At 62.6% G+C, this 85250-nt stretch carries 76 protein-coding genes and 2 pseudogenes (1 of these 78 cut by a window edge); 36 read left to right on the forward strand and 42 right to left on the reverse strand.

The annotated features are described in order from the left end of the window. The 7 genes from ptsG to ACZ9H4_RS28605 form a co-directional block, all read right to left on the reverse strand. On the reverse strand, positions 1–1573 hold the 5' portion of the coding sequence (ptsG, locus tag ACZ9H4_RS28575) for a PTS glucose transporter subunit IIBC (protein ID WP_408146060.1). 257 nt of this gene lie to the left of the window's left edge; 1573 of the gene's 1830 nt are visible here — the first part of the coding sequence; its start codon is at positions 1571–1573; its stop codon lies off the left edge, out of view. Positions 1574–1595: 22 nt separating this feature from the next. Then, positions 1596–4154 (reverse strand): phosphoenolpyruvate--protein phosphotransferase, encoded by a 2559-nt coding sequence (gene ptsP, locus ACZ9H4_RS28580; RefSeq protein ID WP_408146061.1) that lies wholly within the window; start codon positions 4152–4154, stop codon positions 1596–1598. 91 nt (positions 4155–4245) lie between these two features. Continuing rightward, positions 4246–4992, reverse strand: a complete 747-nt coding sequence (locus ACZ9H4_RS28585) for a phosphoketolase family protein (protein WP_408146063.1) — start codon at positions 4990–4992, stop codon at positions 4246–4248. A 427-nt stretch (positions 4993–5419) separates the two neighbouring features. Further along, entirely contained in the window at positions 5420–5872 is a 453-nt protein-coding gene (locus ACZ9H4_RS28590; protein WP_408146065.1) for a DUF190 domain-containing protein, read from the reverse strand. Between the two features lie 3 nt (positions 5873–5875). Then, positions 5876–6025 carry a hypothetical protein gene (locus ACZ9H4_RS28595; protein WP_408146067.1) on the reverse strand — a complete coding sequence of 50 codons (150 nt, stop codon included), beginning with the start codon at positions 6023–6025 and terminating at the stop codon, positions 5876–5878. Beyond that, entirely contained in the window at positions 6025–6354 is a 330-nt protein-coding gene (locus ACZ9H4_RS28600) for a DUF190 domain-containing protein (RefSeq protein ID WP_408146068.1), read from the reverse strand. Before ACZ9H4_RS28600 ends, ACZ9H4_RS28595 begins: the two co-directional genes overlap by 1 nt. A 78-nt stretch (positions 6355–6432) precedes the next feature. After that, positions 6433–7365, reverse strand: a complete 933-nt coding sequence (locus tag ACZ9H4_RS28605) for a hypothetical protein (RefSeq protein ID WP_408146070.1) — start codon at positions 7363–7365, stop codon at positions 6433–6435. A 221-nt stretch (positions 7366–7586) separates the two neighbouring features. Here ACZ9H4_RS28605 and ACZ9H4_RS28610 point away from each other — a divergent pair, with 221 nt between their 5' ends. Then, positions 7587–7844 (forward strand): DUF4148 domain-containing protein, encoded by a 258-nt coding sequence (locus ACZ9H4_RS28610; protein ID WP_408146072.1) that lies wholly within the window; start codon positions 7587–7589, stop codon positions 7842–7844. Positions 7845–7913: 69 nt separating this feature from the next. Here ACZ9H4_RS28610 and ACZ9H4_RS28615 read toward each other — a convergent pair whose 3' ends face one another. The 8 genes from ACZ9H4_RS28615 to ACZ9H4_RS28650 form a co-directional block, all read right to left on the reverse strand. Beyond that, positions 7914–8696 (reverse strand): cyclase family protein, encoded by a 783-nt coding sequence (locus ACZ9H4_RS28615; RefSeq protein WP_408146074.1) that lies wholly within the window; start codon positions 8694–8696, stop codon positions 7914–7916. A 181-nt stretch (positions 8697–8877) separates the two neighbouring features. Then, entirely contained in the window at positions 8878–10383 is a 1506-nt protein-coding gene (locus ACZ9H4_RS28620; RefSeq protein WP_408146076.1) for an indolepyruvate oxidoreductase subunit beta family protein, read from the reverse strand. 17 nt (positions 10384–10400) lie between these two features. After that, positions 10401–12584 carry a thiamine pyrophosphate-dependent enzyme gene (locus tag ACZ9H4_RS28625; RefSeq protein ID WP_408146078.1) on the reverse strand — a complete coding sequence of 728 codons (2184 nt, stop codon included), beginning with the start codon at positions 12582–12584 and terminating at the stop codon, positions 10401–10403. 24 nt (positions 12585–12608) lie between these two features. Then, positions 12609–14012 carry an amino acid permease gene (locus ACZ9H4_RS28630; protein ID WP_408146080.1) on the reverse strand — a complete coding sequence of 468 codons (1404 nt, stop codon included), beginning with the start codon at positions 14010–14012 and terminating at the stop codon, positions 12609–12611. Positions 14013–14056: 44 nt separating this feature from the next. Then, positions 14057–15196 carry an aminotransferase class V-fold PLP-dependent enzyme gene (locus ACZ9H4_RS28635; protein WP_408324789.1) on the reverse strand — a complete coding sequence of 380 codons (1140 nt, stop codon included), beginning with the start codon at positions 15194–15196 and terminating at the stop codon, positions 14057–14059. 34 nt (positions 15197–15230) lie between these two features. Continuing rightward, positions 15231–16301: a porin gene (locus tag ACZ9H4_RS28640; RefSeq protein WP_408324791.1), complete on the reverse strand. Its 1071-nt coding sequence runs from the start codon at positions 16299–16301 to the stop codon at positions 15231–15233. 90 nt (positions 16302–16391) lie between these two features. After that, positions 16392–17552 carry a pyridoxal phosphate-dependent aminotransferase gene (locus tag ACZ9H4_RS28645; RefSeq protein ID WP_408157235.1) on the reverse strand — a complete coding sequence of 387 codons (1161 nt, stop codon included), beginning with the start codon at positions 17550–17552 and terminating at the stop codon, positions 16392–16394. Continuing rightward, positions 17549–18337 (reverse strand): HpcH/HpaI aldolase family protein, encoded by a 789-nt coding sequence (locus ACZ9H4_RS28650; protein WP_408324792.1) that lies wholly within the window; start codon positions 18335–18337, stop codon positions 17549–17551. The genes ACZ9H4_RS28645 and ACZ9H4_RS28650 overlap by 4 nt, the downstream gene beginning before the upstream one ends. Before the next feature lie 315 nt (positions 18338–18652). Between ACZ9H4_RS28650 and ACZ9H4_RS28655 the strand changes: the two genes are divergently transcribed. Both ACZ9H4_RS28655 and ACZ9H4_RS28660 read left to right on the forward strand, forming a co-directional pair. Further along, positions 18653–19345: a GntR family transcriptional regulator gene (locus ACZ9H4_RS28655; RefSeq protein WP_408146090.1), complete on the forward strand. Its 693-nt coding sequence runs from the start codon at positions 18653–18655 to the stop codon at positions 19343–19345. Between the two features lie 133 nt (positions 19346–19478). After that, complete coding sequence (locus ACZ9H4_RS28660; protein ID WP_408324794.1) at positions 19479–20102, forward strand: YitT family protein; 624 nt, start codon at positions 19479–19481, stop codon at positions 20100–20102. A 95-nt stretch (positions 20103–20197) separates the two neighbouring features. Here the strand turns inward: ACZ9H4_RS28660 and ACZ9H4_RS28665 are convergent, their stop codons facing one another. After that, entirely contained in the window at positions 20198–21034 is an 837-nt protein-coding gene (locus tag ACZ9H4_RS28665; RefSeq protein ID WP_408146094.1) for an oxidoreductase, read from the reverse strand. 167 nt (positions 21035–21201) lie between these two features. On the opposite strand from ACZ9H4_RS28665, the gene ACZ9H4_RS28670 reads away from it, so the two are divergent. Together ACZ9H4_RS28670 and ACZ9H4_RS28675 are read left to right on the forward strand one after the other, a co-directional pair. Beyond that, positions 21202–22113, forward strand: a complete 912-nt coding sequence (locus ACZ9H4_RS28670; RefSeq protein WP_408324835.1) for an AraC family transcriptional regulator — start codon at positions 21202–21204, stop codon at positions 22111–22113. A gap of 431 nt (positions 22114–22544) precedes the next feature. After that, a complete protein-coding gene (locus ACZ9H4_RS28675; protein WP_408324798.1) occupies positions 22545–23255 on the forward strand; it encodes an FkbM family methyltransferase in 711 nt (236 codons plus the stop codon). A 537-nt stretch (positions 23256–23792) separates the two neighbouring features. Here ACZ9H4_RS28675 and ACZ9H4_RS28680 read toward each other — a convergent pair. After that, positions 23793–24116, reverse strand: coding sequence for a hypothetical protein (locus ACZ9H4_RS28680; protein ID WP_408324799.1), 324 nt, complete (start codon positions 24114–24116; stop codon positions 23793–23795). 435 nt (positions 24117–24551) lie between these two features. On the opposite strand from ACZ9H4_RS28680, the gene ACZ9H4_RS28685 reads away from it, so the two are divergent. Next, positions 24552–24776: a hypothetical protein gene (locus tag ACZ9H4_RS28685; RefSeq protein WP_408146100.1), complete on the forward strand. Its 225-nt coding sequence runs from the start codon at positions 24552–24554 to the stop codon at positions 24774–24776. Between the two features lie 642 nt (positions 24777–25418). After that, positions 25419–26153 carry a hypothetical protein gene (locus ACZ9H4_RS28690; protein WP_408157243.1) on the forward strand — a complete coding sequence of 245 codons (735 nt, stop codon included), beginning with the start codon at positions 25419–25421 and terminating at the stop codon, positions 26151–26153. A gap of 316 nt (positions 26154–26469) precedes the next feature. On the opposite strand, the gene ACZ9H4_RS28695 is transcribed toward ACZ9H4_RS28690, so the two are convergent. Both ACZ9H4_RS28695 and ACZ9H4_RS28700 read right to left on the reverse strand, forming a co-directional pair. Then, positions 26470–27465 (reverse strand): aldo/keto reductase, encoded by a 996-nt coding sequence (locus ACZ9H4_RS28695; RefSeq protein ID WP_408324837.1) that lies wholly within the window; start codon positions 27463–27465, stop codon positions 26470–26472. A gap of 431 nt (positions 27466–27896) precedes the next feature. Further along, positions 27897–28901: an AraC family transcriptional regulator gene (locus ACZ9H4_RS28700; protein ID WP_408324838.1), complete on the reverse strand. Its 1005-nt coding sequence runs from the start codon at positions 28899–28901 to the stop codon at positions 27897–27899. A 448-nt stretch (positions 28902–29349) separates the two neighbouring features. Between ACZ9H4_RS28700 and ACZ9H4_RS28705 the strand changes: the two genes are divergently transcribed. After that, positions 29350–29514, forward strand: coding sequence for a hypothetical protein (locus ACZ9H4_RS28705; protein WP_408324801.1), 165 nt, complete (start codon positions 29350–29352; stop codon positions 29512–29514). Positions 29515–29803: 289 nt separating this feature from the next. Here the strand turns inward: ACZ9H4_RS28705 and ACZ9H4_RS28710 are convergent. Then, a pseudogene (locus tag ACZ9H4_RS28710) lies at positions 29804–30004 on the reverse strand (TetR/AcrR family transcriptional regulator); the annotation flags it as partial. Positions 30005–30466: 462 nt separating this feature from the next. On the opposite strand from ACZ9H4_RS28710, the gene ACZ9H4_RS28715 reads away from it, so the two are divergent. Beyond that, positions 30467–30751, forward strand: a complete 285-nt coding sequence (locus ACZ9H4_RS28715) for an RcnB family protein (RefSeq protein ID WP_408146108.1) — start codon at positions 30467–30469, stop codon at positions 30749–30751. 185 nt (positions 30752–30936) lie between these two features. Here the strand turns inward: ACZ9H4_RS28715 and ACZ9H4_RS28720 are convergent, their stop codons facing one another. Both ACZ9H4_RS28720 and ACZ9H4_RS28725 read right to left on the reverse strand, forming a co-directional pair. Then, positions 30937–31323 carry a DUF488 domain-containing protein gene (locus tag ACZ9H4_RS28720; RefSeq protein ID WP_408157253.1) on the reverse strand — a complete coding sequence of 129 codons (387 nt, stop codon included), beginning with the start codon at positions 31321–31323 and terminating at the stop codon, positions 30937–30939. Positions 31324–31357: 34 nt separating this feature from the next. Continuing rightward, positions 31358–31972 (reverse strand): uracil-DNA glycosylase family protein, encoded by a 615-nt coding sequence (locus ACZ9H4_RS28725; protein WP_408324802.1) that lies wholly within the window; start codon positions 31970–31972, stop codon positions 31358–31360. Positions 31973–32329: 357 nt separating this feature from the next. Here ACZ9H4_RS28725 and ACZ9H4_RS28730 point away from each other — a divergent pair, with 357 nt between their 5' ends. The 3 genes from ACZ9H4_RS28730 (at position 32330) to ACZ9H4_RS28740 (ending at position 33586) form a co-directional block, all read left to right on the forward strand. Continuing rightward, a complete protein-coding gene (locus tag ACZ9H4_RS28730; protein WP_408157257.1) occupies positions 32330–32764 on the forward strand; it encodes a low affinity iron permease family protein in 435 nt (144 codons plus the stop codon). 49 nt (positions 32765–32813) lie between these two features. Beyond that, entirely contained in the window at positions 32814–33071 is a 258-nt protein-coding gene (locus ACZ9H4_RS28735; protein ID WP_408324804.1) for a porin family protein, read from the forward strand. Positions 33072–33220: 149 nt separating this feature from the next. Continuing rightward, positions 33221–33586 carry a BON domain-containing protein gene (locus ACZ9H4_RS28740; RefSeq protein WP_408146118.1) on the forward strand — a complete coding sequence of 122 codons (366 nt, stop codon included), beginning with the start codon at positions 33221–33223 and terminating at the stop codon, positions 33584–33586. A 172-nt stretch (positions 33587–33758) separates the two neighbouring features. Here the strand turns inward: ACZ9H4_RS28740 and ACZ9H4_RS28745 are convergent, their stop codons facing one another. From ACZ9H4_RS28745 to ACZ9H4_RS28760, 4 genes are read right to left on the reverse strand one after another with little or no spacing between them, the layout of a single operon-like run. Next, positions 33759–35003 (reverse strand): MFS transporter, encoded by a 1245-nt coding sequence (locus ACZ9H4_RS28745; RefSeq protein WP_476122040.1) that lies wholly within the window; start codon positions 35001–35003, stop codon positions 33759–33761. Between the two features lie 14 nt (positions 35004–35017). Beyond that, positions 35018–35569: a GAF domain-containing protein gene (locus tag ACZ9H4_RS28750; RefSeq protein ID WP_408324806.1), complete on the reverse strand. Its 552-nt coding sequence runs from the start codon at positions 35567–35569 to the stop codon at positions 35018–35020. A 34-nt stretch (positions 35570–35603) separates the two neighbouring features. Beyond that, complete coding sequence (locus ACZ9H4_RS28755) at positions 35604–37016, reverse strand: MFS transporter (protein WP_408324808.1); 1413 nt, start codon at positions 37014–37016, stop codon at positions 35604–35606. 45 nt (positions 37017–37061) lie between these two features. Further along, positions 37062–38846 (reverse strand): gamma-glutamyltransferase family protein, encoded by a 1785-nt coding sequence (locus tag ACZ9H4_RS28760; RefSeq protein ID WP_408324810.1) that lies wholly within the window; start codon positions 38844–38846, stop codon positions 37062–37064. Between the two features lie 233 nt (positions 38847–39079). On the opposite strand from ACZ9H4_RS28760, the gene ACZ9H4_RS28765 reads away from it, so the two are divergent. From ACZ9H4_RS28765 to ACZ9H4_RS28775, 3 genes are all read left to right on the forward strand, one after another. Continuing rightward, on the forward strand, positions 39080–39745 hold the full coding sequence (locus ACZ9H4_RS28765) for a FadR/GntR family transcriptional regulator (protein WP_408324812.1): 666 nt from the start codon (positions 39080–39082) through the stop codon (positions 39743–39745). Between the two features lie 338 nt (positions 39746–40083). Next, positions 40084–41496 carry a DUF2252 domain-containing protein gene (locus ACZ9H4_RS28770; protein WP_408324813.1) on the forward strand — a complete coding sequence of 471 codons (1413 nt, stop codon included), beginning with the start codon at positions 40084–40086 and terminating at the stop codon, positions 41494–41496. Between the two features lie 24 nt (positions 41497–41520). Next, a complete protein-coding gene (locus tag ACZ9H4_RS28775; RefSeq protein WP_408324815.1) occupies positions 41521–43071 on the forward strand; it encodes a phospholipase D family protein in 1551 nt (516 codons plus the stop codon). A 400-nt stretch (positions 43072–43471) separates the two neighbouring features. Here ACZ9H4_RS28775 and ACZ9H4_RS28780 read toward each other — a convergent pair whose 3' ends face one another. After that, complete coding sequence (locus ACZ9H4_RS28780; RefSeq protein WP_408324817.1) at positions 43472–44227, reverse strand: hypothetical protein; 756 nt, start codon at positions 44225–44227, stop codon at positions 43472–43474. 355 nt (positions 44228–44582) lie between these two features. Between ACZ9H4_RS28780 and ACZ9H4_RS28785 the strand changes: the two genes are divergently transcribed. Together ACZ9H4_RS28785 and ACZ9H4_RS28790 are read left to right on the forward strand one after the other, a co-directional pair. Beyond that, positions 44583–46169: a phospholipase D family protein gene (locus ACZ9H4_RS28785; protein ID WP_408146136.1), complete on the forward strand. Its 1587-nt coding sequence runs from the start codon at positions 44583–44585 to the stop codon at positions 46167–46169. A 203-nt stretch (positions 46170–46372) separates the two neighbouring features. After that, positions 46373–47839, forward strand: a complete 1467-nt coding sequence (locus ACZ9H4_RS28790; protein ID WP_408146138.1) for a metal-dependent hydrolase family protein — start codon at positions 46373–46375, stop codon at positions 47837–47839. A 71-nt stretch (positions 47840–47910) separates the two neighbouring features. Here the strand turns inward: ACZ9H4_RS28790 and ACZ9H4_RS28795 are convergent, their stop codons facing one another. Then, positions 47911–48465: a hypothetical protein gene (locus tag ACZ9H4_RS28795; RefSeq protein ID WP_408324821.1), complete on the reverse strand. Its 555-nt coding sequence runs from the start codon at positions 48463–48465 to the stop codon at positions 47911–47913. Positions 48466–48609: 144 nt separating this feature from the next. After that, on the reverse strand, positions 48610–49008 hold the full coding sequence (locus tag ACZ9H4_RS28800) for an SHOCT domain-containing protein (RefSeq protein ID WP_238812881.1): 399 nt from the start codon (positions 49006–49008) through the stop codon (positions 48610–48612). Between the two features lie 489 nt (positions 49009–49497). Here ACZ9H4_RS28800 and ACZ9H4_RS28805 point away from each other — a divergent pair, with 489 nt between their 5' ends. Then, positions 49498–50331, forward strand: coding sequence for an amidohydrolase family protein (locus ACZ9H4_RS28805; protein ID WP_476122045.1), 834 nt, complete (start codon positions 49498–49500; stop codon positions 50329–50331). 89 nt (positions 50332–50420) lie between these two features. Here the strand turns inward: ACZ9H4_RS28805 and ACZ9H4_RS28810 are convergent, their stop codons facing one another. The 4 genes from ACZ9H4_RS28810 to ACZ9H4_RS28825 all read right to left on the reverse strand — a co-directional run bounded on the left by ACZ9H4_RS28810 (position 50421) and on the right by ACZ9H4_RS28825 (position 54194). Then, positions 50421–52073 (reverse strand): FAD-dependent oxidoreductase, encoded by a 1653-nt coding sequence (locus tag ACZ9H4_RS28810; RefSeq protein WP_408324825.1) that lies wholly within the window; start codon positions 52071–52073, stop codon positions 50421–50423. 308 nt (positions 52074–52381) lie between these two features. After that, positions 52382–53458 (reverse strand): FUSC family protein, encoded by a 1077-nt coding sequence (locus tag ACZ9H4_RS28815; protein ID WP_408324840.1) that lies wholly within the window; start codon positions 53456–53458, stop codon positions 52382–52384. 168 nt (positions 53459–53626) lie between these two features. Next, a complete protein-coding gene (locus ACZ9H4_RS28820) occupies positions 53627–53830 on the reverse strand; it encodes a hypothetical protein (RefSeq protein ID WP_408157279.1) in 204 nt (67 codons plus the stop codon). 70 nt (positions 53831–53900) lie between these two features. Continuing rightward, a complete protein-coding gene (locus tag ACZ9H4_RS28825) occupies positions 53901–54194 on the reverse strand; it encodes a GYD domain-containing protein (RefSeq protein WP_408146147.1) in 294 nt (97 codons plus the stop codon). 195 nt (positions 54195–54389) lie between these two features. Here ACZ9H4_RS28825 and ACZ9H4_RS28830 point away from each other — a divergent pair, with 195 nt between their 5' ends. Together ACZ9H4_RS28830 and ACZ9H4_RS28835 are read left to right on the forward strand one after the other, a co-directional pair. Then, positions 54390–55091, forward strand: coding sequence for a protein-L-isoaspartate(D-aspartate) O-methyltransferase (locus ACZ9H4_RS28830; RefSeq protein WP_408146149.1), 702 nt, complete (start codon positions 54390–54392; stop codon positions 55089–55091). A 338-nt stretch (positions 55092–55429) separates the two neighbouring features. Continuing rightward, on the forward strand, positions 55430–56530 hold the full coding sequence (locus tag ACZ9H4_RS28835) for an NAD(P)-dependent alcohol dehydrogenase (RefSeq protein WP_408157281.1): 1101 nt from the start codon (positions 55430–55432) through the stop codon (positions 56528–56530). Between the two features lie 97 nt (positions 56531–56627). On the opposite strand, the gene tssJ is transcribed toward ACZ9H4_RS28835, so the two are convergent. From tssJ to ACZ9H4_RS28860, 5 genes are all read right to left on the reverse strand, one after another. Further along, positions 56628–57239 carry a type VI secretion system lipoprotein TssJ gene (tssJ, locus tag ACZ9H4_RS28840; RefSeq protein ID WP_408324826.1) on the reverse strand — a complete coding sequence of 204 codons (612 nt, stop codon included), beginning with the start codon at positions 57237–57239 and terminating at the stop codon, positions 56628–56630. A 53-nt stretch (positions 57240–57292) separates the two neighbouring features. Beyond that, complete coding sequence (tssG, locus tag ACZ9H4_RS28845) at positions 57293–58285, reverse strand: type VI secretion system baseplate subunit TssG (RefSeq protein ID WP_476122072.1); 993 nt, start codon at positions 58283–58285, stop codon at positions 57293–57295. Between the two features lie 74 nt (positions 58286–58359). After that, positions 58360–60183 (reverse strand): type VI secretion system baseplate subunit TssF, encoded by a 1824-nt coding sequence (tssF, locus tag ACZ9H4_RS28850; protein ID WP_476122049.1) that lies wholly within the window; start codon positions 60181–60183, stop codon positions 58360–58362. A 37-nt stretch (positions 60184–60220) separates the two neighbouring features. Beyond that, positions 60221–61798, reverse strand: a complete 1578-nt coding sequence (gene tssA / locus ACZ9H4_RS28855) for a type VI secretion system protein TssA (RefSeq protein WP_476122051.1) — start codon at positions 61796–61798, stop codon at positions 60221–60223. A gap of 37 nt (positions 61799–61835) precedes the next feature. Then, entirely contained in the window at positions 61836–62765 is a 930-nt protein-coding gene (locus ACZ9H4_RS28860) for a type VI secretion IcmF C-terminal domain-containing protein (RefSeq protein WP_476122053.1), read from the reverse strand. On the opposite strand from ACZ9H4_RS28860, the pseudogene tssD reads away from it, so the two are divergent. The 11 genes and pseudogenes from tssD to ACZ9H4_RS28915 form a co-directional block, all read left to right on the forward strand. Next, positions 62742–63083, forward strand: a pseudogene (tssD, locus tag ACZ9H4_RS28865) (type VI secretion system tube protein TssD); the annotation flags it as partial. The gene ACZ9H4_RS28860 and the pseudogene tssD overlap by 24 nt on opposite strands. Positions 63084–63264: 181 nt before the next feature. Next, positions 63265–65982, forward strand: coding sequence for a type VI secretion system ATPase TssH (tssH, locus tag ACZ9H4_RS28870; protein ID WP_476122055.1), 2718 nt, complete (start codon positions 63265–63267; stop codon positions 65980–65982). Beyond that, entirely contained in the window at positions 65979–66422 is a 444-nt protein-coding gene (gene tssE / locus ACZ9H4_RS28875; protein ID WP_476122057.1) for a type VI secretion system baseplate subunit TssE, read from the forward strand. Before tssH ends, tssE begins: the two co-directional genes overlap by 4 nt. A gap of 178 nt (positions 66423–66600) precedes the next feature. Then, positions 66601–67509, forward strand: coding sequence for a cation diffusion facilitator family transporter (locus tag ACZ9H4_RS28880; protein WP_476122059.1), 909 nt, complete (start codon positions 66601–66603; stop codon positions 67507–67509). Positions 67510–67781: 272 nt separating this feature from the next. Next, positions 67782–68261, forward strand: coding sequence for a Na+/H+ antiporter subunit E (locus ACZ9H4_RS28885; RefSeq protein WP_408146173.1), 480 nt, complete (start codon positions 67782–67784; stop codon positions 68259–68261). Next, on the forward strand, positions 68254–68514 hold the full coding sequence (locus tag ACZ9H4_RS28890; RefSeq protein WP_121324549.1) for an MrpF/PhaF family protein: 261 nt from the start codon (positions 68254–68256) through the stop codon (positions 68512–68514). Before ACZ9H4_RS28885 ends, ACZ9H4_RS28890 begins: the two co-directional genes overlap by 8 nt. Before the next feature lie 3 nt (positions 68515–68517). After that, positions 68518–68760: a hydrogenase subunit MbhD domain-containing protein gene (locus tag ACZ9H4_RS28895; RefSeq protein ID WP_408146175.1), complete on the forward strand. Its 243-nt coding sequence runs from the start codon at positions 68518–68520 to the stop codon at positions 68758–68760. 3 nt (positions 68761–68763) lie between these two features. Next, positions 68764–69108 carry a monovalent cation/H(+) antiporter subunit G gene (gene mnhG, locus ACZ9H4_RS28900; protein ID WP_408146177.1) on the forward strand — a complete coding sequence of 115 codons (345 nt, stop codon included), beginning with the start codon at positions 68764–68766 and terminating at the stop codon, positions 69106–69108. Next, positions 69108–69827 carry a Na(+)/H(+) antiporter subunit B gene (locus ACZ9H4_RS28905; protein ID WP_476122062.1) on the forward strand — a complete coding sequence of 240 codons (720 nt, stop codon included), beginning with the start codon at positions 69108–69110 and terminating at the stop codon, positions 69825–69827. The genes mnhG and ACZ9H4_RS28905 overlap by 1 nt, the downstream gene beginning before the upstream one ends. 16 nt (positions 69828–69843) lie before the next feature. Then, a complete protein-coding gene (locus ACZ9H4_RS28910; protein WP_408146179.1) occupies positions 69844–70218 on the forward strand; it encodes a sodium:proton antiporter in 375 nt (124 codons plus the stop codon). Beyond that, entirely contained in the window at positions 70212–73307 is a 3096-nt protein-coding gene (locus tag ACZ9H4_RS28915; RefSeq protein ID WP_408146181.1) for a complex I subunit 5 family protein, read from the forward strand. The genes ACZ9H4_RS28910 and ACZ9H4_RS28915 overlap by 7 nt, the downstream gene beginning before the upstream one ends. A 29-nt stretch (positions 73308–73336) precedes the next feature. On the opposite strand, the gene ACZ9H4_RS28920 is transcribed toward ACZ9H4_RS28915, so the two are convergent. The 3 genes from ACZ9H4_RS28920 to ACZ9H4_RS28930 form a co-directional block, all read right to left on the reverse strand. After that, positions 73337–74755 carry an MFS transporter gene (locus tag ACZ9H4_RS28920; RefSeq protein ID WP_476122064.1) on the reverse strand — a complete coding sequence of 473 codons (1419 nt, stop codon included), beginning with the start codon at positions 74753–74755 and terminating at the stop codon, positions 73337–73339. A 117-nt stretch (positions 74756–74872) separates the two neighbouring features. Then, positions 74873–75865, reverse strand: a complete 993-nt coding sequence (locus ACZ9H4_RS28925; RefSeq protein ID WP_408146184.1) for a PDR/VanB family oxidoreductase — start codon at positions 75863–75865, stop codon at positions 74873–74875. A gap of 45 nt (positions 75866–75910) precedes the next feature. Then, the gene (locus tag ACZ9H4_RS28930; RefSeq protein WP_408146186.1) at positions 75911–77233 is read right to left on the reverse strand and encodes a Rieske 2Fe-2S domain-containing protein; all 1323 of its coding nucleotides are present in this window, start codon (positions 77231–77233) and stop codon (positions 75911–75913) included. Positions 77234–77516: 283 nt separating this feature from the next. Between ACZ9H4_RS28930 and ACZ9H4_RS28935 the strand changes: the two genes are divergently transcribed. From ACZ9H4_RS28935 to ACZ9H4_RS28955, 5 genes are all read left to right on the forward strand, one after another. Continuing rightward, positions 77517–78635 carry an FAD-dependent monooxygenase gene (locus ACZ9H4_RS28935; protein WP_408146188.1) on the forward strand — a complete coding sequence of 373 codons (1119 nt, stop codon included), beginning with the start codon at positions 77517–77519 and terminating at the stop codon, positions 78633–78635. A gap of 27 nt (positions 78636–78662) precedes the next feature. Continuing rightward, positions 78663–79448 (forward strand): IclR family transcriptional regulator, encoded by a 786-nt coding sequence (locus ACZ9H4_RS28940; protein WP_408146190.1) that lies wholly within the window; start codon positions 78663–78665, stop codon positions 79446–79448. A 308-nt stretch (positions 79449–79756) separates the two neighbouring features. After that, on the forward strand, positions 79757–80872 hold the full coding sequence (locus ACZ9H4_RS28945) for a porin (RefSeq protein WP_408157998.1): 1116 nt from the start codon (positions 79757–79759) through the stop codon (positions 80870–80872). 70 nt (positions 80873–80942) lie between these two features. Continuing rightward, entirely contained in the window at positions 80943–81899 is a 957-nt protein-coding gene (locus tag ACZ9H4_RS28950; protein ID WP_408146193.1) for an AraC family transcriptional regulator, read from the forward strand. A 169-nt stretch (positions 81900–82068) separates the two neighbouring features. Then, complete coding sequence (locus ACZ9H4_RS28955; RefSeq protein ID WP_408146195.1) at positions 82069–82815, forward strand: alpha/beta fold hydrolase; 747 nt, start codon at positions 82069–82071, stop codon at positions 82813–82815. Positions 82816–83027: 212 nt separating this feature from the next. Here ACZ9H4_RS28955 and ACZ9H4_RS28960 read toward each other — a convergent pair whose 3' ends face one another. Next, a complete protein-coding gene (locus tag ACZ9H4_RS28960) occupies positions 83028–84719 on the reverse strand; it encodes a Na/Pi cotransporter family protein (RefSeq protein WP_408146196.1) in 1692 nt (563 codons plus the stop codon). Positions 84720–85250 lie beyond the last annotated feature (531 nt).

Here is an 85250-nt window from a genome sequence, read left to right on the forward strand (position 1 = left end):
TCTCCTGCGCCGAGCTTTGCGCTGAGCCTGCCAGCACCGCAGCAGCCGTAGCGCCAGCGCTGGCCACGGGTTCGCCCGGTGTGACGGGCGTGCCAGCCGGGGCGAGGTCGGCGTCGCTGCCTGCTGTCTTCAGATACTCCTGCATGTCGGTTTTCAGGTTCTCCGACAGCGGCCCGAAGATCGCTTGCACGCCATTGCCGACTCGCATCACGCCCGCTGCGCCGAGTGCCTTCAGCTTTGCTTCGTCGACGCGCGCGGGGTCTTTCACGGATATGCGCAGACGCGTAATGCACGCGTCGAGACTGGTGATGTTCGAGCGTCCGCCGAACGCATGCACGAGTTCTCGCGGACGTCCGCCTGTGCCGCTCGCGGCGAGCGGTGCGGTTTCGACGGTGTCGTCCTCACGGCCGGGCGTCTTCAGGTTGAAGCGCGTGATGAAGAAGCGGAACACACCGTAATAGATCACCGCGTAAATTGGACCGAGAATGAACACGTACCAGGCGTGCGTGCCCTTATTGCCGACCAGGTTGAACATCAGGAAGTCGATCCCGCCTTGCGAGAACGTGAAGCCCATGCGCATGCCCAGCGTGTTCGCGACGAACTGCGCCGACGCCGCGAGGCACGCGTGGATGAAGTAAAGGACCGGCGCGACGAACAGAAACGCGAATTCGATCGGCTCGGTGATGCCGGTGAGGAACGACGTCAGCGCGGCCGAAATCATCATGCCGCCGACGGCCACTTTCTTCTCCGGGTTCGCGCAGTGCCAGATCGCAATCGCCGCCGCGGGCAGACCGAACATCTTGAACAGGAACGCGCCCGCGAGGATGCCTGCGGTCGGATCGCCCGCAAAGAAGCGCGTGATGTCGCCGTGCACCGTGTTGCCGGTCGTCGGATCGCGATAGCTGCCCATTTCGAAGAAGAACGGCACGTTCCAGATGTGATGCAGGCCGAACGGAATCAGCAGACGCTCGACAAAACCGTAGACCGTTGCCGCGGTGCGCGGATCGGACACCGCCGCCCAGTGCGAGAAGGCCTTGATGCCGCTGCCGATCGGCGGCCAGATGAAGGACAGGATGCCGCCGAGCACGATGGCGCCGATCGCCGTGACGATCGGCACGAAGCGCTTGCCGGCGAAGAAACCGAGATACGACGGCAAGGTGATCCGGTAGTAACGGTTGAACATCCACGCCGCGAGGCCACCGGCCAGGATGCCGCCGAACACGCCAGTCTGGATCGACGGGATGCCCATGATCATGTCGGGCTCGATGCCCTCGACCTTCGCGATGACGCCAAGCGTCGCCGTCATGACCAGATAGCCGATCGTCGCGGCAATGCCCGAGACACCGTCGTTCTCGGTGAAGCCGAGCGCGACACCGATCGCGAAGATCAGCGGCAGGTTCGCGAAGATCACGTCGCCCGAATTCTTCATCAGCGCGAGCACGACCGCCGGCACGTAACCGTGGAAGTCGGTCGCGCCGAGACCGAGCAACAGGCCGGCCACCGGCAGCACCGCGACCGGCAGCATCAGCGACTTGCCGATTTTCTGCAAGACTCCGAACGCATGTGAAAACATGGCAGGTCTCCTCTTGATCCGCTCAGTCGGCAAAACGGGAAAGATGCGCGCGGACTTCCGCGGCGGTGCCCAAACGCAGCACGTCGGCGGCGAGCTTGCGGGCCTCGGTCATCGTCAACCGCGCAAGCTGGGCCTTGACCGAACCGATAGTGGGAATACTGACCGACAGTTCGTCGATGCCGAGACCCGCGAGCACGGGCACGGCCATCGCATCCGACGCGATGCCGCCGCAAATGCCGACCCATTTGCCGTGCTGGTGCGCGCCCTCGACCGTCATGCCGATCAGACGCAGTACCGCGGGGTGAAGCGCGTCGGCCTGCTTCGCGAGTTGCGGATGACCACGGTCCATCGCGAGCGTGTATTGCGTCAGGTCGTTCGTGCCGATCGAGAAGAAGTCGACTTCGCGCGCGAGTGGCTCCGCGATCAACGCGGCGGCCGGGACTTCGATCATGACGCCGACCTTGACGCTCGCCGAGTGGTCGCCGGCTTCTTCGAGCAGGATCCTGCGCGCCGCCCTCACTTCCTCAATCGTCGCAATCATCGGGAACATCACGTGCAGATTGCCAAGCGGCGCTGCGCGCAGGATCGCGCGCAACTGCGTACGGAAAATGTCGGGACGGGCGAGGCTCACCCGCACGCCGCGCAAACCGAGGAACGGATTGTCTTCCTTCGGCAGCGGCAGATACGACAGCGGTTTGTCGCCGCCGACGTCGAGCGTGCGGACTACGAGCGGACGTTCGCGGCCGAGCGCTTCGGCTACCGCACAGTATTCGGCAGCCTGCTCGTCTTCGGACGGCGCGGTGTCGCGCGCATCGAACAGGAACTCGGAACGCAACAGGCCCACGCCTTCGGCGCCCGCCGCCACCGCGTCGCGCGCTTCCTGCGCGTTGCGGATGTTCGCGACGACTTCGATGCGGTGGCCGTCGGCTGTCATCGCGAGCTTGCCCGCCGCGAGCTTTTCGGCTTCGCGTTTGGCGGCCTGGCGTCCGATGCGTTCGTGCGCCTGCGCCAGTTCGCCGGCGCTCGGGTGGCGCCGCAAGCGGCCGCCCGAACCGTCGAGCACAACGGGGGTGCCGTCGGCCAGTTGCAGCGCGCGTGCGTCGATACCGCAAATCGCGGGGATGCCGAGCGAACGCGCGAGGATCGCAACATGGCTCGTCGCCCCGCCGGTCGTCGTGCAGAAGCCGAGCACCTTGCTGCGATCGAGCGACGTAGTGTCAGACGGCGACAGTTCTTCGGCAACCAGAATCGAGTCCTGCGGCACGTCGATCTGCGCCTGCCTGACGCCCGCGACCAACGCGAGCACCCGTCGGCCGACGTCGCGGATATCGCCTGCGCGTTCGCGCAGCAGCGGGTTGTCGAGCTTCTCGAGCATGCTCGCCTGCTTCTGGAAAGCCTCGCGCCAGGCGAAGCCCGCGCCCTTGCCTTCGCTGATGCTGGCGATCGCCATATCGCTCAGGTCGGGGTCGTCCAGCAGTTCGAGATGCGCAGCCAGAATCTGCGCCTTCGACGCATCGGCGAGCGTCGCTTTCAGCGCTTCGATCTGCTGACGCGCCTGGTGTCGCGCCGCTTCGAGTTGCGCGCGCTCGAGTTGCGGCGACTCGCCCGCCTCGTTCACGTCGATCACTTGCTGGCGGAACTGCACCACGTTGCCGACGGCAAGTCCCGGCGAAGCGCAGACGCCGGTGAACTCGTCGGCGTCGGCGTCGGCGTCGGTGGCTGCGGCGCGGGTGGCGATTGGCTCGGCGGTTGAAACCGCAGGTGCTGAAGTTGCCGCAGACGCGGGGGCGTCGCCGGGCTTTTCGCCAGAACCGTCGGCGAGCAGCCGCGCAAGCACGCTCGCCGCTTCCGCTGCGTCGGGTCCGCGGGCCTCGACGCGCAGCTTGTCTCCGAACGTGCTGGCGAGCCCCATGATCGCGACGACCGACTTCGCGTTGACGCTGTCGCTGCCGCGCAGCAGGCGGATTTCGGACGTGAACTTCTTCGCTTCCACAGCGACGACGGCAGCGGGCCGCGCATGCAGGCCCGCCGGATTCGGCAGCGTGATTTCGCCGGAGAGGATTGCGCCGCCCGCGCCCGCCGTCTCCTTCTCCGCGACGCTGCCGACCAGCTCGACATACAGGGCCGTGTCGGTACCCGCGTTGACGAGGCCTTTAGCGGGCACATAGCGGGCGACGAGTTCGCCGTTGGCGATCACCATCTGCGTGAGTAGGCTGCTCGCCTTCGCGCCGACCACCACGGGGTCGAAGCGGATCAGCGGTGTGCCAGCCGCGACGGTATCGCCTTCCTTGACCAGCGGCATGAAGCCCTCGCCGCGCAATAGCACGGTGTCGAGTCCGATATGCAACAGGACTTGCAGTCCGCTGTCGCCGGTGATCGTCAGCGCATGGCTCGCACTGTGCAGTTGCGTGATTTTGCCGGAAAGCGGCGCCAACAACTCATCCGACGTCGGATCGATCGACACGCCGTCGCCGACCAGCTTCTGCGCGAAGACCGGATCGGGCACGCTAACCAGCGGCACCAGCACGCCCGAAACTGGCGCGCTCAACGCGATGCGCAGGGGACGCTCAGGAGCTTTCATTGCGACGACTCCTTATGCTTTTAACGCTCGTCTGAAAGAGTTTGATTCGAGCCATGCGCGCGAGAGATGCACGGCGCAGACTGCGAACCGCTCAATACGGCCACACCCATTCGGAGATCTCGGGGCTATCGGTGCCGTGCTCATGGGCGTAATTCATGTTGAGGATAATCGAATTCCTCATGTCGTCTCGCAGATGCGCGGTTCTGCCCTGCAAGCGCGGCACGCGGTCGAGCACGTCGAGCACGAGGTTGAAACGGTCCACCTTGTTGAGGATCGCGAGTTCGAGCGGCGTATTGATGTTGCCTTTCTCCGTGTAGCCGCGAACGTGCAGATTCTCGTGATTGCGAAAGCGGTACGCGAGCTTGTGAATCAGCCACGGGTAGCCGTGGAAATTGAAAATCACGGGCTTGTCGACCGTAAACAGGCTGTCGAACTCGCGCTCGGTAGAGCCGTGCGGATGCTCGGTCACCGGCTGCATCCTGAACAGATCGACCACGTTCACGAAGCGCAGTCGCAGTTCGGGCAAACGCTCGCGCAAAAGCGGATTGTCCCTGAGATAAATCATGCCGACCGAGAGGTAATTGCAGGCGCGCCACCACGCGTCGATGCATCGGAGCTCATCGCTGGATAGCGCGGCGCGGTACGACGCGTCCGATGCGCGGTCGTTGCTCATGCAGACCTCTCCTGTCCATGCAACCTCTACCCGAGGTGAACGGAGAAGCGTCGGGCGCGCTGCGGTGGCGCTGCCTTTTGTGCAGGACCACATCGAGCCTGGCGGTGGGTCCTTTGCATGGCGGCTCCGGAAAAAAGAACCTGAAAACGCTTCTGACAGGAGCATATGTTACTGAGCGCAGATTGCAAGAAGCGAGCGCGTTCTCCGGCGCACATGAAACATGCCTTTATATATGGCACATGACGCGCTTTTGCAGCCTTTGTTTTATCCGCTTAGCGAAGCCGCGACAGCTTTTTCGCACGATGACACCGAAACGCCCGCGCTTGACGACCGCTTCCGCATGAGTTCATTGATGCGTAGCGGATAGAAGCAGCAGAGACGCTTCATCACTGCAGGTGTTGCGCGAATTGCGAAGCCTTGCGCGGTGGCCCGCTCGCAATCGCGCCTTGTTGCCGATGCATACTTTTTCTGTCGTTAGAATTCCGCCATTGTGACTTGTCTGCCGTGGTCAACGACAGCTGGTCGAGGAAGGTCGGGGATTTCATTGCGATCCAGGCTTGAGCCTGTGTCAAACCGGGGCGACATGGGCCGCTTAACGCAGCTTGCACCCGAACAGCGAAAGGTGCTTCTGCTCACCACGCTGCTCTTTTTCACCCAGCACCCCGAACTCGATGGGCGAGCGCGTATAGAACACGTGCACTCGTTCGCTCTTGACGGTGTCGAGCATGCGCTGCGCTTCATCTTCGGTAACGGCGAGGATGACCTGCAGGGGTTGGTCTGCGAGCTTGAGCATATGAGCGGCATGATGCGCACCCGCATGGCCCGTGCCTTCCGCGCAATTGATGACGGTCGCGCCGTGAATGCCTAGCTGCTTCGCTTCGTGAAGAAGCCATTCGCACACCGTACGGTGGCCGTGATGGCGGTTCTGTTCTGTATAGAACGTCAGTTGGTAACCGTTCATATCTTCCTCCACCACTCGGCCCGGAACCGCCACATGACCGCTACGGCCGAGCAGGACTGGTCGGTTCAGGCCAACGGAGTCCATCACTCATTCTAGTGCATCGACCTGGCGACGTTGCATGTTGCATTGCGCCACTCGCGGGGTGCCGTGTCGCGTGTGCGCGTCGCATTTCACCGGCTGGATCGCGCCGGCTTCGAGCGGGATGTTGTCTCCGGCGGGAGTCACGCTGAAGTCCATCAGCTCGCTCCGTCCGCTCCGAGCGTGCCGTACTCGACCGGCGCGCGCGTGTAAAAGAGACGCACGCTGCCGCCGTCGAGCTTTGCGAGCAGTGCGTCGATGTCCGCATCGACGGCAATGATCGTCACGGCGACCGACTGTTCGGCCAGCTCGAAAAAGCGAGCCGCGTGATACTTGCCCTTCACATCGACGCTTTCGGCGACTTCGACGACCGTCGCGCCCTGGATGCCAGCGCCCCTGGCCTCATCGAAAATCCATTCGACGATCGACATGTGCCTGATCCGTTGCCGCTGGTCGGTTGCGTAGATTGTGAGCTGGCTACCAGTCATGATTCCCTCCCGCTGTCCGCTCGACTCTCGCCATGAATACACTTGCCGGAACACGAAGCGGCGCGCGTGCAGCGCGGCCTACTGGGCGGTCTGCTGACGTTGATACTCCTCGTGCTTCATTTGCATGTAGTCAGCGCGGCTGACTTCGTGCAATTGCCGCGGATACTGCTCGGTAGCATCGAACCAGTCGGCGAGACGCTTGTCGAGGCGGGCGTTGGGCGGGCTGGAAAGCGCACCCAGATAGGCATCGATGGCGAGGTAATAGCGCATGGTATTGCGCTCCACCAGACCGCGCACGCCGCCGATGTAACGCTTCTCGCCCGTCGACGAATCGGGCGCGGAAGAAAAGCCGACCTTGTCGCTGCCGATCGTCGCCAGATAGGTTTTCATCGCAAACCGTCCCGCCGCACCGTAACCGTAGGCGTAGGTCAGGTGGATAAAGGTTCGGCTATCGCCCACGGGTATCGCCTCCAGCACGATACGGTAGTCTTTGGTGCTCAGCGGACCCGTAGCGGCGCTGAGCTCCACGCGAACATAATCGGGACTGCTCGCCGTCGCGCGATAGTTGAATTGCACGCGGTAGGACGAGGAAAGCGACTCCGGCGTTTTCTTGCCGATGTTCACCGAGAGGACCGTGCCACTGGCGCTCGTCGCTGCATGGCAGTACTTGGTGTTCAGATGCAGGATCAGCACGTCGCACCAGTTGGCCGGGCCCTGAGCCGGGTCGTTGAGCGTTGTGTTGAGCGTCGAGAACGGATGGTTGAGCACACCGTAAATCTCGCCCTGGAGTGCCGAAGGCAACTCCTGCGATTCGAGGTAGAGCGGTCGTTGGAACTGATTGTGCGCGAGCTGCTGCGTCAGGCTCTCGTATTTCTCGCGCAGGCTCGCCGCGCGGTCGTCTGCTTGCGCGAAGGCGTTCTGGCACAGGCAGGAGAACACCGCCAGCATCGCAGCCGCCAGCCACCGCCGCGCTCTCCGTGTGCCTACAGGGGATTTGGCAAGCCTGCCCATGGACGTACTCCTACTTTTGATTCGGATCGCGACGGCGCCGGGCGCGGATCGTTGCGCGCCGGCTACCCTCCTATTTTTGCAGGCGGCGGCGTGGTTTGTATATCCGTAATCACCGCCGCCCTGCAAGCCGGTACATCGTAAGAAAGTCACCCGGGTGGAAGAACGGCAAAATAACGTCTACGATCATTGAGGAACCGCACAACCTCTTAGGAGGATTCGTCATGAAGAATTTCACTGTGGCCGTGCTGAACATTCTGTTCGGCGCAGCAAGCATCGCTCCCGCGATGGCACAGACGTCTCCTCCTATGGCATCCAGTCCGCCTGCGCCTCTCACACGCGCTGACGTCAAAGCCGACCTTGTCGCCTGGCGTGCTGCGGGATTCAAGCCTCCAACCAACTTTGAGCACTATCCGGCCAATGCTCAACAGGCGAGTCGAATCGTCGCCGATCAGCGCGCGCGGGCGTTGGGTCAGCACTAACGGGATTCGAAGGGGCCGCCGTGCCGCCGCTTCTCCGATGGCGGCACGGCGCCAAACAGTCGAGTGCGCTCATCGACCGGGAACAAGGGCGAGTACTCGAAGCGGACTGCCGGAGCCAGATTGAATTTTTAGCGGCGCGGAAAGAATCACGGCTCCAGTTGCGGGCAATTCATCCAGATTTTTCAGGCACTGCAATCCGTAACGGTTGGCGCCGTGCATCAGCGTATGGCACGGATACGGAACTGGCCAGGCATAGGATTGGCCCGCGTCGGTGTTAATCGTTTCTACGCCAAAGCCATGGACGTGCCGCTCGTGGATCAGCCACTCCACGGCTTCCTGGGTCGGCCCCGGCGTGTGTGCGCCGTCCTCCCTCAGGTTGACGAATTCCGCCGGGTCTGTCCGCCTCGACCAGTCGGTGCGGAACAACACCCACGCAGACGCAGGTATCTTGCCGTGCTGCGACTCCCAACGCTCGAGGAATTCCTTCGTCAGCAACCAGTCGGGATTAGCCGCGACCTCTTTGCTGGCGTCGATCACGACCGCCGGCGCAATGAAGTGATTCACTTCAATCGTGTCGACCGCATTGCGCGCGTGATCCTTGCCGCTCACCCAATGAACCGGCGCGTCAAAGTGTGTCCCGGTATGCTCGCCGCACGAGAAGTTGTTCCAGTACCACCCCGGGCCCCTTTCGTCATACCGGCTAATCTGCTCCATCTTGAACGCCCACACCTGGCCGAATTCAGGCGGCAATTCCAGGGCGGGGAAATCGGGGGAAAGTGTCTGCGTCAGATCGACGACGCGAACGCTTCCGACCGAGATTTCCCGGACGAGTTGATCGAGAACTGTTGTCATAGGGAATGTGTCAGTTATATCCGTGATAGGTGAACCATCGTCGTGGGCTGCGCGAATCGTCCAGGCACTCATCGTTGTCGTGCTGTCCCAACCCTCTGATAAAAAAATATCGCACTACTTAGCCTTCTCTCTTCACGTGGGGTGGAATCGACCGCGTCGGACCGTCCCCGGCGCCTGACGCTCAGGCCAACGCGTGTCGCCCGAGCGCTTCCTGCAGCTTCTTGCCGTGCTCGTCGGCGAGTGCCGCTTCGCGCAGCTCACGCAGAGTGGCGGGCGCCAGCAGCGCACCCGCGCGGGCCACGGCGGTCATCACCTTCTCGTAGTTGGCCAATCCGCGCGCGTGCGTGTCGCTGTAGCCCTTGACGAGCCGCTGGCATTGGACGACCTCGACGGCAAGCGCCGTATTGCGTTGCGCCGCTTCAAGCACCTGGCTCAGCCAGTGTTCGATGCGCGCATTTTCCATCTGGTAGCGCAGCGTGGCACGGCGCCAGCCGCGCATGCGCGACACCGCGTAGAGCAGCAGGTAGCCGCGCAGCGAGCTGGTGGTCACGATTCGGCCCGCCTGCGTGAAGCGGCGCACGAGGCGATGCACCCAGTGCGGACGCATCAGCCATCTGCCGAGCGACGCAGGCAACGTCTCGCAGATTTCCTCGATCCGCGGATGCATGAACTCGTTGATCGCGAGGAGTTGGTCCACTTGTGCGCGCACTTCGCCGCGTACCCGCTCGAAGCGTGAACCACGCGTCTTGAGATCGGCCACACGAATGGTGTCCTCGTACGACATCCATAGCGCCAGGTGGCGCGCGGTCTCACGCACGAGCGTGATGTCCTGCTGCCTGAGCCCGCGGCCTACGTCGGCCAGGCGATCGAGATAAAGTCCTGCGTAGTCAGGGTCCTGGTAGTCGATCAACCGGCGTACACCCTCGGTCACCATTGGCTGAACCTCGGCGGGGAATTGAGTGCGAACGCGTTCGACGAGACCCGCCACCTTCGAGTCGCGTGGCTTCACGTCCATGCCGCCAGTCGCAAATTCTGTGTTGTCGTCAACAGGTTGTCCGGCTTCGTTCGCCTTCAGGTAGGCCACGCCGAACGCATGCAGGCTCGGCTTTACGCCCACGCCGCCACGCTCGATCGTCGCCTCGAACTGCTCGCGGCTGAACGCCAACACGCCCGTGCCGGCCAGCGCGCCGAACAGCACGGCGCTGATCACGCTGCCGCAGGCTTCGGCCGCCCGGGCCATGTCGAAGCGCACGAAACGCTTCGCGGCCTTGCCCGCATGCGCGATCAATGCGTCGCTATCCACTCGCCCGTCGCCCATCGCGGTCTTCTCGGCAATCGAATAGACGCGGTGCGTCGAGGCCACGAGCGTGGTGCGATCGGGCGTCACGAGACCGCGCTGCACCGCACGCCCGGCTTCCATCAGTTCGGACGCGAGCACCACGTCGACGTCGCCGGGCAGCGGCATCAGCGCGAGCACTGGCGCGCGGCCGGCACGGTCCGCGAGTTCACATGGAAACAGCTCGACGTAATAGATGGTTGCGCCGGTGCGTTGCGCCACACCCGGCACCGAGGTGGTCTGCGCGTAGTAGCCGTTGTGTTCGCCGAGATCGACGATCCAGTCGGCGAGTACGCCACCGCCCTCTCCGCCCATGGCGAGAATGGCGATTTTGATCGGTTGGGCTTTCATAGTGGAACTCTCGTTGATCAGAACGCGTAGCGCGCGCGGCGCGCAGCCTCTCGCCGCTGCAACCAGCCGATCAACCCGTCGCGCACGCGCTGCCGCAGACGGTCGACGCGGGTCGGGTTGCTGACGATCTGCGCACGGTAAAACGACGGGCACAGCACGGCGGCATGGGACACTTCCCCGCACAGTCCGCAGCCCACGCAGCTATCGAGCACGGTGGCAACCGGATCGGTGCGCAACGGGTCTGGGTTCTGCTTGACCGACAGCGACGGGCAACCGGACAGACGGATGCACGAGTGATCGCCGGTACAGGTATCCGAATCGACACCAAAGCGTTCGCGCACCACGCGCTCGCCGGCCGCGATCGCCTTGCGCACCTTCGGCTTCTCGCGGCGTTGCTTGTTCAACATGCACTCGCTTTGCGCGATCAGCACCTTCGGGCCTTTGGTCTGGGTGGTGAGCGCTTCCTTGAGCGTGGCCATCATCGCCTTCAGGTCGTAGGTGCGGCGAACGGTGCGCACCCAGTCGACCCCGACGCCGCGCACGGCCCGCTCGATCTCGTGCCCGGTGCTGCGGGTCGGATTGAGCGCCGTGGAGGAGAGGATGTCCTGTCCTCCGGTCGCCGACGTATAACTGTTGTCGACGATGACAGTGAGGTTGTCGCTTTTGTTGAAGACGGCGTTTGCGATCCCGCTGGTCAGGCCGTTGTGCCAGAACCCGCCGTCGCCCATGACCGAGATCGCCCGCTTGTCCGCCGGTGCGTTCAGTGCCGCGGCGCTCGCGCTGCCGAGGCCGTAGCCCATCGTCGTGCTGCCGAGATTGAACGGCGGCAGAATCGAAAACAGATGGCAGCCGATATCCGCGCTCACGTGGTGCGTGCCCAGTTCGCGCTCGACCAGTTTCATCGCGGTGAAGATCGGCCGCTCGGGGCAACCGGTGCAAAAGCCGGGCGGCCGCGCATGGACGTTTTCATCGAGCAGCGCGACCGGTTCCGGCGCAGACGCTGCGGCGGCAGCGGGCGCCGACACGACCGGAATCACCTTGCGCGCGGCCGGCGCGACCGGCTCCGGCGCGAGCATGCCATAGCGCTCGAAGAACGCGCGCAGACCCTTCATGACCGTCGCCGTGCTGTATTCGCCGGCGAGCGACAACATGTCCTTGCCGTGCAGCATGGTCGCGCAATCGGTCTGGCGCAGGATCGCGCTGGCGTTCTGCTCGACGAAGTTCGGCTGACCTTCCTCGATGACGAGCACGGCGCGCTTGTCCTGGCAGAACCGTTGCCACTCGGAATCGACGAGTGGATACGCGACGTTCATCACGTATAGCGGCACCTTCGACTCGCCGTACACGTCAGCCAGACCGAGGCGTTCGAGCGCGCGCAGCACGGTGTTGTAACTGCCGCCCTGCACGGCGATGCCGATCTCGGCGCCGTCCGCCTGGAAAAATTCGTTGAGCTGACGTTCCTCGATAAACTTCACCGCCGCGGGCCACCGCTCGTTGATCTTCTCCTGCTCGTGCAGGAAGCTCGCGGGCGGCAGCACGATGCGGCTCACGTCGCGATTCGGGTTTTCGAGCGCATCCTTGATCGAGAACGCCGAGCGGCGGTTATCCGAGGCGATGAACTGCCCGTGCACGTGACACGCGCGAATGCGCAGTTGCAGCATCACCGGCGTGTGGCTCGCTTCCGAAAGATCGAAGCCGTCCTTCACCGCCTGGACGATGCACGGCAGGTTCGGTCGCGGATCGAGCAGCCAGATCTGCGATTTCATCGCGAAGGCATGGCTGCGTTCCTGCATGATCGAGGAGCCTTCGCCGTAGTCTTCGCCAACGATGATCAGCGCGCCGCCCGTCACCCCGCCCGAAGCGAGATTCGCCAGCGCATCGGAAGCGACGTTGGTGCCGACGGTGGCCTTGAAAGTCACCGCGCCGCGCAGCGGATAGTTCACCGAGGCCGCGAGCGAAGCGGCTGCGGTGGCTTCGCTCGCGCTGTTTTCGAAGCGGATGCCGTGATCGCTGAGGATGTCCTGGGCGTCGGCGAGCACGTCCATCAGGTGCGAAATGGGCGCGCCCTGATAGCCGGCCACATACGCTACGCCCGACTCCAGCAGCGCCTTGGTCACCGCGAGAATCCCCTCGCCGCTGAAAACCTCGCCCGCACCCAGGCGCAGCTTCTTCACTTCTTCGACAAATGACCGCTCGGCCATGACGTTCCTTGTGGGTGATCCGATTCAGGCGTTGGCGGCGTTAGCGACCACCGATTGCGCGAGCCGCTTGCGATAGAAGAAGTACACCAGGGAAATGGCGATCAGCCACGGCACGCCGACGATCCAGGAGATGTTCCAGAATTCGGTGTCCAGCCCCATGGTCACCAGAATCGCGCTCAGCAAGGCAATGCCGGTGATTTGCGCGATCGGGAACAGCGGCATGCGCACCGGCAGCGTGCGGCCTCGCCATGCGCGGCGAAATCGCAGGTGAGTGGCGAGAATCACGATCCACACGAAGATGCCGCCGAACAACGCGATACCGAACAGGTAGTTGTATGCGAGCGGGCTGAAAAACGACACCGCCGCTGCCGCCAGCACGCCGGCACCGGAAATCAGCGTAGCGACGAGCGGCGTGCCGTTCGCGGTCAGCGAGCCGATCCAGCGCGGCGCGTAACCGCCGCGCGCGAGCGAGAACAACGTGCGCGAGGACAGGTAGATGTTGGTGTTCATGCTCGAGAGCGCCGCCGTGATCACGACGAAGTTCATCAGCCCCGCCGCGTGCGCGATACCTGCGTGCGCGAAAAGCTTCACGAACGGACTTTGCTGCACCACCTTCGCACCGGCTTCGGTCCAGGGGAGATAGGCGACCATGAGACCGAGCGCGAGAATATAGAAAAGCGTGAGGCGCCCCACCATCGATCGCAGCGCATGCGGAATGGCGCGTGCCGGATCTTTCGCCTCACCCGAGGTCACGGCCACGATTTCCACGCCGTAGAACGAGAAAATCGCCATCAACACGCCCATCCACACGCCGCCGAAACCATGCGGCATGAAGCCGCCCGGCAAGCCGGTGAGATTGTGCAGGCCGATTGCGGGCGTCCCCGTTCCGAGACCGAACACTTTCGCGACGCCGACCACGATGAAGCCGAGGATCGCCACCACCTTGATCAATGCGAACCAGTATTCGAACGAGCCGAAGTTCGTCACCGACCGGCAGTTGACGTAGACGAGCGCGATGCCGAACGCGATGGACCACAGCCACACCGGAACGCCTGGGAACCAGAAACCCATGTAGACGCCGACGGCGATGGCTTCGCCGCCGACCGCCACCACCTCGATAATCCAGTACGTGTAGCGCACGACGAAGCCGACCCCGCGGCTCAGGTACATCTCCGCGTACGTGCCGAACGAGCCCGCGGTCGGATGCGCCACGGCCATCTCAGCGAGGCTGAACACCATGATCACGGCGATCAGCGCGGCGATCGCGTAGCTGATCAGCACCGCCGGGCCGGCGTAGCCGATCGCAATGCCGCTGCCCATGAAGAGGCCCGTGCCAATTGCACCTCCGATGCCGATCATCGTGATCTGGCGCTGCGTCAGGGCCTTGTGCAAGCCCTTTTCGCGTGCAGTAATACTCGTCTCTTCCATGTCGCGTTCCCGTGTCCGTGTAGTGGTTGTGCTGCGTCAGTGGGTCAGCCTGCGGGGAGCAGCGTCGACAGCGTGTCGAGCGCCGCATGGGAAGTCAGCATGCCGGGTGACATGCGCACGGTGCAGCCGCGCGTATCCACCAGAAGTCCGTGCTTCGCCAGAGAAACTTCGAGTTCGTGCGGATCGACGTGCGCCGGCAAATCCGCCATCACGCTGCCGCCGCGCTGCGCATCGTCGCGCGGTGAGCGCAACCGGTAGCCCTTGGCATCGGCCAGCGCAATCAACCGGTGCGACAGCGCAAGGTTGTGCTCGCGCATGCCGGCCGCCGCGATCGAGAGCCGCCACGCGAGGCCCGGGCTCGAGGCGACGAACGGCAAAAACGATGGCGTGCCGTTGTCGAAGCGGCGCGCATCGGCGGCCAATGAGAAGCGCGCGAGGTCCCAGTTGAATGGGTCGGGTTGGCTGAACCAGCCTTGCACGAGCGGTGCCATGTCGCTGTCGAGCAACTCCGGATTGAGGTACGCGAGCCCGGTGCCCGGCGCGCCGCACAACCACTTGAGCGTGGTGCTCGCGACAAAATCGACGGCCGGCTGCGTGACGTCGAAATCGAGGATGCCCGCGCCCTGGGTGATGTCGACTGCGGTCAGGCTGCCCTGGGCCCGAGCGTGCGCGGCGAGCCGCTTGACGTCCGCCCGCTTCGAAGCGGTCGACGTGACCCAGGTGACGACGGCCAGCGCCACATCGTCCTGCCAACGGGCGATGAATGCCTCGTCGGTCACGAACGCTGCGCCGGGTGCGACCGGCACCGTGTCGAGCGTAAAGCCCAGCACGGGCTCGAGCCCGCGCAGCATGTAGTGCAGGCTCGGGAAGCAATCCCCGGCAATCAGCACGCGCCGGCCGGCCAGACGCCGACGGCCAAGCGCGCCGACGAAGCGCGCGAACGCTTCAGTGACGTTCTCCGACGCGAAGACGGCATGCGACGGAGCGTTGACCAGCGTGGCCCACTGATCGAGCACCTGCCGTCGAGCGGCGAGACCGTAGTCCCAGCGCTGGAGATCGGGCCGGCACCAGCTCGACGCGAAAGTGTCGAGCGCGCTGCGCATGGCGTCCTCCTGGCCGGGAAACATGCCGACCGAGTGGTACAGCAGCCACCCCTCGCGATCGGGTTCGGCGGAATAGGTCATGAGTCGTTCCTTTCAATGTTTCGACGAGCGCGCTTTAGAACAGGTGGCGAATGCCGACGGCAGCGCCCGTCTGGTTATTCTTGCCAGGCAGCTCGGTGAACGCGCCGCCGCTGACGTGGTTGTAGTCGACCGTCGCATAGACCTGGGTGCGCTTGGACAGCGCGTACTCGGCCAGCAGCACGCCGGTGTAGCGCTGGCCGGTGTTGCCGCCAAGGCCGTTGATGTTGTGCATGTCGTCGTAGTACGCGGCGCCCGTCAGGCTCAAGGCCGGCAACGCCTGATAGGTGATGCCGGTGTAGAACGTCATGTCGCGGCGTTTGTTGTCGGCGAACGAGCCGGTGGTGACGGTGCGGCTCGGATCGTTGAGCGCGCCGTCGACAAAGCCCGTGCCATCCTGGCCGCCCATGTAGCCGACGAACAGCGTGGCGAGGCCGGCGGAATACTTCGCGGCCGCGCCCCACATGCGCTGGATGTTGTTGCTGAGGTCGCGCGTTTCCTGGTACGTACCGCCGAAGCTCACCGGACCCAGGTCGTAAGACGCGCGCACGCTCCAGGAGGAGTTCCTGCTCAGGCTGCCGGCCTGCTGACCAAAGCCGTAGGTCGCGCCAAGATGCAGGCCGCCGAACTGCCCGGCGTAGGTCGCGGCATTGTCGATGCGGCCCACCGTCATGAAGAACGGCCACGAGTTCGCCGTATAGTTGCCTACGGTCAACGGATCGAAGTCGCCGAAGAAATTGAATGCCTCCGCGCCCTGGCGGCCGAGCGTGAAGGTGCCGAGTCTGCCGGACAGCCCGACGTATGCGTAGCGGCCGAAGAGTCGCCCGCCCTGGTTGAGACTGCCGTTCTGCGGATCGAAACCGCTTTCGAGGCGGAACAGCGCCTTCAGGCCACCCCCGAGGTCTTCGTCTCCCTTCAGGCCCCAGCGGCTGTTGGTGATGGCGCCATTGGTCAACTGCACCTGGTTGTCGTTGGCGGCATTCGAATTGTTCGTGAAGCGCACGCTCTGGTCGACAATACCGTAGAGCGTGACGTCGCCTTGCGCGAAGGCGGTCCCCGTTAAACCGATTCCCAGGATTACCGTTGCGGCGTGGAGTTTGCGTTGCATGATTGACGAGTCTCTCTTGTTGGATGGATAACCGGCCCGGCGATGACGGCCGATCACGAGTGCTGCAAAATCCTGGCTGGGCGGACTGGTCTAGGGCCGCCGGCGCAATAGTGGTTCGAGTCGATCCATGGCTTCGATCAGGCTGGCGTCGCTGCGCGCATAGCACAGGCGGATCTGGTGCGCCGACTCCTCGCCGAACGCGATGCCCGGCGCGAGTCCCACCCCGGCCTCGCGCACGGCGCGCTTGCAGAATTCGAGCGTGTCGGTAATGCCGTCGATACTGAACATCAGATAGAACGACGCGCTCGCCGGCATCACGTGCAGCCCCTCCAGCGTGCGCAGACGATCGAGCACGATTCGCTGGCCCCCACGGCAGCGCGACACGAACGATTCGACGATCGGCTCGCCCTCGTCGAGCGCCGCTGCCGCGCCTGCCTGCAGGAACGCCTGCCCGCCACTGGTGTTGAACTGGATCAGTTTCTCGAAGGTGTCGAGCATGGCGCGCGGATACACGAGCCAGCCCATACGCCAGCCGGTCATCAGCCACGCCTTGGAAAAGCTGTTGATCACGAACACCGGATCGTCCGGCGTGGCGATTTCAAGCAGCGAAGGCGCATAGGGCCGGTCATAGACGATGCGCTGGTAGACCTCGTCGGCAAGGATCGAGATGCCGCGTGAACGCGCGAATTCGAGCAGCGGCTTCTGCTGGTCCGCTTCCATCATCCAGCCGGTCGGGTTGCCGGGCGAGGCGTAGTAGATGGCTTTCGTGCGTGCATCACAGGCGTCGAAGAGCCGCTGCAGATCGAGATGCCATCCGTCAGCGCCGCAGCTGAGCGGTACGCTGCGAACCTCGGCGCCGGTGATCGTGACGGCGCGCAGAATGTTGGGCCACGACGGCGTCACGCACACGACGTTGTCGCCCGGTTCGATGATGGCTTGCGCGACGAGCATCACCGCATTCATGCCACCGCAAGTGGCGGCGATGCGCTCGTCTGCCACGCGGATTCCGCACAGCCTGTCGTAGTAGGCGCGGATCGCCTCCCGCAATTGAGGGATGCCGCGATTGGCCGAATAAAAGGTGTGTCCGGCTGCCAGCGCACGATTGGCCGCGTCGCAAAACGCCTGCGGCGTCGGCAAATCACTTTCTCCCGCCCACAGACCGATGACGTCACTGCGGCCAGCGCCCAGGCGCCAGACGTCGATGATGGGCGAATCCGGCATCGTTGCGATCGCTTGTCTCGTGATACTCATGGCGTCCTCAGCGTGTTCTGATCGATAGGAGAGGCAGGCGTCTCGCATGAGCGGCGAACCTCTTCTCCAGCCGTCAGGAATCCTTGCTTGACCAATTCAATGTCATTGGCGCACACGGCCATCCGGTATCCGCTCTCCAACGCGCGACGCGCGGCGCTTGCGTCGCCGGTGAAGATGCCGCACGGCAATCCGCGCGCCGTGGCGGCACGTAGAACCCGCTCGCAATCGCGGCCGATTACCTCGCTATCGCTGGTGCCGCGCGACAGACAAAGATCGCCGGTTCCGATGAACAAATAGTCGACGCCCGGCACCGCGGCGATGGCTTCGACGTTCTCGACTCCCTCGACCGTCTCGATCATCAGGCCGATTGCCACTTCGCGATCGGCGGCCAGCATCGCTTCGAGCCCGGCCAGCAAGGGGCGCACACCGCCGGCTGAACGCAGCCCCGCCGGCGGGTAGCGTCCTGCCGACACGGCCCTTCGTGCGTCGGCCGCCGTTTCAATGAGCGGCACCAGCACTGAAGCGGCGCCGGCATCGAGCGCCTGGGCGATGGCGCTGTGCAAATTTTCGGCGCAGCGGGCAATCACCGGCACCTGCGCACCGACGGCGCCAATCGCCGATTCGAGCGCGCCGCGCTCCCACAAGCCATGCTGAAGATCGAGCACGAGTGCGTCCGGCTTCGCATGAGCGGCAAACTCCGCCATTGGTGCGCTTCCAAGCGCGAGCCATATCAGCGCGAGGTGTCGTTCACTGGCGAGGCCCGGCTTCAGCGAGCGAAAGAACATCGGTCGAATCCTTGGTTACCAGTTTGGTCCACCGAGCCGTTTCCCCGGTCTGTTTTTGCAAACTGAATTCAGTTTTTAGGTTGTCGAGACGTTAAGGTGGAAAAATTTAGATGTCAACTAATTGCGGGCGCCAGATTTGGGGCGAGGAACGGCGTAACCCTTATCTATCAGGGGTGGATGATTTGCGGGAGCGGGTTTTCACTGATGCTCAAGGAGCGGACGGCACCTTGGACGAGCACCTTGACAATCGCCATACAAGACAGCGAAGATGGGCGAATTAGAGAATTCCGAATTCAGATTTGGGAACCGCTTATCATGACAACGCAGGTCGCAAAAGTTGCGAAGACGCCCAGTCGGACTGAGCTCAAACAGACCACGCTGACCGAGACGATTTACCAGGAGGTTCGCGCTCGGCTACAGCGCGGAGACATTGCGGCGAACGAACGCATTCTCGACTATGAGATAGCCAACGAATTCGACTGCACGCGCATGCCTGTTCGTCAGGCACTCCTGCGACTGGTCAACGAGGGATACCTGGTCGGGACCACGCGCGGCTTCGTCATGCCCATGCTGACGAACGCCGACATCCATGAGATTTTCGAAGTCCGCCGGCTACTTGAACCGAGCGCGGCGGCCGGCGCGACCGCTGCGCTGACGGATAAGCATGATGCCGCGCTAAAGCGTGGCTACCAGAACGCCCGTCGAGCATATGAAAAACAGGACGGCGTCGCCTTGATTGCCGCCAATGTGGAGTTTCGCGATGTGTGGCTCGGAGCCGTGCAGAACAGACGGCTGCAGGAGACCATCAGACGCTTCACCGATCACGCACAGCAAGTCAGATCGCTGACGTTGACTGACTCATCCACCCAGAAAATCGCGCTTGATGGCATGCATGACTTGCTGAACGGCTTCCTCGAACGTGACGCGAAACGCGTCAGGACAACGATGCTCGAATTTATCCTCAATGCCGAGCAACGCTATTTCGTGTTGGTGGAAGGCCAGGATTGATGACGGGGACACGGCGCGGGTACGCTCTCTTTGCACTGCTCCTCAAGACGACCCCGATTCGCCGGTTCGTCGATGCGTTGCCACAGCCGATAAAAGAGAACATCAAGCGTTTACACCCCGGCGTGCGTGGCCTATGAACAAGCCGATCCTGGAGCACGCGCAATGGTGGCGCACGGGGCTGGAGATCGTTCTGATTACGCTCGGGTGCGCCGTTATCGCCTTGAACTATTACGTGCTGCTCCAGCCGAACCAGATTTTGCCTCCCGGCCTCGGGGGACTTCTGGCGTTGGCCTCCCGTCAGTTCGCGCTGCCGTTCGATGTCGTCTATTTCGCCGTCAATATCCCGCTGTTTCTGCTCGGATTCCGTGTAGTCGGGTTACGTTTCCTTCTGCTCAGTCTGGCTGGGACAGTGGCAATGTCGTTCTTTCTCAAGCTCTTTAGCGGCGTACCGGGCATTCATGGGCTAGTGCTCGGCGCGCTGCTCGGGGGCCTGCTGAACGGCGCGGCAATTGCCGTCATTCTGATGTGCCGTGGATCGACCGGCGGGATGGATATCGTCTGCGTGGTGCTGTCTCGCGAGTACCCACGCTTCAGCATCGGCCAATTTTCACTTCTCTTGAATACGTTGGTGATCGTGACTTCCGGGGCTTTCCTCGGATGGGCGAGTATGTTGGCGACCCTGATCGCCATATTTCTCGCAGGAAAGGGGGTGGATTGGGTGATGCAAATGGGCAGTCGTTGGCAGAGCGGTGTGTAGTAGCGAAAGAGGCCGAGAGAATGAGTGACACATTCGCGAGTGTCGTCCAACTTGCGCCGCTCACACCGCTTCCAGATACAGGCGTCACGCGCAACTCATCCGTCGGTCGATCTGGTGATGCCTTCCCACACGTCAAATTCTGCACCGAGCGACGAGAGCTTTTCCCGGACCAAGCCGAGTGCATCACTTCCCAGCAGAAGATGCGATGGCGGCTCGTCGCTTTCGATAACGGACAACATGGCACGTGCAGCTTTCACCGGGTCTCCGAGTTGCCTGCCGCTTTTCTCCTCGCGTCCCTTTCTGATCGGATCGAACAGGGAATCGTAGTCCGGAATCGAGCGCGGCGTTCGCACCATCGATCGACCCGCCCATTCAGTACGGAAAGACCCAGGTGCCACGGCGGTCACGCGGATGCCGAACGGTTTGACCTCCTTACCGAGGACCTCGGAAATCCCCTCCAATGCGAATTTACTGCCGCAGTAATAGGCGATGCCCGGCATGGTGATAAAGCCGCCCATCGATGTGATGTTGAGAATGTGACCGCGTCGTCGCTCGCGCATAGACGGCAACACACTCTTCATGACGGCAACAGCGCCAAATACGTTGACGTCGAACTGCCGACGCATGTCGGCAAGCGATGACTCCTCCATGACGCCTTCGTGGCCGTAACCGGCGTTGTTCACCAGCACGTCTAGTGGCCCCACGTTTGCCTCGATTTCGTTGACGACATCGCCGATTGAATCGAAGTCGGTTACGTCAAGTACCCGGCCGAATGCGCTTGTGGCGTTAAGCGCCTCGAAGCTCTGCTTTGCCTGCTCGCTGCGTACCGTGCCGACGACCCGATACCCGGCGGCGAGCGCTTCTTCGGCCAGTGCGCGTCCGAAGCCGCTACTGACACCCGTAATGAGCATGGTTCTGGTGGTTGATGACATGGCGAACACCCCTTGGACTGGTTTGGAGGGTTGCATGTTATTCTGATAATTCTTCGAAAATCAGACCGGATTCTCTGCATTTATTGCCTATTTCTATGAGCAAAGCGGCCCGCAAGGAGAGCATTGGCCAATCTGTTGCCTCGGCCAGCGCACGTGAACAACGCCGGATGGTGACGCTGCTGACCGCGCTGGCCCCGCAGGAAGGCTACAACCTGACTGCGTTGCGCGATGTGCGTATTCTGCGATCGGACCGCGCGTTGTCGCGCACGCCAGTGCTATACGATCCCGGCATCGTGATCGTCTGCCAGGGTAGGAAGCGCGGATTTTTGGGCGACCGGGTCTATGTGTACGACGAGCAGCACTATCTCGCCGTCGCGGTGCCGGTCCCGTTCACGATGGAGACCGACGCGACGCCCGAGTATCCCCTTCTGGCCCTGTACCTGCATCTGGACTTTCAGGTGGCGGCCGATCTCATGATTCAGATCGATCATCATGGTTTGCCAGGGGCGGGCGACGTGCCGCAACCCATGATGTCGAGTCCAATGGATGCGTCGATGCGAGCGTCTGTGCTGCGCTTCCTGGAAGCCATGAACCAGCCACTTGAAGCCGCAATCCTTGGACCGGGGCTGGTGCGTGAACTGTATTTCCGTGTTCTCACCGGCGCACAAGGCAACGCCATGCGCGCGGCTTTAGCGATGCAAGGGCAATTCGGCAAGATCGGCAAAGCGCTGGAGCGTATCCATGCGACCTATGCAGAGCCGCTCGACCTCCCTGGTTTGGCCAACCAGGCCGGAATGAGCGTTCCTACGTTCCACAGCCACTTCAAGGCCATCACGAGTACATCGCCGATGCAGTACGTGAAGTCCACCCGACTGCATCAGGCTCGCTTGCTCATGGTGCGCCAAGGCATGACGGCTGAGGCGGCATGTCATGCTGTCGGCTATGCCAGCTCCTCGCAATTCAATCGGGAATTCAAGCGGCTTTTTGGCCGAACGCCGGCCGCAGAGACGAAACGTCTTCGCGAAAGCTTCGCGCTGCCTCCAGCCTTTCCGGAGTCAAAGTTCGTCTCGTCGCATTGAGAGCAGGTGCTTGCGGCTCACTGATACCACTCTCAGATGAAGGCTTCGTTTCGCCCGTCAAGTTCTGTGGCTGATCGTTGGCATCGCGCTGTCTTTGCGGCGTTGGCTGAATTTGCCGGCGGTTGACACAGCGCTCAACGGGAAGATGCACATCTACGAGACTGGCGAACGACATCCGGATCGAGGGCTGTGGGGGCGTCTACGGGTGGCTGCAGGCGCCGGGGCCGCCCTTTGACGGCCGGTGCACACGATTGTGGGCATGCACACCAGGCAGCACCGACAAATTGCGGATTGTTGACGATCTATAAACAACGGCGCAATCGCGCGACGGTGCATGTCCCCTCGACAAATACGATAAGGAATGTCCTTGCAAGTCGATTCATATTGACTAGTCTATCGAAATCGCGAAGATACTCAGGGTGAGAGTTATTATGAATTCATTGAAGAGCTTCGGCCACTTTCTCTGGCTGGTGCGTAAAACCTGGCTGACGAGAGGGGCGCGCTTGTATTATTCACAGTTTGGCGAAGACGCCGTACTGCGCGAGATAATTAGTCCGACATGTGTGAAGGGCGTTTATGTGGATGTAGGCGCCTATCACCCAATAAAATTTTCGAACACATACGCGCTATATAAGCGCGGATGGCGGGGTGTCAACATCGATATGGATCCGGTGAAAATCGAAGCATTCAAGCTTGCGCGGGCGTCCGATATCAATGTGTGCGCGGCGATTTCCAGCGAGAAGGCAGTCAAGCAAGTCTACAATTTTTCGAATTATGGCCTCACTTCCACTCTGGATGCAGATGTAGCTGCTGCCGAAACTACCACTCCCACGTCGGTTCGTAGTGTCGAGACCACGACGTTGGACGATGTCCTGGAACATAGTCGTTACTCGGACGATGAGATTGATTTGTTGTCGATCGACGCTGAAGGTCACGATTATCATGTATTGAAATCGCTTGATCTATACAAATACAAACCCAAAATCATTATCATCGAATCATCGTCAGTCTCGATGAGAGAAGTCATAGAATCAACAGTCTACAACTATCTTGAGCAGAGGGGTTATCGGCTGGTCAGCTGGACCCATCTTTCTCTGATTTTCCGGGTGAACCAATCCAGGATATTCCGGTATCAGTTATAAAACCGGATTTTTGTTGGTGGCGGCCATTTGTTAATCAACAGCTGGGGCTTCCTGGTGTTTGTCCGGCACTTTTCCTGAGAATAGACGAGCCGGGAAATCCAGCCAGGTGAATTAGGCCAAGATACCTGGCCTGCCGCGAGCAACCGCGCCCGGCCCACGGCGAACCGCGCGGATGCGGACGTCGCTCATCTCGCTGAACGACCAACGTCCGCCTTGCACGCCGCCAGGTATCGTGGACAGCTACCGCTTACTGGCAGTTCGTGAGAATAGTCCGTCACAACGCAATGTCTTCCCAGCGCTTGAGTTGCCCATACCCTCGTCGGCACTTGCGCATCCGTAACGATGCGCCTCGCGAAGGTATTAGTGTCCCGCGCGCTCGACAGCTGCGACGGTGTAGGCCGATTGTATTAACTAGCGCCTGCCGGCCGCGAAACTGGAGAGAGCCGAGCGCAATGACTCCGGCTCCCTATGCGATCGATGCGCTTGCACGCTTTGCGCATACGTTTATTCGCGGCTGGCTGCCATGTTTAACCGCTATTACTTGCCAGCGGCCGGCGACACGACGCTCGGGGTCGCCAGCGTGTTGTTGCTCTTGGGAGCGCTGGACGTCGAGTTGCTGTTCGTGCTATTCGGCAGGCCCGAATTCGGCGACTTGGCGGCCATGCCACTGTCCGAGTTAGTGGCGCCTGGCGCGCCGTAGCCGCTCATTGCGCCGTTCGTCGGGTTCACCTGATTCGCCGGGCCAGCCGTGCTGCCTGACGAACCGCCGCCGCTCGGGCCTCCGGCCGTCTGTGCATAGGCACCGCCCGACAGGGCGAGTGCCGCGACGGCCGCGAGTAATGCCTTGGCTGTCTTGCTCATGATCCGTCCCTCCTTGATCTAAATGGAAAATAGGCGCAGACGGTGGACCGCCTGCTTGATCAGAAGTCCAGCAAGCACTATGCCGCGCGTTCCTGTCCGCATCGAAACGATGTGTATCGCAGCGCGTGCTTCGTCCGTGCGTGGCGGCTCCACAGCCGGCACACACCGCCGAATATCGCGAGATCGTGAAGCTGGCGGCTACCGCGACATGACTGCGCGATACCAGGGACAATGTAAAACTGCTAATGGTCCCGTTTGCAGAAGCACTGCGTTAGTAATTGATGCGGCGAGTGCGCGGCAGTGCTCGACAAAATCCATATAGCGGGACGTAAATGCGGATCCGCAACGGCAGGGCTAACGATTTTCACGGATAATTTCACCTACCCGAAAAAAAGATGCGTTGCCCTAATGGATACGAGTCACACGGAGGTTCCAATGAATGAAACCAACGCTCGAGAATCCGCTGAATATCGTCATCTGGCTGCAGCAGTAGTCGAAAATGCTTGTGGACGCGCGATCGGTGCTTGCATCGACATGATGCAAGCCGCCCAAACGATAGGCGTCCATGAGCAACTGGGCGACGTACGAGAAGCTCTCGTACGACTCCAGGCAGCAGCCAAAGCAGCACGAGGCGATGCCAAGCGAATGCTTGACGGCTGATGAGCGGACCTGCATCCGGCGGCGTTCGACTGGCGCTTCTGACCAGATTGAGAGCCTTGCGCTGAACCACTACGCTACTCCGTGGACGCCCATCCCGTCGGTATCTCGTCCAGTCATATTGATTGGGGCGTCGGCACCGTCTGACGCAACCTCGTCCCCGCCCAGTCACCCGGAGTTCGCTGCCTTGGCCGCGACATCGAGTTCGTCCTCAAGTTGATGTCGCCGTGTCCAGTCGCGACCGCCATGACCTAAGACGATCACAGTCCGAAGCCCGCTACGATACTGTCTGCCCAGCTAAGGGGGCTCAAAAAAGCAGGAGCAAGGATTGTCGGCGATCTGACCTTCCATGCCGATAAACCGTTGCTGGCCGCACTGCATCCGGTGACCAGACGCGTCGATCGTGTCGCGCGCACGTCCAATGCAAAACGCATAATTGATCTTACAAGAAACAATCAGCTTTCCGCCATCGCGCAATAGCGCATGGTCTTTTATCGAGAGTAATGCAGTTCAGTTAAAAGCTTAAAGTTCACGCGAACAGCGCCGATAAATAGTTTGGCCGTGTCTGAATTTTCCATGAAGGTGACCTCCATCCAAAGACACCGGCCAATGGCGGCCCCACTCTCTAGCCACAAATAAAAGACCATGAATAACAAAACACTTTCAACTTCCGCACTCGCGGGCATTATCGTTGCAACAACGCTGATTACAGGCTGTACTTCGCTTCCGAAAACAGATCTCGCCAGCAGCAATCGTGAAAAGCTCCATTCGATCGGCGTGCTGGATGTCACCGAACCGCATGGAGAGAGCGTAGTCAACCTCGGTGGTGCTGCCGGAGCATTTGGATTGATTGGCGGGTTGGTGCAAGCTGGGATCAACTCCAATCATACGAGTACGTACACGCAGCACGTGGCGAGCGAAAAGATCGCCTTCGCTCCCGTCGTCAACGATGGCCTGACAACGCGACTGTCCAGTAACGGCTATGAAATCGTTGCGTTGCACGACCAGCATGTCAAGCTCTCAAGCGACGGTAAGTCCGACGACTTTTCCGGTGTCACGACCAACACCGACGCCATCCTGAGCGTGTGGATCACTTCGTTTGGTTACGTATCTCCGCCGGAATCGAGCGATTTCATTCCGTTGGTCGTCGTCCGCGCTCGCCTGCTCGACTCAAAGTCCAGGCAAGACATGTACTTCAAGACATTCGCCTGCGGCTGGGATATCAAGGCCAATTCTGTTCATGTCGAAGCGGACGCTAAATATCGCTATGGCAGTTTCGGCACCTTGATCGACCAGTTCGATCAGTCGGTCGCAGGCCTCAAGGATTGCGAGCAGGCAGTTGTCGCTGCAATTGGGCAGGATCTGACGAAGCAGCAGTGAAGACAGTGACGAGTGCAGCCAGGCTGGCCAGGCTGCACGTGGCAATCGAGGCCCCGCGTACGAAGCCGCGACGCGCATCTGTGTCGGCGGCCGCGAGCCCACATGTATCGGCTCGCATCTCGAATCTTGCCGGCCAGACTCGCCACGCCCTTTCCGGCGATCGGTAGGCCAGCCCCCTCATTCGTCTCATGCACGCGCCTGAACGCCTCTCCTGACACGCGAGTGAACGGCGATCGATCGTCACACAGAGGTCGGCAAGAAGTCAGAGCGCCGCCGCCTCTTACTGCGCGGCGCCCGCCCACAGGTTCGAGCCGTCCTACCAGCGCTGGTGAACCTCAGGCGCTATATAGCGCTCATAGACTTCGCGCACGCGTTGCATTGCCTCGCCGGACAGCGGCGCAAGGTTCGCAGCCGAAACGTTCGACGCCGCCTGGGCCGCGTTCTTACTACCCGGAATGATGACCGAGACGGCCTCTTCCATGAGAATCCACCGAAGCGCCAGCTGCGCCATCGAGGCATTCACCGGTACAAGTCCGCGCAGTTCGTCGACCGCTTTCAACGCGATGTCATAAGGCACGCCGGAGAACGTTTCGCCGACGTCGAACGCCTCGCCATGGCGATTGAAAGCACGATGATCGTCCGACGGAAAAACCGAATCCGCAGACATCTTGCCTGTCAGCATGCCGCTCGCCAGAGGCACTCGCGCAATGACTGCAATGTTCTTCTTTTGCGCCTGCCTGAAGAACAGGTTGGCAGGGCGTTGCCGGAACATGTTGTAGATGATCTGCACCGAAACCACGTTGGGATACTCGATCGCTTTCAACGCTTCCTCGACCTTTTCGACCGACACACCGTAAAAGCGGATCTTGCCGGCCGCGACGAAGTCATCCATCGCAGCGAACACCTCGGGACGGTAATAGACCTCCGTTGGAGGACAGTGCAATTGCACCAGGTCGAGCGTATCGACGCCCAGGTTCGACAGGCTCCGGTCGATGAAACTTTCGAGCTCACGCTTATTCGTGTAGCCACTCGTCACGTGCGGGTCGAGCCGGCGACCGAGTTTGGTGGCCACTATGGGACGCTCGCCGCCTCGCTGCCGCAACACGTCCCGGATGATCCGTTCCGACCGGCCGTCGCCGTAGACGTCCGCCGTGTCGATGAAAGTCACACCGCTATCGAGCGCGGCGTTTAACGCGGCCTTGGCGTCGTCTTCGGCGACACCGCCCCACGAGCCGCCAATCGCCCATGCTCCAAACCCGATTTCCGAAACATTCCAACCGGTACGGCCAAATTTTCTTTTCGAAAGCGTCATGTGAGTACTCGTCCTGTGTTTTGCGAAGTTGCGTCGTTGGCACTTCAATGAGCCGCGCTGCGTTCATATCGGCGGCTTGTTTATTCGTAGTGTAGCAAGCAGGGGCAGGATGCAGGCGTAGTGTATTTTCAGAATTCAGGTCGCGCTGACGGTTATCGCACCTGGACGTTGAAGTCGAGGAGGACCTGGGCCGTCGAGCGCTCCCCGGGATCCGTCAAACACGTTGGCAGGAACGGAGCATCCTGAAGGCTCGGCATGGGTAACGTCTCCCGTTTCGCGGAACATCTTCGCCAACCTTCGGCAAGGCAACGCGATGAGGGTTAATCGGCCACGAGTGCCGGCGCCAAAGCGACAACGCTTACAAAGTTACGCAAAGCGGAGAAAAGCACGGATGACCATGCCCATGTAGTTCGGACAGCTGATCTTCAGGATCATTGTCCTGCATAGTGGGCAGCGCCGTCCATCTTCCCTTGATGTTTGCGCCAACCTGCCGGCGGCATCCCAAACTCGCGCTTGAAAGCCCGGCTGAACGCCGCCTCCGATTCGTAGCCAATCTGCTCCGCGACGGCCGCGAGCGATTTGCTGCCGATCAGCAGTTCCTGCGCTGCGATCTGCATGCGCCACCGCGCGAGGTATTGCATGGGCGGTTGTCCGAGCAGATCCGTGAAGCGTTGCGCCAACGCGGAACGCGACAGCCCGACCTTGCGCGCGAGTTCATCGACGGTCCAGGGGCGGACTGGCTGAGCGTGAAGCAACGAAAGCGCACGTCCCACGAAACGATCGCGCACGCCGGCCAGCCATCCTTTCTGGTCAGCAGGAAGTGCTTCAATACAGCTTCGTACGGCTTCGACAAACAGAAGCTCCGACAGCCTCGCAAGGACGATCGTACCGCCCGCCCGCGAATCCGCCACCTCGGCGGCCGCAAACTTGAGCGACGACTCCAGCCACGCGCCACGAGGGTCGTTGCGCATGTCTATCTTGAAGAGCCGCGGCAGCGACGAGAGCAAAGGGTTAGAGAGCGTATCGTCGCAGGCAAGGAAGCCGCAAATGATGCGGGTGGACGCGCCACCCCCGCCGTGGGACAACGTCATCACTTCGCCGGGCGCGGCTTCCATTTGCCCGACCAGCAGCGTGTCTGCCGGCGTAGGCGGAAGGTCCAGCGCGCTGCCCAGCAGATGCGCTTCGCCTTGCGGCACGACCAGCAGTTCGCCGGCATTCAGATGAAGGGCCGACGCAGGCGCGCCCGCCAACTGCGCCCAGCAGCTTCCCTCTATGATCAGATGATACGAGATGACCCGCTCGGAGCGGGGCAGAAAGGCCGCGCAGAGCGCAGCATCGGTGCGCCCTATCACGCACCACGGCGCGGTGAAGGTGCCGTTCAGGTACACCGCGCCGCTCAGGCGAACGACGCGCAGCACGTCGGAAACTGCATCCATATGTAGCTCGCGTGAAGTGCGGCTCCCCGAACAGGAGACCAGGACAGGTAGTCGTTTTTTCAACCTGGTCGAGGTGTCAATACTATACCCGGCGTCGTCGCCGACAAATCCCTTACGGGGTTTTCACTACGCCTCGCGGATGATCGCTCGATGCCCTTGCTTGCTTATATAAATCACACGCTTGCATAAGACGATCGGACAACGATTCCGGACGCCCGGCAAAGAGCGGGCCGAACTCCGGCAATACGTGGACGATCGGGCAGAAAACATCGACGCGTAGGCAGGACGGCAACGCCTTGCAAAAGGCAAAGTTCATCGCAGGACGGGACGGATCAGCGCCAGTCCCTTCGCAGCGAATTCTTTTGCTGCTGCACCACCCCATTTGTGCCGACCATCTCACGCCACGTGATCTACAGGTTCCGCGCAAACGACATAGCGTGAGATGCCGATGAAACGCCTGATCAGCCTTGCGATGTACCACCCGTTCATCGCGTTGTCCGCGTTCTATTTGACCAACCTGATGTGCAACGTCGACTACAGTCTGTCCGGCGCACTGCTCGTTCTGGCGGCGAAGTCCACGTCCCGTTTATTGAGTCTGTTCAACAAGGGATAGCGCCGCGCCGATCTTCCAGATTCCTTCGCATGGTCAACTCCGGGTCCGCCGCGACGCCGTCACAGCTCGAACGTGCCGCGATACGTCTCATCGGCATCCGCGCGGGTGTTGATCTCAACGAGCACCCCGCCGGCACTTCGCAGAAAAATCGCGAGCCGCGCTCATGCCTGAACACGTCGGTTCTCGCCACGACACCCGCGGCGAGCATTTGTGCGTGCAGCGCGCGAACCTCATCAAGCGACGCCAGTTCAAAGCCGATGTAAATTTGTGCGGCCATTCAACCGGATGGCATCAGGTGACCGAGCGCGACCAGTCCGCTCGCGTGATCGAAGGCCGCCAGCGCGTCGTGATGGAAGCGCTCGTTTTCACGCTGCATCAGCGCGATCGTCAACGCGTCCTTGCCAGGGAAGTACTGATACAGCGAGCCAATGCTGACGCCTGCGCGCTCCGCGACCGCGTTCGTGTTGAAACCTTCAAGCACTTTCGTTTCGCAGGATCCGATCGTCCAGTGCTCCCGCTCACCGGGGCCCGGCCTCGTGCAAATGTCTGCAACCGAATCGGCGCGTCGAACTGATGAGCTTCGGTGCGGACGATCGGCGCTGGGCCGACCGATACCGGTAATTCGCGCACCAATGTTTGATCACTCGTCGCATGAACATCCGGCCAGCGCCTATTTGTCGTCGACGCGGTTGCCCCAAGGATGGTGTATTTAACAAATATTTACTCCTGCGGGGCGACGGAATCGATACACTGCTCGACTCTCGCTTCAACCGCGCATCTTCAATCCAGTCAATAGGCCAGCACTCTACGTTCTATGAAAACAAAGCAATTCGTTATCCTCACGCTCTGCGCAGCCACGGGCATTTCGCCCGGTGCGTTCGCACAAAACAATTCGCGAGGCGGGCCCGACAATCACGGTCCGTATGCCGGTCATCAACAAAACGCCCGATACGTGGACAACGCCAATCATGGCGGACCGGACCATCGCCCTGGCCCCGACCGGCAACCTCCGCATGCAGACAACGACCGTTTCGACGATCACGGTGGCCCGCGCGGATGGCATCGCGGCGATCATCTGCCGTCCGATTACCGCGACCACCAGTACGTCGTCGACAACTGGCACGAGCATAACCTTCAGGCACCCCCGCGCGGCTATCGCTGGGTGGGTATCAATGGAGACTATGTGCTTGCCGCCGTCGCAACCGGCGTGATTGCGCAGATCGTTCTTAGCCGCTGAGTCGATGGATTAATGAAGAAATGAGGAGGCGTTCCGGTTGGCGCGTCCTCGACAATCGGCGCGAATGCAATCGCGCCGGTTTTAATTCCGAATAAACCGATTCGAAAGCCTGCCCTGCTTCTTCCTGTCGTCGCGATTGCAATCGCCATCTAGTTCCGCCAGCGCTTGCCACTGAACCCGCGAACTTACTTGCCGTGCAGATGCAAAAGCACGTCACGCAAGACAATCGCCTGGTTATGCTCCTCATCTTTGGCGCCATAGACGAGCGTGATCTGCTGACCGGCAGAATCGCTTAGAAGTTGCCGCATCCGCTCGCGCATCTCCTCGCCGCCAAGTTCGTCGCGATAGCGTTGCTGAAAGGTGCTCCACCGTTTCGGATCATGCCCGAACCATTCGCGCAACGCCGCGCTCGGGGCAAGTTCACGCGCCCACTGGTCAAGCTTGAGCGTCTCCTTGCTACGTCCGCGCGGCCATACCCGATCGACGAGAACTCGGTAACCGTCCGCCGGATCCGGGTCGTCATAAGCGCGCTGGATGACAATCTTCAGATTGCTGGTGCTCGCATGCGGCATAGGCTTCTCCGCTAAACAGATTGATCGATAACGCTTACGCGAGTTGGCCCGCTCCAGCCGCGACCGCTGCCACCCTCGTGCGAAGCATCGGCACCACTTCGTGGTCGAACCATGGGTGATGCTTGAACCACGCCTGATTGCGCGGCGACGGATGAGGCAACGGAATGAAAGCCGGTCCATAGTCCGCCCATGCCCTCACTGTTTCCGTTAGCGACGGCCTGCGGCGTTCGCCGAGAAAATGACGCTGCGCATACTGGCCGATCAACAACGTCAGCGCGATGTTATTCAACCTCTCCAGCAGGCTATCCAGCCACAACTGCGCGCATTCGCGGCGCGGCGGCTTGTCGCCACTACTTCCTCTGCCCGGATAGCAGAATCCCATGGGAATGATGGCGAACCGCGTCTCGTCATAAAACGACGTGGCATCGACGCCGAGCCAGGTACGCAGACGCTCACCGCTGGCGTCGTTCCAGGGAATGCCTGAAGCATGCACCTTCGCACCGGGCGCCTGGCCGACGATCAGAATGCGGGAGTCGACCGTGGCGCGTACGATGGGCCGCGGACCCAACGGCAGATCGTGCTCGCAGACACGGCAGGCACGCACGTCGGCGAGAAGGGCGTCAAGGGTAGGTCGTGCGGGCTCGTTCACGTCGGGGTATCTGGTTGTGGCGGGACATGCGGCTCGGGATAATGCTGCCGAAAATCCTGAGGAGCGATGCATTGCGGGTCGCGGCCAGCTTACGCGGAAGGCCAGCTCCGCGGCACAGGATATCGCCGTAGGCATTCTCCAGAATGTGCCGCCCTGCACTCACCGCGCGATCACTCATTCTACAACCGCCACCATCGAGGACCTGTTATTTGCCCAAAAAACCGACGGGCCCGAAATGTGCAATGCAGATCTTGTGCGTGGCAGCACGCAGGCCAGTTGCCATGACAATCAGATGAAAAACACGCGCCATACCGGCGCAAGATCGTCCGAATATCGCCCTGAATACAGGAGATCATCATGACCGGCAAATGGTTTTCGCGCTTCTCGAGCTACCTCTCCACAATGACCGGCAGGCCCTCCACCTTTGTGCTGGCCGCCGCTCTGGTGCTTCTGTGGGCGATAACCGGCCCACTCTTCCATTACAGCGACACGTGGCAACTCGTCATTAACACATCGACCACGATCGTCACGTTCCTGATGGTCTTCCTGATCCAGAACACTCAAAACCGCGATACGGCCGCGATGCAGATCAAACTCGACGAGCTGATTCGCGCGATCGAGGGCGCACACAATGCCCTGCTCGATCTCGAAGAACTCGAGGAAAAAGACCTGAGCCGGTTCCGCAAACATTATGAAAAATTGGCCGAAGAAGCGCGCACGGCGTTGCGCGCCGGCGGCAGTGACACCGACTCGCCGTTTATCGACAATCGCGATGAAGGGGATAGAAAATGATTTTTTGCGATCTTTCGTCACACGTCCGCGACGATGCTCAGTGCGGGCTATGCGTACGCGCGGAACCGGCGACGCCTGCGCGACGTACAATCAGTTCTCGCTCGGCGCCGACTATGCGGTGTCGAAGCGCACGGACTTCTATCTCGTCGCGGCTTACCAGCATGCGAGCGGCGATCAGCGCGACACCAACGCGGACGGCACCAACGGCGGTCTTGGCGAAGCGACCGCCTCGATCGACTCGTACGGCAACCAGTCGAACACCAACTCACAGGCGATCGTGGCGCCCGGTATCCGTCACCGGTTCTGATCAGGCGTTACGATACGCAGGCCTGCTTCCGCGCCAGAGGCCCTGGCTGACCGCCGGTAAAGATTCATTCAGTTCCAGCAACATCTCAGTGACACAGTGCAAAGGTCCCAGCCGGGGCCGTCGCGAATGGTGATGAAAGGAGAAATGCAATGAAGGCAATTCACGCAATCAAGCTGGCTGGCGGCGCGCTGCTCGTAGCGGTTTCGTTCCAGGCCAACGCGCAGACGAGCGACGCGGCGCCAGCCGCCGACACGAGCGCGCAGAGCGCCAAGAGTCAGCACAAGGCAGACCGCGCCGCCAACCGCTCACTGGGACGCAAGGTGCGCAACGCATTGTCGAAGGCGATGGGTGTTACCGCGTCGCACATCACTGTGCGCTCAGCCGGCGGTGCGATCACGCTGCAGGGCACGGTGCCTGAGGCGGCCGACAGTCAGAAAGCGGAAGAGATTGCGACGGGTGTAGCGGGCGTCACGTCGGTCAAGAACGCGCTGTCGATTCGTCCTGAGGGGACGTAAGCGCCATTGGCAGGTGCGTTGCTGTGCGTGAGCTTGATGTAGGCCATGGAACGCGTTGGCGCTTGCCATGACGAGCGCTCACGCATCCCGCGCGAGGATTATCAAGTTGAGCGTGACGCGGCTTCTCAACCGCGGCGCGCAACGTTGCGCCCGTTATCCGCGTCGCAGCCTTCTAACGCTGCGTGTCATACAGGCGATCGGGAACGAACAGCGCCGTGATGCCGCTCAAAAAGAAAACCCCGCCCACCACCAAAAAGCCGATGCCGATTGAAAACTGCGTCGCCAGATAGCCAATCACGATAGGTGCCGCACCGGAGCAGAAGCGGCCAAGGTTATAAGACCCGCCTACTGCCGTACCGCGAATCGAAGTCGCGAAGCTCTCGGACATGAAGGTGCCCACCGTGCCCAGCGGCACGCCGTACAGAAATCCGAAAAGCAGCATCAGATAAACAATGTTCTCCCGCGTATGCCAGAAGATGATGACGGGGAGAAAGAGCGCCGCGCCGACGCAACCGAGCACGTACACACCGCGCCGGCTCCAACGGTCGCCCAGCCATCCGGCGAAGATCTTGCCGATGAAGGCGACCACGAACGTCCCGATCATGTACCCCGCCATCGCGCTGAATTTCACATGCAGTTCTTTTTCAAGGTAAGTCGGCAACCAGTTGTTCAGACCATAAAACCCGGAGAGCGAGAAGACGGAAATCAGGGTCCACAGAATGAACAGGGTTCGTGATTGCCGACTGCTGAAGATCGCGTAATAGCGGTTGTCGACGAGTCCGCGTTCGCTGCCGCGCACGGCGGCGCGGCTCGCCAGCCAGTTTGCCGGTTCGGGCACGGCGAACTTGATCGCGAGCGCGAGCAGCACCGGCAGCGCCGACACGTAATAGAGCGTGCGCCAGCCGTAGTGCGGCAAAATCCAGTTGCTCAGCGCAATGACGACGATATAGCCCGCCGAAATGCCGGTCTGCAGCACGCCGAGAATCAGCGAGCGCCGCACAGTCGGCACGTATTCGGCGACGAGCGTGGTCACCAGCACCATGCAGCCGATGCCGAGCGAACTGATAAACCGCACCACCGCGAATTCCACGAAGTTATGGGTGAGCCCCAGCAACCCCGCGCCCAGCGAAAAGAGCGCCAGCGCCCACGCCACGACCCGCACGCGACCCAGCCGATCACTCGCCCAGCCGCCCAGAATCCCGCCGATCGCCATCCCCACCAGCGTCAAACTTCCCAACGCGCCGGACTCGACATTGGTGAGTCCGAATTCGTTTTTGATTCGCGTGAGCGTCAAGCCGTACATCATCACGTCCGCGCCATCGGCCAAGAGCGCCAGGTAACCCAGGATGAAGACGAGCAGCCAGCGGCTTTGCACTTCTGATGTGGTGCTCAACGTGGTCGGTGTGGTGGAAGCCATGGTTGTTGTTATCGTTAGAGAGACGTGGCGCCATCAGCGCAAGCTTGCCGCCTGAGCAAAGCGGGCGCAAGGAAGCTGCCGATCAGCAGGCCCATCGCCTCATGTCCGCGCGTGTACCAGCCTTCGACATGCGTCATGTTCATCGTACCGATGCATTCTCCGCCGTATGCTATCGGGATGTTCAGGATCGAGCCGAGCCCCATGCCGGTCATCACCGCGTGATCGTCGAACGCGTCGCGAATGTGTTGCGCGGTTTCCGCGCGGAACGGTTCGAGATCCTCCAATATCTGTTTCGACCACGCCGTGCCGCGTTTTTTTTTGCGCCCGCCAGGCGGATAGACATCCGGCATGTTGGTATAAACGCGCTCGACCTCATGGCGCCGCGCATCGTAGGACATGATGGTGAACAGCTTCGCGCCGATTGCGCGCGCCGCCACCGCGTGAACCGCCCGGAAAATCTGCGCGGGCTGGCCCCTGATGCGCATGGCCATGGCAAGGCTTTCGAGGTCCGATAATTCCAGCGCTTTCATGGCGGGCAGTGCGGATTCGATCTGCGTGGCTTGCATAGTCGGTGTGTCGAAGTTGAGAAATGCCGGCGGCTCAACCGCGCATTTCAGTGGAGTTGAGCGGGCCGCGAAGGTCCGGCGCCGCCTCGGCGCCTTCCACTTCGATGTCTTCGAGCGAACGGTTGCGGGTCTCGATACCGAGGAAGAAAACCACGCACGCGCCGATCAGCAGCACCGTCGTGGTCATCCCGAACACCCCCAGGAAGCCGAGTGTGGGATAGACGAGGCCGACCAGAATCGGCGCGCTCACCGAGCCGATCCGGCCGAACGATGAAGACGAGCCGGTGCCGGTTGCACGCACGGTCGTCGGAAAGACTTCGGGCGTGTAGGCATACACGCCGGCGAAAGCGCCGTTCATGAAGAACGACAGTGCGATGCCCGCCGCCATGATCTGCAGACCCGTGTGCGAGAAGGCGAGCACGATCGCCGCCATCCCGCCGAGCAGCATATAGGACGCGACTACCGCCTTGCGGCCGATCCGTTCATTGAGCCATGCCGCCGAGAAATAGCCCGGAATCTGCGCACCATAGATCGCGATCGAATAGCCGAAGCTTTTCGTCATCGTGAGCCCTTCCTTGAGCAGCAGGCTCGGAATCCACGAGAAGAACGAGTAGTACGCGAACGCGACGGAAAACCACATCAGCCAGCTCACCGCGGTCGTGCGCGCGAGGCGCGGCGACCACAGCGTCAGCACGTTCTGCAACGCGCTGGTTTTGATCGGCGCGGCAGCGGGCAGCGTCGCGCCGACCGAGGCGGGCGCCAGACGAATGCCCCGGCTCGCGAACCACGCCTCGATCTCGCTGACGATGCGGTTCGCTTCGCCGCGCCGTCCCTGGCTTTCCAGCCAGCGCGGCGACTCGGGCAGCGTCCTGCGCCACCAGAGCAGCATCACGACCGGCAACGACGTCGCCACCGCGAGGTAGCGCCAGCCGTCGGCGAAGTTGCGCACCACGCTGAAACCGAGGATGGCGGAACCCAGATAGCCGAACGACATGAACCCCACCAGCGCGCCGCAAAAGATGCCCCGGTAACGCCGGGGCACGAATTCGGCGAGAAACGGCGCGATCACCACCGTCTCCGCGCCGGAGCCGAAGCCCGCGACGATGCGCAACGCGAAGAACGTGTGCCAGTCGTTGGCGGTGGCGCTCGCGAGCGAGGCGGCGCAGTAGATCGCCAGCGCCGACATCATGATGCGGCGCCGGCCGATCACATCCGCGAGCACGCCCGACAGAAACGCGCCGAAGAAGTAGCCGATGTACGTGCTACTCGCGACGAGCCCGCTCTGGGCGCTCGTCAGATGCCACAGCTTGCTCACGACCGGCAGCAGAAACGCGAGCGAGGATGAATCGAGTCCATCGAACATATACCCCAGCCCGCCGATGAGCAGGAGCTTGCGATGAAAGCCCGAGATCGGCAGTCTCTCGAGGCGGGCGGCGACAGCGGACACGGCGTTTTCTCCCAAGGAATGGATACGTTTGGCGGGCCGCGAAGCCTATCGGCCGACAGCGTATGCCTGCATCTGACGCGGTGTCGCCGCGCCGCGCATCAAGCCGTTGCGGATTCCCACCGCGCAGACGCGGCCCAACGCCCAAGGCTCGGCTACGGTCAGGTCGTGTCCCCGCGCGCGCAATTCGGCCAGCGTGTGTTCGGGGAAGCGCGCTTCGGCGGACATCTTGCCGAGTTGCATCGAGCGCGGATAGAACGAGCCGGGGAAGTGAGCAGTCTGGAACGACGGCGCATCCGCGGCAGCCTGGAAGTTCATGCCGCCGTGTACGTGCCTGAGGAACAGCTGGAGCGACCATTGATCCTGCTGGTCGCCGCCCGGCGTTCCGAACGCCGCGTAGGGTTTGCCGTCGCGCGTGACCAGTGTCGGTGAGAGCGTCGTGCGCGGACGGCGGCGCGGACCGAGCGACGACGGCAAGCCCTCTTCCATCCAGAACATCTGCGCGCGCGTGGTCACGTTGAAACCGAGACCGGGCACGGCGGGCGACGCCTGCAGCCAGCCGCCCGACGGCGTCGCCGACACCATGTTGCCCCAGCGGTCCACCACGTCGAGATGAACCGTGTCGCCACGCAGTTCGGGCAGCGGCGCGAAGGTCGGCTCGCCCTGGCCGAAGCCGCCGGACTGCTGCTTGCCGGCGTTGGCCATGATCAGCGCGGCGCGGCGCTCGCTGTCCTCCAGCGCGCCGGGACGGAATTCGAACGACGCGCGCGCGGGATCGATCAGCCGACGGCGTTCGTCGTTGTAGGCATCGCTTAGCAGCGTCTCCATCGGCACGTGCGCGAAGTCCGGGTCGCCGTAGAACACGTCGCGGTCCGCAAACGCGAGCTTCGAGCATTCGATGACGGTGTGCACGAAGTCGGGGCCGAGCGGGTCCATCGCCGCGAGATCGAAGCCCTTCAGCAGCGCGAGCTGCTGCAGGAACATCGGCCCCTGCCCCCACGGGCCCGTCTTGTGGACCCGCAAGCCTTGATAGTCATAGGAGACCGGGTCCTCGTAAGTCGGCGCCCAGCGCGCCAGATCATCCGCGTCGAGCAGGCCATGATTGCGCCGGCCGGACGTGTCGAGCACCGGCGTCGAGCGGAAATACTGGTCGATGGCGTCGGCCACGAAGCCGCGATAGAAGACTTCACGCGCGCGTTCGCACTGCTCGGCCCGGTCACGGCGGGTATTCGCTTCCTGCAGGATGCGCCGGTACGTGTGCGCAATCGCCGGATTGGCGAACAGATGATTGGGCTGCGGCGCGTCGCCGTTGCGCAGCCATTGCTCCGCCGAGGTGGGCCATTCGGTCTGGAAGAAGTCCTTGATGGCGAGTATCGACGAGGTCATGCGCGGCAGGACCGGATAGCCGTTTTCCGCGTAACCGATTGCGTAGCCCAAGACCTCTTCGAGCGGCAGTTGCCCGTAGTCGCGCAGCATCGCCATCCATGCGCCGAACGCGCCGGGCACCACGGCCGGCAACAAGCCCGTTCCCGGCACGACCTCCAGCCCCAGCCCGCGCATGCGCTCGATCGTCATCGCCGCCGGCGTCACGCCTTGCCCGCACAGCACGCGCACCCGGTCCTCGCGCGCGCTGTAGAACACGACCGGCAGTTCGCCGCCCGGTCCATTCAGATGCGGCTCGACGATCTGCAGAACAAAACCGGCTGCGGCGGCCGCGTCGAATGCATTGCCGCCTTTCTCCAGAACGGCCATCGCGGACGCGCTGGCGAGCCAGTGGGTCGAGGCCACCATGCCGAATGTACCGAGCAGCTCAGGACGGGTTGTAAACGACATGCACGACTCCTTTTGCGACGAACGGCAATCACGAAATGAACCAATAAACAAAGGTTCATAAAAAATAACACGCCAGAATAAGGCTAGGCACGGCGGACTTCAGCCCCGTGTTAACCCGATATTCGCCCAATAATACAAGATAAAAAAATAATCACCGCAACTTCGGCAAGCTTGGCGTTTCTGCTATCTTTGATACCAATGTTCATTGGTTCAACAAAAAGCAGGGAGAGTCCATGCTGGACAGGTTGCTGGAATACATTGCCGGGCATCAATTGCGGGACGGCGATGCGCTGCCGCCCGAACGCAAGCTCGCCGAAGACCTCGGCGTCAGCCGACGCGAACTGCGCGCCGCGCTCGCGTCGCTGGAAGCGTCCGGCCAGGTGTGGCGCGGCGTCGGCCGCGGCACTTATCTGGGTGCGCGGCCGCTGAAGTTCGCACCTACCCTGCGCGGGCTTCGCGCGGGAGCGAGTCCGGCGGACATCGCGGAAATGCGGCTGCTGTTCGAGCCGGCGCTCGCGCAGCTTGCCGCGACGAAAGCGAGCCGGGACGACTTGCTGGAGCTGGAAAAATGCGCGCGGAAAAACGCCGCGGCCAAAACGGATGAAGAGTGGCAGCAATGGGATCACCGGTTTCATCTGCTGATCGGACAGGCCACCCGCAACCCGGCGCTCATCGCGTTGATGGAAGTGATCAACGGCATGCGGGTCAAACCGGACGTGCGCGAGAAGACCGCCGCGCAAACAACGCGACAATTCTTTGCCCGCCAGCATCAAGCGCTCGTCAGCGCGATGAAGGCACGCGATGGCGAAGCGGCGGCCCGGTCCATGCGCGAGCATCTGCTGAGCGTCCAGGGGCGCGCTTCCTCCGGGCGGGACGACGTGCCCGACGGCGCGGATTGAGGAAGCCGGCGCAAGACAGACTCGACACTCGGGGCGGGCACTATGGAAATAATCGGATAGACCAGTTAGAGTTTGAACAGGCAAACGGACCCGTCCGTTACGCCGTCTTTTATCAGTCCGCTTTCTCGTGGCACTCGTAAAACGCATATCACCAGCCAGCGGCATGCCTACGCCGCGGCACGGAGGCGCAAGCAACTGACTGGTTTCCGGGCAAGACAGCGCGTGGCTGTGCAAACAGTCACCGGGACGAGCGCCATTCAGCCGGCCCTGGCCGCCGCGGCGCATCCCGACAAGAACTCGACACGCCGATCCGATTTGCGCTACCGAAGGAGAAAACGATGACGCCATCCGACTCGCTCGCGGAACGCCGCGCGCTCGGCCGCCAGGCGCGCAAGGACACGCCGCGCAGCGCGCACGCGAAGATCGGCAACACCGATCGCGATCCGGTCGGGTTGTTGCGCGAGAGCAGCGAGGGACGCGTCGAGGCGCTCGTTCCACTGCGCTATGGCCGCATGCTTGCCTCGCCGTTCACGTTCTATCGCGGTAGCGCGATCATTCAGGCGCATGATCTCCACGCCACCGCCAACAGCGGCTTTCATTTCCAGATCTGCGGCGACTGCCACCTGATGAACTTCGGCGGCTTCGCGACACCGGAGCGAGCACTGGCTTTCGACATCAACGATTTCGACGAAACCGCGCCCGGGCCCTGGGAGTGGGACCTCAAACGCCTGAGCGCCAGCTTCTATATCGCGGTAAGGCATCTCGGGCACGGCGACAAACTGGCCGACGAAGTCGTCGCGCTCGCCGTGCAGAGCTATCAGCGATGGACCGAAAATTATGCGGCGCTGAGCCCGCTCGAACTCTGGTACGAACTCATCACGTTCGATCGCCTCGAACGGACCGTGACCTCGGACGATGCACGCCAACACGTGCGCAACAGCGTCGAACGCGCATCGCGCCGCACACACGAGACCATGCTCCCCAAGCTCGCCAGCCACCGCGACGGCGTCTGGCAAATTCGCGACACGCCGCCCAGCGTGTTCCACGTACACGGCAAGAGCACGCTTTTCACGCACGACGACGACTGGCTCGGTCTCGGCGACTGGCGCGATCTGATGGGGCCGATCTACCGGCATTACCTGAAGTCCCTCGGCGTGGTGCGCGGCAATCTGCTCGCGCACTTCTCGATGCAGGATGTGGCGTTCAAGGTGGTCGGCGTCGGCAGCGTGGGCACGCGATGCCTGATCCTGCTGATGGTCGATCCGCACGAGAAGCCGCTGTTCATCCAGTTCAAGGAAGCCTCGACGTCCGTCGTCTCGCGGTATTTCGACGCGCGGTCCCCGCGGCACCACGGGCAGCGGGTGGTCAACGGCCAGCGCCTCATGCAGGGCGCGAGCGATCCGTTTCTCGGCTGGACGTCGGGCCCGTTCGGGCGGCACATCTACGGGCGTCAGTTGCGTGACATGAAGGTCTCGGCCACGCTCGAGCTGTTTTCGAAGGAGACGTTTCGCGAGTATGCGAGCCTGTGCGGCTGGGTGCTCGCGCGAGCCCACGCGAAAGCCGGCGGCCAGGCGACCGAGGTGGCCGGCTACCTCGGCAACGGCGACCAGATGGCGGAAGCGCTCGTCAGCTATTCGCGCGCTTATGCCGATCAGGTGGAACAGGACTACGAAAAATTCCGCGACGCGTGCCGCAACGGCCGGCTTGAAGCGCGTACCGATGCGGACATGGCCGCCGATTTCGCAGCATAAAGCCCAGGACCCGGAGGTCTAGCCATGGCAACGTTTCGTGCAGCCCTCGCGGTTCTGCTTCTGGCGCTGCTGTCGGCCTGCGCGAGTCTGCCGCCGCAGACCGGGCGAGTCGAAACGCATGCGATCGAACCGTCGGACAGCACGCGTCTGGGCACGGCTTTCCTGCCTCAGGTGCGCCAGCATCCGGACCAGACGGCGTTCCATCTGCTGCCCGATGGCGTCGACGCGTTGCTCAGCCGCATCGCGCTCGCCGATGCGGCGGACCGCACGCTCGACCTGCAGTACTACATCTGGCACGACGATCTGACCGGCCGGCATCTGGCGAACGCGGTGCTGCGCGCGGCGGATCGCGGCGTCAGAGTGAGAGTGCTGCTGGACGATCTCGGCACCGGCGCGGACGATCAGGTGTTGCTCGCCATCGCGTCCCATCCGAACATCCAGATACGGCTGTTCAACCCGGTCGCGAATCGCCGCTTCAAGGTGCTGGGCTCCGCCATGGAATTCAGCCGGGTGAACCGGCGCATGCACAACAAGTCGATCATCGCCGACAACGAAGCGGCGATCGTCGGCGGCCGCAACATCGGCGACGAGTACTTCGGCGCGTCCAGCGACGTCTCGTTCGGCGACCTCGACGTGCTGACGTATGGCGCCGTGGTCCGCGACATCTCGAGCGCGTTCGACCAGTTCTGGAACTCGGACGCGGCGTATCCGATCGAGCGGCTGACGGGCCATCCGGCCGACCCCGGCGCGCTCGCCGCGTATCGCGCGAAGCTGGCGGCGTTCGTCGCTTCGCAACGCGATACGCCCTACGTGACCCAGGCCACGCACCGCTACGCCGAAATCATCGCCATGCGCGAAATCGACGTGTCCTGGGGCAAGGCGACCCTGCTCTACGACGATCCCGCGAAAATCACGCGCTCGCCGAACGATCCGACCGGGCATCTGCTGTCGCAGTTCAGGACCCTGAGCATTGAACCGCAGAAAGAGATGCTCATCATTTCGCCGTACTTCGTGCCTGGAAAGGAAGGCGTCGCGTGGCTGCGCAAGGAGGCCGGCCGCGGCGTTCGCGTGACCGTCCTCACCAATTCGCTGGCGGCCACGGACGTGGCCGCCGTTCACGCCGGATATCAGCGCTATCGCAAGGACCTGCTCGAGGCGGGCGTGCATCTCTACGAGTTGAAGCCCGCGGCGTCCGAAGACCCACGGCATAAAAAGACGATGCTGGGGTCGTCGAAAGCCTCGTTGCATGCCAAGACCTATGTGTTCGACAAGTCCGGCATCTTCATCGGTTCGATGAATCTCGATCCACGCTCGATCACGCTGAATACGGAGATCGGACTCTATTGCGAAAGCGATGCGCTCGCCTCGGAGGTGGTGAACGGCGTCGAACCGAAGCTCGATCAGATTGCGTGGCGGCTCGAAGAGCGCACCAACGCGAACGGCACCGTGCGGATCGTCTGGATCGACACGAAGGCGGACGGTACGCAGACGGAGGGCGACGAGCCGGGCGTGTCGGGTTTGAAGCGCGTGGGGATCTGGTTCCTTGGGCTGTTGCCGATCGAATCGGAGCTTTAAGGAAGAGCGCGTATGGGCCATTGCCGGAGGCGGGCGCCATGGCATGCGCAAGCGCATTGCGTGGCACGCCAAACCGCGAGACTGGCTGGCTGTCAGGCACGAAGGCAACCTGTCTCATCATCCCATATACGACGTGCGTCGTCCCTCTGCACGCCATGCCGACCGCAAACTCCTTTCCCGATAAAGTGTCAAATTCCCGTGTCCTCACACACGCGAGGTACGTCATGCAGACACACACCCAGGGCCATGAGATGAAGGCTCTTTTCGTGGCACGATCCGGCATCGCGGGTTGCGCGTCGAACCTGGCCGTTGCGGCGCTGTGGCTCACCGGCTGTATCTCGCGGACTTGCCGTTATGAACGCCCGGGCGGCGGTACGGGGTCGATCTCCGGCGCCGCCCGTCACCACGATTCGGCACGCCACCCGCCGGATCGCAGCGACGCGTTCGCGATCAGCAGCAATGCGGCGCCGGCAAAGCCGCTTGCGACATGCTTGAGCGCATGACCGGCGACCAGATGATCCGAGAGCGCCCACACCTGCCAGTCGAGCGTTTCAAAGACTTTCGCGATCGCATAGAAAATGATGACCAGCCACCAGCCGGACAGCGCGTCGACTTTCCGTATGAGGGTCATGCCGACGATGAGCGCGAGCCCGCCGAACTGCAGGATCGCATAGGGCCACAGGCTGTCGAATGCCTGCCAGTAAACCACGGTGCCCACCGAAACGGCGACGAGTATCAGCATCTGCACCCAGCCCACGCGCTGTTTGGTCGCCGACGTCCACAGCATCGCCAGAATGCCGGCGAAAACGATCGTCATCGGAAAACGATCCCATACGAGCGTCGCGTCCGTCGGCATCTCGTGATAGTAGGCCGAGCCGAATGCCGTCAGGATCAGCCCGAGGGACGCCACCAGCATCCCGGGAAATTGCGCGGGTTGACGCGACGCGTGCCGTATCACCCAGAGAAGATTGAGCAGGCCGGCTACCAGAATGACGAGGTTCGACAGCACGTCCGACGCGTTGTGAAGCACGCCTATCGAGCGCTCGTCGGCGAAGTGATGATAAGAAGCCGGCTGCGACAGAGGCCACACGGCTTGCAGCGCCGTGCCAATCGCGAACAGCAGAACACTGCCAAACAGCAATCGGGATACCTTCACTTGCGCGACTCCTGATTGTGCAAACCGCTCGATTGATCTTTCGCCACGCGATGCCCGAACGGAGCCAGGGTTGCTCCCCGTTCGATTTTGCGCGACCCGCCCATACCATCAGGCAAACCGATTTACGCAACCGGAAGACCGCCCCGCGAATATCAGCAATCTTCCAGACATAGTATTCTGATCGCACAATGCAACGCACGGGGTTCGGCGCGAGCCTTCATGACCGTTCGCGCATTGGCCGGTGATCAGCGGTAAATGTCATTGCGATATTGCCATGTTTGCATGGCTCGCGTAATGGCCTGCCTGATTGTAAAACCAGACAGACGACAATGGCCTGAAGGACACTATGGATCGTATGCGAGCGCTGAGACACCACCCGTTCCACGCAATTCGTCGATCGACTGGCGGGATTTCAGCGTTGCTGCTATGCGCAAGCCTGCTGACCGGCTGCGCGTTGCCCTCGCTCGAAAACCGTACCGAGTCGACTTCGTTGACGCCCGCGCAGGCCGCCTCCACCGATCTCGGCCGCGCCGTCGGGCCCGCGCTCGCGACACACGCCGGCCTCGCGGGCATCTACCCGCTCTCCGATGCGCATATGGCGTTTGCCGCGCGGATGGACCTCATCCGTTCGGCGCAACGCACGCTGGATATCCAGTACTACATCTGGCGCAACGACCTGACCGGCACGTTGCTGCTCGAAGAAATCCACGAGGCCGCCGACCGCGGCGTGCGCGTACGGCTGCTGCTCGATGATCTCGGCATTCCCTCTTCTCTCGACCCGACGCTCGCGGCGCTCGAAGCGCACCCGAACATCGAAGTCCGCCTGTTCAATCCGTTCGTGGTGCGCAAGCCCAAATTCATCGGCTTCCTGACGGATTTCCCGCGCGCCAACCGGCGCATGCACAACAAGTCGCTGACCGCGGACAGCACGGCGACGATACTCGGCGGCCGTAATATCGGCGACGAGTACTTCGATGCCACCGACGGCATCGTCTTCTCCGACCTCGACGTATTGGCGGTCGGACCCGCCGCCGCCGATGTCGCGCGGGACTTCGACCGCTATTGGGCCAGTGCGTCATCGTATCCCGTCGAGCGGATTCTGCCGCAGGCGGGCGCCGGTCAGCTCGACGTGCTCGCGAGCAAAGCGCAGGCCATCGAGCGAGACCCCGCGGCGACGGCCTATATGGAGGCGTTGCGCGGCCCGCATGTCATACAGAAGATGCTGGACAACACGTTGCCGTTCGACTGGGCCACGACGCACATGATCAGCGACGACCCGGCGAAAGGCCTGCGCAACGCGCCGCCGGAGGCACTCATTTCGCATCAGATGCGCGAAGTGCTCGGCGATCCCACCCGGGAAATCGACGTCGTGTCGCCGTATTTCGTGCCGGCCACGACCGGCACGCAGTACCTGACCGGCCTCGCCGAGAAGGGCATCACCGTGCGCGTGCTGACCAATGCGCTCGAAGCGACCGATGTCGCCGCGGTTCACTCAGGCTACGCGAAGCGGCGCGTCGAACTGCTTAAAGGCGGGGTTCGTCTCTATGAATTGCGGCGTTTGCCGGGCAGTCATCATAAGAAGGAGCAGTCACCGGGTCCGTTCGGCAGTTCCGGGTCCAGTCTGCACGCGAAGACTTTCGTGGTGGACGCGCAGCGGGTGTTCGTGGGGTCGTACAATTTCGACCCGCGCTCCGCCTATCTGAATACGGAATTGGGCCTCGTGATCGACAGCCCCGAATTGGCCAGCCAGATCGAGGCGACTTTCCTCGCATATGTGCCGCAAGTCGCCTATTCGGTACAGCTCGATCCGAATGGGAAGATCTTCTGGATCGAGCGAAACGGCGACACGGAGATTCGCCACGACACGGAACCCAATACGACCTGGTACGGGCGAATGGGTGTCTGGATGCTGTCGATTCTTCCAATCGAGTCGCTTCTATAAACCTTTAATGGGGGGCAATGAGGGGCCTCCAATAAGGGGTTCTGATGATCAGGCTTTCAGTTACCATCTGAATGCCTTGCAAATAGCAGTGGGCGTTCGACGTTGACCCGATCGGGCAAGGGTTGCGTTCCTCTTTTGATCCCATCTGTCTATACTGCCCACTGGCCGACGTACAGAAATCAAAACTTTCTGGAGGGGTATCGATGTTCTCTCGCAAACCTGGCGATCAAGAAGGCGCGGATCATCCATTTGCCTGCTTCTGTCAAAAGTCCGAGATCGAATTTGCGAATAACCGCATCAGCACAGGTCTTACGCGGCGTGGCTTTGTCACCGGCATGGCCGCCTCCGCGCTGATGCTCATTTTGCCGAAGCTCGCGAGTGCGCAGACGGCGCCTCCACCTGCCAGTCCAACACGCCCTATTCTCTTCACGAATTTCCGGCTATTCGACGGAAAAACCACCACGTTGCGTGACGGGCTCTTTCTGCTCGTGGACGGCAATCGCATTCGTACGCTCACGCAGAGCAAGCCTGCCGTTCCCGACGGCACGCAGGTGATCGACTGCGGCGGCCGTGTCGTGATGCCGGGCCTGATCGACATGCACTGGCATACGATCATCGCCGCGTTGCCGCTCCCGGTCGTGCTCACCGCCGATATCGCCTACGTGCACCTCGCCGCGAGCGCCGAGGCCGAGCGTACGCTGATGCGCGGCTTCACCACGGTACGCGACGCGGGCGGCCCGGCGTTCGCGTTGAAACAGGCCATCGACGAGGGCCTCATCTCGGGTCCGCGCATTTATCCGTCCGGTGCGATGATCACCACCACCGGCGGTCACGGCGATTTCCGCTCGCTGACGGACCTGCCGAGAGCGGGAAGCAGGATCAGCAGTTCCGAGCAGACCGGCGGCAGCATCGTTGCAGATAACGCCGATGAAGTTCGCCTGCGCGTGCGCGAGCAGTTCCTGCAAGGCGCATCGCAGATCAAAATCGTGGGCAGTGGCGGCGTCTCCACCCCTCGCAGTCCGCTGGACATGCTCACTTTCACGGAGCCTCAATTGCGCGCGGCCGTCGAAACCGCCGCGGACTGGGGCACCTACGTGATGGTGCATGCGTATGTGCCGCATGCAGTCCAGCGAGCGATCGCGGCGGGCGCCCAGTGTATCGAGCACGCTCATCTGATGGACGATGCGACGGCGAGTCTGATGGCGAAGAACGGCACCTGGTTGAGCATTCAGCCATTCGTCAGCGAAGAAGACACGGTTCCTTTGAGCGGTCCGAGCAGGGAGAAGATGCTCGCCGTTTTCGCGGGCACCAACAATGCCTATACGCTTGCCAAGAAACACGGCATCAAAACGGCATTCGGCTCGGACCTGCTGTTCTCACCGGCACTCGCCACGCGTCAGGGCACGATGTTGACGCACCTGCTGCGCTGGTACACCGCCGCCGAAGCGTTGAAGATGGCCACGGGGGCCAACGGCCAGTTGCTCGAACTCTCCGGTCCGCGCAATCCGTATCCGGGCAAGTTGGGCGTGATCGAAGAAGGTGCGTTTGCCGATCTGCTGCTGGTCGACGGCAATCCGGTCGAGAACCTTGCGCTCGTCGCCGATCCGGCGAAGAACCTGCTCGTCATCATGAAGGACGGGAAAATCTATAAGAACACCCTCAGCGCGTGAGCGCTCGCCAACTGCGCGGCAGTGTCTTTCGGCGCAATTGGCGAGACCTGAGTTACCGAAGCAATCGACAATCAGAACCGCCGGAAGTCCCGGTCACGCAGAGGGTCGGGAGTGCGTTGCGTTTCACGCAACACACCGCTGGTGTCGAACGAAAAGTTGAACAACAGATGCGTGATGTTGTTCTCCACGTAGCGATACGACCACACTTCCCGTTGTGAGCGACGGAAAAAAGCGGTCTGCACGGGCTGGCCGAAATTGATCAGTACGTCTTCACGTGTCCATTTGCCGATCACCGCGCGATTGAATTCGCTGATCTGCAATACCTGGCGCACGTTCACTATCTGGCCGGATGAATCGATGTCGGCGGCGACTGTCGTCGTGCCCATCGGCTGGGTCGGCCACATGAGACGGCGGCCGCCGTCCGGCAGTTGATGGATTTCGCGCGGCGGTCCCATGCGGGCAATGATCGCCGACTGATCCTGGCCCGCATGGAATTGCTGCCACGGCTGTACGCACCCTGCCAGCGTCAGCGCCGCGACGCAGATCACCGCAGCGCGACGCAATGGCATGGATCGCCGCGCCGCCGGCGCGGCGTAATCGGCAACACGAGCAAAGCGGGTTAGCATGGATTCCTCCAGTTACGTCGCGTAGTGCAGTGAATGCACCTGAAATCTCAGTTTCGCCGATTTCATTCGCACGTCACCTTCACGCCGTTCTCGTGTTTCGAGGTGACGCCACGGGCGAAGCTCAAAGCCTGGGGGTATCGCCGATTACTGCACCAGCCGCGCTCGCAGGCGCGCATGCTCCTCTGCCGAAATCGATCCCGCCGCTTTCAGCCGGTCGAGTTTTTCCAGTTCGTCCGCGGCACTGAAACCCACCACCTGACGCAGGTCTTCGCGAGCCTGTTTGGCGCGCGCCTGGTCGCGCTCGGCCATGCCCCGGCCTTGCGTCAACAGATAAGCGAATATGCCGATATAAGGCAGGATGATAAGCAGAATGACCCAGCCGACTTTCCCTAAACCAGAGACGTCACTGCGGCGGAACAGATCGCCCGATACCGTGATGAGCAACCAGAACCACAGGATAAACATGAATACGGAAAAGACGTCGGCCAGAAAATTCGGGAATGTGAAACCACCGTTAAAAAGCATTTCTTGTTCTCCAGTCATTCGAATTACGATTGAAAGGCACAAAAGCTATCCACGTATGGTCGCTTGCTATGGACGGCTTACGCGGTCGGCACAGTAGCGCTGGCAATTTACCATGAGAGCTGGTCAATTGTTCAGGTCTTTCTCGACGAACGGTATGAACGGCGCGGGTGGCGGAGACAACAGGTGCAAGCCGCTTGCTGGTCTTTCGGCAGGTATTCCATGAAGATCGAAGGCGAGCGGCCGGGGGGCATTGCGGCGCACTGAGTCGACGGGGCGTAACGGTATGCGCGTTTCATCTTCGTCCTCCTGTTTTCGCAGTTTGATGCCTACCCGTTTAAACTTTATAACTTATATCGGCATGATGACGCGAGATTTTTTTAGAGACGCGAGTACATTGCGTTGCCGCGCCGAAAGCCGATCGGGCCGCTTGCACTCGCCTACCCGGATACGCGCATACTTCCCTAGGTTGTGCACCACGATTACGCATCTCCCTGAGAACTCCTATCAATGAACATCTTCGATGAACAGAAGATCGACTGTCATAACCATATCTTCGATCCCGCACGTTTTCCTTATCGATCCGACACTGCCTATCGCCCATCGATGCAGGAGATCGGCACTGCCGCGCAGTTCACGCATGTGATGGATGCGTGCGGAGTTCGTCATGCATTGCTGGTCGGTCCGACGAGCGGCTATCGCACCGACAATCGCTGCATGCTCGACGCGATCGAGCGGGGCGGCGATCTTTTCAAGGGTATCGCGGTGGTCGATCACGCCGTGAGCCGCACGGAATTGCTCGACATGAAACGCGCGGGCGTGGTGGGCATCGCCTTCAATCCGGCGATGGACGGCGTCGACTCGATGGCCACTGCCGACGCGCTCTTCCGTATGTTGACCGAGCTCGACATGTTCGCGCAGATCCAGACCGTCGGTGATCAACTGGTCACACTGCAAGCGCTAATCGAGCGGACCCGGACACGGATACTCATCGACCACTGCGGTCGCCCCGACCTCGCGGCGGGTATCGAACAGCCAGGCTTTCAGACGCTGCTGCGGCTTGCCGACAATGATCGCACCGTCGTGAAGATTTCCGGACTGCAGAAGTTCTCGCAGCTTGACTACCCGTATGAAGATGCGCAGATTTTCGTGCAACAGCTTCTTCGCACGTTCGGACCGGACCGTTGCGTCTGGGGTTCGGATTGGCCTTTCCTGCGCGCGCCGGCGCGGATGGATTACGCACCGCTTCTGACGCTCGTGCAACGCCTGATTCCCGATTCCGATGCGCGTCGGCGTGTGCTGTGGAGTACGCCGTGCCGGTTGTTCGGCTTCAGTGCGACGTGAGGCGTTGAATCGGCGGTTGGAATAGCGCATGGCAAACCAGCGCGTAGCTAGTAGCACGTAGCCGTCGCACCGTAAGTACCGGCTCCCCACTATCCAGCATCGTTCTGCAGATACTTATGAGCGAACGCAATCGCCATGCTGCCCTCACCCACCGCGGACGCAACGCGTTTAACCGGACTCAACCGCACGTCCCCGCAAGCAAATACTCCCGGCACACTCGATTCGAGCAGATAAGGATCGCGGCGATGAGACCAGCGTCCGGCCTTCACGACATCGTCGCCGGTGAGCACATAGCCGCGTGCATCGCGGGCGATTTCCCCGGGCAGCCAATCGGTCTGCGCATCGGCGCCGATGAACACGAACAATCCGCCGCAATCGTGCCGGCTCACCTCTCCACTGAGTGCGTCGCGCACATCGATCGCCGCCAGATGCGTATCGCCGTACGCGCCGACAACCTCCACCCGCAATTGCACCTTCACGTTGGACTTGCCGCGAAGCTGCTCGACAAGATAGCGCGACATGCTCTTCTCGAGCGAATCGCCGCGCAGAACCAGCGTCACCATGCGCGCGTGATTGGCGAAATACAACGCAGCCTGGCCGGCCGAGTTGCCTCCGCCGATCAGATAAACGTCAAGTCCGTGCGTAGCGCTCGCTTCGCTGCGTGACGCACCGTAGTAAATGCCTTTGCCGATGAAACGGTCGAAGCCGTCGATCATCAGACGCCGCCACGTCACGCCGGTCGCGAGAATGATCGTCTTCGCGCGAATCACGTCGCCGCCGTCGAGATGAACGTGCCGATTGTCGACGTCGATCCGGGCCACCGAGCGCGTCACCAGAATCTCGGCGCCGAGCCGCCTCGCCTGCTGCAATGCACGGCTTGCGAGTTCGTCACCGGACACGCCGTTCGGAAAGCCCAGGTAATTCTCGATACGCGACGATGTCCCCGCCTGCCCGCCCGGCGCTTCGCGCTCCAGCACCACCGTGCGCAAACCCTCGGACGCGCCGTACACCGCCGCGGCGAGACCGGCCGGCCCGCCGCCGATGATCATCGTGTCGTATTCGGCGAGGCGGGGCTGTGTTTGCAGGCCCAGCAACTCCGCCAGCTCGCGTGTCGCGGGCCGGTTCAGCACGCTGCCGTCGACCAGCCGCAGCGCGGGACAGTCCTCTTCCGCCGGGGCCGGCCCCGGCCAGCGCGCCGCCAGTTCGGGCGCGTCCACCGCGATCCAGTCGTAGCTGATCTGGTTGCGGGCCAGGAACTGGCGCAGCGCCGTGCAGGCGCCGTCCCAGCGGCTGCCGACCATGGTCACGCGGATCTTGGGCGGTTCGGCGGAAAGACCCTGCAAACCGCCGATGCGCTCCCGTGCGAGCGCCCCCATTTTCAGCGCAACGTCGGGTGACGCGGCGGCCAGCACGTAGTAGCGCTGCGCGTCCACCCGCATCACACGCGAGGGCTCGGCTGCCCGATAGGCGCCCGGAAACGGCGAACTCAGCGCGAGCGGCACTTCGCCGAAGAGGGTTCCCGGCAAGCGCCAGCCGAGCGTGCGCTCGACGCCGTCGAAGGTCTTGATGACTTCCATCTTCCCCGCGAGAACGACATACAGCGCGCGCTCGCCGCCTTCGTGAACCGCGAACTCACCGGCGCACAGATGGAGATCGGCGGACGTGTGCGCGAGATGCGCCAGTTCGTCGTCGTCGAGGGTGGCGAACAGGGGCACGGTGCGGATGTCGTCGATGGTCAGCATGGTCTCGTCCAACGGGCAAGTGAAGTGAAGCCCGGACCTGGTGATGGGTCCGCAGCGGGCACGACGCCGTAAAACTCCCCCTACCGATACTGCTGGACTAGCTATGTGACCGCATACCGCAAGCAACGTCGCGCGGCAAACGGCCGGCAGACCGGCGCAGTATAGAACGTTCTACAAGCCCAGGCCGCCACGCAATGGCGTTCCCGGCATGTTCAACGCGCGCGGGGATTCGACGTTCACCGCGTGTCCAACCGCGCGACAAACCTTGGCCGATCGCCGCGAACCATCGCTAACTTCGCGGCAACACTTCAGGACCGCAAAGGAAAGATCAGTTTCGCGGCCGCCAGTCCGAGCGCGCCGCCAAGGAGCGTTTCCCATGCGCGTGCGGCAAGCAGCGCAATCGAATGCTCACCGCCGATCGCCAAGGTCACGATCAGCGTGAAGGCGAATGCGCCGGAGGCGATGTCGTAGCGCTCGGGCAGCGCCATCGCGTAGACGATCATCGCGAGCGCGGCGGCGACCCAGGCCAGCAACGGCGCGTGCTCGACGAGCGGCAGACACACCAGACCCAACGGAACACCGATCAAGGTGCCGATGATCCGTCGACGCACCCGCGCCGCCGTGCCGTTCGCCGAGCCCGCGACGACGTAGGTGCACGCGGTGATCGCCCACGCCGACTCCTTGAGGCCGATCGCCTCGTTCAACGCGACCACGATCAGCGCGCCGCTTGCCGCCTGCAAGCCCATGATGAGTTCGGGCGCGAGTCCCCAACGGTCCGGCATATCGACGGGTGACAGCACGGTGGTCGCCGGACGTTCGGCCGGCCCGCTGAGCATGCGCGGAACGATCGACGCGAGCATCGCGATCAGTGCGGCGACGGCGAGCGCCGGCAGGTCGGCGAGCGTCAGGTGCGCGCCGTAGGCTAGCAACTGCCCGATGTAGACCTGTGAGCCGATTCCCGCGCCGAGAATGCCGAAACGCTTCAGATAGCCGACAAGGAACGCTCCCGTTACGAGCGTCAGTTCGGGGCCCGCGCTTGCGATGGCCTGCAGGAGCGGCGCAAAGCCGATGAACATTGCCGCGCCTAGTGCGGCGGCGGCGCACAGAAGCGTCAAATCCCGGCTGGATTCGGGCCGCGTGACACGCGCCTCCGACACACTTGCCCACAGCGCGAAGCCGGCGGCCAGCGAACCGACGGACATCGCGCCGGGTAGATTGTGCATGATGTCCTGCAATGTCCCGAGCGCCGCCGCAATGCCGTAGGCGGTGACGAGCCGCAGCCCCTTGATCCGGCGATGCATACCGGGATCGACCTGTTCCAGCCACGTGATGGCCGATCCGAAGGCCGTGAATTTGCGGTCGGTATGGGCCGGTTCGGCTGGAATGCACTCGTTCGACGTACAGCTCTGGTGGTCGGCGCTGACCGGCTGTTCGTTATCCTCGGAAATCGATTCTTGTTTCACGGCAGGCGTGTGGGTCGAATTGAGGTACTCGCGCGGCCCAACGTCCGCTTCAGACGCGCTTCAGCCGTCAGGCGAAAGCGGCTCGCGAGCCTAATGATCCACCGCCAGCGCTTTCAGACGGGCGTCGCCCGCGTCTTTCGCGGCGGCGCGCGTTTCGTACGTATCGTCCGATACGAGAGAGCGTTTCACCTCGCGGCTCCTGAAGTCGACCAGCGTAATCACCCACACATACGCGCCAGTCTGCTCGGCTGTTTGTACGAAAGCCTGCACGTCGCTTTTGTTGTCCGCATTCATCTTGATCTCCGAAGAGGGTCACGCAAGAACAGATTGCACAGGAGATCAACCCCTGTGCCAGCCGGCTAAATTATGGGAGCCGACCAATAATCGAACCGATTTCGTCTTTGGTGAAAGCGCGCAGTGTCTGCGTGCGGATATTGCCCGCCGAGCCCAATGCCAGGCCGAAAGCGGTGAAGCCTTGTTCGTCGGCGGCATCGATGACCGTGACAATGTCATATTCGCCCAACGTCCAGTAGATCTCTTTCATTTCGCAGCCGAAGCCTTTCGCCATTTCCGCCGCCTGCGCGGCCCGCTGCGGGCTGTTCTTGATCGTGCGGATGCCCTGATCCGTAAATTGCGCCAGAACCACATATTTCAGCATGATGATTCCCCTTACGATTGACACGTGTTGGGATTCGGACGCGCGAGCGGCGCCGCAAACGCCACGTATGGTTTTTGCCGTGCCGTTCTGCGCGTAAACTGATTCTAGGCAATCCAGTCGCCTGCCACGCGTCATTTGTCCGTATTCGATGAAGTGCCGGCATGCGGTGGCGCCTGCTGCAACACGGAGGTGGCTATGACCGACTTCAACGAGGCCCGGGAACGGATGGTCGAATCGCAGATCGCTCGCCGCGGCATTTGCAATCCGCGTGTCCTGGCGGCGATGCGGCGTGTGCCTCGCGAAGAATTCGTTGCCGCCGATCTGCGGGAATTCGCGTACGACGACACGCCGCTGCCGATCGGCAACGAGCAGACCATCTCGCAGCCGGCCATCGTCGCGGCGATGATCGAGGCCGTGGACCTGCGCCCCGGCGAACGGGTTCTCGATGTCGGCACCGGTTCAGGCTATGCCGCCGCGGTCGCCGCGGCGATCGCCGGCCATGTGTACTCGATTGAACGCCATGCCGGGCTGGTCGACTCGGCTCGGGAAATCCTGCGCAGACTAGGGATTTCCAACGTGACCGTGCATCACGGCGACGGCACGATGGGTCTCGCCGAATATGCGCCGTATGACGCGATCATTGCGGCGGCGGGCGGACCGCATGTTCCTCAGGCGTGGTGCGGGCAACTTGCGGCCGGTGGACGGATCGTCATGCCCGTGGGGCGCGATCCGCATTGTCAGCGGCTGATCAAAGTCGTGCGGCGCAGTGAACAGGACTATGAAAGAAGCTGGCTCGGCGAGGTCAGGTTCGTGCCGCTGGTAGGGAAGGATGGGTGGCCGGTGGAGGATTGCGGGGCGCGTGCGGGCGACGAGATGCTGCCGTGGGAAAACAGGTGAGCCGGCGTCAGTTACGCCAAAAAGCCCCTTCTCGACCGCTTTACTTTCTGCGTCAACACCATTGCGCTGTCCTTACGAAACACCAGCGAACGATAGAAGCGCCAGCCAATGCGTTCACACGCCCCCTTGATCTGGCGCAAGCATTTCGCCATTCGCCATGCTCTTCCCCTCGCAAAGCAGGCACTATTCCTGGCGGAGTAAGATGCAATCGCGGCTACGTCGGTGGAAAGTGGCGAAATAGCTGCGTCGGGTTCGCCAGTCGCACCTATGCGTTCGAGCAGGTGCCAAAGTGCGAGCACCTTTGAGATGCCGTTGCCCCCAACCGGAAGGAGACATTCATGACCGCAATGATGAAAGCCGCCGTATTCGTCGAACCGGGCCGTATCGAACTCGCCGATAAACCCATGCCCGACGTGGGTGCCAACGACGCGCTCGTGCGTATCACCACCACCACGATCTGCGGCACCGACGTACACATTCTCAAGGGCGAATACCCGGTCGCCAAAGGGCTGACGGTCGGTCACGAACCCGTGGGTGTGATCGAAAAACTCGGCAGTGCGGTGCGGGGCTATCAGGAAGGCCAGCGCGTGATTGCCGGAGCCATTTGCCCCAACTTCAACTCATACGCGGCGCAAGACGGCGTCGCGTCGCAAGACGGCAGCTACCTGATCGCCGCAGGCCTGTGCGGGTGCCACGGCTACAAGGCGACGGCGGGCTGGCGTTTCGGCAACATGATCGACGGCACCCAGGCCGAATACGTGCTCGTGCCCGACGCGCAGGCCAACCTCGCGCCGATCCCCGACGGCTTGACCGACGAACAGGTGTTGATGTGTCCCGACATCATGTCCACCGGTTTCAAGGGCGCGGAAAACGCCAACATCCGGATCGGCGATACGGTGGCCGTATTCGCGCAAGGTCCCATCGGCTTGTGCGCCACGGCGGGCGCGCGGTTGCTGGGGGCCACCACCATCATCGCAGTGGACGGCAACGAACACCGCCTCGAGATGGCCCGCAGGATGGGCGCCGATGTCACGCTGAACTTCAAGAATTGCGATGTGGTGGACGAGATCATGAAGCTCACGGGCGGACGCGGCGTCGATTCGTCGATCGAGGCGCTTGGGACGCAGGGCACGTTCGAATCCTCGCTGCGTATTCTCAAGCCGGGCGGCACGCTGTCGAGTCTTGGCGTGTACTCATCCGACCTGACGATTCCGCTCGGCGCCTTCGCGGCCGGTCTCGGCGACCACAAGATCAACACCGCGCTTTGCCCTGGCGGAAAAGAGCGCATGAGACGGCTGATGAACGTGGTGGCGTCCGGACGTGTCGAGCTTGGCCCGCTGGTCACGCACCACTACAAGCTGGACGACATCGTCGCCGCGTACGATCTGTTTGCGAATCAGCGGGACGGGGTGCTGAAAGTGGCTATCAAGCCGCATTGAGCGGAACACCGGGGGGCATGCAGGGTCGTGTCGTCGCGCGACAGGGCGCGCGACGCAATGACTACTGCGCACTTCGAACTCGAGCGATTCGCGCCGCTCATCCCGCCTGCGTCCCGTACTCCGTCACCGCCGCGGGCTTGGGCTTCGGCGGATTAGGCATGCTTTGGAGCGGCGCGTTGCGCCTGATCGTGTCACCCGTTGCGCCGACGAGCGTCAGCATGTTGTCACGCGCCTCGATCTTCACCGGATCGGTCTTCTTCCATTGCTTCCTCGGAATCACGAGCTTCCACGTCGCGTCCTGGCCCGCGTCGCGAAAAAACGCGACCACGCCGACATATTCCGCGTCGCCGTTCATCGGCTCGCTGATGCTCGCGCTTGCATCGGGACGCAACACGACGTCTTTCGTCGCCAGCAGATCCGCCTTCAGCGTGTCGAGATCGTTCGTCTGCAACTGCCGATAGTCGAGTTGCTGAAACGTCTGCGGCGTCTTCAGCTGATAGATCCGCACCACCGTCGACAACGATCGTCCCGCACCGTCCGCATTCAACGAGGCCCGGCTGACGAGGTCCACGTTCATGGTTTTAACCTGTGTCGTGAACACCCATTTCGCGGCATCCACCGTGCTGTCCGTCACGGCCTGCCCCACTCCGCATCCTGTGATGGTCACGAGGGCGCACACCGAGACGCCGGTTCGAAGCTGTCGCATCATCCTGTTGATCCTCTTGTCTTGCTTATGCATTGATCGCTGCTCCCGTGGCCGGGTCAGTGCTTGTGTCGGTGCGCCGTGGATCGCTCACGGATGTCTCGCTCGCTGCCGCCCGTCCACGCCCCCAGTTGCACGCGTGTGACCTTAGCCGCAGCGGCGCCTGTGCGTGACGGCGGCAACTGCGTCGTGAAGCCCAGACTGACCTGGGCGGAGTTCAATTGCTGCGCCGGCATCAGGTCGGGGCTGACGTGCATTTCCAGATGCGCGCGCGCCTCGTAGCCGAGGTAAAAGCGCAGCAATGCCATCAGTTCGCGATGATTGCCGCGTCCTGGCATGAGTCCGAGCACCGCTTCATGCGTGTGCGGCGTAATCACCACGCGCACCGTATTCGCCCGATCGTAGAAACCGCGGCCCAGCAGGCAACCTTCGCCTAGCGCACCCGGCGTGTAATCGTGCGCGGTGATCCAGACCGGATGGAATTCCTCGACCTCGATCCGTGCGTCCGGCACCGCGTGCTGAAGCACGCCCGCCAGTCCTTCGGCTGTGCGCGTTTTCTGGCCCGCGAGACCGAGCATCGACAGCAGCTTGCGCGAGCCGACCGCCTGAGCGATCTCCGGCGCGCCGAAGCCAAGCCCCGCGAAGCTCAGCAGGTAGCGCGAAATCTCATCGGTCCCGCCGCTGCGAAAGCCCGCCGGATAGCGGTACTTGCGCCACACGCGGTAATACTGCGTGACCACACGGTGATGGAACAGGCCGAGAAACCCAGCCAGCGGCTCCGCGCCGTCGCGGTTCTGCGCGATCTCGTCGACGAAGTACGACGGCATGCGCGCATCGACTCCGTACAGCCCCAGAAAGGTCGTGCGAACCGTCGGCGGCGCCAACGCATTGTCCGGGCCATATTCGACCGCGTCGATCTCGCGGTTCGGAAATCCAAGCCGCACCCGCGAGCGGAAGCGCACCGGCTCGGCGGATGGCGAGTCGGTCGTGCCCAATGGGGGCTTGTCCGGTGCGGCCAGTTCGATCAACTCGCAGAAGCGGAAGAAATTCATCCGTGTGGCGTCATCGAGTAAGGCCGGCAGCAGCGTCCGGTCCGCGTACGATGCAAACTCCCTGCCCGGCGCGTTCAAAACGGTGCTCCTTCGCCCTTCGTATCGGGCCATTCGATGCGGCGGCCGGTCGGCTGCGACACGACGACGAGCTTCGTGAACAGATTCAGCGTCGCGTACAGCCCAAGGAAGCGGTTTAGCATCCCGCTAAACAATTCGACGTCGCCGTCGCCGGCAAACTGGTTACTGTCGAGCGTCACCTCGATCTCGACGCCGCGCTGCAATCCGCCCTTCACGAGCTTCTGCAACAGCCGGTGCTTCACATCGGTGATCGCGTCGACGCGGCGCCGGTTCAGCTCACCGTCGGTCCAGTCATACAGCGCCAGCGAGCCGCGCAAAATCTCCGGGTTCAGCAGCGACAGATAGTTCGGCGCGAGATGCGACAGCACACGCCAATGGAAACGGTCGCCGGTCGGCGGATAGACCGGCAGCGTCGGTGCGCTCAGGTTACGCACCGAGCCGATGTTGGTGAAACCGCTGCGCATCCTCGTAATGCCCGCTTCGCGCAGCCCCTTGCGCGGCAGCATGCCGTTGGTGCCGGTCACGGATAACGACAGCGTTTCCTTCGGCAGCGTCGCCTGCTGCTCCCAAGCATGACCGCCCAACACGACCCACGTGTCGAAGCGGCCCGAGGGGCCGCGCCGCACGCGCGTGTGGAAATAGCGCTCCGGCATTTCATGCCGCAGCATGCCGCCGCGATGACGAAACGACGCGAACGGCGCGTATTCGAAGCGCCGGCCCGAGCTTGCCTCGAAGCCCTGCACGGTATCGACCGAATAGACATCGACGTGCTCGCCATACTGCTCGATCGCGTGGACACGGTATTCGGTGTCGAACTGCGTGGCGACGATCGGGTCCGCTTCCAGTTGAAAGAGGTTGATGATCGGCGTGCAGAAGAGGCGCACGTTGTCGGCGGAGAAGCGCATATCGTCCGGATAGCTCTTTTCCAGCACGACCTCGATGTCGAAATACGGCGCATCCTGCGCGATGGCCTGCATGTCCAGACCGAGCAGGTCCACGAACATGAATTTCTCGGGGAACGTGAAGTACTCGAGCAGCAACTGATAGCCGCCGAACGCGTTATCGGCCTTTGGCCATAAGCGCTCGTTGCTCGCGAAGCCGGCCGGTTCGATGCGCAAGCCCGGCATCGCTTGCGGCGTGCCGGGACGATCAGCCGGATAGCCCGGCATGCGCACGTTGATCGCCATGGGCCTCGCGGTGAGCGCCGCATAGAGCGCGAGCGCGACGGGCCGGTCCGCGTTCAGGAACAGGCGCAGGCGCGGCACGTCCAGTTGCTCGCGCCGCGCCTGCGGCTGCACTTCGAGCCGCAAACGCAGCACCGAGCGGCCGTCCTCGCGCGCGTAGGCGTTGGCTTCGCTCAGATACAACGGATACAGGTCGACTTCCTGGGTGGTCCGGTAGATGCACTCGACGCCTTCGTCGCCCGCACCCGAAGACGATCCCGCGGGAATCGGATCGGACGCGACCTCCAGTCCCGCCGCGAGCGTCTCGTGCTTCTGCAACGCGCCGTTGGTCGGACTGAGTTCGAGAATCGACAGCGACGGGATCATGCGCAGATAGTGCGGCCACAGCATGCTGACGAGCCCTTCGGTGAGTTCGGGCAGTTCGTCGTCCAGCTTGTGGCGCAGACGTCCCATCAGGAACGCGAAGCCTTCGAACAGACGCTCGACGTGCGGATCGCGCTCGCCGATGCGGTCGATGTTGAGCATGCGCGCGCGATCCGGAAACGCCCGGGCGAATTCCTTGCCCGCCTCGCGCAGGTAGCGCATTTCCGCTTCGTAGTAGCGGAGGATTTCGTTGTCTTTGGTGGCGCTGTTCATGGGCGCGGTCTCGCAAATTCGATGTCTTGATGGGGACTCACGCCACCGTCACGGCGCGCGCCGGATCGATCGCGGTGAGCTCGCCGGTGAGTGCGTCGATCCGTGCGCTCAGGGCGGGCTTGTCCGCATCCTTGCGATTGATGCGGATCTTCAACAGGCGCAGCAGGTGGTGCTTGGTTTCGAAGGCCAGCGACGGCTCCCAGGCGGCCAGCCGGAAGCGTTGGGCGACGAGATCGAGTGTGGAAAGCAGATGCAGCGCCGTGTCGGCGCGATCGACACGCTCGGCCACGCGCGCCATCACCCGTTGCCGCACGAAGCGCTCACGTTCGCCGTCCCGCGCGGGCAGACGTTGCAACCAGGCAAACGCCGCGTCAAGCCCCTGCTGGACAGCGAGATCGGTCGCCTGTGCTTCCGTTTCCGCCCAATCGGTCTCGGCCGACGAGACGACCACCGGCGCCACGGCCTCGCCGCGCTCGACGTCGCGCACGGTGGCGTAGCGCGCGATCCATTCGAGCGTCGCGTCGTCGGCGAAAGGCGAGCCGTCGGAGAACGTCAGCTGGTCGAGCCCTGGCAGACGCTCCAGCATCAACGCGCAGTCGGTCGCCACCAGATCGCGGATCTGTGCGTATTCACCGCCCGCCTGCTCCTGTGCGCTGAACGCGTAATACTGCAGATCCAGCCAGAAGTGATTCGCGCCTTCGGCAAACGCCGCCTCGACTCGCTCGAGCAGTTCCGGCCACTGCTTCTGCAGCAGCAGGCGTTTCAGGTGCGAGCGCAATTCCGCGCGCGGCGCGACGAGGCGCGTCTTGCCGCTGACTTCGTGCGGCGGCACTTCGGTGAGCGTGTCCCAGCGAACGCAGCGCATCAGACGGTAGGACGCCAGATAGCCTTGCGGCTGGTCGCGCAGAAACTGCGCCATCTGCCGGGCGCGGTCGAGCAGTTCGCGGGTGGAAGAGACGTCGGTGGCCGCGGGCAACGCCGCGCTCGACGCCGTCGGGCCGGACGGTGTGTCGCCGCTTGCGTTGGCTACCGGCAACCGTGTTTCCACCCGGTCCTCGAAGCGGCGAAACAACGGGGCGAATTCGGGTCGCGTGGCTTCGGGCCATTGCGCGGTGCGCTCGGTGATCAGCGCCAGCGCCGACAGCGTGCGTTCGAGGAACGAGTGGGACAGGCCCTGCACGCGGTCGAGCCGGTCCGCGAAGGTGCTGCCCGCGAGCCATTCGAGCGCGGCCTTGCGGGTCTCGGCGCGCGCCGGCAGCAGCGCGTCACCGAAACGATCGATGAGCGCCGACAGCAGTTCGAAGCCAGATGCCACGCCTTCCGCGCCATCGCGACGCATGCGTCCGTACACATAATAGACCGCGAGGCGCACATCTTTCGCGCTCTGCTTGAGCAGGCGTTCGGCCGTGTCGACGATCAGTGTATCGTCGATGTTCGAGAGCCTGGCGACTTCGTCCTTGATTGCGAGGAAGTCGTCGTCGTAGCCGGGGTCGCTGCCGATGGGGGCGTCATCGCCGATGGGACGCAGCCAGTCGTCCCAGCGCCCCTGGGTCGAGCGGGCCAGGTCGGATGGCGCGCGTGCGCCGAACAGCGCACTCAAAAGATTCGTAAGCATGACTATCGGTATCCCGGCGATGCAATGTGGTCAGGTTTCATAGCGGTCTCATTCCGCTGGGCAGCGGCGTTTCAGCATGCTTCGCCGCATCGAGCATCGCCTGCGGCAACGGCGGTGGACCGTCGGCCTGCGCAACCTTCCTCGCACCCGTTGCGGCGACTGGCCCCTTGCCCGCAAAAATCCGCGTCGGCAGCGCGAAGTTGCGCAGCGCCAGCAATTCCAGCGGACCCTTGCCGACGTCCGTGCGCATCACGAAGCTCAGGGGGTAGGTGAGCGCCTGCGAGGCCGCCGTGAGCGGGGCCTGCGTGGTCAGACTGTCGAGACGCCTGGCGCCGAGCGGCGTCGTGCCGCTCTCGTACTCGTCTTCGTTATCGGCGATCGTGGCGGAGGCTCCGCTCGCCGCCGGCACTGGCATCGCCGTCTGTGCCGCCTTCGCTGCGCCCGCCCCAGCAGCGGCCTGCCAGGTAAGCTGGAAGGTCGCACTGTCGATGGGCTGCACGCGCGCCCGTTCGAGCATGCGTATCAACCCCCAGCGCCCGCCGAATTCGAAGCTTTTGTTTGTCCCGGCTTTCTCCGTCTGCCACTGCAAACGCGTGCCCAGCCGTTGCGGATCGTTCGACGGCCAGGTCAGCGCCTGCCACGTCTCCTGCTGGTTGTAGTAGTGCAGGCTCTGGCCGTCGAGCGTGAGCACCGTGTCGGTCAACGTCGGCGATGATTCCCATTGCAGCGTGTTCATGAAACCCTGCCAATGGTCCGCGTAGTCAGCGAAGTAGCGGCTCGTCAGCGATGCTTTCATGTCGTCGGCGGACTGTTGGGGCGCCTGGCGCTGCGCCTGGCGCTGCGCATCGGTGGCCAGCACCCAGTCGCTTGCCGCTTCGTTGCGCTTCGCGGCATCGTCGATCGACGCTGCAATGGTGCCCTCGTAAGCCTGGCGCGTGAACACAAGCTGACCGGCACGCGTGTGCATCTGCCGATCAGCTTCACGAAGGAAACCGACGCGTCGACCCCCTATCTGTACAAGGCGGTGACGAGCGGCCAGACGCTGAAGTCGATCGAAATCAAGTGGTACAAGATCGACGACGCCGGCAAGGAAAAGGAATACTTCAACACCAGGCTCGACAACGTGAAGGTCGTCGCGGTCAATCCGAAGATGTTCGACATCAAAAACCCCGCCTATGAAAAGCACAACCACCTCGAAGAAGTGCAATTGCGCTACGAGAAGATCACGTGGTCGTACAAGGACGGCAACATCATTCATACCGACACATGGAACGAGCGCTCGTAATCGCGCTGACCCTCAAGGCCGGCCATTGCCATTCTGATCGTCCGAGTTAGTCGGAAGCCGGCCGCTTTTTGCCCGGTCCGCCCGTCGCGGGCCGGCGTTTGTTTCGTGTGCTGACCAGTGCGCTTTTTCCGTGCACTGCGTTCACGCGCCTCTTTCTGCTCTTTTCCTGCCGCTTGCCGCCATGACCCATCGCGACCTCTCTGCGCTCCTGCGACGTCTCAACGATCATTGCGCCCGCGCGCTCGCCGATGCCGCGAGCTTGTGCGAGACACGCGCCCATCGTGATATCGAAGTCGAACACTGGCTGATCAAGCTGCTCGAACTGGGTGAAGGCGACCTTGTCGCGATTGTGCGGCGCTACGAACTCGACGTGGACGGCATCTGGAACGGGCTGCTTCACGCCATCGACCGCCTCGCGCACGACTTGCGCGGCAAACCCGGGCTGTCCCGGCGTCTCGGCCAGTTGCTCGAAGCCGCGTGGATGCGCGCCTCGCTCGAAGAGAATTCGCCCTCGATCCGTTCGGCCCATCTGCTGGCCGCGCTCGCCGACGCGCCGCATCTGCTGCGCGCGCCCGATGCGTGGGCGTTGCTGTCGGTGTCCGCGACACAGATCGAGCGGCTCACGCCCGAACTCGACCGAACCTCCGTCGAAGCGCCGATCGCTGCAGCCGATGCGCAGGATGGCGTGCCCACGCGCACCGCCAAATATGCTGCCGACGGCGAAACGAAGCCGGCGCCGTCCGCGCCATCCGTGCGCCGGAACGGGCTCCCTCAACCCGTCTCGGAAGCGCTCACACGTTTCACCATCGACATCACCCAGAAAGCGCGCGAGGGCCGGATCGACCCGGTGTTCGGGCGTGATGTCGAGATTCGGCAAATGGTCGACATCCTCGCGCGCCGGCGCAAGAACAACCCGATCCTCGTGGGCGAGCCCGGCGTCGGCAAGACCGCGCTGGTCGAAGGGCTCGCGCTGAGGATCGCTGAAGGCGACGTGCCGGCGGTGATCCGCGACGTCCGCGTGCTCACGCTCGATCTGGGTTTGCTGCAAGCCGGCGCCGGGGTCAAAGGCGAGTTCGAGCAGCGCCTGAAAAACGTGATCGAAGCGGTCCAGCAATCGCCGACGCCGGTGCTGCTGTTCATCGACGAAGCTCATACGCTGATCGGCGCGGGCAACACCGCGGGCGGCGCAGACGCGGCGAATCTGCTGAAGCCGGCGCTGGCGCGCGGCGAGTTGCGCACGATCGCCGCGACTACCTGGTCCGAATACAAACAGTACTTCGAGCGCGACGCTGCACTGGAGCGCCGCTTCCAGATCGTCAAGGTCGACGAACCCGACGACAACAACGCCTGCCTGATGCTGCGCGGCCTGAAAGAGCGCTACGCGAAGCATCATGGCGTGCACATCACCGACGCCGCCGTCGGCGCGGCGGTGCGGCTGTCGCGCCGCTATCTGACGGGACGCCAGTTGCCCGACAAAGCCGTCGATCTTCTCGACACAGCGGCCGCGCGCGTGCGCATGAGCCGCGACGCGACGCCGGTGGCGATGTCCGCCTGTCACGCGCAGACCGCGGCGCTCGACGTCGAGCGCGCGGCGCTGATCGACGATCAGGGCGCAACGTCTGCCGATGTCGGCGAACGCCTGGCTGCCATCGACACGCGACGGACGTTCCTTTCGCGCGAGCTTCAATCACTGGAACTGGCCTATGCCGAGCAGAAAGCCGCCGTCACCGCCCTCGTCGCGCTGCGGGACAAATGGCGCGCCGCCGTGGACGAATCCGAGCGGCGAGATCTTCAGCGTCAGATCAAGGCCTGCCATAGCAAACTCGCCAGCGATGGCGCCGAGGCGCTGATCCAGGCCGAGGTCGATGAAGCGGCGATTGCGCGCGTGATCGCCGACTGGACCGGCGTGCCGGTAGGCAGCCTGCTCGAAGATGAACTCGCCGCCCTGCTCGATCTGGAGGGGCGGCTCGGATGCGTGGTGGTGGGCCAGGACGATGCGCTCGCAGCAGTGGGCAAGAGCCTGCGGGCAGCGAAAGCCGGACTAAAGTCCGACGACGCGCCGCTCGGCGTGTTTCTGCTCGCCGGTCCCTCGGGGGTCGGCAAGACGGAAACGGCCCGCGCGCTGGCCGACCTGATGTTCGGCGGCGAGCGCTCGCTCGTCACGATCAATCTGTCGGAGTACCAGGAAGCGCATACGGTGTCCCAATTGAAGGGATCGCCGCCGGGCTATGTCGGCTATGGCCAGGGCGGCGTGCTGACCGAAGCGGTGCGTCAGCGTCCTTATAGCGTGATCCTGCTCGACGAAGTCGAAAAAGCGCACCGCGATGTGCTGAACCTGTTCTACCAGGTGTTCGACCGCGGCTTCATGCGCGATGGTGAAGGCCGCATCATCGACTTCCGCAATACCGTGATCGTAATGACGTCCAATCTCGGCAGCGAGCAGATCATGGCCGCCACGGAAGCGGTCGCCGAAGCCGGCGGGGAAGTCACCACCGCCATGCTGATGGAAGCGATTCGGCCGATGCTGGTCGAGCATTTCCAGCCAGCTTTGCTCGCCCGCTTTCAAACTGTCGTCTACCGGCAGTTGTCGTCCGGCGCGTTGGAAGCCATCGTCCGGATGAAACTCGACAGGGTCGCTCAACGTATCGGACGCCGCTTCGGCGTGCCGCTCGCGTGCGACGACGCGCTCGTCACCGAACTCGTGCGGGCTTGCCTGCTGCCCGACTCCGGTGCGCGCAACATCGATAGCCTGCTCGATCAGCAGATACTGCCGGTGCTTTCACGTGAACTGCTCGAGCGCATTGCAAAGCAGCGGCTGCCTGCGCGGATCGTGCTCGCGTTTTCGGAAGAGGACGGCATCGCCGTCGAGTTCGGCGACGCGCCCGAGGTGGCCGTATGACACACGGCGGACCTGGCCTGTTCGAAGCGGTGACCGGACACTTTGCAAACGGCGCACGAATCGACGATTACGACGTGGCGACGCAGACTTTCTTCTCGGTGCAGGACAACATCCAGCGCATCCTGAACAGCCGCCGCAACGGGCTCGCCCATCTGCCCGACTATGGGCTGGATGACCTGTCGGAAATCTATCGGCATCTGCCGTCGTCGGCGCACAGGCTCAGGCATGCGATCGAAACGACGGTGCTGAAGTACGAGCCGCGCGTGCGGAGAATCGAGATCGATATCAGGGATACGGAGCCCGGCATGCTGTTGAGTTTTACGATGGCTTGTTATCTGCATCAGGAGGGGCTGGTGAGGTTTGGCACGCACTTTACGCCCGATGGGCAGACGCGGCTCGATATGCTTAAGGGGGGGTGGGGCGGGATTGAGGGTGAATGAACGGCCCCGCAAACCGAACAGGTGTCACTGCGAAAATCACCTGGCATTGGCCGCTGGAGGGTGCCGGATACCTACCGACCAGCGTGTGCGTGAGAACCGAAGCAAAGCAACACCACACGCCTCTATACTAGCCATGCCGTCCCCTCCCCGTCTCTCTCTCCCACAGGCGACCCGGACCATGCCCCCACCCCCGGACCTCGAACAGCGCACACTCAAACGATCGCTGCTTTGCACCGTGATGATTGCGGGCCTCGGCATCGCGGTCGGCATCCTCAGCGGCTCCCTGTCGATCATCTTCGACGGGATGTTCTCCGCACTCGACGCGGCCATGTGCAGCCTCTCCCTGCTCGTGACCCGCCTGCTCACGCAGCAGGCCAGCCGGCGTTTCCAGCATGGCTTCTGGCATATCGAACCGCTAGTGCTGACCTTCAACGGCAGCCTGTTAGCGGTCCTGTGCTTTTACGCGTTCATCAATGCGGTCAAGGGCTTGCTCGAAGGCGGCCATGAGCTGGAGTTCGGCTGGGGCATGTTCTACGCGGTAGTGGTCAGCGTCTTCTGCTTCTTCATGTTCTTCAGACAGCGCCGCCTGAACCGCACCATCGAATCCGAACTGATCGAGCTCGACACCAAGAGCTGGCTGATGTCGGCGAGCATCAGCGCCGCGCTGTTGCTCGCCTTCTCGATTGCATGGATTCTCGAAGGCACGCGTTACCGGCATATCACGCCGTATATCGACCCGGGTGTGCTGGCCCTTCTCACGCTGGTCCTGATACCGATGCCTATCGGCACGGTCATCGGCGCAGTCAAGGAAGTACTGCTCGTTACCCCGCAAGACCTGGACTTCACTCTGCGCGAGCTGATGCAAAAACTAACGTTGGACTATGGCTTCGTGTCGCACTCGCACTACGCGACGCGCGTGGGCAGAGGGCTGTTCGTCGAAGTTCACGTCGTTCTGCCCGAGACGATGGAACACGCGGGCATTCGTCAACTCGACCAGATCCGGGACAGGATCTCCCACGCGATCGGCGAGTCGGGCCCCGACCGCTGGCTGACCGTGGCGTTCACACGCGACCCACGCTGGCTGTAAGCGCCCGTCCGCGCACTCCTTATTGATGAAGTGAAGGCCCACACCTGCTCCATGGGCGCTCCGTTAGAGACGTCAAACCGTCTTTTTGGAGCGGTAGACTTGCCCATCCGCCATCGAAACCACGCTACCAGGCCAATAATCCAGGCGCAGAGCGTGCCCCAGTTGCTTTGCCCCAGGTTGTCACCTAGAATTTTTGCTAGCGCCCTCTTTTGGAACCTGAAGACGTGGCTTCGAACAGCGGAAAACCGGTGTCGTCGTTTGTTCCTCAGGGCATGGTCGGCCTGTGGGTCGTCCTGTTCGTCATCTGGATGATCGCCAACGCGTCGCTTGCCGTCGAACCGGCACTCGTCGGCGCCGCGATCACCTTCGTACTGGCCCACGCCTTTGCCTCCTCCAGCGAAGCCTGGCGCCAACTGCGCCTGACACCTCGCGCGCTTTATCACTTTGTCGCGTATAGCGGCACCTTCCTCGTCGAGCTGGTGCGCGCCAATCTCAACATGATGGCGTACGTGTACTCCCCGCGTATCGACATCAAGCCCGGCATCGTCAAGGTTCGCACCCGTCTGCAAACACCATTGGGCCGCCTCGCGCTGACCAATTCGATCGCGCTCACGCCGGGCTCGCTCGTCATGGATATTCGGGATGACATACTGTTCATCCACTGGCTCGACGTCAAGACCACCGACATCGACGAGGCCACTCTGGCGCTGGTTACACCTTTCGAAAAGCATCTGGAGAAAGTCTTTGGCTGAGATCATGCTCCAGATCGCCACGGTACTGATCTTCTTCGCGATCCTGTTCGGCGTGATCCGCCTCGTGCTCGGCAAGACGCTAGTCGACCGGGTCGTCGCCATCGATATGCTCACGGTCATTTCGATCTCGCTGATCGCGCTGTATGCCCAGGTGTCCGGCCGTTTCGTCTATATCGACGTGGCGCTCGTCTATGGGTTGCTGAGCTTTCTGGCCGTTCTCGCGATTGCTCGCTTTCTGGAAAGGGGGCTGTGAACCGTGCTCGAACTGCTCGTCCTGCTGGTATGCGCGAGTATTCTCATAAGCGGCGTGCTGGCTGTCTGCCTGAAGAATCTCATGGCCGCGATGGTGAGTTCGGGACTGGCGAGCCTGTTCGCCGCGGTGGCCTTCCTGCTGCTCGCCGCGCCCGACGTGGCGATGGCCGAAGCCGCGATCGGCTCGGGGCTCGCGACGTTCATCTTCCTCTACGCGATTCGCAAAACCGGTTATGAGAAGGGCTAGCGCATGATCGAACTGATCGGCAGCACGTTCATTCTCGCGGGCGCAATCTTCCTGTTCTCCGCAGGTCTCGGTCTGCTGCGCATGCCGGATGCCTATACCCGCATCCAGGCCGGCACCAAGGCGTCTACGCTCGGTAACATGCTGGTGCTGCTCGGGCTCGCCTTCTATCACCCGGGCTGGACCTTCAGGCTGATCCTCGTCGGCTATTTCGTGCTGGTGACCAACCCGGTGTCTTCGCATGCGCTGTCGCGCGCGGCGTGGCTGATCCGCACGCCGATGAGTTCGTCCACGATGACCGACGCGCTCGCCGCAGACGAAGAGCGCAGCGGCGGGGAGAAAGAAGCGTGATGCGCCGCGTGTTCGTCCTGCTGACGGTCGCGCTGTTCGCGCTGATCTTCTGGCGCATCGTCGGCGGCTATAGCGAGTTGCAGGCGCTGCGGCCGCTGGCCGAACACTATGTTGTGCAGGGGCCGATCGAACTGGGCGCGCCGAACATCGTCACCGGCATTCTGATCACGTACCGCGGTTTCGATACGCTCGGCGAAGTGGCCGTACTGTTCATGGTCGCGGCAAGCGTCGGCCTGCTTCTGAAGGGCGAAAGCACTACTGCGCAAGCCCCAGCGGAACCCGGACCCGTATCCGATGAAGAGCACGACGCCCCGCGCCGGCCAGCCGGCGAGATCGTGCGCACCGGCACCCAGGTCCTGCTGCCGATGATCCTCACCTTCGGCGCCTACGTCATCGTCAATGGCCACCTCTCCGCGGGCGGCGGCTTCCAGGGCGGCGCTATCGTCGCGTCCGGCGTCATGCTGATGCTGCTCGCGCGGCCGGGCGCGGAGTTGAACGTCGCGCTGCTGAGTGTCGTCGAGTCGTTTGCCGGCGTGATCTACGTGTTCATCGGCATTCTGGGTCTGGTGCTGGCGGGTGGTTTTCTCGACCCCCGCTTTCTGCCGCGCGGCGAGTTCGGCGCGTTCTTCAGCGCCGGCGCCATTCCGCTGATTTCCGCATTGCTCGGCGTCAAGGTCGGCGCGGAGCTGAGCGTCATCATCGACCGGTTCAGAAGCTGAGCGAGGAGAACAGCGCATGACCACGGGCCTACCGGTTTCGACCATCCTGCTGATCACGGGATTCTGTCTCGCGTTGATCGGCTTGTGGGGGATGCTGACCCAGCGCAACATCCTGCGCATCATCATCGGCTTCGCGCTGATCGATACGGGGCTGCACATCGTGATGGTCGCGACCGGCTATGTCACGGGGGGCACCGCGCCGATCATCGACGCGGCGTTGAGCAAGGCCGACGCCGCGCGGCGCGCGATCGATCCGATTCCGTCGGCACTCGTGGTCACCGCAATCGTGATCGGCCTGTCGGTCACGGCCGTCATGCTGGCGTTCGCGATTCGTCTCTACGCGGCCAAAAAGACGCTCTCCATCGACGCCTTCACCGAGTCGAAATGGTAGCCGCGCTGTTTCATCCGCTGCACATCTTCATTCTCGGCCTGGGCGGCGGCTTCGTCATTCCGTTGCTCTATCGGCTCGGTAAGCCGTGGCTGACCGGGGGCTTCTTCGTCGCGCTCGGCGGCATCGTGCTGGTGAGCGGCGTGTCGTTCTTCGGGCTGCTCGACGGTGGCCAGACGATCGACGTGCTCACGGCCGGCGCGTTGCCGCCGGTGTCGATCAACTTGCGCTTCGGTGTATGGGAGGGCTTCTTCACGCTCAGTGTCAACGTGGTGGCGCTGCTCGGCGCGCTGCAGTTGTGGGATCGTCTGCGCGGCAACTACGCGGCGCTGCTGCTGTATCTGATCCTCGTGATGGGCATCGACGGCATGGTGATGACCCGCGACCTGTTCAATCTCTTCGTGTTTCTCGAGATCGTCTCGATCGCCACCTACGGGCTGCTCGGACTCGATCGCACGCCGGCCGCGCTGGCCGCCGCGTTCAAGTACATCATCGCGACGGTCATCGCATCGACGTTCTTCCTGCTCGGCACGGTGCTGCTCTACTACGTCGCCGGCACGCTGAACATCGACGACCTGATCGCGGTCCGCGCCGATCTCAACGGCCCGATCGCCGTCACGGCGTTGCTGCTCGTGTTCGCCTGCCTCATCATCGAACTCAAGCCGTTTCCGGCGAACGGCTGGGGGCTCGACGTCTACGAGACCGCGCCAAGCGGCATCGCCGCGATGATTTCGGTCGGCGTCTCGGCCGGCGTGTTCTTCGCGCTGCTCAAGCTATTGCCGCTCTTCGAAAACCAGCTCGGCCTGATTGCCGTGTCCGGCGGCGTCACGTTCCTGTTCTCCAATCTGCTGGCGCTCAGACAGAAGAAACCGCAGCGGGTACTCGGCTATTCGTCGATCGGACAGATGGGCCTGCTGATGCTGGCGCTCGCGCTGCTGCACCAGGTCGGCGCCGACAGGTCGATCCCGCTGGTGGTCGGCGGCCTGTTCATCAACCATCTGTTCGCCAAGGCGGGACTGTTCTGGCTCATCGGCATTCTCCGGCGGCACGGCACCGACGCACGCGCGATCCTGTCGCGCAGTCCGCTGCTGATCGGTCTGCTCGGACTCTTCATGGTGGCCATCGCCGGCCTGCCACCCTTCCCCGGCTTCTGGGCGAAATGGGAACTGGTCATGCAGTTGACCATCGCCGGCAAGCCCTACTGGATCGCGCTGATCCTGACCGGCTCGCTGCTCGAAGCGGCCTATATGTTCCACTGGTTCGTGCGCGCGCTGCGTCCGTCCGAAGACGAGGCCGCGGACGGCCCCGATGCGGTCGCGCTGCTGCCGCTGTTCGGCGTGGCGGTTCTGCTGATTGCCGCGGGTTATGCCGGCGCTTCGTTCGCGGGCGCGGGATCGGCATGGCTGTTCTCGCCGTTGCTTGCGGGCGCGTTGTTCTATGCGGGCGACCGTCTGCCGGGCCGGCTCAAGGGCGTGCTGACGCTGCTTGCCGTTGCGCTGGTGGGCTCGTGGCTTGCCGAAGACGCGCACGGCATTGCGGCGCTCTTTGCATGGCTGCTGCTGGGCGGCAGCCTGGTCATCGCGGCCGCGAGCCTCTACCGCAGCGATGTCCGCGCCGGCTTCTATCCGATGCTGGTGGTGCTGCTGCTGTCCATTCCGGCGCTGCTGCGCGCCACGACGACGCTCGAATTCTTCTATAGCTGGGAGATCGTGACGCTGTCGTCCTGCTTCCTGATCGCGAAATGCCGCAGCGCCGGACCGCATGTGCTGACCTTCCTGCTGTTCTCGCTGCTGTCGGCGTTCTTTCTGCTGGCCGGTTTTGCCGCCGTTGCCGCGCTCGACGGCAGTATCGAACTCGCCGCGCTCGTCAGATCGGGCCCCGACGCGAGCCGCGCGTTCGTGCTGCTGGCGGCCGGCTTTCTCATCAAGGCGGGCGCGATCGGTGTGCATGTGTGGCTGCCGGGCGCGTACACGGAAGCCGAGGACGACGTCACCGCGATGCTGTCGGCCGTCGTCAGCAAGGTGGCGATGTTCGGCCTGCTGATCGGCACCTATCTGACCATACGTTCCGAGGTTGGTCTTGAACTCGCGCACGTGCTGGCGTGGATCGGCATGCTGACGACGCTCGCGGGCGCGCTGATGGCGCTGCGGCAGAACGACTTCAAGCGCCTGCTCGCGTTTTCCAGCATGAGCCAGCTCGGCTATATCGTCACCGCGATTGCGCTCATGAGCCACCTCGGCTGGGTCACGGCGCTCTATCTGGTCGCTAACCACATGCTGGTGAAGGGCATTCTGTTCCTCGCGCTGGCGGGCGTCATCCTGCGCATCGACACGCACAACTTCGCCGAGGCGGGTGGTCTCGCCCGCGCGATGCCGTTCACGTTCGCGATGGTGGTGATCGCGCTGGTCTCGATGTCCGGCTTGCCGCCCTTGATGGGCTTCGGCGGCAAATGGCTGCTGCTGAGCGCGATGACGGACAAGGGCTGGTACGGACTGGCCATCTGCGGGCTGATGGCGACGTTCGTCGGCTTTCTCTACATGATCCGCTTCGTCAACGGCCTGTTCCTCGGGCCGCGACGGGCGGAACAGGCGAACGTCCGTGAAGCCCCAATCATGCTGCTCGTGCCGCAGTTCGTCCTGGTGATCGGCATCGTGGTGCTGTCCTTTTTCCCGAAGCTCCTCATCGAACCGGTGTCGGCGGCGATCGATCCGCAGTTCGCGTCGACGCTGGTGTGGGAAGGCATGTCGCTGGAGAGCATCTACGGGTTCTGGAATCCGACGCCTGTCGTCCTCGTGGTGCTCGCGGTGGCCGCCGTGCTGTTCGCGCTTTTCGTGCTGTTTTATCGCAGCCGGCGGCGGACGGACGACAACGTCCCTGGATTCTTCAGGTTCTATCGGCCGATACTCGCACGCACGGTGCCGCCGTTCGCGCTGATGTTCTGGCGCGGCGTCTCGCATATCGCGCTCGCGGCAGCGGGACGGATACGGCGGGTCTATACCGGCAACGGGCAGACTTACGCGCTCTATGTGCTTGGGTATTTTCTCGTGCTTTATTTCGCGAGTACGGGGTTCGGGACGGGGTTGGCGCGGTAGCGGTGGTGACGTACCGCGCGCATCGCGGCTCACGCGTCGGCGGCAGCCGTCGTCTCGGTCGCAATCTCGTCGAGCGTCCTGCCGCCCGTTTCCATCGCAAACGCGCCGATCACTATCGAGCCGGCCAGCGACACGAAAGCGAAATAACCGAACACCGCTTCGACGCTCAGATACGTCAGCAGCGCACCGATAATCATCGGCCCGATCACCGACGACATCCGCGTCACCGCCGAAGCCGCACCGGCCCCTCGCGCACGGATTCGGGTCGGATAGACCTCCGGAGCATAGACGTAGATCCCGCATTGCACGATCGCGATTAGCGCGACGCTGATCGACGCCAGCACCGACACCTGTTCGGCCGGCACCCGCGTGCCGGCGAATGCGAGATACAGCATCGGAATCGCGGCACCCAGAAATGCAATCGCAAAGGTCTTCTTGCGGCCGAGCCGGTCGATCACGAAGATGCCCACGAGGGTGCCGATCAGCGTCGCGATCATGCTCAGCATGCCGTAACGCAGTGCGAGGTTCAACGGCAAGTGATACACGGTCCGATAAAGAGAGGGTAGCCACACCAGAATGCCGTACGTCGTCAGGCTGCCGCAACAGGCCATCAGCCAGACCACCAGCGTGCGCGCAGCGAAACCCCGCTGAAACAGCGCACGAAACGATTCTTTCTTGTGATCCGCAGGCGTTTCGACGACACGCGGTGCGGGCAGCCGCGCGTATTGATCGCGCGGCACCGATTGCTCGATCGTCTCGACGATCCGGTTCGCTTCAGCGGCGCGGCCGTTGATCGCCAGCCAGCGCGGCGACTCCGGCGCAGTACGCGGCAAGATCGCGGCGAGTACGATCGGCAGCGCGCCCACGAGGAACATCACCTGCCAGCCGTACGTGGGAATCAGCCACATCGCGGCAATGGCGGCAATCAGGTTGCCGACCGCGAAGGTCGATTGCAGGACGAAAATCAGACGGCCGCGGATCTTCGCGGGACACAGTTCGTTCATGTAGGTGGCCGACACCGGCGATTCACCGCCAAGACCAATACCCTGAAACAGGCGCAACGCGATAAACACGGCATAGCTCGGCGCATAGGCCGATGCCAGACTGCCCAACGCGAGAATCACAAGAAGCCAGCGCAACACACGTAGTCGTCCGAAACGTTCGGCCGCCGCGCTGAACAGCAATGCGCCGATCGTCTGCCCGACGTAGCCGCCCGACACCAGCAAGCCCGCTTCGCCCGGCGACAGGTGCCACAAGCCGATCAGGACCGGCAGCACGTAGGCAATCGTCAACGCGTCGAAAGCGTCGGTCATATGAACGACGCCGACCACGCTCAATACGCGCGCGTGCCAGCGCGTGAAAGGCAAGCGCTCGATGCGCGCGGAAATCGTGGCCGCGTCGTGCAGATTGCCTGCGGGCGCAACGGCGTGGGCATCGTGCTGTTTCACTGTGCTCGAGAGATCCATCATGTCCTCAAAGGGTGATTGCGGGGACGCGAGACAGGCCGTCCGGAAGGGAAATGCGCTGCTTCGAAAGTGAGCAGCTTCAATGCGTGGAGACCGGCGTCACGCGAGATCGAGCACCAGCGTCCCGCTTTTTGCGCCGGATACGCAGATCATCATCACGTTGTTGGCGGCCTTGTCGGACTGCGTCAGCACGGCGTCGCGGTGATCCGGACAACCGCCGAGCACGCGCGTTTCGCATGCGCCGCACAGACCTTCGCGACAGCTGTAGTCGACATCGACACCCGCTTCGAGCAGCACGTCGAGCAATCTCGCGCCGGCTGGAACGGCGAGACGGCGGCCGCTCTTTGCGAGTTCCACGGTGTAGCCGCTCGCTTGGGCATCGACTGCTGCCGCCTCGGCGGCGAAGCGTTCGATATGCACGTTGCCGATGCCTGCTGTTTCACAGGCGGCTTCGAACGCGTTCAGCATCGCGTTCGGGCCGCAGCAGTACGCGTGAACGTCAGCGGGTTGTCGGGCGAGCAACGCGGCGAGATCGAGCGGACGACCGTCGTTTTCAGCGTCGAAATGCAGATGCACGCCTTGTCCGGGAGCGCCTAGTTCGTCGAGAAACGCTGCTTGCGAGCGGTCGCGCGCGCAGTAAATCAGACGCACGTCACGGCCTTTTTCGCGCAATCGGCGGTACATGCACAACATCGGCGTAATGCCGATGCCGCCGGCGATCAGCACCGTCGATACCGCGTCTTCATCAAGCGCGAAATTGTTCCTCGGTGCGCTGATCGGCAGAACCGCGCCACAGCGCAGCTGCTCGTGCACGAAGCGCGAGCCGCCGCGGCTGTTGACGTCGTCGAGAATGGCGACCACATAGCGACCCGCGTCATCCGGCGCATTCACCAGCGAATAGCTGCGCGTGATGCCGTTCGGAAGATGCAAGTCGATATGCGCGCCCGGCGTGAAACGCGGAAACTCGCCACTGTCCACCGGAACGAGTTCCACGCTCAGCACGCGCTCCGCTTCGTGGCGAATCGTCCGGACCCGTGCGCGGATGCGTGTCTGTGCGCGGTTCACGACTTCGCGGCCTGTTTGCTCGTGCATGTTTCCCGACTCTCCATGAATTGACGACACACTGACGACACGTGCTTACGACGACTCGGCCACTTCCGCATCCGCTTGACGCGCGCCGTGCACCGAGAAGAAACGCGCGCGATTCAGCTTCTGGCCGATTGCCGCTTCATAAGCGTCGCGCACGCTGTCGGGCTGTCCGTACTGACCGATGAAATCGCGCAGATACGCGCCGAGCAACGGATGCGCGGTCAGCTCGGCGCGCGTCATGCCGTTGAGCATTTCGTCACGGCACGCCGATGGGAGAAATACGTTGTAATTGCTGGCGCTATCCGTAATCAGGCCTTTCGGTTGCGCACCGGCGGCCACCGCGTCGAGTTCCTCGAAAAAGCGCCGGCGCAGCATCACGATGCCGCGATCGCTTGCACCCAGGGTTTCGCGCGTGCGGTCGGTGATCGCACCTTGCCCGACCCATGCGGCGAAGTCCTGATTGGCAACGTGAGTGGTGATCCAGTCGCCGTTTTCATCGCGCAGCGGACCATACCAGGCAGGAATGTGCTCCTGCACGTAGGGCTCCTGTTCCTTCGGCACCTTGTTGAACACCCACAGCAGACTCAGCGTGTTTTCATCATCGATAGGAACGCGCCATTCGAAGTGATGCCCGAGATAAAAGCCGTTTGGCCATAGCGTCACGCGGCCCGTCGTCCACATCGGGTTCTGCTCGGTTTCGTGCGCCCGCAATCGCTTGTAGACGAAGCCGAAATCGAACTCTTCGTACTTCGTGCTCAGATGAGTCGGCACGTGTTCGGACTGGCTGTCCTGTTGACGCTCGGTCCAGTTGTTATGTGTCCACTCGAAATGGATCGGATCGATCGAGTTTTCCTGGCATTGAAACCAGTTGCACGGAATCTCGGCCATCACGACCTGCGCGAAACCGTTCGTGTAATTGAACGGCTCCCAGTCCGGCAATTCCGGCGCGGGCGACGGTCCCATATACGCCCAGACCATGCCGGCCTTCGCCCGCACTTCATATGCGGTGATTTTTGTCTTGTGACGCAGGCGCGCCTCCGTATCCACGATCTCTTCATATGGCTGATGCGTACACTGCCCACTCGCATCGAATTCCCAGCCGTGATACGCACAGCGCAAACCGCATTGCTCGACGAAACCGAACGCAAGATCGGCATTCCGATGCGGACAACGGCGCTGCACGAGCCCGAACTTGCCGCCCAGATCCTTGAACAGCACGAGGTCTTCACCGAACAGGCGGATCGGGCGCACGGACTTCTGGTCGAACTCAGCGACGCCCGCCACCGGATGCCAGTAGCGGCGGAGATAGTTGCCCATCGGCGTGCCCGGACCCACTTCGGTGAGTAGCCGGTTCTTTTCCTGACTCAGCATGTTTTGTGTCCTCGAATAATGGAAACGCCGCCCGCCGCGACCAGCGCGTACCGCGAGCGATGAGCGAATTCTTGGCGACGCGGCAGGACCGCACAACCACTCCAAAATCCAGAAAGGTTGCCGTTCGTCCCAGGCAAATATCGCTGCGCACGCGCGCGACCCAGGGTTTAACCGAAGCGGTTTCCCCTTGCCGTCAAAATTAATCCATTTCAAAATATATGTTCATTTATGTTCTATATGTTCATTTTTGAACGTTATGACACAGATTCAACGTGAGGGAAGCATGAAAATCGGGATCGTCGGTGGCGGGATTGGCGGGTTGGCGGCAGCGATTGCGCTGCGCAAGGCGGGGCATCGCGTCACCGTGTTCGAGCAGGCGGAGCGCTTCGGGCGGGTCGGCGCGGATATCAACCTGACGCCGAACGCGGTTCGCGCGCTCGACGGCCTCGGCGTCGGCGCGCAGTTGCGCGAAACGGCGGCTCGCCCGAATGCGCGCATCAGCCGGATGTGGGACACGGGCGAAGAAACCTCGCGCCTCGCCATGTCGGACGAGGCGGAGCGCAAATACGGCGCACCGCAGTTGACGATGCACCGCGCGGACGTGATGACCGCGTTGGAACAGGCGCTTCGCCCCGACGAACTGCAACTCGGCAAACGCACCGTCGAATTCCGTCAGACGGACGATCAGGCGATGCTCACCCTGGCTGACGGTTCGACGCACGCGTTCGATCTGCTGCTCGGCGCGGACGGCATTCACTCCGGCGTGCGCAAGTATCTGTTCGGCGACGAGCGGCCGCAGTTCACCGGCATCGTGTCGTATCGCGCGGTGGTGCCGGCCGAGCGGCTGAGCGGCGGTGACCTCGGGGCGTTCGTCAAATGGTGGGGGCCGACCGACGATCTGCAGATCGTCACGTTCCCGCTGAATCGTGGCCGGGACGTGTTCATCTTCGCGACCACGTCGCAGAGCGACTGGACGCACGAATCCTGGACCACGCCCGGCGATCCGGACGCCTTGCGCCGCGCGTATGCGAGCTTCCATCCGGAAGCGCGCAAGTTGCTCGATGCGTGCGACACCGTGCTCGCGTCGGCGTTGTATATTCGCGATCCGTTGCCGAAGTGGACTGGCGAGCGCATGGCGCTGCTCGGTGACGCCTGCCATCCGATGATGCCGTTCATGGCGCAAGGCGCGGGCATGGCCATCGAAGATGCGATCGTGCTGTCGCGCGCGCTGACCGGCGTCGAAGCGGACACGCTCGGCGCGGCGCTGGCGCGATACGAACGCGCGCGCCAGGAACGCACCGCCAAAATACAGATCGGCTCGCGTGGCAATAACTGGCTGAAAGCGGGCGGCAATGCCGACTGGGTCTACGGTTACGATGCGTGGACCGTGCCGCTGGCGTGATCCTCGTCTAACCGGAACACCTTGAAGATGACCGACACACCCGACAATTCGAAGGCCGCCGACGCGTCGGCGTCACCGGTGGACCGTGCGTTCCGCCTGCTGCGTTTTATCGCGGACGGCGGCTCGACCGCGAACCTCAGCGACGTCGCGCGACAGATCAACGTCAATCGCGTGACGGTGATGCGCCTGCTCGAATCGCTGAAGTCCGTCGGACTGATCGAAGTCATTCCGCCAGGCGGCTCACACCGGCTCGGCATGCCGTTTCTGACGCTGGCCGCCAGCGCGCTCGGCTCGTCCGATCTGACCTCGCGCGCGCGTCAGGTGTTGCCGGGACTGGTCAGTCAAACCGGCTTGTCCGCGTATCTGGCGGTACGCGAAGGAACCGAGTTGATCTATCTGCTGTGCGAGACGCCGGACACGCCGCTCGTCAGCCGGATTCGCGTCGGCAGCCGCATTCCCGCGCATCGCGCGACGCCAGGACTCGCGATGCTGGCCCATCTCGACGCGTCGGAACTGGCCGCGCTATACGCAAACCAGCCCAACGCCGATGCGCGTGACGACCAGCCGGATTGGGAGGCGTTGAACGCCGCGCTCGATACCGCGCGCGCGAACGGCTGCGCGTGGAGCTTTTCGGGTCTCGAAGCAGGCATCGATTCGTGCGCGGCGGCTGTCATCGATAGCCGCGGCAGCGTGCTCGCGGCGTTGAGTGTGGCCGGGCCGAACACCGCGTTCACGAACGACGGCACGCTGCGCGCTACTGTCGAAGCCCGTGTCAAAGCGGCCGCTCGGGAACTGTCGCGTTCCAGCCTGTAGATCTCGCCGCCGGTTTCCTTCCGGCAGACCTTTCCTTCCGCAAATCGCCGTTGTTTCGCCGGTGGCTCGCGCCGCGCGACAACGGGACGATCGGCTACTTTTCAGAGACCTACGGTCCTTGGCGGCGTTTTTTGCGTCACCAAGAATCTCCTCATTCGCCCGCTCTATTCCACTGAATTGCGAGCGCGATGCGCACCGTGCGAGACGGCATCCGAACCGTTCACCGCACGCCGCCTGGGGAGACCGGTCGCCATGACCGACTCCGAACCCACAAAAAAAGCAGGGCTGCATACAAGGCTTGGAGAAACATGAAGGTCAAACGGAACGTCAAACGAACGGCTGCCTCCACGGCACTTCTCGCCGTGATCGGCACTACCACGGCGCTCGCCACCGTCGACGTACGCGCACAGAGCAGCGTGACGCTATACGGCATCGTCGATACGGGCGTGCAGTACTACAACAACGCGGCGGGTGGCGGCTCGGTGGTCGGCATGCCGACGCTGACCGGCGAAGTGCCGTCGCGTTTCGGGCTGCGTGGCAGCGAAGATCTCGGCGGCGGTTTCAAGACGTTCTTCGTCCTCGAGAACGGGTTTGCGATGAATAGCGGCGCGCTCAATTACGGCGGACGTCTGTTCGGCCGCCAGGCAAATGTCGGCGTGAGTTCGCCGTACGGGTCGCTCACGCTCGGACGGCAGATGAACATGTCGATGTACGTGCTGCTCAACGCCGACGTGATCGGCCCGTCGATCCACTCCATGGCGAGTTTTGACAGCTATCTGCCGAATGCGCGCAGCGATAATGCGGCGGGCTATCTCGGCAAGTTCAACGGCGTCACGGTCGGCGGCACGTATAGCACCGGACGCGACGCGGCGGGCCCGGCCGGGCCGTCGGCGACCAATTGCGGCGGCAACGTCGCGGGCGACCCGGTTGCATGCCGTCAATACACGATGATGCTCGCGTACGACGCGTCGCCATTCGGCGTGGCCGCTTCGTACGATGTGATGCGCGGCGGTGTCGGCGCGTCGGCGCCGCTGTCGAATCCGGGGTACACCGACACGCGCACCATCGTCGACGCGTACGCGATCTTCGGTCCGGCGAAAATCGGCGGCGGCTGGATTCGCCGCAACACCTCGGCCGCCGTGCATAGCCAGTCGGACATCTATTTTGTCGGCGCGACGTATCACGCGAGTCCGGCGCTATCATTCGATACACAGGTGCTGCGCTATCTGCTGCGCGAGACGTCGAGCTCGACGCTGTTCGTCGGCCGCGTGAATTACCTGCTGTCGAAACGCACGACGGTGTATACCTCGGTCGGATTCATGGAAAACAGCTCACGCGGCTCGGCGGCGGTTGCGGCCGGCGGATCGGTCGGCGTCGGGCAAAACCAGCTTGGCGTGATGGCCGGCATCCAGCAGCGTTTCTGACGGAGCGCAGTGCCGGACGCGAGACCGCGGTTCGCCAATCAACCCACCCCACGATTCACGGAGTCACACGATGGCGACCGATCTTCTCAGCGACATCCTGGCCGACTTACGCGCGGACGCGGTCGTTACCGGCCGTTTCACGCTCAGCGCGCCGTGGGCGATCCGCAAACCCGCCGTGTCCGGCGCGCCCTTCCGGATGGGCTCGGGCAGTCCGTTCTACCTGTCCGTCGCGGGCGCACCCGCCGTCTATGTCGAACCGGGCGATTTCGTCCTGTTGCCCCATGGCCATGAGCATGTGATGGCTTCATCGCTCGATGAGCAGCCCGTGCCGTTCGATTCGCTGATGGCCGACAAGGGCATCCATCCGCGCTTCGACACGCCGCTCGAATTCACCGCGGGCGGCGGCGGCGAGACCAGCGATCTCTACACCGGCATCGTCGTGTATCGCGACATCATGCGTAGTCCGTTGTTTTCGGTGTTGCCGCCGTTGATCCACGTTCGCGCGAATGATCCTGCCGTCGCGCCGTGGCTGGCGAGCACGCTGCAAAGCTTCATTCAGGAATCGATGACGTGCCAACCCGGCTGGGCGATCGCCGCGGCTCGCCTCGCGGACGTGCTGTTCGTGCAGCTGCTGCGCGCGCATCTGCAATCGACGGCGAACCATACGGGCTGGTTGCGCGGCCTCGCCGATCCGCAGATCGGTCGTGCCATGGCGCTGATCCATCGCGATCCGCGTCGTGAATGGAGCGTCGCAAGTCTCGCGGCGGCGGCCGGCATGTCGCGCTCGCGATTCAGCGCGCGTTTCGTCGAACTGGTCGGCGATACGCCGATCGGTCACTTGACCGCGTATCGCATGTACCTCGCGAGCGGTGAATTGACGGAGGGCAAACGCAAGCTGATCGAGATTGCCGAACGGGTCGGCTATTCGTCGGAGAAGGCATTTTCGCGCGCGTTTCATCGCTGGTCGGGGATGGCGCCACGGCGTTATGCACGCAGTCCGCGCGATCTTCATAGCCTTGCAGAATAAAGTGATGCCGAGCGTTCCAGCTCTTTGTTCCGTGCTTTTGTCGATAGTCTGCATGATCGAGGCGCGCTGAATTTCGCGCGCGGCGCCTCGGCTTTCACCTTCCCGCTCGCAGTGGTTTTTGCTATCGTGCCTTTTTCGAAGGACAGACTGACGCGAAACGATGAAGCTCATGCCCCGAATCAGGATATGCGAGGGTGACCCTGCCGCACCCACCTTGGTGTGCCTGCCCGGAGCGATGTGTTCGCCGCATGTGTTCGCTGACGCCGCGACGCGTAGCGGGCTGACAGCGGTTTCGATGGCGTGGCTCGAGGACGACGGTCCATACCATCTCGATGCGATTGCCGCACGCGTATGCGCCGCCATGTCCGATTTACCGTCAGTGATTCTGGTCGGGCATTCGCTCGGCACGCCGATCGCGATGCTTACCGCGCTGCGGGAACTGGACCAGGGGTCGTCACGCGTGCGCGGCATGGTGCTCTCCAATAGCGGCGCCAACACACGCGGACACGGCGACATCGCGGGATTGATCGATCGAATTCGGAACCAGTGGGGCGAAGCGTTCTGGGATGCGTTCGTTGCTCGCTGCTTTCACACCGTACCTGCATCGCCTTTGCTGGAGCACGTACGCGGCTATCCTGCCCGGTTGCGGCAAAGTGCGGTGATCGAAGCGCTTTGCAGCCAGCACTCAATCGATTTCGTTCCCGTCTTATCGACGCTGCCGCGCGTACCGGTCGCCATTATTCATGGACGGCACGACCCCGCACGTACGCTGGCTCATGCGCAGGAAATGGCTAGCGGCATTTCTGATGCCTCGCTGCACGTGTTGAACACAGGGCATACGTCCTGCGCGGAAGATCCAGCGGGTTTTTCTGCTGTCTTGCGCGCGATCGCCTACGAAGCGCACGCGACGCGGTGACACCGATGGGCTTTTGATCTTGATCGTGGACGGTCGACACATCGCGAGCAATCAAGAGGATACCGAATGAAATCGGACTCCAAACCAGGATGCTTTTTGTCGCAGCGATAGCGGTGTTGTTTTCTCCATCACAATCGGCTCTCGCTTAGCCGCCTCAGACCGTATGGCAAGAATTTTCGCCCCAGGTGGGCGCGATTCTATTTCCCGAGACGCTATCTGCACTCTTCCGCGCCCCTCGCCAGCGCTCTTGCGAACTGCGCAATCTGTCTGCCGTGTTCGATCAGGTCCATCGCTAGCCGGAAGGCCAGCACATCGGTTTTGTCCGCCAGTTGCAGCTTGGCAAGCACGACCTGGCGCGCCGCTGCCGCCATCTGTTCGATCTCGGCCCTCGCCGCGATGACCTCCGTCGCTTCGTTCGCGTAGGACTCGTCGATCGAACGGATCGCCTGGACGAGATTGCGCATGACTGTGTCCGTAAATTGCGTCGTGGCCGGATCGCGCAAACGTGTGAGGTCGATCTGATGCGTCAACCTTTGCTGGCTGACCGACACCAGATTGGTCCCGACAATGCCGCTGATGCTTTCCAGGGTGGACACGATCTGCGTGAACCCGACCATCCGCTGGCCTTCGTCCTCCGAGTGCTCCACCTGCGACAGGTGGCCGATATAGTGAAGAATCTCCGATGCCAAGCGGTCGACTTCCTTATCCCGGTCGAGCAGAAGGTTGATCTCTTCGATCGTGCCGTTCGATACCACCCGGGTGCCGTGCCGAACGATGTCCAGCACCTCCTGTCCCAACCGCGTCAGTTCGATGCGCACCCGCTGCAAGCCGACCGAGGGCACCGTCAACGATGATTTGTCGAGATAGAGCGGGTCCCCTACCCGTTTGACCTCCTGCGCCCGCTTCGGCACGAGGAACTCGGCAAGCCGTGCAATCGGACCGGTGAACCAGATCAGGATCAACGTGCTCGCCACGCTGAATATCGTGTGAGCGTTGGCAACCTGGCGCGGTGTCTCGGCCGCCAGTCTTGCCACGCCCTGCAACTCGGGGTAGGACGGTGACACGTGCCGCACCATATCCGCCATCTGCGGGATAAAGAAAACCCAGAACAGCACGCCCAGAATATTGAAGATCAGATGCACCATGCCCACCTGGACGGCCTCCGGATTTTTTCCGATCGATGCGAGCAGCGCCGTTCCGCATGTGCCCACCTTGGCGCCCAGAATCACGGCGATGCCAACTTCGAGCGGCATCAACCCTTGCGCGCCCAGAGCGATCACGATGGCGAGGGTCGCCGCAGAGCTCTGAACGATCGCGGTAAAGATCGCGCCCACCAGAATGCCGACCAGCGGGTTCTCCATGTCCTGCATCGCGTCGATGAATGGCTGGAACGTGCGCAGCGGACGCGTCGCGTCACCCATCAACTGGATCCCAAGAAACAGCAGGCCCAGGCCGAGGAGCACACGGCCGATCTGGCGCAGCAGTTCGCGCTGGCCGAACGCATGCAGGACAAAGCCGATCGCGAGCATGAACGGCGTCAGCTTCGAAACGTCGAAAGCGATGATCTGCGCGGTGACCGTCGAGCCGATATTGGCGCCCATGATCATCGGCACCGATTGGGTCAGCGTCATCAGGCCGGAAGAAACGAAGCCGACCATGAGGACCGTGGTGATGGTCGACGAATTCAGCAATGCGGTGACGACGGCGCCTGCCAGCACGCCGCGAAAGCGGCTCGCGGTTAGCATGCCCAGCAGCGCCTGCAGTCTCGATCCGGCGATTGCCTTCAGGCCGCCGGTCATGAACTCCAGACCGAGAAGGAAAAGAGCGAGACCTCCGATCAACAGCCCGAATATCTGCACGAGATTCAGGCTCTGGGGGTCCATTCCCACAGTGTAAGGAGTCATCTTGCTGTTCCTTTTGTCATGACGCGCATTCATGCAAAGAACCACTGGCTGACAGCTTCCCTGTCCGTTCCGACTTTCGGCTGACACCTCGGATCACTGCTTGCGATTCCTGGCGTTTTGCCAAAGGCGCAAGAGCACGGACCATTCGGGGCTTACCTGATAAGTGGATGGATTCGGTCCCAACCCGGTAAAGCAATGCCGCGCAACGAAGCGTTCACGAGTTGCAGGGGCATTTTCACACACCCTCGAGGGGATGCGCTTATTCGGACTTGCTTGCGACTGAGGCGCGAGTCGAATGGGTGGGATCGGATATGCTGCGTAAGCGGCTCGGCTGGGCCGTGTCCTCACGCGCGCGCGAGTGAGGCATGATGGTGATGGCGTGTTGGAGTCCGTGTAGATCAAGGGAGATCGTGTCCACGATCGGCGATCGTGGGCGCGATCCATCCAAATCTATCCAGATCTTCCCGATTGAGATTGTGGCGGGGTGAGGGATTTTAGTTTGTCAGCCACATTCCAAGGCAGCAATTCGTC

Source organism: Paraburkholderia sp. TE9906, from assembly GCF_056279605.1.

Coding starts and splice junctions, on each gene's coding strand:
- ptsP (WP_408146061.1), bottom strand. CDS start 4,154: ATGAAAGCTCCTGAGCGTCCCCTGCGCATCGCGTTGAGCGCGCCAGTT.
- ACZ9H4_RS28585 (WP_408146063.1), bottom strand. CDS start 4,992: ATGCTCCTGTCAGAAGCGTTTTCAGGTTCTTTTTTCCGGAGCCGCCAT.
- ACZ9H4_RS28590 (WP_408146065.1), bottom strand. CDS start 5,872: ATGGACTCCGTTGGCCTGAACCGACCAGTCCTGCTCGGCCGTAGCGGT.
- ACZ9H4_RS28595 (WP_408146067.1), bottom strand. CDS start 6,025: ATGGACTTCAGCGTGACTCCCGCCGGAGACAACATCCCGCTCGAAGCC.
- ACZ9H4_RS28600 (WP_408146068.1), bottom strand. CDS start 6,354: ATGACTGGTAGCCAGCTCACAATCTACGCAACCGACCAGCGGCAACGG.
- ACZ9H4_RS28605 (WP_408146070.1), bottom strand. CDS start 7,365: ATGGGCAGGCTTGCCAAATCCCCTGTAGGCACACGGAGAGCGCGGCGG.
- ACZ9H4_RS28610 (WP_408146072.1), top strand. CDS start 7,587: ATGAAGAATTTCACTGTGGCCGTGCTGAACATTCTGTTCGGCGCAGCA.
- ACZ9H4_RS28615 (WP_408146074.1), bottom strand. CDS start 8,696: ATGACAACAGTTCTCGATCAACTCGTCCGGGAAATCTCGGTCGGAAGC.
- ACZ9H4_RS28620 (WP_408146076.1), bottom strand. CDS start 10,383: ATGAAAGCCCAACCGATCAAAATCGCCATTCTCGCCATGGGCGGAGAG.
- ACZ9H4_RS28625 (WP_408146078.1), bottom strand. CDS start 12,584: ATGGCCGAGCGGTCATTTGTCGAAGAAGTGAAGAAGCTGCGCCTGGGT.
- ACZ9H4_RS28630 (WP_408146080.1), bottom strand. CDS start 14,012: ATGGAAGAGACGAGTATTACTGCACGCGAAAAGGGCTTGCACAAGGCC.
- ACZ9H4_RS28635 (WP_408324789.1), bottom strand. CDS start 15,196: ATGACCTATTCCGCCGAACCCGATCGCGAGGGGTGGCTGCTGTACCAC.
- ACZ9H4_RS28640 (WP_408324791.1), bottom strand. CDS start 16,301: ATGCAACGCAAACTCCACGCCGCAACGGTAATCCTGGGAATCGGTTTA.
- ACZ9H4_RS28645 (WP_408157235.1), bottom strand. CDS start 17,552: ATGAGTATCACGAGACAAGCGATCGCAACGATGCCGGATTCGCCCATC.
- ACZ9H4_RS28650 (WP_408324792.1), bottom strand. CDS start 18,337: ATGTTCTTTCGCTCGCTGAAGCCGGGCCTCGCCAGTGAACGACACCTC.
- ACZ9H4_RS28655 (WP_408146090.1), top strand. CDS start 18,653: ATGACAACGCAGGTCGCAAAAGTTGCGAAGACGCCCAGTCGGACTGAG.
- ACZ9H4_RS28660 (WP_408324794.1), top strand. CDS start 19,479: ATGAACAAGCCGATCCTGGAGCACGCGCAATGGTGGCGCACGGGGCTG.
- ACZ9H4_RS28665 (WP_408146094.1), bottom strand. CDS start 21,034: ATGTCATCAACCACCAGAACCATGCTCATTACGGGTGTCAGTAGCGGC.
- ACZ9H4_RS28670 (WP_408324835.1), top strand. CDS start 21,202: ATGGTGACGCTGCTGACCGCGCTGGCCCCGCAGGAAGGCTACAACCTG.
- ACZ9H4_RS28675 (WP_408324798.1), top strand. CDS start 22,545: ATGAATTCATTGAAGAGCTTCGGCCACTTTCTCTGGCTGGTGCGTAAA.
- ACZ9H4_RS28680 (WP_408324799.1), bottom strand. CDS start 24,116: ATGAGCAAGACAGCCAAGGCATTACTCGCGGCCGTCGCGGCACTCGCC.
- ACZ9H4_RS28685 (WP_408146100.1), top strand. CDS start 24,552: ATGAATGAAACCAACGCTCGAGAATCCGCTGAATATCGTCATCTGGCT.
- ACZ9H4_RS28690 (WP_408157243.1), top strand. CDS start 25,419: ATGAATAACAAAACACTTTCAACTTCCGCACTCGCGGGCATTATCGTT.
- ACZ9H4_RS28695 (WP_408324837.1), bottom strand. CDS start 27,465: ATGACGCTTTCGAAAAGAAAATTTGGCCGTACCGGTTGGAATGTTTCG.
- ACZ9H4_RS28700 (WP_408324838.1), bottom strand. CDS start 28,901: ATGGATGCAGTTTCCGACGTGCTGCGCGTCGTTCGCCTGAGCGGCGCG.
- ACZ9H4_RS28705 (WP_408324801.1), top strand. CDS start 29,350: ATGAAACGCCTGATCAGCCTTGCGATGTACCACCCGTTCATCGCGTTG.
- ACZ9H4_RS28720 (WP_408157253.1), bottom strand. CDS start 31,323: ATGCCGCATGCGAGCACCAGCAATCTGAAGATTGTCATCCAGCGCGCT.
- ACZ9H4_RS28730 (WP_408157257.1), top strand. CDS start 32,330: ATGACCGGCAAATGGTTTTCGCGCTTCTCGAGCTACCTCTCCACAATG.
- ACZ9H4_RS28735 (WP_408324804.1), top strand. CDS start 32,814: ATGCGTACGCGCGGAACCGGCGACGCCTGCGCGACGTACAATCAGTTC.
- ACZ9H4_RS28740 (WP_408146118.1), top strand. CDS start 33,221: ATGAAGGCAATTCACGCAATCAAGCTGGCTGGCGGCGCGCTGCTCGTA.
- ACZ9H4_RS28745 (WP_476122040.1), bottom strand. CDS start 35,003: ATGGCTTCCACCACACCGACCACGTTGAGCACCACATCAGAAGTGCAA.
- ACZ9H4_RS28750 (WP_408324806.1), bottom strand. CDS start 35,569: ATGCAAGCCACGCAGATCGAATCCGCACTGCCCGCCATGAAAGCGCTG.
- ACZ9H4_RS28760 (WP_408324810.1), bottom strand. CDS start 38,846: ATGTCGTTTACAACCCGTCCTGAGCTGCTCGGTACATTCGGCATGGTG.
- ACZ9H4_RS28765 (WP_408324812.1), top strand. CDS start 39,080: ATGCTGGACAGGTTGCTGGAATACATTGCCGGGCATCAATTGCGGGAC.
- ACZ9H4_RS28770 (WP_408324813.1), top strand. CDS start 40,084: ATGACGCCATCCGACTCGCTCGCGGAACGCCGCGCGCTCGGCCGCCAG.
- ACZ9H4_RS28775 (WP_408324815.1), top strand. CDS start 41,521: ATGGCAACGTTTCGTGCAGCCCTCGCGGTTCTGCTTCTGGCGCTGCTG.
- ACZ9H4_RS28785 (WP_408146136.1), top strand. CDS start 44,583: ATGCGAGCGCTGAGACACCACCCGTTCCACGCAATTCGTCGATCGACT.
- ACZ9H4_RS28790 (WP_408146138.1), top strand. CDS start 46,373: ATGTTCTCTCGCAAACCTGGCGATCAAGAAGGCGCGGATCATCCATTT.
- ACZ9H4_RS28795 (WP_408324821.1), bottom strand. CDS start 48,465: ATGCTAACCCGCTTTGCTCGTGTTGCCGATTACGCCGCGCCGGCGGCG.
- ACZ9H4_RS28800 (WP_238812881.1), bottom strand. CDS start 49,008: ATGACTGGAGAACAAGAAATGCTTTTTAACGGTGGTTTCACATTCCCG.
- ACZ9H4_RS28805 (WP_476122045.1), top strand. CDS start 49,498: ATGAACATCTTCGATGAACAGAAGATCGACTGTCATAACCATATCTTC.
- ACZ9H4_RS28810 (WP_408324825.1), bottom strand. CDS start 52,073: ATGCTGACCATCGACGACATCCGCACCGTGCCCCTGTTCGCCACCCTC.
- ACZ9H4_RS28820 (WP_408157279.1), bottom strand. CDS start 53,830: ATGAATGCGGACAACAAAAGCGACGTGCAGGCTTTCGTACAAACAGCC.
- ACZ9H4_RS28825 (WP_408146147.1), bottom strand. CDS start 54,194: ATGCTGAAATATGTGGTTCTGGCGCAATTTACGGATCAGGGCATCCGC.
- ACZ9H4_RS28830 (WP_408146149.1), top strand. CDS start 54,390: ATGACCGACTTCAACGAGGCCCGGGAACGGATGGTCGAATCGCAGATC.
- ACZ9H4_RS28835 (WP_408157281.1), top strand. CDS start 55,430: ATGACCGCAATGATGAAAGCCGCCGTATTCGTCGAACCGGGCCGTATC.
- tssJ (WP_408324826.1), bottom strand. CDS start 57,239: ATGATGCGACAGCTTCGAACCGGCGTCTCGGTGTGCGCCCTCGTGACC.
- tssG (WP_476122072.1), bottom strand. CDS start 58,285: ATGAATTTCTTCCGCTTCTGCGAGTTGATCGAACTGGCCGCACCGGAC.
- tssF (WP_476122049.1), bottom strand. CDS start 60,183: ATGAACAGCGCCACCAAAGACAACGAAATCCTCCGCTACTACGAAGCG.
- tssA (WP_476122051.1), bottom strand. CDS start 61,798: ATGCTTACGAATCTTTTGAGTGCGCTGTTCGGCGCACGCGCGCCATCC.
- ACZ9H4_RS28860 (WP_476122053.1), bottom strand. CDS start 62,765: ATGCACACGCGTGCCGGTCAGCTTGTGTTCACGCGCCAGGCTTACGAG.
- tssH (WP_476122055.1), top strand. CDS start 63,265: ATGACCCATCGCGACCTCTCTGCGCTCCTGCGACGTCTCAACGATCAT.
- tssE (WP_476122057.1), top strand. CDS start 65,979: ATGACACACGGCGGACCTGGCCTGTTCGAAGCGGTGACCGGACACTTT.
- ACZ9H4_RS28880 (WP_476122059.1), top strand. CDS start 66,601: ATGCCCCCACCCCCGGACCTCGAACAGCGCACACTCAAACGATCGCTG.
- ACZ9H4_RS28885 (WP_408146173.1), top strand. CDS start 67,782: ATGGTCGGCCTGTGGGTCGTCCTGTTCGTCATCTGGATGATCGCCAAC.
- mnhG (WP_408146177.1), top strand. CDS start 68,764: ATGATCGAACTGATCGGCAGCACGTTCATTCTCGCGGGCGCAATCTTC.
- ACZ9H4_RS28905 (WP_476122062.1), top strand. CDS start 69,108: ATGCGCCGCGTGTTCGTCCTGCTGACGGTCGCGCTGTTCGCGCTGATC.
- ACZ9H4_RS28910 (WP_408146179.1), top strand. CDS start 69,844: ATGACCACGGGCCTACCGGTTTCGACCATCCTGCTGATCACGGGATTC.
- ACZ9H4_RS28915 (WP_408146181.1), top strand. CDS start 70,212: ATGGTAGCCGCGCTGTTTCATCCGCTGCACATCTTCATTCTCGGCCTG.
- ACZ9H4_RS28925 (WP_408146184.1), bottom strand. CDS start 75,865: ATGCACGAGCAAACAGGCCGCGAAGTCGTGAACCGCGCACAGACACGC.
- ACZ9H4_RS28930 (WP_408146186.1), bottom strand. CDS start 77,233: ATGCTGAGTCAGGAAAAGAACCGGCTACTCACCGAAGTGGGTCCGGGC.
- ACZ9H4_RS28935 (WP_408146188.1), top strand. CDS start 77,517: ATGAAAATCGGGATCGTCGGTGGCGGGATTGGCGGGTTGGCGGCAGCG.
- ACZ9H4_RS28940 (WP_408146190.1), top strand. CDS start 78,663: ATGACCGACACACCCGACAATTCGAAGGCCGCCGACGCGTCGGCGTCA.
- ACZ9H4_RS28945 (WP_408157998.1), top strand. CDS start 79,757: ATGAAGGTCAAACGGAACGTCAAACGAACGGCTGCCTCCACGGCACTT.
- ACZ9H4_RS28950 (WP_408146193.1), top strand. CDS start 80,943: ATGGCGACCGATCTTCTCAGCGACATCCTGGCCGACTTACGCGCGGAC.
- ACZ9H4_RS28955 (WP_408146195.1), top strand. CDS start 82,069: ATGCCCCGAATCAGGATATGCGAGGGTGACCCTGCCGCACCCACCTTG.
- ACZ9H4_RS28960 (WP_408146196.1), bottom strand. CDS start 84,719: ATGACTCCTTACACTGTGGGAATGGACCCCCAGAGCCTGAATCTCGTG.